This window comes from Enterococcus sp. DIV0213h, assembly GCF_051711285.1.
Lineage (GTDB): Bacteria > Bacillota > Bacilli > Lactobacillales > Enterococcaceae > Enterococcus_D > Enterococcus_D casseliflavus.
In genome coordinates this window covers 1,289,216-1,404,558 of the sequence record NZ_JBIOMH010000001.1, presented here as the reverse complement: position 1 = coordinate 1,404,558, position 115,343 = coordinate 1,289,216, and the positions used below count along the sequence as shown (strand labels likewise).

Sequence of the window (115,343 nt, the reverse complement as noted above, 5' to 3'; positions counted from 1 at the left end):
TATGTTGTGAATTATTTGAATCATTGCTTGATTTCTTCATAAACATTCTCCCTCAAACATAATAACGTAAACAAAATGTAACATAAGCGTAATAATATTTCAACAGTGTTACAGAGATTCTTATAAACTTCTCTTTTTGTTCACAAATTTTGAGAATTGTTCTTAGAAATCCTTTATTCTGCTTTTAAGAAAACCAATTCTGCCAAGTATGATATCGTGTTCACTGCTTTTTCTTTTTGTTTAAAAATAATGAGAGATATCTTTTTGTACTTTGATGTTTTTTCTGTTTATAATTCAGCATGTGGCAATTACTATGAAGGATGTGTTCAAAATGAAACACAAATCAGCAGTTTATTTATTCGTTCTTACCTTACTCATAGGGTTAACCTATCAATTACTTCCATATACTCCACTAAATGATTCCGTGTTATCGATCGTCGGTACCATCTGGAATCTGGTCTTCGCATTTAGTGCAGGATATTTTCTCTTACGAACGACCTTTTTGGAGCAGTTCAAACATTTTCGGTTCACCGTTTTATTGTGGGGTGTCCCTTTCGTCATTTTGACTGGCGTGTTCTTTTCCTTTATTTATGCCGCTATTTTTGGACAACCAACAACCAACTCGATCAGCGAAACCATCACTGTCCAAATGGTCTTTTTGCAAGTTCCCTTTATGCTGATGGGAGAAGAATTGCTGAGTACCAACCTCTTGTTGGCGTTGCAGAAAAGAGGCCTTTCATTTGCCTGGTCATCCATCATTTGCAGTGTGCTATTCGCTTTATGGCACATCCCAGCCTACGGCTTTCATCCAGCCCAATTATTGATCACCTTGATGCCTGCCAGATTGGCACTCAACTACGTTTGGAAAAAATCCAATAGCGTATGGGTCAGCTGGATCTGCCATTTTCTTTATGATTCCCTGGGATTCATTTCATTTTTAGGTAAATAAGCAACAAAAAGGACAGCTGAAGCCTAGCTGTCCTTTTTGATAGTTAGTAACGCCTTTCCCCAATGGCTTACTTAATCACTATTTACGCTTTTTGAAATAAAGCCAGCTTGCTGTGGCGATAAAGAACAAACCAACTACAAACGGGAACAACGTCCCCTGCTCATCGGTCTGCGGCAATCTTTGTGCAGAAGCACTTTTTTTCGAAACAACAGTCGCCGTTGGTTCTTTTTCTTTTTTATCAGAAATAACGGCGGTTGCTACGTTTTCTTTTGTATAAACATACGTCACAGTTGCCTCTTCCTTACCAAATGTGCCTTTGGCATTTTGCGGCAGCCGACTTTCGTCTACTATGTAGCCGTCGATTGTTAGTTGATATTTTTTTGTGCTGGCATCGTAAGACTCGCCTACGTTTCCACTGATCGTTTGAGAGGAGTGTATTTCTTTTCCTTCTGTATCTACGTATTCGACCGTTATATCCGCTGCTGGTATCGGATTTTTTTTGTAGATGTAGGTGACGGTTTGTGCCGTTTCGCTAAATACACCTTTACTATTTTCTGGTAATTGGCTTTCGTCCAATGTGTAGCCATCTATTTTTACTTGGAATTGTTCTGTGCTAGCATCGTAAGAGTCGCCTACGTTTCCACTGATCGTTTGAGAGGAGTGTATTTCTTTTCCTTCTGTATCCACGTATTTGACCGTGACATCCGCTGCTGGTACGGAATTTTTTTTGTAAATATAGGTAACGGTTTGCGCTGTTTCTCCAAATACACCCTTACTGTTTTCTGGTAATTGGCTTTCATCTAGTGTATAGCCATCGATCGATAGTTTATATTGATCTGTACTTGCATCGAAAGAGTCGCCCACATTGCCGCTAATCGTTTGAGAGGAGTGTATTTCTTTGCCTTCTGTATCCACATATTCAACAGTTACATCCGCTGCTGGTATCGGATTTTTTGTGTAAATGTAGGTGACGGTTTGTGCTGTTTCGCTAAACACGCCTTTACTATTTTCTGGTAATTGGCTTTTATCTATGGTGTAACCGTCGATTTTTAGTTGGTATTGTTCTGTGCTAGCATCGTAAGATTCGCCTACGTTTCCACTGATCGTTTGAGGAGAATGAATTTCGTTGCCTTCTGTATCCACATACTCGACCGTTACATCCGCTGCTGGTATCGGATTCTTTGTATACACATAGGTGATGGTTTGCGCTGTTTCGCTAAACATACCTTTACTATTTTCTGGTAATTGGCTTTCGTCTAAGGTGTAGCCTTCAATCACTAATTGATAGTTCTTCGTGCTGGCATCGTAAGACTCACCTACATTTCCACTGATCGTTTGAGAAGCGTGAATTTCGTTGCCTTCTGTATCCACGTACTCGACCGTGACATCCGCTGCTGGTATCGGATTCTTTGTATACACATAGGTGACGGTTTGCGCGGTTTCACTAAAGACACCTTTACTATTTTCTGGCAACTGGCTTTGATCTATAGTGTAGCCTTCGATTGATAGTTGATATTTTTCTGTACTAGCATCGTAAAAGTCGCCTACGTTTCCACTAATCGTTTGTGAAGCGTGAATTTCGTTGCCTTCTGTATCTGCGTACTCGACCGTTACGTCAGCTGCGGGTATCGGATTTTTTGTGTAGATATAGGTGACGGTTTGCGCTTTTTCGCTAAATGTGCCTTTACTATTTTCTGGTAATTGGCTTTTATCTAAAGTATAGCCATCGATTGTTAGTTGATATTTTTCTGTACTAGTATCGTAAGACTCACCTACGTTTCCACTGATCGTTTGTGAAGGGTGAATTTCATTGCCTTCTGTGTCCACATACTCGACTGTTACATCCGCTGCAGGTATCGGATTCTTTGTATACACATAGGTGATGGTTTGCGCTGTTTCACTAAAGACACCTTTACTATTTTCTGGCAATTGGCTTCCATCTAGTGTATAGCCATCGATCGATAGTTTATATTGATCTGTACTTGCATCGAAAGAGTCGCCCACATTCCCGCTAATCGTTTGGCTAGCGTGGATTTCATTGTCTTCTAAATCTACATACTCAATCGTGACATCCGCTGCTGGTACAGGATTTTTTGTGTAAATGTAGGTGACGGTTTGCGCTGTTTCACTAAACATACCTCTACTATTTTCTGGTAATTGGCTTTGATCTAGGGTGTAGCCTTCGATTGTTAGCTGATATTTTTCTGTACTAGCATTATAAGAATCGCCCACATTTCCACTGATAATTTGAGAAGGATGAACTTCTTTGCCTTCTGTGTCCACATACTCGACTGTTACATCCGCTGCTGGTATCGGATTTTTTGTGTAGATATAGGTGACGGTTTGTGCTGTTTCACTAAAGACACCTTTAAGATTTTCTGGCAATTGGCTTTCATCCAATGTGTAATCTTCGATTGCTAGTTGATATTTTTCTGTACTAGCATCGTAAGAGTCGCCTACGTTTCCATTAATCGTTTGAGAAGCGTGAATTTCGTTGCCTTCTGTATCCACGTACTCCACTGTGACATCCGCTGCTGGTATCGGATTTTTTGTGTAGATATAGGTGACGGTTTGTGCTGTTTCGCCAAATACACCTTTACTATTTTCTGGCAATTGGCTTTCGTCTAGTGTATAGCCATCGATCGATAGTTTATATTGATCTGTGCTTACATCGAAAGAGTCGCCTACATTCCCGCTAATCGTTTGACTAGCGTGAATTTCGTTGCCTCCTAAATCTACATACTCAATCGTGACATCCGCTGCGGGTATCGGATTTTCTGTGTAGATATAGGTGACGGTTTGCGCCGTTTCGCCAAATACACCTTTACTATTTTCTGGCAATTGGCTTTCGTCTAGTGTATAGCCATCGATCGATAGTTTATATTGATCTGTGCTTACATCGAAAGAGTCGCCTACATTCCCGCTAATCGTTTGACTAGCGTGGATTTCGTTGCCTTCTAAATCTACATACTCAATCGTGACATCCGCTGCTGGGACAGGATTTTTTGTGTAAATGTAGGTGATGGTTTGTGCTGTTTCACTAAATACGCCTTTACTGTTTTCTGGTAATTGGCTTTCGTCTAGGGTGTAACCGTCAATTGATAACTTATACTCATCCGTACTAGCATCATATGAAGCGCCAATGGTACCAGATAAAGTCTTCGTTTCATGGATTTCTTGCCCTTGAGTATCAAGATATCTGACAGTTACCTCTCCCACCTGCTCCGGGTCAACAATGACATTGACTACATGTGTTGTATATACACTATATGAGGCTTGTCTAGCCATAAAAATTGCTACGTAAGTCCCCGGTTTGCTCGGATCAACATTTGTGTAGTACGGAAAGATCTGTGAGTCAGAAATACTTTTTTCTATGTTGCCGCTAAAATTTAACTTAAACGCCTCGATCCCTAATGCCTGTGTTGAGAAATCGAAGTTACTGTTTACAGGAATATGAATCGTATCGGGTCTCTCTCCAAAAGCATACTCGCCTACAATTTGACGCTCATAAAGTGCCAATGTTTTGGTTTCTCCTGCTTGCAAATTGATAGAATTTCCAATCGATGTAAATGCGTAGTTCAATCTTTGATTCGTTGTACCCACTTGCTTAATAAAGTAGCCCCCTGAAGGAACCTGAATCGTTACCTTTCCTGAACTGTCCGTGACTAACAACGTCACTTCACCAGATGTCGAGGAGGTCAATGTGAAATAAGCGCCTTGGATTGGCTGGTTTGAATTACTATCTAAAACTTGAACCGTCAGTTGCGCATTGGCAGCTCTTGCAGAAGGTTCTTCTTTATTTTCTGATCCGCTGATGGCTTCTTTACTGTCACTACTTGCTTGTGTTTGTTCGTTCTCAGCATCCACGCGCGCTGAGGTCGTTGTTGTTAGCGTATGATTTTCTACTTGAGAGGTAGCTTGTCCAGCATCCGCAGAAGCATTCGTATCATCAGATTGTACAGTTTTCACTTCTTCCTGATCCACCTGCGGAGATTCTGAAAACACTTGGCTTTCCGCCACTACCTGAAATGCTGGCGTTACCACCGCAGCACTTAATAAGATTACTAAAGATAGAATATATTTAAACTTCTTTTTCACAAACTTTCACCTTAACCTTCTTTTTCAAAATTAAAACCTTTTTATCCAACCTATTTTCACGCCTGAAAATCATTATAATTTATTAATTTTTAATTTACAAACATTTTTTTATTTTAGCGTATCATCCACTCCTCTCAAAAATTTTTAAGCGGACACATGAAATTCCATTGAGCGTATGTATACTTAATTCACTTGTCATCGCATTGCATCACCTCTTCAGAATTTTATAATTCAAGCACCCTTACCTTCAAGCAAACCCAGTGCAAATCAGCGCAAATCTTCTTTGCATCCTTGTTTTATCAATGATTTCATTTTCAAAAAAGCAAATTATTTTTTACTTAATCGTGACTTTCTTTTTTCGAATGATTCGAGCAAGTCTATCTTCTACTCTCAATATGTGCCATCTTTGAACATTTATCAGTTCATATATGACAATTGTTACTTATTACAGATGAAGGATTCACTGAAAAAATCGAACACTTTCAGAAAATTTTTTAGGAATATCTGACATAAGCTCATTTAAATTTAATCTCTTAAGAACAAAGAAAAGAACTTGTGCATTTTTTCGTTAAATCGAGCTTTACAATTGTTTCTTTGAACCGCTTTATGATAGGATATGTCAGAAGGAGCATTGAAATGACTATAGCTGAAAAAATAAAAGAGAGTCGCTTGAAGTTAGGACTCACCCAACAAGAAGTTTCCGAAAAATTATTTGTTACTAGACAAACGATCTCAAATTGGGAAAACAACCGAAGTACCCCAGACATCGACACCTTGATCAAATTAAGTGATCTCTACCAAATCGATTTAGAGTCACTGCTAAAACCAGAACAAGCAGCAGACGAACCAGAAAGAATGAGTGACGAAAAGAAACCAACCTTTCGCCTTCCTCTATACTTGCTCAATTTAACTGCAGTCGTCGCTTGCGTTTTCACCGACTTCTTCACACCTACAGGAACAATGACCCTATGGACAGTTGCTGCACATTTTTTGTTACTAGTTAACTTTGTCCTTTTATTCGGCTTTTTCCTCACAAAAAAAAGACCCCTCCCTGCAAAAACAATTGTCTTTGCATTAGGAAAAGGTCTGATGATCTTAGCCATTATATTAGGTTTTACTCTTTGGTCGAATAAAGGAGCTTCCGCTGATGCGTTACATCTGATTGGCCATAATTATGGTCATTTTATCTATTTGACGTTTAAAGCAATTGGGGTGATTTATTTGTTTGATTGGCGGAAGTTTATCTACTAAAAATTTAAGCAGTTAAAAAAACCGCGTGTTTTTATCCTAATCAGATAGACAGTTAAAATCCATATTAAATAGAAAAGTACTCTGATATCTATACAAGATATCAGAGTACTTTGTTTCAAAACTCAGAAGGTTTTTCATTAGTTAAGCCAAAGCTGTATGCAATAGCATCTAAAATTCTCTGACTAGCAAATCCATCTCCGTAAGGGTTTGAAGCTTTAGACATTTGGTCGTAAATATCATTATCTTCAAGTAATTCTTTGGCAGACACAAATACTTTATCTTCACTTGTACCCACTAATCTTAATGTGCCAGCCTCTATTCCTTCTGGTCTCTCAGTTGTATCACGTAAGACTAATACAGGTTTTCCTAATGAAGGAGCTTCTTCCTGCACTCCTCCAGAATCTGACATAATCATATAGCTATGATTAGCAAAGTTTTGAAAATCCACCACGTCTAATGGTTCAATTAAATGAATTCGATCGCAATCAATCAAAGTTTCTTTTACGGTTTTTCGAACTATCGGATTCTTATGCATAGGGAATACCACATGTACATCATCAAAGCGTTCGACAATTCGATTTATCGCTTTGAAAACGTTCTTCATAGGATTTCCTAAGTTTTCTCTTCTATGCATTGTAACCACTATTATTTTTTTGTCCCCTATATCTGTTAATAAAGAATGACTATATTGGTCTGAAATGGTATATTTCATGGCATCAATAGCCGTATTTCCGGTAACGTAAATATCGCTGACATTTCTTTTTTCATTTAATAAATTTTTCTTACTCATCTCAGTAGGAGCAAAATAAATATCTGCTAAAACATCAGTGAGCTGTCTATTCATTTCTTCGGGAAACGGAGAGTACTTATTCCAAGTTCTTAGACCTGCTTCTACATGCCCAATTTTTATTTGATGATAAAAACTAGCTATTGATGCCGAAAAAGTTGTTGTCGTATCACCATGAACAAGAACAATATCTGGTTTTGCTTCTTCAAAAATCTGATCTAATTCTTTTATTACACGACTTGTTATACCCGCTAATGTTTGGCCATCTTTCATTATATTTAAATCGTAATCTGCTGATAAATCAAAAATATTCATTACCTGATCTAACATTTGGCGATGCTGAGCAGTCACTGTTACAATTGACTCAAATCGAGGATCTTCTTGAACAGCTTTGACAAGAGGTGCCATTTTGATGGCCTCGGGTCTTGTGCCAAATATTGTCATAATCTTAATTTTATTCATGTTATCCCTCTATTTTCTTCAAAGTTTGTATGAAAAATCAAATATATTATGAGGATCCAAAACTAGCTTGTTTTTTAGTTTATCTAGTTGAGATTTGATTTGTGAATGTGGAACCATTACTACCACAATCTCACTCTCCTTAATAAAAGAATCAAAATCCATGATTTGACTCTGAACTACTTTATTCTGAATCATTGGATCATAAACTCGAAAAGGTTCTGCGAAATGTGCTTCCATTTTTTCGAACATCTGCACAGTTGGGCTTTCTCGATAATCATCAACGTCCTGCTTATAGGATAATCCGTAAATACCTACTTTTGACTTATCAGTAATTCCGTGATCTTTCATTATATCTGTGATTCTACTTAAAACCATTTCAGGCATTGATTCATTAACTTCTAATGCCGCTGAAATCAATTTCGTCAACCTTGGATAATCTCCAACTAAAAACCACGGATCAACAGGTATGCAGTGTCCCCCCACTCCAGGACCAGGATTTAGTATATTTACTCTAGGATGCATATTTGAAATTCTAATAATTTCATGAACATCCAGATGATCATATCTAGCTATTTTAGTTAATTCATTTGCAAACGCAATGTTGACTGCTCTAAAAGTGTTCTCGACTACTTTAGTCATTTCAGCTGTCCTAATATCTGTACATATAATATCTGCTTTACAAAATGTTTCGTATACTTCTTTCACACTCTCAGCTATCTTAGGTAAGTCTGCACCAATAGTCCTAGAATTATTTTCTAGTTCATAAATCATTTGTCCAGGGAGTATTCTTTCTGGAGCATGAGCTAGAAAAATATCTTTATTTATCTCTAATCCTGCCTCTTCAACCAACGGTCGTATATATTTATCAATTGTGCCAGGAGAAACAGTTGATTCTATAACTAATATTGTTTCTCTTTTACACACTCTCAAAATTTCTTTAACTGCACTAATTACATAAAGTGGGTCAATTTTTTTATTTTCTTTATCATAAGGAGTTGGCACAGTGACAATATAAAAATCGGTTGAAATATATTTTTCTGTAAAAATTATATTTTTATCGATTGCTTTGTCCAAAAGGTCTTTCATACCAAATTCTTCAAACGATAGTTGCTTTTTGTTTAGCTTTGAAATAAGCTCACTGTTGTAATCTGTTCCAATTACTTCATTCCCATTTGCGGATAATATTAAAGATGTTGGTAGACCAATATATCCTAATCCAATAACATTAATCTTTCTGTTCATACTTTTTACCTCTTCCTAATTTAAATATAATAACATACAAAATAAAATATATTATAACGTTCATTATCGAATACGAAGTTAAAAATGTTTCTATAGTCCACTCAAGAAAATAAGCAAAAATATAATTCGCAATTGAACTAAATACGAATAAAGATTGAAACAATAATTCAAATCTTTGTTTATTACAAACAATAAACGCGGGCACTAAGCTTCCCACAACTAAACGTATACTAAACATAGGTGCAAGAATTTTAGCGTATTCTCCTGCGACTCTCCAATCTTTTCCGAAAGCAATCTCAAAAATAATAGGTGAGAATGCAAATAAAATTATACACATTGGTATCGCTAGTGAAGTGAGTAAGATGGTTGATTTAAACAAAGCCTTATTATACCTTCCGTAATCTTTATACTCCTCTGCTGCATCTCTGAAGAAAACTTTTGAAACGTTTACACTGATTAAACTTAGAGGCAGCCCCAATATTTTGTATGACATAGAATATAATCCCAATGAGGTCATTCCAAAAAGACCAGAAATGAAAAAATTTAAGATAGAATAAGATATATTATTCAAAATATTAGCGCTCATTGAAAACATGGGGAAACTCTTATATTTCTTCACAATAAATACCAAACGCTTAAAATCAAGGTTTTTATTAAATAAATTAGATATATTTGTAGTTTTATACTGCTTTCGTATCCCCATTAAATTACCAATCACTTGAGCACCTAGCATGCCCACTGGTCCAAAATTAAACATACCCAAAATTAGTAATAAAAAATTTTGTATACTTGTTCTGATAACATATACTTCAGAAATAATTTTATAATTTTGCATTCTATTATTTATAGAATTTAGTATATTTACTATCCCTACAATCAATAATAATAAAAAAATTAGTAACATTATCAAAATAATATTATTCTTAATATCGGCTATAAAAATTAAATAGCTTGAAAAGAAGATAACTATCAGAATAGTTGCCACAATTGAAAATAAAAAACTAACTTGAACTAAACCATCTATATCTTTTTCATCTTTAGTTGAAACAATTGCAAAATCATATTTACCATTGATCACAGATCCAAAAATACTTATAACAGTTAGCAATAGTGCATACATCCCCATATCTTCAACTGAATAAATTCTCGTTAAAAAAGGTGAACATAGTACTGTTATTAATTGAGCTAATATTGAACCAAAAGCCAATTGAAATATCGATTTAAAAAAGGTTGAATTCTTTATTTTAGAATAATAGTTCATCTTCAATATCCTCTTGTTTCATTTCAAAATTTCTTGTAAATGTTTGGGAAAAAAATTAACAAGATCATGATGGTCGGAATAATTATCTTCCATACATTTAACTTCTATGTTATTTTTATCTAAAGTTTTTAAAAGTGGATAAATATGGTCACTCTTATAGCTTCCAAATTTCCCATAATATAACAGGACTACAGTATGACTACTAGATTTATTTATTTCAATTTCCAAAAGTTCATTTAGATAGTTAATATTATAAGTATTTATTTCACCAGCGATGTATTCAAAAATTGATTTATGGTCTTCTGTCGATAAATAGTTTCCTAAAAGAAATTGAGGTTCGCTAACTATACATCTATAGTAGTTGTTTTTGAAAGCAAAAAATAATGCTGCGTAACCTCCCTTACTTGATCCGACTGTAGTTATTTTACTGTAATTCTTCTTTTCACAAATACTATTTATTAGTTTTGTCACTGTTGTATAAATATTAAATTCTTTATGCTTACCTAAGTAATAAGCACCTCGTTTATCTCTTCCAAAATCATCTAAAATAAACAATTTATTTTTTTTAATATTTTTTAAAGTCGACATATAATTGTAACTAGCAGGTTTATTTCTTCCAGGAAATCCAGAAAATACTACTATTAGTTCTTCATCATCAGATTTGATAGCATCTTCTAATAAAATATATTTTACTTTTTCTTCTGCAGAAAAGGTGTTTTCTTTACGTAAAACCTTCTTAACATAGAACTTATTTTTTATTTTTCCAATTAAACCCATCACAGTATCTCCTGATTCATAAAAATGCTATTCTAGAATATTTTTTGCTATTGTTTCATTCTTAAATTCTTCAACTTGATCAAAAGTACGATTTTCTTCTATAATTTTATAAATTGTATCTTTGATCTCAGCTTCATTGTTATTACTAAAATAAAATCTATTATATTGTGTGAGGTATCTTTTAATTTCTTTTGCATTGTCACCATCTAATAGAACCAAAACCGGACGATTAGTAGACGAAAGGTAATATAATTTGCTTGGAATTTGGAAACCTTTATTGTTAATTATACATATAAACAAATCGGTATTTTCTTCTATATCACTAATGTCGCCTCTAGGATATATTTGGATATTTTTAGTACTCTCTATTTCTGCATCACCATCTCCTGCAATTACTAATGATAACTCCTTACAATTATTAATCACATTATATAAAGGAAAAATATTTCTATAATCTTTATTGTATGCTCCCAAATAAGAAATATTGTAAGTACTCTTTTCTAATTTAGAGTAGCAGATTTTTGGACCTGCAGGAACCGGTAAAAAAAACATTTTATTCTTTAAAGATTTAAACAGCGATTGTTGTTCCTTTAAGGTAAATGGTGATACGTAGACGATTTTATCAGCTTCACTTAAGAATTTCCCTTCCATATACATAAGATATTGTTTAGGATATACAGGTCCCTTATTAATATCTGCTGCCCATGGATCTCCCCAATATTGAATCCATCTACTAATTTTGGAATAATTATTCTTTACTTTCTTTGCAAGCAAATGAGATGTCTTCGGATCTGAGACTGAGATCATAATATCGTACTCATTTCTAATATCTAATGTTTCAATTTTTTTTATTGAGAAATATGAATGGTCATAAATAAAAAAACTGTGATAAAAAAACCTTGAGATATTTAAAATAAACTCTTTGATATTTCTATATTTTGAATCTTTTTTTAGACTTTTATAAATCTTATTCTCATTTTCAATAGATATATAACTCATATTCTCTTCAGTTGAAAGCTCTCTTTTAAAAAAACTATTCTCTGATATTTTTAAACACAATAAGTCAATTTTATTACCATTTTCAAGCAAACCTTTTACAAGATTTAGCGTTCTAATATTAGAAGATGTACTAACATCCATATCCGATGCTTTTACTATTAAAATGTTTTTCATCATTTCACCTTTTAGTTTATTTGTTAAAAAAGAATATATATTCTGGATATCCGTTTATTAAGACTAGTAAATAAAAAATATAGGCAATAATAAGAAGAATTTTAGCTACAAAATATGATAAATATCCAGCAATTTGTTTATATCTTTTTAAAAAAATGGGAAGTTGAATAATAGAGTATATATTGATAAGCCCATACAATCTTACAACAAATATTGTATTAGAACTAAAAATAATCATCAATATGAGTAAAAACCAGTTAATTTTTATGAGAAGATTCTCTATTCTAGTAAGCTCGATATAATTTTTTATAATCATAGAAAAAACAAATATCATTAAACTTAATATAAGCCGGGGATCTAGTAAACTAAATTCATACCCGTATGTCGAGTTATTCATATATATATAGAATCGTGATGCCAAATTTGATAAACCTACTAAATTAAGGATACTTATAACAATGCTATTGATCGATAAAAGTTTAACTACCAGAAATGCTCCCAAAATCGTAAGATAATATAATATGTCATGTATTTTAAGTTTTTCTAGAAAAATTAACACTATAAGTATAGCAGCAATATTATGAAAAAGAGTTCCTATAAAAATAACTAGCATAAATTTAATATACTTCTTATCTACTAAATATTGAAAACCTAATGTACAAATAGATAATGCAACTGCAGTTCTAGCTGCATGCATATCAAACATAAAAAAAATAGGTAAAAACAGAAAAACTGATAACAATTTATCTGGAGAATGTCTTTTGATAAATATTGATATGCAGCTTAGACTAATTAAGTTCATTAAGGAGATGACTAACTGAGTATTTATCCCAAAAACATTTACAATATATGATATCAACCTAAATCCAAATTCCATAGGAAATGAGTTGTTAAAGAGCATTGTCGTGGAATTAATTAACTCTGCATATTGTAAATAGACAAAATAATCACCATCTCCATTACCTCTTAGGGCAGCAACAAAAAATAACAAAATTAAAGATATGCTATATCTTAATCTATTTGCACTATTTTTCCATATTTTAATTTGTAAAAGCAAGATAAAAAAAACTAATATATAATAGATTAACACTCATATACCTCTTATTCCTATATTTTCTTTACTTAAACTTTCAACAATAAATAGTTGAAAGTTTATTTTCTTCGTCCTCCCAAAAAAGCTTATCAATTTTTTGAAATTCAAAATGAAAATTTTTTTTATCAATTTTATTTAACACAGAACTAATACTTTGTTTATCATATGGATTTATACAAAAACCTAACTCTCTTTCTTTGACCATATCGGCCAAAAAAGTATCCTCAGAAACAATAATTGGTTTAGAAAAAACCATCGATTCAAAAAATTTATTACTTATTGCATATTTGACATTCATATCATCATTAGGATAAGCAGCCCAAACAAAATCAGTATTCCTATATATTTCACTTAAATGACACGTATTAAATCTTCCAGTAAAAATAACTTTTGATTTTAAACTGTTCGTTTCTACATATTCATGTAGTAACTCTGAATCAGGTCCATCACCTGCTAGTAATAAGATAAAATTTTCTTTCTCTTTAATAACATCTATTAAGTTAAAGAGAATTTCCTTATAACGTATTGTCCCTATAAAAGAAATTACAATTTTTTCTATAAAGATTTTAGGAGAATTAATTAAGCTTTCTACCTGATTATCAGCTTTATTCAAAAAATTTTTACTAGGTTTATTATTCAAGCAAACAATGTTTCTATTAAATTTTAATTTTTCTCTGTAGTATTGTTCAAAAAAGGGAGAAGCAATTACTATACTTCCAACATTAGTCAAAAATTTTCTTTCGCTGATTTCTCTGAATAAATTATAAATGAAATTTTTATAAAACTTGATATCGTAAACTTCATAAATAACATCGATTTTCTTTTTACTTAGCTTGGATAGTGGCAAGACTGAATAATCAATTAAATGTAATTTATCTGGTTTATATATTTTAATATAGTTTTCGACTTCTCTTAAAAACTTTCTTATGTTTATCAGTGACTTATAAAAATTACCATACCCTATTTCTTGATTGTAAGTAACCACAAAATTTTCTGTTACTCTTGTATTATTTCGATTCCATGCAAAAACCTTGACATTTTCCACATTTTTGTTTTTCAATATGGAATTTCTAATTTTGAGGACTCTTGGAGATAAGGGATAATGATCCACAATGATTAATACATTCACAATTATTTCATTCCTTAGAATTTTTTTTGGTCATAAATATTTTTTTATATTTTAAAGCTGCTTTTAATAGATGAGAACAAGAGTATAATAGAGATAATACAGGATTGATACCTAACCTTCGGTGAACGTCATAAGTCATTATAAAAGATTTAATCTTATTTGCTGATTTTGAGCCTTTTTGAAACCTATAAGTAACGTAAGCATTAGTTACACAATGAGCACTTATTTTATTTTTCTTGAGAAGCTCCAGCCAAAAAAGAAAATCTTCATGGAAGTCCCCATCTTCCATCTTAATACCAGCTAAAATTTTTTTTTCAACCATAACTGAAGAAGTAGTGATTATATTATTAAACTTTAATGATGAATATGATATTTTTTTTGGGGGTATATTTTCTGCTGGTAAATATTCACCAGAAAAATTAATATATTTAACGCTTGTGTGGGTAAACGATATTTTGTTAATCATCATGTATTTAACCTGTTTAGCTAACTTGTCATTTTCCCAAAGATCATCACTGTCTAAAAAAGCAACATATCCTCCACTTGAAATATTAATTCCAATATTTCTTGAGTTTGCTACACCAGAGTTTTCTTTTTTAAAGTATCCTTTTATTTTACCTAATTTTTCATATTGCTTTATTATCTCTACTGTTCCATCACTTGAAAAGTCATCAATAATAATTAATTCCCAATTACTATATGTTTGATTAATAACGGATTCGATGGATTCTTTAATTGTTTTTGAAGAGTTGTAACAAGGCATAACTATTGAAATAAGCGGTTCTTCAGTAATTGTTTTCATTGATAACCCCTTCTGAAATTTCTATAGTATCTACAAAACTATTCTCATCATAATTCATTAATATTCCATCGACCACTGTATTCGGAAACCCTCTCATATTATTGTCGTAGACTAATGTTCCAAAAATTTTGTTGAACATAGATACTTTCTTTGAAAGAAACTGTATTCCTATATTTAATTTCGTTGTAAAAAATACTTTATGTTTATTTACTTTGGCTATTTGATAAACCATTTCAGAAGTTTGGACATAACATTTATTTTGAGGATGAAAAATTCCACTCATTTGGTTATCAATTATAATTTTCAAAAAACAGATAAGATTATCAATAAAAATCATACTTCGATAATTTTCTATTTCGGGAAAAATTACAGTTTTTTTTGAGAAATTTGAAATTTTACCATAATTACCTGGTGAATTTCGCCCATAAATCATAGGAGGTCTAACGATTGCTATTTTAAATGTTTTTGTACTCATATTTAAAATACTTTCTTCTGCCTCCAATTTTGATTTTCCGTAAGGTGTGACTGGCATTGGTTTAGTTGAAGGAACAATTACACCTGAATCCACTCCAAATATAGACATACTACTAAAGAAAATAAATTGTTTAACTCCATCTACTTTAGCTTTGTTCGCAATTTCTATAGTCAAGTCTCGATTAACTTTGAAATACTCTGTTTCAGTAGCATTTCGATTATGGACTAAACCAGCAAGATGAATTACTATGTCATAGGAAGACAAACTTATATGTTTCCAATCATTTGTTTTAAGACTAATACAATCAATTTTATAATTAGCACTAAATCTTTTCATCCAATTCTTAAATGAATTACCAACATAACTATTTTCTCCCGTAATTAGAATATTTTTCATAGTGTTTCTCTCTTATTCTTTTGATTACGGATACCTTCAACAACCCCATCACTTTTTAAGACTGAAACTATAGTTCCATAAAAACATTTTAAATCCACTTTAAAAGAAATTTTCTCTGTATATATCCCATCTAGAGCAGCTTTTTTGTTGATTTCCAATTCATCTCGTCCATTAATCTGTGCCAACCCAGTTAATCCCGGACGAATATCATTTGCCCCATACTTATCACGTTCTTCGATCAAATCATATTGATTCCAAAGAGCTGGTCGAGGTCCAATTACAGCCATATCACCTTTGATAATATTGAACAATTGAGGCAACTCATCCAAGCTTGTTTTTCTTAAAAATTTCCCAACCTTTGTGATATACAAATCTGGATTTTCTAATAGATGTGTCGGCATTTCCTTTGGAGTATCAACTTTCATTGTTCGAAATTTATAAATATGAAAATGCGTTTTATTCTTTCCTATACGTTTCTGTTTAAAAATAATTGGACCTTTAGAATCGAGTTTAATCGCTAGACATAATAGTAAAAGTATTGGGGATAACACGATAATCCCTATCAACGATAATAGAAAATCAATAATTCGTTTCAATCCATCCTTATACAACAAAATCACTCCTATTTGTTTGATGCATTTGCAAATTTCACAATTTCATTAGCCATAGTAGCACTCTCTTTAGGAAGTGTTTCTACAAAATGAAGTACCTCTTCCAATGAATAACCCTTAATATTACCAACAAAAATTTTCTCAAAGACTGCTTCATCATTCCGTTCTTTGTCCAGCAAAAGCTCTTCATATAATTTTTCCCCAGGTCGAATCCCAGTTTCAATAATCTCAATATCTTCTTCACTATACCCACTTAGACGAATCATATTCTTCGCAAGATCAACGATTTTCACCGGTTCGCCCATATCTAAAATAAAGATTTCGCCACCCTTAGCAAGTGCGCCTGACTGAATAACTAAGCGGCTAGCTTCTGGGATCGTCATGAAATAGCGAGTCATGCGAAAATCAGTCACTGTAATTGGTCCGCCTTTTGCTATTTGCTCACGGAATACTGGAATCACACTGCCTCTTGAACCTAAGACATTACCAAAACGTACAGCAGAAAATTTCGTGCAACCTTTTTCATTTAAGCCAGTAACAATCATCTCAGAGATGCGCTTTGTTGCCCCCATGACGTTTGGCGGATTATTGGCCTTATCTGTAGAGACCATTACAAAGTTTTTCACCTTCGCAGCTTTAGCAGCTTCAGCAGTATTTTTAGTTCCGTAAATATTGTTTTTGACTGCCTCTCTAGGATTGTATTCCATCAACGGCACGTGTTTATGGGCTGCCGCATGATAGACGATATCCGGTTTGACTTCGTTCATGATTTCAAACATCTTTTCACGATCTTGTATATCGGCTATAACTGGAACGATTTCGGTAATATTGTCTTTAAAATTGATTTTCAACTCACGGTCAATTAAGTAGATCGAGTTTTCTCCATGTCCTAATAAAACTAGTTTTTTAGGATTGAATTGAATCACTTGACGACAGATTTCGGAGCCAATCGATCCGCCAGCGCCAGTCACTAATATGGTCTTCCCGGTAATTTGATCTTTGATGGAGTCGATATCCAATTTGACTTCATCTCTGCCTAACAAATCAACGACATCGATTTTCTTCAAACGTGAGGTACTGATTTTTCCAGAGGCGATTTCTTCCATTGATGGCATCGTGTTGACTTTGACATGTAAAGGTTCAATTAAGCTAAAAATACTCCGCAATTTTTTCCGTGACAAAGAAGGAATGGCGATCGTGACCATATTGATCTCATATTTTCGGATCAATTCAGGCAAATCACTAATACATCCCAACACTTTTTTCCCAGAAAGATACGTGTTTCGTTTATTCGGATCATCATCGACAAATCCGATAATATTAATGTCACTTGCCGTTTTCGAACCTACAAAGCTATTATAAAGAATTCTGCCGCCTTCACCTGCGCCGACGATCAAGGTATTCTTAACGACTTCATTGGACGTCCCTCTCATATTTTTTCTTTCTATATAGATCCGCCAAATCAATCGACTAGCTATGATCAAAAAGAGCGAGAGAAAGTACGTAAAGATCACTAAGCGGACGCTATAGGTTTCATCACCGAAAAACAAGATCACATTACAAGTAAAAGCGCTGCATGATACAGCCAAGAAGATAGCGATCATTTCTTTCAGATTCGTATAGCGATTGATTCGAGAAAAAACACGGAACACGGAACCATAAAAAAGGTAGAAGCCGACAGACAGACTCACAGAGATCATTGTAAATTCCCTTGGAATCGCCACAAAGGGTCTCATAAAATAAACTGCTGCAATATTCGCTGCTATGATCAATAAACTATCTATAATTATCAAAGTTACAATTTTTCTTCTTCTCGTTAATTCAAACAACCCAGTCTCCCCCTAAAATAACCCGAACTTCTTTTTTTTCACTTCTATATAACTTGGAAAACTGATTTGATCCCCGTTTATCAAATCTTTTGCTACTTGTTTCATCAATGTTACTTTGAGCATGCCAAAATCTTGCTCAATTTGCTCATAGGCTTCTTTTAAATTAAAGGTACGTTTTGTAACGCCATGAGCATCCGAAGCGACCATCTGAACAAGATTATGTTCAACCATTGTTTTTGCTGTTTTTTGGATCTCTTTTCCAAATACGCCGACATAACTTGGCGCAGTCAACTGAGCTAAACAGCCCATATCTAAAAATGGGATGAGATTGTTAGGGTCTTTTCTAAAATGAGCATTCCGCTCCGGGTGGACAATGACTGGAATTTTTCCCAGCTGTAGTAAATCGAAGAATATTTGTTCTGTATACGTAGGCACTTCAATCGTAGGAAATTCTATCAAGATATACGTATCATCAAGATCTGTAAAAAGGATGTCATTTTTCTGTATATCCTCAATTAAATCTCCTGTTATCCTCACCTCTTGCCCCTCAAGAACTGTCAAGGGCAGGTTCCGTGCGTCTAATTCTTCTTGTAAAGAAGTAACGAAAGAAATGACCTCTGACTTCGGATTGCGGTATTTTCCATTGTTATGATGTGGGGTACAAAGGATATGCGTAATTCCTTGGCTAATCGCTTTTTCAGCCATAGCAATGCTCGCATTGATGTCTTCTGCACCATCATCAATTCCTGGTAAAATGTGGCAATGTAAATCAATCATTTCTCTCGTCTCCTTCAAATTAATTAATTTCCATAATAATAGTAGTAACCTGAATCTTTCGAGTGTTCGGCACCGTTATAAACGACACCAACAATTCTTGCTTGAACCATATTTAAAAGATCTCTCGCTTTTGTTAAGGATTCTTTACGTGCAACATTTTCTCGAACTACTAAGATCGTCCCATCTGCTTTCGATGCCATAATTTGCGCATCAGTGACTGCTACAACAGGTGGCATATCAAAAATAACCACATCGTAAAGATTTTTCGCTTCTTCAATCACTTGGTTCATTCGTGCCGATCCAAGAAGCTCAGATGGATTTGGTGGTTTCGGTCCACTTGTTAAGACAGATAAATTATCGATCACCGTTTTTTGGGCTGCTTCAAGGACGCTCGTTGAGGTACTTAATACGGTACTCAATCCACTCGCATTATTTAAGCTAAACGTCTTGTATACAGTAGGCTTTCGCATATCGGCATCAACTAACAATACCCGTTGTCCTGATTTAGCAAAAACAACCGCTAAATTGGCTGAGGTTGTCGATTTCCCTTCACCTGGACCAGAAGAAGTAACAACAATGGTCTTGATTTGCTTATCTGCGGAAGATGCAAATTGAATATTTGTACGGATCGTACGATATTGCTCTGAGATTGGTGAAGAAGGATCAATTAGCGTGATCAAACTTACTGCATGCGTTTGTGTCCCAGTTCGTTCTTGTTTTTTTGCCATCATTGTTCCCTCCTAGACCCGACTACGACTGCGGCGTGATTCTGCCGATTTGTCGCCTTGCGGTTTCTTAATAAATGGTGCACTTGGTTTTTTCTGAATGGTCGCAGCCAATTCTTTTGGTGACATTTGGGGTACAGTACCTAATACGGTAAAGCCTAATGTTTCAGTTACAAATTTATCATCTTTGACAGTTCGATCTAGCAGCTCCAATAAGAAGGCTAAGCCAACACCGACCATGATGCCTAGTACTAGACCAATGGCTAAGTTTAGTTTGTTGTTAGGTGAAACTGGTGTGGTACTAGCTACCGCACTTGAAATGATTGAGATTTTATCAACATTCATAACATCTTGGGCATTTTCTTGAAAGACCAATGCGGTCGTGTTGGCAATATTTTGCGCTGACACTGCATTGGTACTAGTTGCCTGAATGGAAAACATTTGTGAGTTTTGCGATTGATTGATTGAAATAGAGTCTTTCAATTGTTGTACAGTCATGTCCAGGTTATTTTCAGACTCAAGACGGTCCTTTACTTGTGTCATAACTAAATCACTGACTATCATATCCTTATACGTATTGATCATTTGTAAGTTTGTATTTACATCATTCACGTTTGCTGTTTCTGATTGAGGCAATGTCACAATCAACTGAGCTTGTGAACTGTATTTTGGTGTAATGACAAAGAAGGTGAATATCCCTGCTAAAGCTAAACCAGCAAACATTGAAATAAAAATAGCAGCTAAGTGTTTCCGTAGAATTGCGAATATTTCTTTTAAGCTAATTGTTTCTTCCATCTTTTCTCCACTTTCCTATTCATTCTCTAGATTTAGTTGAGCTTTCAACTCTTTTTGAACTCTTGCTAGTTCTTCGTCACTCACACGCTGATATGAGATGCCGTCTTGCATGAATCCTTCCCCTTGCAACTGATCTTGTTTGATCGTTTGAAAGGCACTGCGATAGTTAAAGGCTAAGGTTCGCATGTCATCGAAACTCATATCTGTTTTCATGTTTTGCTCAACAGCATTTAAGATCGTTTGATATTGGGTGATTCCATCAAGACTCAAGACTTTCTTAACGATCCCTTCAACGATTTTACGTTGGCGTTCTTGACGACCATAATCGCCGTTTGGATCTTCATAACGCATTCTTGAATAGGCAAGGGCTTGTTCGCCATTTAATGACGTACGTCCGATGGCAAAATCAAAGCCATCTTGCGAAAAGGTGATCTCATTGTCAACTTCAATACCGCCGACTGCATCGACTAATTCTTTCAAGCCAGCCATATTGATTGATACATAATGATCGATCGGAATATCCAAGAATTTTTCTACGGTATTCATTGCCATCGCTGGTCCACCAAAAGCATAGGCATGGTTAATTTTATCTGTCGTCCCATGTCCAACGATATCGACATAGGAATCTCGTCCAATACTCACCACCGTCGTCTGATTGTCCTGTGGGCTGATGGTCGCAACCATCATGGTATCAGAACGGCCTTGTTCGACTCTGCCTAAATCACCGGTATCGATCCCCATCAGTAAAACCGAGAAGGACTCTTGTTGGGATAGATCGACATCATTTTCACGTAGGCGATCTTCTCGATCACGCTCAACTGATTGATAGGTTTCGTTAATTGAGTTTGACACATCAAAATATAGTTTAGCAGCAACACCGATCAATCCGATGACTAACACTGCAACGATTGTAAAGATAATTAAAAAGATTTTTTTTCCTTTTGACATTTTCTTTCCTCCAGTTATCTAAAATTTCCTTCAGCACGATTCAACTTATTTAATAGTAAGACGCTGAACTCATGTCTGTTCCAGTACCATCTCCAGTTGATGTATCGTCAGAATAACTTTCAGTTGAAGCTGAGGGAATATAACTGGTATAGCCTGTATACCCCATTTGTGCCGCAATTGAATTAGCGGACTCTGTAAAAGAATCTTTAAGTACTTGATTTCGCACTTGATTGATACTGTCAATCAGAGCTAAATAGCCATCCAAAGTCACTTCGCTAGTTACAACATTTTCTTGCAGCATAGCATTCAAGCTGGCTTGAATTTGTGTAATGCGATCCAATTGAGCGGTCGCAAACTCTAAATAAGCAGAAACAAGGTCTTTCCATGGACCATCTTCAAGAAAATTTAAATCCTCACGGACATTCCCTAAGTCCGTTTCTTTTAGATCCTCTTTAATAGTGACATTGTTCTCAGCAGCTTGCCAATTCGAAACACCTTCAGTAAACAACGCTGCTGTCTTAGCTTGTACTTTCACTTTTGCCTCGATCTCTTTTAGTTGATCATCCAGCGCTTGTTTCTTTTCTTGAATCTCAACAGATTCGCTCGGCAATGCGCTCTCTTCGATTCCGTAATCATCTGCAGATACTTTTACTGCTGATAGTTTCGCGACAGTTTTCAAAACCTCTTCTTCGCTAAGATCACTTCGTAAAAACGTTTGCTCTTCGTTGCTGTACATACCAGCAATTTCTCCGGACAGTTCATTTAAGCGCTCTCGCTCGCTTGCAATCGCTGTCTGTGCGTATTCGACTCGTTGCTGATATTGTCTTTGGTTATTTTGTCGGTAACCTATCAAACATATTAAGATGGCTCCGATTCCCACAGCTAAAACAGTCAAAGTCTTAATTAACGGCTTTCCCATGAACACACTCCCTACTTCAATTGTGCTTGTTTAAGCATTCTGCCTTCGTCTCACATAATAAAGGCAATTCTAGTTTATTATAAGAGAAATGTATCATTAAATAAAGGAAATTCCTGTTTTTTCTTTTTAAAGGTATATTTTTCATCAACAAAAGACTTATATAATGGCAAACATCAGTTATTTTAAATATACATAAATAACGTGTAGCATACTTGACAGTTTTTTTAAACCCTCATTTTAAATAATAAATAATTCAGTGATAATCGTTGTTCTCATCGTCTTTGAGAGTTGTCACATCATAGAAAAATAACCTCGAATGATTATATTCATTCATTTTCTCAACATCTTTTCATTATAAATAGAAAACATAAGAATTTCAGAAAGAAAAGTTAAATGCTTTTGTTGTTATTATAAATCAGTTGAATAAAACTGAATATTTTTCTTGGGGCACTTAGGGTTTCCTTCGCGGTTACTATTTAATTACACCAATCGTTCCTGTTAAAATTATAAGTTATCTTCCCCAAACTGACTTTCCCCCTCAATTCCGCCCTTTCATCTTCTATCGGTTTATTTTAAATATAGTTAATCAGTCAATTTTTATTTTATCGTAATAAAATTATCCCCCCCTCTCTTACTATTCAATGCCAATCAATTTCCTTCTTTACACTGAAAAAACGTGTTTCTACCTATATATATGCCGATCATCAGTTGATTTATAGAAAATGCAAAAAATCTGGCACAGGCTCAGGTATAGATTTCACCAACCGATGAAATACGTGATTTGTTTTTTCTTCCCTATCTTCTTTAAGATGAATAAGTAAGATTTGCGATTTTATTCATGAAAGGAGCCACGTCTTGAGAAATTTTCAAATTAATTTTATTACCAACACAGCAACGATTCGATGGCTGAAAATTTTGATGGCATTCGAGAAAAATTATCAATGTTCGACTCAAGGTTTGGCAAAGATTTCAGGAAGTACCACGCGAACGATCGTAACGGACGTGACGGATCTAAAAGAGTATTTTGGCGACTGTTTATCGATCGATTCTTCTCACAAGGGGTATATTTTTTCAATCAAACAGTCCGCTGTGTATTTAACGAAAAAACGTGCGCTGATTGCCGATGAGATTTTGTTCCATATCATCGAAAGTATTTTCCACAATGATCTTTATAGCTCATCGGAATGGGCAGAGAAATACCATATATCAGAAAGCACCGTTCTTCGCTATTTGCGGAAGGTGCAACCTATTTTTTCTTTCTATCGTTTGGAGATCCAAACAAATCCCATTTGCTTTATTGGTGAAGAGATCAATATTCGCAAATTTTTCCATGATTTCTATTATGAATCGGAAATTACTGCCCATACGATCTTTCCACCCATCGCCATCCAAAATATCACGGCTAGTGCTTTTTCAAGATGTTATCAACTCGACCAACATGCTTGTTCATTTGGTGAATTCAATTATTACTTGTATATCACCTTTGAGCGCCATTTTGCAGGTCAACGTATCGAGTTGCCTAAGCAAATAAAAAAACTATTTGAACAGTATAATGATTTTCGGCTATTTTCTGAAATCAATGAGGCTGTAAGTGAGCAATATCAAAAAGAACTTCCCCACGAGGAAGTCCTTTATTTGTTCTTATTAGTGAAAACCCGTCGCTCGATCAGTAACTTAGCAATCGAACAAACCTTTTGTAGAGAGTATAATCATTGGCCTGAAATCAAGCAGCTTGCGGCAGCCTTTGTCAAGGATTGCTTGCCAGATACACAAGATAGCGCTCGCGATCGACTTTTAGTGGAGTCCTTTTTTACGGTAGCAAAAATCAAGCAATTATTAACCCCCTTATTAAATCATATGATTTCTGATACCGTTCAATTTGTCGAAGAGGCGTATACGGACGATTACCATCTATTTAAAAACTATCTGTTGACGCAACCATTAGCTAGAGAAATTTGGGACAGTAACACACTGGAGCACTTAGGAACGAGTCTTACGATGTACGTTACTTCTATTAAATCGTTGTACTGGCAAGCCAAGAAGAATATCGCTTTTTTGTTCGAAGGCCCCTTTTATTTATGCCAATTATTAAAATGCAAATCTGTTCGTTATTTGCGCAGTTCTCGGACCTTTTATTTTCCGGACTCCAATGAATTGTCGGCAGGCTATTTGGAAAAAAATCAGATTGATTTGATCGTTACCAACTATACGGAATACATTACCGAATATGCCCAAGATATTGATTATTTGCTATTCAAAACCTTCCCTGATGAGCACGACTGGGAAGCTTTAGAGGAAACGCTAAATGCTAATTTCAATCCTTGATCAACGAACACCCGCCGTTTCCCGTTTCCCTCGATCTGACCAAGCTATTCAAAAAATGCTCCTGAGAATGAGTGTAAGAGCTTGTGAGCAGTTTAACAATAAATCCAGAGTCTATCGCTTATGTCGTCACTGATGCAGCGATAGGCTCTCTTCTTATGCCTTCCTACATTAAAAGTAAAAAAAGAAGCAGCCACTTCATTCAGTGAGCTGCTTCTTGCTAGTTGATTGATTAATCAAGGATCGTTACTTTTACTTGACGACGGCCCCATTGGATACATTGTGCGACATTATCAAAGTGAACATCAATGATGTTTCCTTTGATCGCGCCACCAGTATCAAGCGCTAATGCTACGCCATAGCCTTCAACATTGACTAAGGTGCCTAAGGGAATCACGCTTGGATCAACGGCAACTGCCATTGGATTTTTACGTAAGTCTGTCCCACTTGCTGTAAAGAAACTAGAGCCAGCTTCTTTATACGAGTAAGCAGTTGATTCCATCATCAATGTTCGACCACTACTAGTATTGCTGTTGTTGCTATTGTTATTACTGTTGTTAGTTGTATTGCTTGAGCTGCTGTTCGAGCTATTGTTGTTGCTTGAAGAGCTGCTCGATGATGAGCTGCTGCTTTCAGTCGTATTGCTGTTCGATGAAGCAGACGCTTGGGATTCAGAAGCGCTTGAACGTTCCGCAGCTTGGGCTGCTTCTTTTTCAGCTTTTTCTTTCGCTGCTTGTTCCGCCGCTTCTTTAGCTGCCCGTTCTTCTGCTGCTTTTTCAGCAGCTAAGCGAGCTGTTTCAGCTTCTTTGCTGGAAGCGATTTGTGCCAAGGTTGCTTCGTTTTCTTTCAATTGGGCTTGTAGATTCGCAATTTTTGAATCCAATGTTTTGGCTTCTGATTCTAATGCGGTTTGATTTTCTTTCAATGATTGCTGTGTTGACTGTGCTTTTTCTTCTAAAGCTTCCAGCTTTTCTTTTTCTGCTGTCAATGAATCAATCTTTTCTTTTTCCAAGTTTTGTAACATCGTCATCGCATAGGCACGATTGATAAAATCTTGGATATTGGATGATTCCAACAGTACCGTCCAGTCTCTGGTAGCCCCGCCATTGACTTGGATTTCTTTCATACGTTCCGCAACGACAGCTTCACGCTTTTCAATTGTTTCTTGTGCAGTTTTGATTTCTGCTTTGGTTGTTGCTAATGATTCTTCATTTTCAGCGATTTGAGCTTTTAGCTCTTCTACCTCGCTGTATTTCGCATTCACATCAGTCAATGCAATCTGTACTTCCGTACTGATTTCCTGACTTTGCTGCATGACGGCACTTTCTTGCTCTTGCAATGATTCAAGTGACTCAGCCTGCGCAAAGATTGGAGAAACGATTCCTGCCGCAAAGACAGCGACAACGATTGTTCGTAGTTTCTTTGCCTTCAAAAAATTCCCTCACTTCTCACTATGGTTTCCAACATATCCTATTATACAAATCCTTAAGAAGAATTTTATTGCAGGACCTTTACAATTTGTTACAAATTATCGTAAAAGTGGGTGTTTTCATCGTCTTTTCCGACTGAAATTAGTCAGAAGTGGGAAGAATCAGCATTGATAAGGGTTTATTTTTTGTAATCTAACCGTAACAAACCTATTTTTTCTTACGAATGGCTTCAATAAATCGAGACAATTCCTGGCTGCTTTTTATCTGATTGATTTCTAACTTTTGAAAGTTTTTTAAGAGTCTTCTTTGATGGAAATTCAATCTCGGTAGATTTTGTTTTAAAACGCGCCATTCTTCTGGAAACGCTGCGAAGCGCCCTTGCCAATCGTTTTTATATTGCTCAATATTTTCAGCCAATTCTTTTTTGTGCTGTTCAAAGGCTTGATTGACCTGTTGCACCGCTTTCTGAAAGGCAACCAAGTTAGCAAGGGTATAGCCCATATCAAAAGAAAGAACCATTAATAAGAAAACGGGCAATAAGAATCCGACCCGAGCACTCAATGTTTGCACGATCTCCAGCATTTGCGGATGAACAAATCGAACAATCAGCACACAACACACGCCCCAAAAAAGAGAAATCGGCAATGCCACCCGTCCATTGATATTCAGTGGTACTTCTTTGTAATCCCACCATGAGGCATGAAAAAACCGCTCAAGTAAATAGCTTGTCACATATTCAAGCACGGTGACCAATAACGCTGCCGCAAAGAACAGTGGAATCACTTGCTCATGCAATGGCCGTAACAAATAGACAACGCCAAGAATTCCAAAGCCGTAGATGGGTGTGATTGGACCAATAAGGAACCCCCGATACACAAAGTGCTTGGCTTTTAGTGAGCAATAAATGGTTTCCCAAAGCCATCCGATAAATGAGTACAAGAAAAACAATAAAATGATCCGTTCAAATTGAACCATACCTCTCCGCTCCTTTTCAAACTGTTGCAATGATCTGTGCAATCGTACTTGTCATCACAATCATACCACAAATCAATCGGTCTTATTTTGAATCAGTGCAGTAGCTTATTCCTCGTTTGAACGGTCTTTTTTGTTGCTTATTGATCACCAAAAATAATTGATGGGTGCACTTGTTCTTTCAAACTATAGCCACACAGTTCTTTGTTAAAGGTAAAATGATCTTGTTCCACATTGGCAATGATCTCATCTTCGGAAAATCCGTGAAAATCGTAGTCATTGATGTAACTGCGAAGTAATACTAATTTTGCATCGATCAAGAGAACTCGTTGGATGTCCATCCAAAAAGCCATGTCTTTGTTTTTCAATATTTTTTTCAATTCTGCTTCCTGTGCTAACCAGTACGCATAGACTGATGGCATTTCACCTTTAATGGTTTCAGCAGATAATCCTTCTCTCATTTTTACTAGATACTCATTCACTGATTGATAAAACAATTTCCTTCCCCCTAGTTCCATTATTTTTAAACGTAGATCCTATGTTCCTTCTATTTCCTCGCCGCTTTGAGCTATCTTTCTCTATCCGACTGTCGCTGATGTCGCCTACTTTTTGTATCGAAAGAAGCCATAGTATTTCGCAACAAAATTCTGACAATTATTCAAAACAAATAGATAAATAAAAAGCACACTATTATTTTATAGATATAACCGACACAATTTTTAACTTCACTATTCTTTTAATGCTTCCTTTCTTTTCTAAAGCATAGCAAAAGTCGCCCCGTATTTATAATCAACTTTTGCATCAATCTAAGAAAAAAGTGAAAATAAGCGGTAACAGTCAGTTATTTCCGCTTCATTTTTTAAATTTACTATTTAACAATCCTTTATTTTTTTCGATTCATGCAATAACTGAGAATATTTTATTGCGTTATTTCCTTTCCTATTATACGATTAACTAAATAATGTTGGTTATTTGAAAATAAAAAACAAAGGGGAACGTGAGAATAATGAGAAAAAGTGTTGTTTTTAGTTTATTGGGGTTCACACTTCTTTTTGCTGGCTGCACGCCAAAAGAGGAGAAACCAGCTTCAGAAAGTACGGAAAATGCAAGCGCTACAAGCTTATCTATGACATCATCATCCGAAGTCGCCCAAGAATCGACGGTCTCTTCCAGTGAAGCGGCTTTACCTAGTTCAGAACAAACCATCACAGGCGTTAGCGGAACAAACTATACCATCGATTTACCTAGCAATTGGCAAGAGGTACCTGATTTCACTTCATTGAATCCTGACAATGATTTCATGTTGTCCGATGCGTTAGAAACGAAATATTTAGCTGCAGTCGTTGAATCGAAACAGGATTTTGCCGATTTAGAAACTTATCTCGGATTGGTTCAAGAAAATTTGGCAACAAGCTTCGATACGACTGCCACTTTTTTACCAATTCCTGACACAAAGGCCTATTTCGTTGATTTTCCTGCGACAGTTGAAGGGCTAAATATCCACTATATTTATTATGTACTTGAAACCGAAAATAATTACGTTCAGTTGTATGGCTGGACGTTAGAAAGCTTATACGACTCTTCAAAAGAGGAATTAACAGCGATCATGAACAGCTTTAAAGAAGAATAAACAAAATATCTGTACCCATTTTGGCAAATCGCCACAAGCATGGGTACAGATATTTTTTCTTTTTATCTACGGACTACGAGACGTTGCCCTACCAGAATCAATGAGCCAGAAAGGTTATTCCATTGCATCAACTGATTCACAGTCACACCGTTGCGTCGCGAAATCCCCCATAGAGTGTCTCCCGAACGTACAGTATAGGTGGTGCTGTTTGATGAGGAAGCGTTCGTTTCTTGAACGTACGCTGCACTTACCCAGCCACGCCCTTCAATTCGATACCAGACATTGTTGCCATTGACACTGGTTCCGGTCTTTTGCGCAACTGCACGAAAAGAGGAGTTGTTTAACAAAGATCCAACAATTCTGGCACTGGTAGACGCATCAGAGCGAATATTCAATGTTGCGGTAGTGCGAAACTCTTTGTTGATGCTTTGTTCAGAGCTATTACTTCCAGCGGTCACTTCTGTCACGTACGCAGCGCTCACCCAGCCGCGTCCTTGGATTCGATACCACACATTGTTGCCGTTGACACTCGTTCCCGTCTTTTGAGCGACTGCTCGAAATGTTGCATTGCTTGCCAAGGAGCCGACAACAGAAGCGCTAGTCGATGCGTCGGAACGGATATTCAAGGCAGCGGTGGTGCGAAACTCTTTGTTGATGCTTTGTTCGGCATTGTTGTTGCCGTTGCTGTTATCATTGTTATTATCGTTGTTATCATTATTATTGTTGTTATCATTCCCACCCGTATTCGATGAGATCTCCGTCACATGAGCGGCACTTACCCAGCCACGTCCTTGAATTCGGTACCACGTCGTATTGCCGTTCACACTGGTGCCGCTTTTTTGCGCTACTGCTTCAAATGTTGCATTGGCAGCCAATGAACCCACGATCGAGGCGCTGGTGGAAGCATCCGAACGGATATTGAGTGCTGCATTTGTTCTGAATTGCTTATTGATCGCCTGTTCAGAATTGTTATTGTTGTTATTGTTGTTATCGTTTGAACCGCCACCACTTGATGTATCGTACTGGGTCAAATTGTACGTTTCAATCAAGTTGTTTAGCTTACTTGCATAAGCCGTGTCGGTGGCATAGCGTCCTTGCAGCCATTGTGTCGCGTCACGATAAGAATTCGTATTAGACTTCCATGCCCCATGGTAGAAGAAAACACCCGGCGAAAATGAGGTGGTTCTCAAAACGTGCGCATTGTCTTGAAAAGATTCTTTTAATGAAGGGTATTTACGAAACTTCGCAATAATCGGATAGAGATTGCCATTCCCGTCATCTTCCAAGGTTTGCATCTCTACAAATTGTCCATTGTAAGATCCCTTGATACCAAACATATTATTGGCAAGAGTAGTCAGCGTGGATTGCCCCCAACCTGATTCTAAGATCGCTTGTGCAATCATGACTGAAGCGTAGAGGTCATTTGCCCCCGCCACTTCTTGTGCCATTGGTCCTACTTGCTGAATAAATGCTTGCTGATTATTAGAACGTGCCATTGGATTGTTGTAGTTGGGCATGACCTTCGTTTCAATGGCGATCCGCTCTTCTTCTGACAGAACAGGAATGTCACGATCGATTTCTGCTTCATTCTGTTCAGAAGCATCATCTGCTGGTTCATTTTCGGGTACGTCTTGAATTTCTACTACATCCGAACTTTCAGCTTCTGATGGTTCGGTACTATCTTGCGTTGCTGGTGATCCCTCGTTCACTTCTTGATCTTCTACAATGCTCACAGAATCTTGCGTCGATGTGTCTTGGGTTGACTCTGCTGTTTCAACTACTTGAACACCATTTTGGGTTTCTGCTGACTCAAGTGTATCTGCTAAGACATTCATCGGCAAAATATTCACCGTACTAACAAGTGCAGCGGTTGCCGCCGCACTTTTACGGTAAAGAAGTCCTCTTTTTTGTTTCTTCGCACGATAACGAAGCTGTTTTCTTTCTTCCATTTGTCTCTCCTTAAAACTACAGCTAGCTACTTCTTACATTCTTACTGCAAAGCTAGGTGTAAAATGAGCGGTACTGCCAACAGAAACATTTTGTCCTGGGCGTGGTGCATGAATGTATTGTCCGCCACCTAAAGCAATGGCTACATGATAGGTGCTGCCTGATGAACCCCAGAATAATAGATCTCCTGGTTGTGCTTGGCTAACGGAAATCACTGTACCTGCTGTTTCTTGTGGTACCGTCCATCCACCTATATCTCTCCCTGTTACTTGTAAAAAGACATAGCGAGTAAACCCAGAACAGTCAAAGCTGTCCGGTCCTTTGGCACCCCAAACATAGGGTTTTCCGATATGCTTATACGCTTCTGCCACGATTGCAGCCCCATTTGTTGATGCTGGTGCAGAAGGTGCTGGCGGCGTCACGATCGGTGCTGGTGACGGAGCAGGCGTTGGCGCTGGTGTTGGTGTAACGGGCGTCGGTGCTGGCGTTGGTGCAGGAACCGCAGGTGCACTGTCCGCTGGCGTCTCTGGTGCTGCAGGTGTCACTGGTGTTTCTGGCTCTTGAATTTCTGGTGTATCTACTGGTGCTTCTTCTGGAGCCTCTGGTGTTTCAACTGGTTCAGATTCTTGCGTTTCCTCTGGCTGCGTTTCTGCTGGCGCTGCTGGCTCTTCCACTGGCGCTTGGCTCTCTGTTTCTGCGTCAGATTCGGTGCCCTCTGCTTGAACAGCCGCTTCATTCAAGGCTGCTGCTTCTGCTGCAGCTTGCTCTGCCTGCTGTTGCGCCGCTTGTTCTGCTTGGGCTTGTAAAGCAGCAACGCGGGCAGCTTCTTCACGAATTCTTGCTTGCTCCGCTTCATAGGCTTCTTTTTCCGCACGCAGCTGTTCTTTTTCTTCTTCTTTCGTTGCTTCTTCGTAGGCTAACTGACTAACCAAGACGTTTAATTCTGCTTGGCTTGCTTCCAAGACACCTTTTTGTGCTTCCAGATGGCTCTGTGCTGCTTGCAATTCTGCCACTTTTTCTTGTGATTCCGCACGCTTTTGTTCAACTGCTTGTTGGTCGGCTTTTTGCTGTTCGATTACTTCATTATTCGCTCGAATGATCGTCGTCATGGCATGGACCCGACCCACTAGATCACTGACAGAATCAGCTTCTAGTACGGCTGTTAGAAAATTGTCGCCTTTTCCATTGACTTGTGTTTCTCTGGCTTGCTTTTCGATGTTTTCTGAGCGTTTGGCAATCCGCTCTTCTAACTGACTGATTTCCTGATCCAATCCTTCGATCGCTTGCAACAAATCACTTTGCTGCGCTAAAATGATTGCTGCTTCTTGATTTAATGAATCAATTTCTGCAGACAATCCATCAATTTCCCCTTGTACGCTTTGACGTTGCTGTCTCAACTGATCAATCTCGTTATTTTTTTGTTCGATCAATTGATCGTGATTCGTAGCAAAAACGGTCACAGGTCCGCCGAATGATGACAATACAATGCCACACACACACACTGTTGCAAAGATTTTCTTCTTCATCTGATCCTCCAAATTAAATTTTAAAACTTTTTTTTCATTTATTTGACCATTTTCATTTTACCATAGTTCAGCAACAAACCCAATCCGTAAGCGATTTACATTTTAGTTACACAAATAAACTCTGTTTTTTTATTGCATGTTCCCCACTCCTCTGCGATCGACACGCCACGTGAATGCCTATATATCACCTATTCAAGAAAACTTCATAGAAAAAGTCCTTTTTCTTAAGAAAAAATAAATAATGTTGTAGATTTCACTTTGATTACATTAATTTTCTGCAAAATATGCTTGATTCATAAAATATTTACAGACGAAAAAAAAGCTCCTTCCTAGTGTTTTCTAGAAAAGAGCGAGTTTTTTTGTCTTAGTTATTCGCGATAAGGGAGTAGTTGTCTCATTACAGCAATTTGATCATCAATGGTCTGTTCTGTGATGTGACCGGTCAGAGCCAAAATCCCCAATCCTTCAATCACGAACATATAGTTTTCTGCAATCACTGCCAAGTTTTCATCTTTTAACACACCTTGCTGAACGCCGACTTGAAAGATCTCATGGATCGTCCGTTTCGTCTCAGAAAGTTGTGCTTGCTGCAGGGAACTGGAGGCTTCGGTTTTATGCGTATAGTAATACTCGTAGACGGCTCGCAGCATACCGTCAGAAATGCTGTGGAGTAGACGCTTGCGATGGTCGGAAAAATATTTGTTTAAAATCGTTTCAAAGGGCACTTGCTCCATGATCATCTCTCGTACATCATCAAATTTTCGTTTGGAGCGCTGCTCTAACACTGCCAAAAAAATCTCATCCACCGAACGAAAGTATAAATAAATGCCGCCACGACTAATGCCGCACTCTTCGATAATGTCCTTCATTGTCGCATCGATCAAGCCTTTCTTACTAAAGACGACTTTGGCACTTTCAAGAATCAAATCACGCTTTTGTTGTTTTTTCTTTTCCGCTGTAGTCAATTCGCTCTGTTGCTTCTTTGCCATTTTTTTGGCTCCTTTCATCACATTATTAATGACACTCGTGTCATTTTGTTGTATAATCAACCTAACTTAAAAATGACACGAGTGTCATTATAAAAAAAGGAGTTTTTACAATGAATACAAAAAGCAAAACCTATCGCCTTGTCATTCGTGCCATTTTGACTGCTATTATTATTTTACAGACGATGGTGCCTTTCCTTGGATTTATTCCGATCGGTATCACTAGTTTAACGATCATCCATATCACGGTGATCGTCGCTGCCATCGTTTTAGGGACAAAAGACGGGATGTTCATCGGCTTAGTCTGGGGTATTTTTACCATGATTCGTGCGTTTACCTCTCCGACAACGCCCTTAGACATTGCTGTTTTCACCAACCCAATCATCTCGGTGGTTCCCCGTGTGTTGGTTGGCTTAGTGGCTGGTCTCTTGTTTACGATCATTTACAAAAAGACCAAAAAAGTCGTCGCTGCTTCGATTGTCGCAGCAATCTTTGGGACCATCACCAATACAATTTTGGTCTTAACGTTAATGGGAACCTTATATACTGGCTTAGTTGCCACTACCTATGGTGTCGATGCTTCAGCTTTATTCGTGACCCTCGGTGGAATTGCTGTAACGAATGGAATTTCTGAGGTGATCACAGCTGCGATCTTAACACCCATTCTAGTAAAAGCCTTATTTGCAGCAACCAGCTTACGTCCCGAAAATCGTTAATCCCTTCTCTTATCCTATCATTTTTTTCACGTTCTGAGTACTCTTTGCCCAAACATTAAAAGCCCCCGAGCGAAGAAAGCTTCTATTGTATAGAAAAGCTTTCTTCGCTCGGGGGACTTCTTCTTTTATTGGTTAAAAAAAGGTGGATAGCAAGGCAAGGATCGCTAGACCGCCTTGGGTCAAAATAATTTTCTTGTCGCTAGTCACACTGCCATATGCAGCCACTAAGATAATGTAGATCAACAGCAAGCGACTGATTTCCAATGGTGCTGAAGCAAAGGTAATACTGTAAAGTAACCCCAAACCAATCAGCCCATTGTAAACTCCTTGGTTTTTGAACAAGGTCACAACGATCGGTCGTTCAAGCTCTGTTTTCGTCACGTTGAAGACCCGCGCCGTTGCTTTGGACGTAGTGGCAAATGTTTCTAAATAGAGAATATAGAAAAACTCTAAGGCAACCAGTACAATCAAAATCGTCGATAAAATCGTCATCTTTATTCTCCTTGCTGAGCGACAACGATCTCGCTCGGTTTGGCTGCAAATTCAGGCATTTGTTGAAATAATTGTTGCAGCAGCGGGTTTTGATTGTGGGCGGTGATCGCTTCTTGATTCGCCCATTTTTCGACCATGACAAACCGATTGTTCTCTTCCAATGATTCATAGAGATGATAGCCGTGGCAGCCTTCCTCAGCTCTCGCCGATGCTAATAATGGCGTAACAGCTGCTAAAAAATCTGCCCGCTTTTCTTCTTTGATGTAAAACGTTGCATTAATGATTTCCATCGTTTTCCCTCCTCTTATAGAAATGTCGTAATTTGTTTTGCGTCTAACCGAACGGATTCATAGCCTAATTCTTTGGCTTTTCCGACTGAAAGGATCATGACAGGAACATAACGTTCTTTGTCTAAGCCAAAAGCTTCGGCTAATTGATCTGCTTCAAAGCCGCCGATTGGGTTGGTTTCATAGCCATGCGCCCGCGCAACTAACATAAATTGCATCGCTGCTAAACTAGCGTCGATCTTCACTACATCATTCATTTGTTCTTTTGTAAGATTTTCGTAATGCGGAATGATCGCTGCTAATTGTTGGTCACGTACTTCCGCTGGCATTTTGCCTTCTGCTACTGCTTTGTTATAGATTTCTTCTCCTAGTTCATGACAAAGCATATCACCAAAAATCAAGACCATTGCAGAAGAGGTATCATTTTGACGGACGTTGAAACGAATCAACGGTTTCAATTTTGCTTTTTGCTCATCGCTTTCCACAACGACAAAGCGCCAAGGCTGCATATTGACTGAGGAAGGTGCTGTCGTTGACTCTTGGATCATGGTCAACATTTCTTCATGGGGGATTTTGTAGGTTTCATCATAGACACGAACCGATTTTCGGCCAAAGGTGATCTCTGAAAAATTGTTATTGCTGTATTCTGTCATGGGTTTGCCTTCTTTCATGGAACTAATTTCATAAGTAATGTTAGAAGCTGTGCTTCTTCTTCTTCGGTCAAATTGATGCCTAACGACTCCTCAGAGCTGGCATGCTTTGAAGCACAACTAGCCAAATCGGCTTGTGCTTTGGGTGTCAAAGAAACAAAAATCTCGCGGTTATTGTCTTTGTTTCGTTCCCGTGTCACAAATTGTTTTTCTTCGAGAATCTTCAAATGCCGAGTGACCGCTGCACTATCGATCTTCAATTCATTCTGTACTTGATTTTGGGTACAGCGTCCTTGCTCATTCAAAAACTGCAGCAACTGATAACGGGTCAGACTAAAGCCAGTCTCTTTTTCAAAGATCGCCGTTAATTCTTGATTCACGATTTTCATCCGATACAGCAATCCGCTAAGCTCACGTAAATTCATTGCATAAACCGCTCCTTTCATCGTTGACTTGTCAACTGTTGACTAGTCAAGTATAAACCATTTTCTTTTGCTTGTAAAGAGTAAGCAAAAAAGACCCGCAGCTAGGGGAACCTCATCAAGAATCGAATCAGAAATTCTTTGATAAAGGTACACCATCAGGCTGCGGGTCTTCGTGACTCCAGTTTTGAGAAAATACGGTAGAATATATTTTATTTTAATTGGAAGAGTTTCTTCAAGCCCATCACGATCAGTGTAGAGATCGCTGCAGCAGCGAAGATAATGCCCCACGTGCCAGCTTGAATCGGCATCGTATCCAATAGCTCATTCATAAACGGTACATAGACCGCTGAAAGCTGTAAGCCGACGGAAAGGAGCAATGCCCCCATCAATGGTTTGTTTTTCAAGAGGGTTTTGTCTAAACCAAAGCCGCTGCTCTTACGAACGTTGAAAATATGCATCAATTGCGCCACTGCCATAAAGGTAAAGGTTGCTGTTTGTGCATAAAGCAACTCGTGATCCGTCAGCATCAGGAAGTTGAAGAAGCCAAACGCCACCAAACCAATCACAACCCCACTTAAAATGATGCGTCCTAAGAAACGCTTGTTAACGAGGCCATCCGCTTTTGTGCGGGGCTGGCGCTTCATAATGTCGTCTTCAGCTGGTTCAAAGGCTAATGCCATGGCTGGAGCAATATCGATGACTAGATTCAAGAAAAGGATATGCAGCGGTTGGATCGGCATGGGCATCAAGAAAATGACACTTAGAAAGATCGTCACGATCTCAACCATATTACAAGAGAACAGGAAGGAAACATATTTTTTGATGTTGTCAAAAATGATGCGTCCTTCTTTGATAGCATCGACGATCGTTCCAAAACGGTCATCCGTCAAAATCATATCGGAAGATTCTTTGGCTACTTCTGTCCCACGAATCCCCATGGCGATCCCGATATCGGCGCCGTTGAGTGCTGGCGCATCGTTGACCCCATCGCCAGTCATTGAAACGATATCGCCTTCTTCACGCAACGCTTCCACAAGCTGTAATTTATTTTTTGGTGAAACTCGAGCAAAGACAGCGACTTCTTCGATTTTTTCGTTAAAGCCTTCTTGCCCTGCCAATTCATCGATCTCACGACCCGTCATGGTTTTTTCATGGTCTTTTAAGCCAATTTCTTTGGCGATCATGGACGCCGTCTTCGGATGGTCCCCCGTGATCATTTTCACTCGGATCCCCGCTTCTTGTGCGACCTTCACTGCTTCTTTGACATCTGTTCGCGGCGGGTCGACGATGCCCGCAAAGCCTTGGATCTTGATTTCCTGCAGTGCTGCTTTCAGCTCTGCTTCGTCCGTTCCACCTTGATAATCCTTGATGCAACCGACAGCGATCACCCGCTGCCCATGACTGGCTAACGTGTCATTGTATTCATGAAGCTGTTCTTTTTCTTTGGCATCAGCATCGGCTAAATCAATCAAGACATCTGGTGCCCCTTTGATGATCAATGTCCGTTGCTTTCCTTCATACACGGTCACCATGTATTTGTTGTCGGAATCAAAGGGCATTTCTGCGATTTTCTTCAGCCCGCTGTCCTGCTCTTTTTGGCGATCGATGCCGATTTTTTGACCTAAAACGACGAACGCCCCATCTGTTGGATCACCGAGGATCTCGTATTGCCCTTCGTTTTCACGTAAAGTGGCGGTGGTACATAAAGCACCATTTTCGATCATCCCTTGCAGCGCATCATGATTGGCTGCATCGATCTCGGTTTCATCCTCCGAGTCTGCCTTGTAAAACTTCCCGTTGGGTTCATACCCATTTCCTGTTACTTTGAACATTTCTCCTGAACCTAAAATGATCTCAGCAACCGTCATTTGGTTTTCTGTCAGCGTCCCCGTTTTGTCACTGGCAATGATACTGGTGGCGCCCAAGGTCTCAACAGCTGATAACGATTTGACCAGTGCTTTGTGCTCGGCCATCGTCCGCATGCCTCGGGACAATGTGATCGTCGAAACGGCTGGCATTGCCTCAGGTATCGCTGCGACCGCCAAAATAATCGAGATATGGATCATTTCGACAAATGGTTGATTCGTCAAGACCCCAGCGATCAAAACTGCCACCGCAGCAAAAAGCGCGGCAATAATGATTGCTTTTCCTAGCTTGTCCAATTCGATATCTAACGGCGTTTGACGCTTTTTGTCACCCGTCAGCATGTCACTGATTTTTCCGACCTCAGTCTTCATACCGGTTTCTGTCACTACAGCATAGGCATTTCCCCGAGTTGCCGCAGTTCCTGCAAAAACGACATTGCGGCGATCGCCTAGTGGAACATCTTCTTCATAGGTTTCTCGTGCATCTTTTTCAACAGCTTCTGACTCACCGGTCAGCGCTGATTCGATGCAGGCAAAGTTGCTCGTTTCAAGTAAGCGGGCATCTGCCGCAATGGCATCCCCTTCTTCCAGAACGAGAATATCGCCTGGAACGATTTTTGCCGACTCGATCTCCATTACTTCTCCATCACGAATCACTTTTGCGGTAGTGTAAATCATGCTTTGAAGAGAATCAATTGATTTTTGTGCTCGTAACTCTGTGATAAAACCTGTCATTACAGCAATCACCACGGCAATCAATACTGCAATTCCTTCAATCGTTTCCCCCATCGCAAAAGAGAGTAACGCAGCTGCTAGCAATAAATAAACAATCAAGTTGTTCAAGTTATGCCACAGCAATTCCCATACAGAAAGGGATTCTTGTTGCTGGATCGTGTTTTCTCCGTATTTTTCTAAGCGTTTGTCGGCTTCTTTCCCGCTTAGGCCTTGCTTGCGGTCACTTTCAAAATGTTTCAAGGTCTCTTCAGTCTTTTGCTGGTAAAATTTTTCCATCAAATTCCTCCTTTAAATTATAAACTTCTTGCCGAGGGTTTCCACGTTTCTGAAGGGATAAATCGGTACAGATACCTTGCACAGTCATTTTTTGATTTGAATCGGTTCAGGCAATTGCTGAGTGAAGGGAATATAACCAATAAGAAAAGCAAGCGCAGGTTGACTGGCTGAGGGAAAAGGTATGTGTGTTGGGCATCGATCATTTTGCGAGCAATGAAGTCGCTTCTTTTAATCGTCGCAAGTGATCTTTCTATGTACGTACTTTGTGAAAAAACCATCCGGCCTACTTCTAACCTATCATGGATGAAGATGTTCGCAAAGGATTTTGCTTCACAAGTGGTGTAAAAAAACAGTCGTAACAAAATTAGCACCACCGCTTTTGGTGAAGATTGGGCAGCATGTCAGTAATGCCAAACAGTTACTCGTTTCGGTGTTTTCTTAATAAACTAAGCTTTTGCTATGTTGTGATTTACAATGTTACAACTCTAGCAAAAAAATAACTTTAAAAAGAGAACGCTTGCTGTCCTTACTTTATTTTAACAAAAAACAACAAACTTTTGAACAAAAAAATTGTTTATTGCTGAAAAAACAATTGAATTGCGACCTCTCGCTGACATTCTCCTTGCTGATCGTCTGAAAAGGTTGAATCAAAACTAGTCATGATCCATTGTGTTCATATAAAACAAGCACGCCAATACCCCAAAAAAGCATTCCTCGTTTGAATGATAAATCACCAACCGAGGAATACTTCGTATCTAATTCTAATTTAAAAGGGAACTTCCTCACTCTCGATGTAGCAATAGACTCGCAGATCAGGCAAAGCCTGTTTGATCCGCTGTTCGATGGTATCGATAAATACGCTTGGTTCTTCGGGTCCAAGCTTCAAGGTAAGGTCGGCGACGATCAAAAGTTCTTCTGGGCTTAGATGGAGGGTTCGCAAATCTTTGATTTGGATGATGGCAGGGTCGGCTAAAATTCGTTTGATCGCCATTAAATCAGAAGCAGAAGCGCCTTCTCCAATCAAGAGGCTATAAAATTCTTTGGCTAAAAAGACAGCAGCAATCAGCAACAATCCACCCAAAATGCCGCCGAGGGAATCAAATATCGGATTATCCGTCAATGCGGTCAATAAGATTCCTGCGATGGCGATCGTCACACTACCTAAGGCAAACAAATTTTCCGTGAAGCCTAAAAGCAGATCGGAATCGCGGCTTTCTTTTAAGAAACGGATGAGGGGCTGGTTTTGCTTGTTTTGTTCTTTGACTTCTTGCCACCCCTCTTGAACAGCTGTCACTTCAATGAACAAACTGACAAATAAGATCGCTGCCACCAGCTGGAGCTGTTCCACTTCGTGGGTGGGGTCTAGCAGATCACGGCTGGCTTCAACAACCGCTAAAATTCCACCACCTAAAAAAACTGTCATGGCAACTACAGTACTAAAAAAATAGGTCGCTCGTCCTTCACCAAACTGATGCAGTTCGCTGCGTCCTCGCTGTGCTCGGTTTTCACCGATGGCTAGAAGTCCTTGATTGATGCAATCGATCAGACTATGGATACTTTCATTCATCAAGACTGCACTGCCGCTAAAGAAGTAGCCGATGGCTTTCATGATCAACCCTAAGACATGGGTCAGCAAAACGATTCTACGGGCTTTTTGCTCTTGCTGTTTTTCCATCATACTTCCTCCTTCGGTGTCGGACTCGCTGTAACAAGCTGTCTCTTTTCTTAAGCATAGCACTGCACTTCCTAGATGAAAACGAAAGTGGCTTGCGACAAAGATTTACCATTTGCTCCCCTCTTGAACGCAAAAAAACCAGGATTTCTCCTGGCTTGCTTCTGACAATTATACTTCATTAATAATTTGAATCTGATCCATACTCCGTGCCATAGCCCGTTCCGTTGTCAGTACCGTACTCGTTGCCATAACCTGTTCCTTGAGACCCGTCGTCGTATCCTGTCTGAGCACCTGTGTTTTGATTTTGGGTACTCTGTTCTTCTGCCTGCTTGCCTAATGCCTTAAGCATGTCGTTTCGGATTTCATTGTAAGAGTAGTCTTGGATGTACACAATGGACTGACCATCGTAAGACTCCCCATCATACCATTCAAAGGTATGACTATTGATTTCAAACCCTGAAATCATATTTCCAGCAAGGGAAACTAAATCTTCAAATTTAAAGTTTGTATTTACGTCTTCGCTGACTGAGTCTAAGATTTCTTGATACTTGGTGACATTATTGATTTTCAAAGCCTGGTGGATCGCTGCTTCAATGACTTCTTGCTGACGATTTCCCCGATCCACATCGGTATCCATTTTTCGAATACGCGCAAAAATCAAAGCTTGCTCACCGTTCAACAACTGACGACCTTCCGGAATCAATGTTTCCCCAGAGTTATCTGCGGCATAATCTTGATTTATGTCGTAAGGGACATTTACAGTTACACCACCAATTGCATCAATAATTTTTTTAAAGCTTATGAAATTCACATTTACATAGTAATCGATTGGTAATTGCAAATAATTTTGAACGGTTTCGATCGTGGCATCTTCTTCTCCGACTGTATAAGCACTATTGATTTTTGCTGTGGTATAGATCGTACCCGTTCCAGTTCCATCATAGATATTCGTCCAAATATCCCGCGGGATGCTGACCATATCGATTTTTTTATTTTCGCCATCATAAACCATGTAGATCAAACTATCAGTACGTGCGCTGTCTAAATGATCTGTTTGTTCACGTTCCTCATCATTATCGACACCCATCAATAAAACACCGAACTTAGAACTTACATCGGATGTTTTGAGTGATCCATCCTCTTTTCCTTTGTTAGAGCTGATCACAGCGGATTCTTTAAACATTTTATCCACTGAATTTTTTGCTGCATAATACGTATAGCCGGCAAATAAAACGATGCCTGCAATGGCGAAAAGAAAGATTCCTCCAATAATCACGCGTTTGTTGCGCGCTTTGTGGGCTCTTTGCTGTTTATATCTCGTCTTTCTATCCATAGTGCCTCCTTCATTTCTCCTGAATTGCTCTCCCCGATTGTACCAGAATTTTTACGATCCGCCTATTTTTTTAAGAAGTTTTATTCTTTTTCTGTGAAGTCCTTTAAACATTCCTTAAAAATAATTCTGGGATTGAAAGAAACTTGGATAATTAGTCAACTTCTATGGATATTTTATTAAAAAACGAGTTTTTTCATTCACCCTTTTTGGAGGGATCAACTTCTTTTTCGACAGTCAGCTGAATAATTACACCAAAGGGATCGCGAACACTTGCATAAAAAAAAGCAAAAGCATTCTCACTTGGTGCTTGGATCGTCTGACTGCCTTTTTGCCTCAATCGCTGATAAAGCTTCTGAGCTATTTGGCTCTCCGCTAGCGTCAAACTCAGTGACAAGTGATTGCCTCGCTGAATCGCCTCTCCTTCAACGAATGGATTGTCTGCCAGCTGCAACTGGAAATTTCCGATCTGTAGGATGGAGTGAGAAAGATACTGTTCTTGTCCCGCAAGAATCTCCAGCGTTGGATCAAGTCTCTCACGATACTCCTGGTTGGTGATGGCAAATAAGAGGGTTGCGTCTAGTGTTTCTTGATAAAATTGAATGGCTTCTTGGGCTTTGCCGTCTAAGGTTAAAAACAAAGCGATTTTTGGTTCGATCATTTGTTGGTTCCTCCTTTTCTTGTTACCATAAGTGTAACTGTGAATATTGCCAAAACTTGGCACCATTGGAGAAAGAAATGAAAAAATCAGAACGCTTAACGCAGGAACTATTGTATTTACAAGGAAAAACCACTTTTCATCTAGCCGATTTGATGGACACCTTCGCAATCTCAAAACGTACAGCCGTCCGTGATGTCCAATCATTGGAAGAGCTGGGCTTGCCTCTCGTGGTAGAAACCGGTCGTTATGGCGGCTATCAGATTTTGAAAAATCAACTGACCCCCTTGTACTTTGACAAAAATGAACGGTATACCCTTTTCTTTGCTTTGCAGCTCTTACAAAAATTAACCGATTCTCCTTTTGATCGGAGCTATCAAGGGCTACGGCGAAAATTGTTGCAGTCTTTTTATCAAGGAGACACCGAGTGGTTAGAAAAAATGGAGACGGCGGTTTCGTTTCAAGGGGTGCCTCAATTGACGAGTGCGCCGATCCTCTCAGCGCTTTTTTCAGCGATCGTACAAGAACAGGTCATCCAATTTAGCTATCAGCGTTATCAAAAAATGAACAATACCGTACAACCCTATCAGCTGGATTTTCGTGCTGGCTACTGGTACTGTTTGGCCTATGACTGTCAAAAGCAGGCTTTTCGCCGCTATCGCTGTGATGCAATGCAGGGACTTGCTCCGACTGAAAAAACAGGCTATACCTTGCAGCAGTTAGCTGAAAAACAGCTGCAGCAACAAGTGTTGACACAAACACTGGGCTATCACATCCGCTTTGATCTATCGGCAAAGGAACGCTTGTGGCAAGAAAAATATCCTGACATGGCAGTGGTGGTACGTTCTAGCGAGCTTTGCTTAGAGGGGCACATTGCCGACAATGAGCTGGGTTTTCTGGCTGATTTTCTCTTGCAATTTGGTCCAACCATCAAAGAAATCCACCCGTTAGTCCTCAAACAAGCGTATACTGAAAACGTTCGGCGGATGCTGCAGCCATTTGCAACGGACTGACCGCTTTCCTGCATTGATTATTGATTGCTTGCGCCGAAACTGATTCTAATTGATAAGGAGTTTTCTACCTATGTTTCTTTTAAATAAAAAAACCTTCCAAGCATTGGCTGCCCCCTATAGGACAGAAGGGGCTGCCATCGGCTATGCAAAATGGCAGTCCTTCAACGCCATCACCAGCCGTAGCCTGCTCGTCTTGGATGATCAGCAATTGACGATTTTGGCGTTGAATCTTTTCTCGACAAAAGTCGTGCAGCACAAAAGCATACCGCTTGCTGAGCTGAAGAAACAGCACAAAGATCCTGTTGTAGGGATGCTCGTCCCGATTCGCTTTACTTATAAAGGGGAAACCTACCGTTTTCAAATGCAGCGAGTGATCTTGCCCTTGGGAGATTGGCAAAAAACCTTTCTTGCCCGCTGGCAGTCGTGGTAAATGAGCAGCAACTGGCAAGGTTCGTTTTCCTAGAAAAAGACTTTTCAAGTGATTTACATTTTTTTTGCAAGAAAATGAATAGATTTTTCAGGGGATGTTTTCGGCTATTTCGTTCTATGGTAAGATGTCCCTAAAGAATTGGAGGCTGTTATGGGTTTTATTGCAAGTGAACGTTTACTGCTCCGTCCGTTTCAAGAAAGTGATTTTGCCGATACCTTTGCTATTTATCAGCAAGCGGAAGTCTGCCGTTTCTTACTCCATGAGCCTTGGCAGACAGAAACAGCAGCTGCGGCTTTTGCCAAAAAATGCCAACAGCACGCCTTGGCGGACCAAGCAGGTCTTTCTTTGGCAGTACTACACGATCAAACGGTCATCGGCGATTTGTCGGTGTGGTCTACTGGTCAGCCGTCTTCCGTTGAAATCGGCTATGCCTTCCATCCGTCATTTGGCGGACAAGGGTTTGCTCAAGAAGCATTGAATGAATTGTTGAGCTGGTTGTTTGCCAGTCAGAAGATCCATCGGGTCCAAGCGACGCTAGACGCCCGCAATCAGGCCTCAGCTAAGCTTTGCCAACGCATTGGATTACGCCAAGAAGCACATTTTATCCAAGACTGGTGGAACAAGGGGGAATGGACCGATAGTTTGGTTTTTGCCTGTTTGGCCAGTGAACATCCTGCTCATCCGAAATAATTTAGGAGGTTTTTTATGATTAGCTTGTTACGCTATGCCAAGGATTATCGCAAACAGATTATTCTTGGTCCGTTTTTCAAATTTTTAGAAGCGGTGTTTGAATTGGTCCTGCCTTTGCAGATGGCCGCTTTAGTCGATGAGGGGCTACGGCAAAACAATTGGTCGAAGGTCGTTGAAATGACGATCTGGATGATCGTGATGTCCGTGGTAGGCATGATCTGTGCCGTCATCTGTCAGTATTATGCTTCCGTCGCTTCTCAAGGCTTCGGGACGGAACTACGCAATCGCTTGATGAAAAAAATCAACACCCTTTCCCATAGCGAACTAAACTTATTCGGGACGGATACCTTGATCACCCGAATGACCAACGACATCAATCAGATGCAGATTGCTTTGGCGATGCTGATTCGGCTGGTGGTCCGTGCGCCCTTTTTAAGTATCGGTTCGGTGATTATGGCCTTTGTCATTGATTGGCAAGCTGGCTTGATTTTCCTACTCGTCTTACCGCTCTTTTGTATCGTCTTATTCTGGATCATCGCCAAAACCGTGCCATTATATAAGAAAGTTCAAATTCATCTCGACGAATTAAACGAACTAGTGAGTCAAAATTTAAGCGGGATTCGGGTGATTCGTGCCTTTGCCCGCACAAAAACAGAAACAAAACGCTTTGATAAAGCAACTGATGATTTAAGTGACGTCTATTTACGGGTCACAAATCTCTCCGCCTTATTGACGCCTGCTACCACCTTGATCATGAATGTCGGCATTATCGCGTTGTTTTATATCGGTGGATTCAAGGTCAATATTGGCAATTTGCAGCAAGGACAAGTATTGGCACTGGTCAATTACATGAATCAAATGCTCTTAGCGTTGATCGTGGTTTCCAACTTAGTGATCATCTTTACCCGTGCGGCAGCATCAGGTTCACGGATCAACGAAGTGTTAGCCACTGAGCCGTCGATCGGCGATGAACTTTCAGAAGTCTTTATGGATCAGCCGAAAAACAATGTGGGAGCGATTCGCTTTGAGCACGTTGATTTCCGCTTTTCAAAAGAATACGGATTAGCCTTGAAAAACATTGATTTCCAAGTCGCACCGGGGTCTATTTTAGGTATCACTGGACCAACCGGGAGTGGGAAATCTGCCTTGACCCAATTGATCCCCCGCTTCTACGATGTGGCTGATGGCAAAGTGATCGTTGACGGGCACGATGTGCGGAAATGGCCTTTACAGCAATTACGCCAAAAAATCGCCATGGTGCCTCAAACCGCTGTGCTGTTTACGGGAACGATTCGAGAAAACTTGCAATGGGGCAAAAAAGATGCCACCGATGAAGAGTGTTGGCGAGCACTCGAAATCGCTCAAAGCCGCGACTTCGTTGAAGCCTTGCCGCAGCAACTGGATACCCCTATTTTTGAAGGCGGCAAGAACTTTTCTGGAGGACAAAAACAACGGTTAACGATCGCCAGAGCATTGATCGCTAAACCAGATATCTTGATTTTGGATGATTCTCTAAGTGCCCTTGACTATCAAACCGATCTTGATTTGCGGATGGCTTTAAAAGAAAGCATTCGTGGTACGGTCATCATCATCTCCCAACGGGTTCGCTCCATCCAAGATGCGCAGCAGATCTTAGTCTTAGACCAAGGGAATTTGGTAGGCAAAGGGACCCATGAAGAGCTGCTGGCAACGTCAAAAGAATACCAAGAAATCGTGGCATCACAGGCAGAGGAGGAAGAAGCATGAAAAAGAAATCATTCGATTGGTCGGCCTTTCGTCGCTACCTCCCTTATTTGACTGCCTACGCGAAGGAAACTTGGGCAGCAGTTGTCCTCGGGATCGCTGCTGGCGTCTCCTCGGTTTATATGACGTATCAGATCGGTCAAGCCGTCGATCAGCTGATAGGTGCCGATCAAGTGCAGTTCAGTGCCCTCTATCGTATTTTGCTTTTGTTTGCCGGAGTGGTTTTAGTGACTGTGGTCAGTCAATGGCTGATCCAGCGACTAGGCAACCGCGTGGCGTATTTATCCGTCGCCGACTTACGTAAAAAAGGCTTTGCCCATCTCAATACATTGCCGTTGCGCTATTATGACCAAAACTCCCACGGCAATATCGTCAGTCGCTTTACCAACGACATGGACAATATTTCCATTGCCGTCGCTGCAGTCTTTAACCAGCTGTTCTCTGGTATTTCGGTCGTCTTGATCGCCTTAGTCGTCATGCTGCAAATGAGTGTGCCCTTAACGTTGGTCGTATTGGTTTCGACCCCGATCATCTTTTTGGTCAACTGGATCGTGGCACGAACGTCTCAATCGCATTTTGCTCGCCAACAAGAAATCGTCGGCGAAATTTCTGGCTTTGTTACGGAAATGATCGGCAATCAAAAAATTGTCAAAGCCTTTGATCGAGAAACCATCAACCAAAACCGTTTTGAAACGATCAACCAAGAATTGAATGTCCGGGGGCAAAAAGCCCAGTTTTCTTCTTCTTTGACCAATCCCCTTTCACGATTCGTCGATCACTTGGCGTATCTGTCAGTCGGCTTTGTCGGCGGTCTGCTTTACTTTTCTGGTTCAGGTGCCGTCACGGTTGGGGTGATCTCCAGCTTTACGATCTACTCCAGTCAGTTTTCGAAACCATTCATTGAATTGTCGGGAATTACCACCCAGATCCAAACGGCATTAGCTGGACTTTCAAGAACCTTTGAGCTATTGGATCAAGAGCCAGAAACAGCCGATGACCAAGAATCTCAATCACTGGGTGAGATCAAAGGCGAGATTGCCTTTGAGGAGGTTTCTTTTGCTTATGATCCTGGTCAAAAATTGATCGAAGATTTCACTTTTACCGCAAAACCTGGAGAAACCGTCGCGATCGTCGGAAAAACTGGTGCTGGTAAATCGACGTTGGTCAATTTACTGATGCGTTTCTATGATGTCGATAAAGGGGCAATCAAGATCGATGGCACCGATATTCGTCAGTTGAAACGAGAAGAATTACGGCAAAGCTTCGGAATGGTCTTGCAGGATACGTGGCTCTTTGATGCCTCTTTACGAGAAAACCTGCAATACGGCAATGACACTGCCACAGATGAAGAAATCTACGATGCCTTAAAGCATGCCTATATGTATGAGTATGTGATGCGCCTACCAGAAACACTAGATACACCGATCGGTCATCAAGGGATCAAGATCTCTGACGGGCAACGGCAGCTCTTGACGATCGCCCGCACGATGATCAGCAACCCACCCATGCTGATTTTGGATGAAGCAACCAGTTCGGTTGATACTCTGACTGAGAAAAAAATCCAAGATGCTTTCTTGAAAATGATGGAAGGCAAAACCAGCTTTGTGATCGCCCATCGCTTATCAACGATTCGAGCAGCAGACAAGATCCTGGTGATGGATGCCGGTCAAATCGTGGAGCAAGGAACCCATGAAGAATTACTGGCAGAACAAGGCTATTACTATCGCCTGTACCATGCTCAATTCCAACATTGATCAGCCATACCACAACCCCCCGTCAGCTCAAAGGTACCTGCTTGAGCTGACGGGGGTCTTTTTTATTTATTGGTTCCAAACATCGGCATATTCTGGCTTGCGTTCAAATTCTTTTTTGGCAAAGGGACACAATGGAATGATTTTCTTTTGTTCTTTGCGGGCTTTTTCCACCCCTTTTGCCACTAATTTTTCGGCCAGACCTTGGCCCCGATAAGCGGGATCGACAAAGGTATGGTCAATGATCAAGCGTGTTTCGCCCGCTTCCGACCAGGTCATTTCACCGATTTCTTTGTCGCCGTCTTTTAACACAAATCGAGTGTTTTCTTCTAAGATTTCCATGGTTCTTCCTCCTTTAATATGTACTTTAATGCACCGCTGGGGCAAGTGTGGATCACTTGTGCCGCTTGCGCTGCTTCCCCATTATCAGGAATCACCCATGGGCGCCGTCCAACTTCAAAAATAGGGGGATTGCCCCGCACACAGTTGCCGCTGTGAGTGCAAATTTCTTTATTGTAATAAATATCGATCGCTTCGCCACGATACTTCCGATATCCTGCAGCAATCAACCCTGCTTCTGTTTCCTTGCCTAGTGGCTGTTCGTCCATGTTGAACACCCTCCTCTTATTGATTGTCAGAAGCAAACTGCCTGCCTCCTCCTTCATCATACGACTTATCGAGAAAAAAATAAATCATTTGTTCAAAAATAACCTCTCAGTTGCCGATCATTAGCCAAAAGCTTGCGGCAGCACAATAAAGCGTCCCGTCAAAACATGTTGCTTTGACAGGACGCTGATTTTCATTCGTGAGGCGCTTTTGCAACAAAATGAAACCGCTGCGTGGCGTAATCCCCTGCTAAATGAGGATCGATATACAACCCGAGCTGCATCAATTCATCGCCACCGAAGGTCTCTCCCCCACTTTGATAGGTAAGGTCTGGATCTAAGCCAGCCAGCTTTAAAGTAACCAATGGTGCAGAGGCTTCGGCTAAGACTCGGAAGTAAAAGACGATCGCTTCTTTTTTATCTGGGGAAACATACAGCCAGGCGGCGTCATTGCCTTCATAAGGGCTGAGCAGTCGAACAAAGCGGCCCAACTGCAGCAGGCGCCGATGTTTTTTATAAAAAGCGATTTGTTCTTTGATCTGCGCTTTTTCTTCTTGTGTCAGCTGTGTCAAGTCAAGCTCATAGCCCAGTAAGCCAGACATCGCAGCATTGCCGCGAATCGCTAGATCCGTTGCCCGTTGGGTCTGATGGTTCGGGATCGCTGAGACATGCGCACCCATGGTGGATGGCGGATAGACCAGACTGGTTCCGTATTGGATCTTCAGGCGGGCGATGGCATCGGTGTTGTCGCTGGTCCAAATCTGCGGCATATAATACAAGAAGCCAGCATCAAAGCGCCCACCGCCACCAGAACAGCCTTCAAACAGGATCGTTGGATAGGCAGTGGTCAGTTTTTCCAGAAATTCATACAAGCCCAGCAGATAGCGATGTGCAACCTCCCCTTGCTGGGCAGGATCGAGGAGCAAGGAATAGACATCCGACAGACTGCGGTTCATGTCCCATTTGATATAGTCGATGGCAACCGTATCAAACAGTTGGGTTAACTGGTGATAGAGATGGTCTCTGACATCTTGCCGAGAAAAGTCCAACACATACTGACTGCGGCTAAGCGCTGGCTTGCGATTGGGTACTTGTAACAGCCAATCGGGGTGCTGTCGGTTCAGTTCACTGTCACCAGAAACCATTTCTGGTTCCAGCCAAAGCCCGAATTGCAGCCCTTTGTCATGGACTTTTTGGGCAAATCCTGCCAAGCCAGAAGCCAGCTTGCCTTCGTTTTCAAACCAATCGCCTAATGAGGTTTGGTCATCTTCTCGCTGACCAAACCAGCCGTCATCCAAAACAAACAGTTCGATTCCCAGCTCCTTGGCTTCATCAACGAGGGCATCTAGCTTTTCTTCATTGAAATCAAAGTACGTTGCTTCCCAGTTATTGATCAAGATCGGCCGTTCTCGCTTTTTGTATTTACCTCGAATCAAATGCTCGTCATAATAATCATGATAGGTGGCTGACAGCTGATTCAAGCCAGCCTCACTATAAGCAATCACGGCTTCTGGGGCTTGAAAGCTTTCAGTTGGCGGCAATTGCCAGGCAAATTGATGGCTGTTGATCCCCATGATCACACGGGTCTGTTGGTAAGGATCTTTTTCGATGATGGTTTCATGATTGCCGCTATATAGCAAGCTAAAACCAAAACACTCCCCAGCAAACTCCGTAGCATTAGGTTCCAGCAAGACGGCAAAGGGATTTTGCTGATGGCTGCTGGAACCCCGCTTGCTGTCTAAACGCTTGATGCCGCGATGGATGGGTTCTCGGGTCACTTGACGTTCCTTCGCCCACGCCCCTGGCAAGTGGATCAAATCAAAGGGACGGTTAGGAAAATCCAGGGATTGACTCGCCAGCTGTTCGATGGTAACAGGCTGGTTTCCGTGGTTGATTATTTTACTTGAGCGGACGATCACTGCCGCCTCCTCAAAAATTGTGTAAAACAGCTGCAGTTCGAGTCCCGCCACATCATCTTTTAAGGACAGAATCAGTGTTTCGATGCCGTCGTCGGCCCCATGGGTCTGAGGCAATCCTGCTAAGGCTGGTTTGCCTTGTTGAATCTGGTAATCACTAAAGACAAAATGGCTGACTCGGCTGCCGTCAGACTGGCGAATCGTATAGGCAGCTTCTCGAAAGTCCCCGAAGCCATTACCAGGAAACTCCAGCATCAAGGTGTCTAATGAGAAAAGCCGATCGCTACTGTCTGAGGGATTAGGTGAAAAGGACCGATCAAGGCGTGGGTAGCGATAGCCACCAGAATAATGGGCGATTTTCTTCCCAAAATAAAGGTGCGCCACATTGCCCCCTTCCTCTATCTGTAAGAGATAGCTGATTTGATCGTTGCTTAAATGAAAGACGTTTAATTGTTTGTCAAAAAGAATCATATCGTACCCTCTACTTTGTATTTGTTTGCTGATGTCCCGCTTATTTCACGGAGCCCAGCATCCCTTGGACAAATTGTTTTTGTAAAACGAAGAAAATGATGGCCGTTGGCAGTGTGGCGATCACGATGCCGCACATCATCATGCCATAATCAGGGGTATAAGAAGCACCCATAGCTGAAAGAACCAGTGGAACGGTCCGTTTGTCTGGTGATTGCAGGGCAACTAATGGCCATAAATAATTGTTCCAGCTGCCCATAAACGTAATGATCGCAGCAGCTGCGTAGGTATTTTTAGCCGTAGGCATGTAGACTCTAAAGAAAATACTCAGTTCATTCAAGCCATCGATCCGAGCAGCTTCGACTAATTCTCTAGGGAATGCCTTGATGTTTTGGCGGAAAAAGAAAATCAAAAAGGCGGTACAGACTGAGGGCAAAATCACAACAGCGAAGGTATTGATCCCGATAGGCGTGCCGCTAAGCTTGCTGAACATCCGATAGAGCGGGATCATTAGCGCGGCAAAAGGCACCATCATCGACAACAGGAGAATATTAAAGATGCGGTCTTTGGTTTTCGTCCGATAAATCTCAAAGCCATACCCTGCCATGGAGGAGAACAACAGTGCAAAGACGGTCGTAATCACGGCAATCACTGCGGAATTGCCTAATGCGCGAGTAAAATTCAAATCAGAAGAAAAGAGATTTTGGAAGTTGATGACCAATTGATCGCCAATCATGATTTTTCCAGCAACGATATCAAAGGTTTGGTTGGTCATCCCTAGGATCATCCAAACAAATGGAAAAATAGAGATGAAAGCCAAAATCGCAAGAAAGACGTATTTTAAAGTGAGTGAGATTGTTTTCAATTTTCTTTTCCTCCTATTTTCGTTTGGATGATCGATAAGATCACGATCGCAATCACGATAACAAAGGAGACCGCAGCTGCGTACCCAAAGTTTGGCGTGAATTTGTAACTCAAATTGTAGATATATTGCGACAAGGTCGTCGTGGCATTAGCTGGTCCACCGCCAGTGATATTTTGAACTTCATCGAATAATTGCAGCGTACCGATCGTTGAGGTGATCGTGGTAAATAAGATGATTGGACGCAAGTTGGGAATCGTGATTTTGAAGAATTGATCCCATTTCGTGGCACCATCGATCTCTGCCGCTTCGTAAATACTTGGATCGATATTTTGCATGCCTGAGATGAAAAAGATCATATTGTAGCCAGTCCAACGCCACGTGATGGCAAAAATGATCAGTACTTTTGCCCAGAAGGGATCCGTCAACCATTGGATCGGTGCATCGATCAGGTGTAGTTGCGTCAAAAAGTTATTGACTAACCCATTTGCCGAAAAGAGACTTTTCATGATCAAGGAATAAGAAACCAAGGATGTGATACAGGGTAAAAACAAGGCGGTGCGGAATAGCCCTTTAAATTTCAATTTTTTGTCATTCAATATGTTCGATACGATCAGCGCCAAAAAGAGCATGATCGGAACTTGGACTAATAAGTATAAAAACGTATTGCCAAAGGCTTTTTTAAAGGTTGAATCGCTCAACATCCGCTGATAGTTGCCAAGACCGTTAAAGGTCATCGCTGTCGGTGGTCCTGATTGGAATGACGTGAACAATGCCGAGACCATCGGAATAAAGACCAGCATCGTGATCAAAATGACGGGTAAGGTAATAAAGGCATTGCCGTTTGCAAACCAATTTTTTGTTTTGTTTTTCATTGTAATTCCCCCTTAACACAGAAACTCGCGATCGCTCACGAGTTTCTGCAAAGTTGTTCGATTAGTTTGCAATTTGTGCTTCCACTTGTGATTGTGCTTCTTCTAATACTTTATCAATGTCTTCGCCGTTGATCACTCGTTGCAAGCTTTCAGTCAAGACAGATTCAATGGCATAGGTGTGATTGCCGTAGTTCACGGCTGGAATTTCTTGTGACCATTGAGAGAAATCTTGGAAGACTTTTTGACCGCCATAGAAATCAAGCCCCGACGTATATTCTTCCGTTTCTTCTGCAGCATTCATGGTTGAAACCAAACCGATCTCGGTAGCTAATGTACCCATCAATTCTTTGTTTGAAGCAAAGGTATTGGCTAAAAAGTCTTTGGCATTTTCTTCGCCGTCAACCCCTTTGATCACGTACCAGCCTGCTCCGCCGATGCTAGAAGCATTGACTGAATTGCTGTTGCCAGCGATAGATGGGATTGGAGCGATCGCCCATTTGCCGCTTTGGTCTTCCGCGCCTTGAATCGTGCTGGAATACCACGCACCAGTTGGCGCAGAGGCGACATTGCCTGATTGAACGGCATTGACCCCGCCATCCCAATCAGAAACTTGTTCAACTAAGCCTTCATTCAACAATGTTGCTAAGACAGTTAGACCAGCTTTGAAGGATTCATTGTCTTTGATGGTCACGGTGGAGCCATCTTCACCGGTATACCATTCGCCTGCCGATTGCATAATGATTCGTGCCAAGCCAAGATCGCTTGGGTCTAACGACATCATAGCGTGACCCGTTTTTTCTTTGACATCTTTGGCGATGCTGATAAAATCATCCCAGGTAATATCTTGGAGATCGGCTTGCTCATAGCCTGCATCGATCAAATAGTCTGTGCGGTAAAATAGTCCTGCGACGCCACTGTCAAATGGCACCCCATAAATGACATCGTCGACTTTATTGACCGCAAATTTATAGCTGGAGAAATCCTCCTCATTCACGATATCCGTTAGAGCACTAAACGCATCTGGATAAGAAGAAAGGTATCCTTGGATGCGGTAGTCTTCGATCAAAACGATATTTGGTAGTCCGTCCGTATTTCCAGATGCCAGACTCGTATTTAATTTTTGAACGATATCATCTTGTGACATCGTCACGACTTCCACATCGACATCTTGATTTTCATATACTTTTTTGGCTTCATTGACTGCCTTGATGTTGAAGGTCTCATCCCATGCCCAGACCGTGACTTTGTTTGAGGACTCACCAGAATCCCCTGAGCTTGTGTTGCTGTTTCCGCAAGCCGCCAAAGTCAGCACTGCAGCCGCCGTTACCATCGATGCAAATAGTTTTTTCATTTTTATCCCTCTTTCCTTTTATTTACATGGCTAACTATACACTGGTTTTGTAACCGTATTCAACGATTATGAAAGAGCTTACTAAATTTGTCCAAAAATAGAAAAAAGTTACAATACCTTTCTTTTTTGAAAGCGTTTATAATAAAGAAGAGATATAGGGGGGATACCATGACTATTTTACGCACGGTCTTAGTCGTTGATGATGAGGCGACGATCCGAGATGGATTGAAACATATGATACGTTGGGAGCAAGAAGGGTTCCGTCTCTTAGGCGATGCAGCGAACGGGCAAGAAGCATTGGCGCTGATCCATGAACTGAATCCCGACATCGTGATCACGGATTTGAAAATGCCACAAATGGACGGTCTTCAACTCACAACGATCATTCAACAACAATATCCAGAAGTCCATTTTTTGGTCTTGAGCAGCTACGATGATTTCCAATACGTCAGTCAGTCTTTTAGAAATGGTGCCGTAGATTATCTTTTAAAACCGACACTGACACCGACACTCTTGTTGAAGACGCTGCACAACATCTCACAAAAGCTGTCACATACGAAAGGCTCCGTGACTGAGGAGACGCAGCTGCAAGAATCGTTGAATCGCTATTTAGCAGGATATGAAGAACCGTTGGCTCCTTTGGCGGACTACCTTGCATTAGATCAGTCGCAACAGCAAGCCCAAATTTTGACCACCAATTTTAGCGGCTTTCGTGCCAATGATCAGCTGCTGCATGCATTAACGGAATTTACTCAATCACAACCGCAGGTAAAAACGCTCTTTTTTCAAACCAGTAACAAAGATGCCGGCTTAGTGATCAGTTATCCTGAAGGAACGGATGTTTATTCCTCTTTGAAAGAAACGTTGGAACAATTGCGTTTTACCGAGCCAGACGCCTTCTTTACTCTCAGTGTGCCCTTTCAAAAGATTGAACAGTTGCGGGACCATTTTGTGACCCTTAAAGCCAAAAGCCAAGGACAATCGTTTTTTTATAAACGACAACGGTTGGTGCCAGAACAAGAACTCTTTTTGTACATCGAAAGTGATCGCTTTGATACGAAGAAGTTCTTACGGGCTTTGTTAGACAACAACTTTTTGTTAGGAATCACCAGAATCGAGGAATATTTTAATGACATGATCTTATCCAATGTCGATCCGACATTCTTAAAACAGCAGGCCAGCAGTATTTTTTACACGTTACTGTCCCGCTTGGAAGAAGAATTTCCCACTGCTCCACGCTTTAGCCGCTTAAAAGCCGAATTTTTGCATGCCATCGGTCACGTGCAGTATTTGGAAGATTTTTCTGATTTGTTGTTGGCGACCATTGATGATATTCGTCAACAGCTGACGACCTTATCACCGCTGGATGAAGATGATCTACTCGTTGCGATCCAGCGCTTCATTCAAGACAACTACACCAAAAGTCTGTCTTTGTCTGAACTGGCTGAAACCTTTCATTTTAGTTACACCTATCTTTCGGCTTTTCTTTCTGCGAAACTGAAAATGAGCTTTTCTGAGTATGTAAAGAAAACCCGCTTGGATAAAGCCAAAGAACTACTGACACAATCTGATCTGAATCTATCTGAAATCAGTGAAGCGGTCGGGTATTCGGATATCAGCTATTTTTCTCGCATCTTCAAGAAAGAATGTCATGTCACCCCATCGAAGTATCGGCGGTTGAATCAATTATGAAAATCAACCAATGGATTCAGAAAAATGAATTATTCAGTCGGATCTTCCTCTTTGTTGTCGTCGGGGTCATTAGTGTTTGTCTGCTAACTGTCGTCGTGATCTATGGTCGCTCGAAAGATGCCTATGTTGCTTCGTACCAGAGTTCCAATCAGCTGCTACTGGAAAAAATCCAAGAAGATTATGAGCGTCTGAACGAGAATATCCATCGAATTTTTGATATCGTCGATGAAAGCAAAGCCGTTGAAACATACTTAGAAGGCGACATGAATCAAGGCCGTACGATTTTAGAATTAAACGAGCAATTAAAAGACACCCGCTCTTTGTTTCAAGACATCCCCTCGAATTTGGTGTTGATTGGGGTCAACGGGGGCACTTTCTTTCAAAACGATGCGGTTCGCAATCAATCAGTAGATGATTTTCTCGCCAGTGCCTTTATCCAGCAGATCAATGACAATGACGCCATCAGTCAATATTATTTCTTGGACCAAGGCTTAAGTACCTCCACCAGCGACTCCCCTGGCTTGATGTACGTGCGCAAATTAATGAAAGAAGAAACGATTTTCGGCTATGCCCTGATTTTCTTAAAAGAATCCGATTTTTCTTCGATCTATCGTCAACTCTTAGATACCAGTCTCCACTCGATCTATATCGTCAATGAGCAAAATCAAATTCTTTCCACTTCTGATCCGAGCCTTTTAGGCAAGCCGTTTGAAGATCGTCTCGTCACGGTCAAAAGAGATACTAGCATCAATCAGCTGCCCCTTTATTCGTATCATTTTACTTTTTACGATGTTTTGGATGAATCGCATCTAGTACGCAATATGAATCTGATCAAGCCAGCTCTTTTGATTTCTGTCGTCAGTATTTTACTCTTTAGTCTGCTGGCATTTTGGATCATCCGCAATATCACCCAACCGATTTATCAGCTGATTGACAAGCTGCCTGCGGTCACACAAGGCGATTTCAGCGACAAGGTTACCATCAACGGGACGTACGAAACGCGAGAATTGGGGCGTGCGTATAACTTGATGCTAGAGGACTTGGAATCTTATGTCGATCATTTAATGGTTACAGAAGCCGAAAAACGCAAGTTCGAGATCCGCTCGTTGCAAATGCAGATCCGACCGCATTTTGTCTACAACACATTGACGGCCATCAAGTTTTTGATCTGGCAAAACGAACAAGAAGCCGCCACTCAAGCGATTGAAAGCTTTGTCCAATTGTTGCGGCACACCTTTAACCGCAAAGAGATCGTCCCCTTAAAGGATGAGCTAGCGATCGTGGAAGAATACCTTGTGTTAATGAACGTACGTTACGGCAATCGCATCCAGTCAACGATTTTTTCAGAAGATGGCTGCGAAGATATTCTCGTACCGAAGATGATTTTGCAACCGATTATCGAAAATGCCTACCTGCATGCCTTTCCCGAAGAGGATTCAGGATTGATCCAGATTTTTTCTCGCGTCAGTAAGGAAGGCCTGAAAATTGAGATCATCGATACGGGCATCGGGTTCAATGAAGAGCACCCAACCAGCACCGCCAACCATTTTGAACACTATTCGGGTATTGGCTTAGACAATATTGATCAGCGTATCAAGCTGCTCTATGGGGAAAAATACGGATTGACTGTAGAATCACGCATCAACGAAGGAACCACCGTTCGCTTGCTGCTGCCGATCCAGCGGGAGGAAGCAGCATAATTTCTTTCATTAAATAAGAAAAACGCCAACAGAACCAGACTGCTTCCATGAGCAGTTCTGTTCCGCTGGCGTTTCTTTCCTTAATGATAATCGTTAGTTAACTGGCTTAAGCCAAATCTTCCCCATTTGAGGCAATCACTTTTTTGTACCAATAAAAGGATTGTTTTTTGCTGCGGGCTAATGTGCCATTGCCTTCATTGTCGCGATCGACATAGATATAGCCATAGCGTTTCTTCATTTCTCCGGTTCCTGCAGAAACCAAATCGATACAGCCCCATGAAGTATAGCCCAACAGTTCCACACCGTCTTGGTCAATGGCTTCTTTCATCGCAGCGATGTGCGCACGTAAATACTCGATGCGATACACATCATTGATTTTTCCATCTTCGTTTGGTGTATCCACCGCTCCTAGACCATTTTCGACGATGAAAAGCGGTTTTTGGTAACGATCATAAAGATCATTCATCGTGATCCGCAAACCAAGCGGATCAATCTGCCAGCCCCATTCCGACGCTTCTAAATACGGGTTTTTAATGGTCGGGAACAAGTTGCCTTCCGTTTTTTCAACACCGGAATCTTCTGAAGCAGCGACCCGAGAGGCATAGTAAGAAAAGGAAATAAAATCGACGGTATGTGCTTTTAATAAAGCCGTATCTTCGGCGGTTTGATCCAAAGTGATTCCTTTTTCCGCTAGCATCTTCAAACCATAATTTGGATATTCTCCTCGCGATTGCACATCGATAAAGAAATAGTTGCCGCGATCGCTTTTTTTGCTTTCCCAGACATCTTTCGGATTGCAGCTGTAAGGATAATAACTAGCCGCTGCCAGCATACAGCCTACTTTGTTTTCTGGATCGATCTCGTGGGCGATTTTTGTTGCCAACGCACTAGCGACTAACTCGTGATGAGCAGCTTGGTATTTGATTTGTTCTTCATTTTCGCCTTCAGCAAAGGTCAGCCCTGCACCGAGAAACGGGGCATGCAAGATCATATTGATTTCGTTAAAGGTCAGCCAGTACTTCACCAATCCTTTGTAGCGAGTGAAGATCGCCCGACAAAGGTTTTCGTAAAAGGCAATCATCTTACGGTTGCGCCAACCGCCATATTCTTTGATCAGATGGATCGGACAGTCAAAATGCGTGATCGTCACCAAAGGTTCGATTTGGTATTTTCGACATTCTAAAAACAGTTCTTCATAAAAGCGCAAGCCTTCTTCATTAGGGGTTTCTTCGTCGCCCTTCGGAAAAATTCTTGACCAAGCAATCGATAAACGATAGGTTTTAAAGCCCATCTCCGCAAATAAGGCGATATCTTCTTTGAAATGATGGTACATATCAATCGCTTCTTTTGCTGGATAAAAATACCCTTCTTCAAAGGCAAGCATCTCACGCTTGCCGGTAATGACTGCTCGTCGGTCCTTGCCAGTCGGAATCACATCGACATTGGCAAGTCCACGCCCCCCTTGATCAAAACCGCCTTCACATTGATTGGCGGCTGTAGCGCCGCCCCATAAAAAGTTTTCTGGAAATCCCATGTCTTATTCTCCTTTTTTAGCCGATCACTTTGATGATTTGATCGCCAAACGTAATCGGACCACTGTTTGCCGTCAAAATGTCGCCCACTTCTGCACTGTTGGTGATAACGATCGGCGTGATCACTGGATAACCTTTTTCTTTGATAAACTCGATATCAAACGTAATCAAAGGATCGCCAACTGTCACTTTTTGTCCTTTTTCTACTTGATAGGCATAGCCTTCGCCATTCAATTGCACTGTATCGATCCCCACGTGAATCAGCAGCTCAATGCCTTCCTCACTGGTCAATCCAATGGCATGTTTGGAATCAAAGACTGCTGTGACAGTCCCGTTGACTGGTGCTAGCACTTCTCCAACGGTTGGCTCGATCGCTACCCCTTGTCCAAGAATTTCTTCTGAAAACATGCCGTCATTGACTGCTTGCAGGCTTTTTAGTTCCCCTTTTAAAGGTGCTTTGATCTCTGCACCGCTGATTTGATGGGTTGGTTCTTGCTCTTTGTCTGCTAGTGTTGCTTCAGGTGCTTCTTCTGTAACAGGGTCTTTGTATAAGAATAATGTCGCAATAAATGTGACCACGATACTGATCGCCGCACCAATGCAGGCATTGGTCAAATGACGTAAGGTGTCATCGCCGATATAGCTTGGCAAAGTCAATAGGCCTGGTGAGCCGCCTGAGAAATTGCGGACACGCATGATTCCCATAAACAGCCCCCCAAATCCGCCACCGATCATTGCTGCATACAAAGGTGTTTTAAACCGTAAGTTGACCCCATACAACGCTGGTTCAGTGATGCCGAATAGACCTGTCAGACCTGCAGAAAATGCCAATTGTTTGATCGTAGAATCTTTTGATTTGAAACCAACGCCGATAGCTGCAGCTCCCTGACTGACGTTTGAAGCCAGCATGCCAGGATAGATCACTGTATCATAACCTGTGGTCATTCGGTTGTTGATACCGATAGGAACCAATCCATAGTGGGTACCCGTTGCCACGAACAATGGGGTGAAGGCACCGATCAATAACGGAACGATCCATGGGCTGACCGTTTCTAAGGCTTGGATCCCTGCGGAAATCGCTTCACTGATCATATAGCCTAGAGGACCTAAAGCAACTAATGCTACCGTCCCTACGACGAAGATCGTCAGCAACGGTTTGCTAAAGAATTTGATTGCTTTTGGTGAGACCTTATCAGCAATCGGTTCAACGTAAGACATAAACCAGACACTTAAGATGATGGGGATCACCGATGATGAATAGGTCACTGGTGAAATCGGCAAACCGAACAAATGGATGCCGCCACCTGACTCATTGACTGCTGTCACCATACCGATGAAGTTGGGATGCAGTAAAATTCCACCCACCATCATCGCCAGATACATGTTGGCTTTGAACTTTTGCGCAGAAGAAGCAGCCAGTAGAATCGGTAAGAAGTAGAACGCAGCATCTGCCATAAAGTTTAGAATTTGGTAACTTTGACTTTCTGCCGTCAAGACATTGAAGACCACCAGCAACGAAAGGACCGCTTTTAACATCCCAGCTGCCGTGATGGCTGGCAAGATCGGGGTGAAGATCCCAGTGATCGTATCGATAATTTTCGCTACACGTCCCCGATCGTCTTCTTCTGTTTCTTGATCACTAGTCAAATTGGTTTGGGCAGTGATTTCGTTGTAGACATTGCCAACATCACTGCCGATGATCACTTGGTACTGTCCGCCTTTGTTGACCACACCCATGATGCCTGGTGTATGTTTTAAGGTACTTTCTTGTGGTTTGCTGTCATCTTTCAAGTTGAAGCGCAAGCGGGTCGCACAATGGGTCAAGCTTTGGATATTTTCTTCCCCACCAACATTGGTGATGATCGTTTTTGCTAACTCTTTGTAATTCATGTCGTTCCTCCTATTTTGGTCCTTCGTTTGCTTTTCGTGTGTCAAAACATAAAAAAATACCTAAACGAACCCCTTGGGAGTTCATTTAGGTATAGCCTGCCAATCCAGTAACAATCCTAAGCACTTGTTATTCGTTTGATGTGTATAGTTAAATAGATCAATTCGTCTTCTTCTAACGGTCTACCGAACTCTTTGTTGATGTAGTCGCTGATTTTCAGCGCACACGCATATTCCTTCATATAGCGGTCTTTCAACATAAAAATAAAACTGCCGGTTCCTGCATCATCGAGCTTTGTTCCGCTGAATAAGCGCTGGACAAAAAATTTCAAATGGGTCACAAAGCGTTCGTAGTTCAATGAATACTCATCAAGCTCCATTGAAAAATGATATTTAACGATGTTTAGGATATGCTGAATGATCTTCGCCATTTCCGATACTTGACTGACCTGCGCCATATCCAACTCCGCATTGACGATGTGCAATGCAATGAAGCCGGCTTCATCTTCTGGCAGCTCGATCGCCAAGCGATTTTTGATGATCGATAACGCTTCTTTGCCAATGAGGTATTCATGGTTATAAAACCGCTTGATTTCCCATAGCAAGGCATTTTTGATTTCCATGCCATTTTGATAGCGCTCGATAGCATAATTGATATGATCGGTCAGCGTCAGAAACAATTTTTCGCTCAATTTTTTCCCAAGGGAAACTTTTGCAAAACTGATGATCTCATTCGCTGCTTGAATATGTTCGATAGGGATAGAAGAAAGTAATTGGGTTAGTTTTGTGACATTCCACTCTTGTGTACTGAGATAGACTTTTTCAATCTTGGTATCGTCGATCACATCGCCTGGCTTTTTCTTAAAGCCTAAGCCTTTGCCCATGACGACCAATTCTTGTTTTTCCTCATTCTCAGAAATCACAATGTTGTTATTGATCACTTTTGTTACGTTCATTTTAACGACCCTATTCTTCTTTAGATTTCTTCACACAAAAAAATAGGTATAGCCCGCCTAAAGCGGTAACAATCCTCAGAGCCAGTGTAGCATGAGAAAAATCACTCGTCAATGGGGATTTTTACCCGCTTGTTTAAAAGCAGAAAACAGCGCTGCTGCCATTTGAGTCTTTGGCAGAACGCTGTTCAATGGTTTATGGATCACTAACTCTCTTTGTGAGAGATGAATTAGATACGATTTTCGTGGTCAGCAGTTTTGACTAAGTTTGCACCCACCAACCCACCGATTGACGTAAGAACGAGTCCTAAGACCATTGCCACAAAGCCCCAAATGGATGCTTTGGCTGTTGCATCACTTGCTTCTTCCGCTTTTTGACGAGCGTCTTCCACTGCTTGGTCAATGTCTTGTTTGGCTTGTTCAAGATTTTGTTGTGCATTTTCGATTTGTTTTTGCGCTTCATCAGAAGCATCTTGCAAACCAGTGACAATGTTATTGGTTGCTTCTTCTGCTTCTTGTTGGCTTAAATCAGTATTTTGAGCGACCGCATTTGAAATTGCTTCTTCATCCACTGAATCACCGATCGTTGTAGCACGATCTTGTAATTTGCTTGCTAAATCATCAATGATTTTATCAGCATCATTTGGATTGGTTGCAATGTCTTTGCCGGCATCTTTGATGTCGTTCGTCGCATCAGACAATTGATTTTGCAAGTAGTCTGGTTGCAATTCAGGAACATCGGTATCTTGTAAAACATCATTGACGTTCGCTTGTAATTCATCTGTATTGACGTCTTCCATGTTTCCTGTTATTTCATCGAAGGCTTTTGAAGCGACATCGCCAGCACCAGAGGCCACTGTTTCAACACCACTGCCGACAGCAGAAGCAACGTTTCCTAAAAGTGAACCGACTACAGAAAAAGCACCGATCGTTAAGTAAGAGAGCATAACCATCATCACGATCATACTTGTTGCCCATGTTAAGAAACCATGAACCAATCCGACACGTCGAGCAGCAACACCAGAAACAAAACCAGCACCGAATAATGCCAAGACGAAGGTAATCACTGTCCAAATCAATAATCCTGTCCCGACACCATCTAATGGGTTATCAGAGGTTGGTTCCACCATACCAAAACCGATTGCTGAGCCAATCATTGACAGTGTCATGAACAATGCGATAAATGTTACGACCCCTGCAAAGATAGACCCCCAAGACAAATTATAGCCTGCCTCCCGCTCATCTGAACCTAAATAATTTCTAAATCCTCTTTTCATCATTACATCCCCTTTTTGTTTTTTTAACCTGAATTAAGTCTAACAACTGATTGTTTTTTTATCAATCAACTCGACTTGCGCTATCTTTTTGTAAGAAAAATGAATGATTCTGAATTGTTTGACTATTTATTAAAATAATGCCTCTCAAGGCAATTGTTTTTTATCTGGGGAAAGCTATTTCATCCCCTACGTCAAGCCTTCCCCAACCTTATGGAAAAGTAGCAAAGCTGGTTATTGATACTTACAGTTTCAAAGAACCGGTCATGCCTTTCACAAAACCTTTTTGCATAAACAAAAACAATACCAACGTGGGGATCGTTGCAATCACGATCGCCAGCATTTGAACGCCATAATTTGGTACGTAACTGGCTGACGATAAATTGGAAATTAGCAATGTCATGGTTTGACGACTTTCCGTTTGCAAAAAGACCAAGGGTAGCAAATAACTGTTCCATGCGTTCATAAAGGCGTAGATGGCAGCGGCAGCATATGTCGAGCGCATCATAGGAAAAACGATTCGGAAAAATATCGTGTACTCTGTTGCCCCCTCGATGCGACTCGCATCTAAAATACCGTCAGGGAAAGACTTGAAGTTCTGGCGAAAAAAGAAAATCAGAAACAGGTTATTGACCAATGGCAAAATGACCGCCACGTGCTGATTGACTAGCTGCATTCCTGCCATCATCTTAAACAAAGGGATCACCAAAGTTGCCAGCGGCACCATCATACATAACAGAAAAACCGCATAAATCCCTTCGCTCGCCCGCGTTCGAAACTTCTCAAATCCAAAGGCAGCCAAAGAAGTGACCAGTAGACTGACGAGGACGGTGATCAATGAAATCTTGATGGAATTCCACATGATCAATGGGATGTCGTAATTGCTGAACAGCACCTGAAAATTGCTTGCTAGCTGATTCCCAAAAGTCAGCTTCCCTTCGGCAACTTGATTAGCGGTATTGGTAGAGCCCACCATCATCCAGTAAAACGGAAAAATCGAAAAAAACGAGACGATCAGTAAAAAACCATATTTTATGCATCCACTTAAAGTAACTTTCATAGCTGCTCCTTTCTATCGCTTTTATTGATTCGTTTTCGCGAGTTTCAACTGGATCACAGATAAAAGAGCGATGATGATCACTAAGACCCACGACAGCGTAGCCGAATACCCAAAATTTGACGTATAGACAAAGGAGTGATTATAGATCAGTTGAGCGACAGTCAACGTCTCATTGGAGGGGCCGCCACCTGTTAGATTCACCACTTCATCAAAGAGTTGGATCGTCCCAATGGTGGAGGTGATGGTTGTAAAAACGATCACCGGCTTCAGCTGCGGGATCACTACGAAAAAGAACTTTTGAAACCCATTCGCCCCATCGATCGCAGCAGCTTCTAAAGTGTCATCCGAGATATTTTGCAATCCTGCCAAATAAAAAATCATGTTATAGCCTGTCCAACGCCAGCACAGGGCAATAATAACGGTCAGTTTTGCTAGAAGCGGATTATTTAGCCAATCTAGCGGTTGCGTGATCAAGCCAATGTTCAGTAGCCCTTGATTAACGATCCCGCCAATTTGAAACATCATTTTAAATAAAACTGCATAGGAAACCAGCGAGGTGACACAGGGTAGAAACAACGCTAATTTAAAGAAGGAGCGTCCTACAAGCTTCGGCGTGTTCAAAACAAACGCTAGCAGAAGACCCAACAACACCATGATCGGTACTTGAAAGATCAGAAAGATAAAATTATTGAGTAAAGCTTTTTGAAAAATCGTATCCTGCAGCATGCGCAGGTAATTGCCGAAGCCGATAAAAACCGATTGCAGTCCCTGCATCCGATGCAGGGAAAGGTATAAGGAATAGACGATGGGATACAGCAAAAAGACACTACTGAATACTAAAGAAAGGCCAATAAATCCCCAGACTTGTTGGTTTTTGGGGCGCTTTTTTCTGATCGTATTTTGCATATTCATCACTCCTTAAGCAACACAAGTCGGCTATTCGCCGACTTGCATCTTGTAGGTGTTTTCTGCTTCCGTCAACATATCCTCTAAGGACATGGCACCATCAAAATAGCTTTGCATTCCCCCACGCAAGGCATCCACTGCCGCTTGGGTATTTACCCCGTAATCAACGGCGGGGATGTCCGCCATCCAACTAGAGAAATCTTTATAGATTGGGGCGTCATTAAAGAAAGGATCTTCATATTGATAAGCTTCTCCTTCTTGTGAGGGTAGGTAAGTCCCCACTGCCCCATTTTCTACTAAAATCTCTTGATAGAATTCATCATTCCCAGCAAATTCTTGTTTAAGAAAATCAATGGCCAACGCTTTATTTGGTGAGTCATTGAGCACCAACCAGCTAGAACCACCCAAGTTCGAGTAAGGTGTCGCTCCAGACACTGTCTCTAATTGAGGAAGATTCGTATAGCCCCATTTTCCTTTTTGATCTTCTGCGGATCGGATCGTCGCTGAAAACCAGATGGCTGAATTGACTGCTGCCACTTCTCCACTCGTCACTGCACCGATCCCTTCTGGCGCAAAATAATCTACTGGTTTTGCCAACTCTTTTTCTTCGATCGTCTTCAGAATCGGCAGCATTTCACGAATAGCAGGATTGTCTTTCAAGAATATGTTTCCGTCTTCATCAAAATACCATAATCCGGCTGACTGCATCGCCATCTGGATATAATGAGTGCCGCGATTTGGAATAAACGCGACGAACCATTTCCCCGTTTTTTCTTTGACTGTCTCACCAATCTCCACAAATTTAGACCAGGTTAGATTGGTAAGTTCACTTTCATCAATCCCCGCTTCACTTAAATAATCTTTGCGGTAGTAGAGTCCAGCAGAACCTGAATCAAAAGGAACCGCATAAACGCCTTCTTGATAGGTCGCATTCGTTACTTTGTAAGGAGCAAATTGGTCAAAGTCAATGTCTTCCGATAATTCTGCAAATTTCCCTTCGTAGTTCAGCAAATAGTTCTGCACATCATAGTCATCCATCAAAACGATGTCTGGCAAACCTTCGGAGACCCCTGAAGTAAAGGATGAAACCATTTTTTGCTTGGTATCCTCGTTGGACATCTCGACGACATTAAGGTCGATTGCGTCATTGTCCGCATTGTAATATTCCCCGGCTTTTTCCATAATTGGAATATTAAAATTTGTGTCCCAAGCCCAAACAGTTAGCGTATTCTCATCTGTACTGGCAAAATCTTGTGAATCTGCTGTTTCTTGATTTCCTCCACAACCAGCGAACAACACCCCTGTGACAATTACTAGCAAGAACAAGCTACTTTTTTTCATTTTTCTCCCTCCAATATGATTCTCTCCTCATCCCCCGATAGCATAAAAATAAAGTAAGCGCTTACCATTACACCAATTATAAAAAATGATGTTCATAATTGAAAATAATTGGATCGTTCCTCTCGTTTTACCAAAAAACCACCTTCGCCCAAGGCAAAGGTGGTTGTCTACTTATTTTTCTTCATTTAGGCGATCTGGCATCATGTTTTCCATAAAACCCCAAACGCCGTTTTGTAATACGAGTTCCTCACGTTCGTAAGTAGAAACCGTGGTGCGGATCAACTCATCTTGACCGTCTAAGACTTTTTGTCCCCAATGAGGATCGATCAACAATGCCCGGCCCACTGATACAAAGTCTGCATGTTCTAGCAAGCCCGCGGCATCTTTCGATGTTCGGACATCCCCTACACCAATCAAAGGAACCCGCTGAGCGATTTTTTCATAGACATACGCCAACATCGATTTTGCTTGGTACGCTTTTGAAATCGATTTGCGGGTATAATCCGCAAGGGAGATGTGCAGATAGTCTAATCCTTTTTCTGCCAGTTGGTCCACTAAGAACAACGTATCTTCAAAGCGAATCCCTGGTTCTTCGAATTCTTCCGGTGAAAAACGATAACCGACGATAAACTCCTTCACACCTGATTGGTCCACTGTTTCCAATACTTCATCGACGAGCTTCTCAATAAAACGATAACGGTTCTCTAGTGAGCCACCCCATTCATCGGCTCGACGATTTGAGTGCGGAGAAAAGAATTGTTGGATCAAATACGTATTGGCTCCGTGGAGTTCTACGCCATCAAACCCCGCCTTGATCGCCCGTTCGGTAGCTTTTTTAAAGTTTTCAATAATCGTTAAAATCTCATCTACTGTGACTTCTCGGGGAACCTGGGCATTTGGTCGTTCGGCAGCAACTGCGCTAGCAGAAATCGGTTGTGTTCCTCGTAGGACCGAGTCATCCGTCATCCGACCGGCATGAAAAATCTGTAAAATAGCTTTGGTCCCATTGTTTTTGATGGTGCTGGCTAATTTACTTAATCCAGGTAAAAAGGCATCGTCGTAAGCGCCTAATTCCCCTTCCCAGCCCTTGCCATCTTCTTGGACATTGGCTGCCGCTGTGATGACTGCTCCGACTTCCCCAGAGCGTAAGCCATAGTAAGCCAACTCATCTTTCGTAATCACCCCATCAAAGAAGGACATCTTGGTCGTCATTGGTGCCATAATGATTCGATTTTTCAACTGCAATCCGCCCTTAAATGTTGCTTTGTCTGTTACATTTCGCATGGGTTTCCCACCTTTTCCATTGGATTCATTTCGCTTTGTGGATCTGACTGGCTTAGTTTTTCAAGGAGATCCTTAAAGCAAATCGGTGCATCTTTTTTCCCTTTATCAAAATATACATGCACATGCATCTATATTACAAAAGAATCAAGGAGAAAACAAGTGAAAAACATCATTAGTCTAGCATTTCCTCCAAGACTTTTTCAAAAACGACTTTTGAACGCTGCAGTTTCTTTTCCCCTGATTGGGTCAAATCAATATAGATCCCCCGCTTATCATCTTGACAAGAATGCCGTTCGATCACACCGCACAGCTTGTCTTCCATGCGCATGATCATACGTGACATCGCACTTTGACTCAGATCAAAATGGGCGATCAAATCATTGAGGCGCATGCTATGATTGGGGGTCTTTTCTAAGTAATAAAGCACGTAATACTCATTCAAAGACAGATTGCTTTCTGCTTTGAGGGCTTGCTCCAAACGAGCTTCGATCGCTTGATGCTGATTCGTAAAGGCTAACCATTGCCCCATCCGTTCTTTTTCCATCCTCTTCACCACCCATTCTTCTATACCAAGGTATTTTAATCTAGATCCCTGCGTTACGCAAGTCGCCAGAAAAGGCTAACACTTTATTATGCAAAATTAGCCAGCTACTGCGGGCGTTCATGAATGTTTTATGATAGAATTGACGAAAAATTCAGCAAAATCTTCCTATTCTTTTTCAGTGTTCTGGACTACAATATCTTTAACACCAAAGAATATTTAAACACTATATCAGCAAAATTGTGCATTTTCACACAATAATTTGTTTTTTTTAGATGTTTTAGTATTCTAAGGAAAGGATGAAACAAACGATGAAAAAAACAATTTCTTTGATTGGGACACTGACGCTGGTCAGTTTGGGGCTTTTGACAGGCTGTAACAACGAAAAAGATACCGCGCAATCAACCAGCGAGCTAAGCCAAAGTCATGTGTCTACTGTAAGCAAACAAAGTACGACGATGCAAACGACTGAAAGCAGCTCCTTAGCGTCAACCTCTACTTCAGAAACTTCAACCTCAAGCCAGCAATCGACGGACCACTCTGACGCAACGCAAACGACAGCAAGCTCAGTATCCACCAACGAGTTTCCATATGCCGTTGATCTTTCCCAATATGGCCCTTCACTGACGTTTTATTTCCATGGCGTCAATGTACCAGATGCTGTCACGATTCAAAATACGAGCCCATTGATCATTTCGATCGACGACAGCGCAAGCTATGAAGCACAAGTCGATACGATCGCAACCAAAGAGATTCGCATCTTTTCAGCAAATGACAATGGGATTCGCACCGTAAAAGTGAACACTCAATTGACCTTTGCAAAAGGGATCACTTCCAATGGAAATCCTGATTTTAGCCACAACCTGTACCTATTTACAAATAAGGAGGGTGGTCTATCTTTGATCACACCGAACTATGCGGGAAATGTCAGCGATGACCAACGAGATGTGATGTTAGAAGTACTTCAATAAACGAAAAACAGGGAAACGAAGCGTGCTTCGTTTCCCTGTTTCGTTACCCGATCATCACGGTTTCATCAGGATATTTGTAGCCAGCTTCTTGTTTGTTGGCTTTTTTCATCAATGAAAAAGCAACGGTCATGATGCCGACTCGACCAATGAACATCAAAAAAATGATCAAAAGTTTGCCAAAAACCGACAAGTAAGGCGTCAACCCCATGGTCAACCCCACCGTTCCAAAAGCGGAAAAAACTTCAAAGGCAATGGTTGGCAACCCAAAGTTTGGGGTTTGCGGCATACTCTCAGTGATCGACAATAAGAAAATCGCTACGAAGCATAACGTCAAGGTAAGGAAGAACAACGTAAAGGCACGCGATACAGCAGATTCTTTGATCGTGCGACCAAAAACTTCCGCTCGACTGCGCCCTTTCAATAAGCTGCGGATCTTGATGATCAAGACCGCAAATGTCGTTGTCTTCAATCCCCCAGCAGTTGATCCAGAGGTGCCGCCGATATACATTAAAATCATCGTCAGCATCAAGCCTGCTTGACTCATTTGTCCGTAATCAATACTGAAAAATCCCGCGGTTCTTGGGGTGACTGCTAAGAAGAGGTATTGGAAAAAACGTTCGATGACCGAATCACCCGTGATCAACTGTGAATTGGCTTCGGTCAAAAAGAACCCTGCCGTTCCAAAAACCACCAAAACGATCATAGCGATCCATGCCAAGCGGCTATGCAGGGACCGTTTTTTGGACGCCGTATGCAGGAGATCGAACCAAACGAGAAATCCCAGACCACCTGCGATGATCAAGAAACTGATGACCCCTAGCACAAATGGGTCGTTTTGAAACCCTACCATGCTGTTGCCGAACAAATCAAACCCAGCATTACAAAAGGCCGAGATCGCATGAAAAACACTGTACCAAAGGCCTTGCTCCCAACCAAAACGGGGCACGAATGCAAAAGCCAGCAAGATGATCCCACTGACTTGGATCAAAAAGGCGATCCGAATCAGGTACCATGCCAAATGGATCTCTCCAGACATTCGGTCCAGATTCAATGATTCCCGCAAAATCATCCGAGTACTAAGATGGACTCTTTTTCTCGCCAAGATGTAAAAGAAGACGGGAATCGACATGAAGCCGATCCCACCGATCTCAATCAGCATCAGCAAGATCCCTTGGCCCCACAGGTTGTAATGATCGGCTACGGTCAAGGTCGAAAGACCCGTCACGCAAACAGCCGATGTGGCAGTAAACAGCGCATCTAAAAAGTTGGTGCCTTCACCACTTTGGGTGACAGCCGGCAGCATCAGCAAGCCAGTTCCTGCCAATATCAGCAAAACGAAGACCAGAGTGACGATCTGCGGAATCAAAAAGCGTTGCGATGCCAGCTTTTTTTTCAAACGATTTCTTTTTTTCATTTTCATTTCCTTTGACCTTTTGCAAAAACCAATGTCTTAGTAATCCAAGTTTATTGCATTTGTTTTTTCTCTTATCATACCATTTTATTTTGATTTATTCTTCACTTTGATCATTCTTGTTACGTTTGCTCGTTCATTTTCTTCCAGCCGCATTTTGATTCCATAAATGGCTTCTTCCAGCTCGGGAATCGTCAAATATTCTAGGGCATTGACGCGTCGGCGCGTCCGTTCGATTTCCCCTGCCATCAATTGACAGGTCTTTTCGATTTCCGTTAGCTCCAACAGCTTCGGCATAACGTCGGTAAAACGGGCGACCGCATTATCTAACGGAACATTGGAATTCAAAAAGCCGTACTCGATCGGCGCTTGCATCACCGTATCGTCGTAATCAAAATGCATCACTGGCACTTCCACACTCATGATATTTTTCGTGGATAACTCAAGGGAGACTTCAGTTGCTGGTAAAATAAACATTTCTTCAATGTATTTTTCATTGATCGTGGCATTGGCTAAGCGAAATGCCTTCATGGCACGCTGCAATTGTTCTTCGACTTCTTTACGCAAGCGGTCATTCTTTTTGATCAATTCAATAAATTGACGCATGAGTTCGTCTTGTTTGTCTTTTAATAATTTGTGTCCGCGTTTGGCTGTCGCCAATTGTTTGCTGAGGCGCGACAGCTCCATGCGGGTTGGATTAACGGTTTTTTGCGCCATTGTTCTCCTCTCCCGGTAAGTATTCCGCCAGTAGGGCATCGCTGATCCGCTTCAGCTCGACTTTTGGCAGCATCGCCAATAATTCCCACCCTAATTCCAAGGTTTCGATAATAGAGCGGTTGGTGCGATACCCTTGGTTCAAGTATTCATTTTCGAAGCGTTCCGCAAATTTGGCATAGGTTTTATCTACTTCCGACAATGCCGATTCTCCTAAAACGACTGCCAATTCCTTGGCTTGCTTTCCTTGAGCATAGGCAGAAAACAACTGGTTCATCGTTGCGGCATGGTCTTTACGGGTTTTTCCTTCACCGGTCCCTTTATCTTTTAACCGTGACAATGACGGCAAGACATCGATGGGTGGCTGGATGCCGTTTTTATACAAATCACGAGACAAAATGATTTGTCCTTCGGTGATATAGCCGGTCAAATCGGGAATCGGATGGGTTTTGTCATCTTCTGGCATGGTCAAAATCGGCAGCTGGGTCACTGAACCTTTCAAGCCGCGAATCCGTCCCGCACGTTCATATAACGTGGATAGATTGGTATAAAGATACCCAGGATAACCCCGACGTCCTGGCACTTCACGACGAGCAGAGGAGATCTCCCGCAAAGCTTCACAGTAGTTGGTCATATCCGTCATGATCACCAAGACATGCATGCCCTTTTCATAAGCCAAGTATTCGGCTGCCGTCAGTGCCATTCGGGGAGTAGCGATCCGCTCGATCGCTGGGTCATTGGCTAGATTCATAAAGACGACAGAATGGTCGATGGCGCCAGTTTGACGAAAATCTTCCATGAAATATTCTGCTTCTTCAAAGGTGATCCCGATGCCAGCAAACACAACAGCGAAATCGTCTTCCGAGTTCAACACTTGTGCTTGACGAGCAATTTGCGAAGCCAATTCTTTATGAGGCAGACCAGAACCAGAAAAAATCGGCAGCTTTTGTCCCCGAACAAGCGTATTCAAGTGGTCGATCGATGAGATCCCCGTTTGAATAAACTCATCAGGATAATCCCGCGCTGCTGGATTGATCACTTCGCCGTTGATGTCCATAAATTTTTCTGGGACGATCTCTACTCCGCCATCTTTGACCCGACCTAAGCCGTCAAAGACTCGCCCGATCATTTGCTCGGAAACGCCTAATTCCAAAGGATGTCCTAAGAAACGCACCGCAGATTCCCGCAAATTGATCCCGCCGGTTCCTTCAAAAATTTGGACCAACGCTTTGTCTTCTTGGATCTCCAGTACTTGTCCTTGCCGCGTTTCGCCGTTTTGCATGCGGACTTCGATCAACTCTTCGTATTTGACACCGGAGACGCGATCGACGGCCATCAATGGTCCGACGACTTCTCCAATCGTTTTATATTCCTTGATCATCGGTGCGGTCTCCTTTCTGTAAAATTTCTTTCATCGTTGCTTTGATCTCTTGATGCAAAGCTGGAATTTTTGCTAATTCCGTTTCAGGCAAGTACTTCATACGTGCCACTTTGTCTCGCAATTCTTCGGTTCCTGCATAGATTTCTGAAAGATACGCACCTAGTGTCAACGCATCTTCCGCTTCTTTGTGGAGCAGCAAGATCGTTTCCAGCATTTTGAACTGCTTTTCACGAGAGGTAAACGTATCGACGTCGTCAAAAGCGTTTTGCTGCAAGAAATCTTCTCTCAATGATTTGGTGGTTTCCAGCAATAACTGATCTTTTTCGGACAAAGCGTCGATGCCGACAAGTCGAACGATCTCTGACAACTCAGATTCTTTTTGCAGCATCCGCATGGCTTCTGTTACTTGTTTGGACCAATCTACTTGCATTTGTTGGTCCAAAAAGGCACCCAATTCGTTTTCGTATAATGAATAGCTCTTCAACCAATCGATCGATGGAAAATGACGCTTTTGCGCTAAAGTGGCATCTAAGCCCCAAAAGACTTTTACGACCCGCAACGTATTTTGGGTAACTGGTTCTGAAATATCGCCGCCTGATGGTGAAACGGCGCTGATGGCAGTGATACTGCCTTCTTGATCAGAACCTAAGCAAATCGCTTTTCCAGAACGCTCATAATACTCTGCCAAGCGGCTGCCTAAGTAAGCTGGATACCCTTCATCCCCAGGCATTTCTTCCAGACGACCAGACATTTCTCGCAGTGCTTCTGCCCAACGTGAGGTGGAATCCGCCATGATCGCCACTGAATACCCCATGTCTCGGAAGTATTCCGCAATCGTGATCCCAGTATAAATCGACGCTTCCCGAGCGGCTACCGGCATATTGGAGGTGTTAGCGATCAACACGGTTCTCGCCATTAAAGATTCACCACTACGAGGGTCGATCAACTCTGGAAACTCGTTCATTACATCGGTCATTTCATTGCCGCGTTCGCCGCAGCCGACATAGACGACCAGATCGACATCCGCCCATTTGGCGATTTGGTGCTGAACAACAGTTTTCCCTGCACCAAAAGGTCCTGGAACGGCTGACGCCCCGCCTTTAGCGATTGGAAAGAAGGTGTCGATCACTCGCTGACCAGTAATCATTGGTTCGACTGGATTCAGTTTTTGCTTTACTGGACGGCTATGACGAACGGGCCATTTTTGCAGCATCGTGAAAGACCGTTCTCCTTTGGGTGTATCTAAAACATAAATCGTTTCATCGATGGTAAATTCCCCCGCATAAACAGCCTTGACTGTTCCTGAAACGCCATGAGGAACCATGATCTTGTGATTGATCAAGGGTGTTTCTTGCACGGTGCCGATGACCATCCCGGTACTGACTACTTCGCCGACTTCGACTGTCGGTACAAAGGGCCACTTTTTCTCATGATCCAACGCAGGCAATTGCACCCCACGCGTCAAGAAGTTGCTTTGGGTGACAGACATGAAGGTTTCTAAGGGACGTTGGATGCCATCAAACATTTGTGACATGATCCCAGGCGCCAATTCGACGGATAGCGGTTCACCGGTGGTTTCGACTGGTTCACCAGGTCCGATCCCAGACGTTTCTTCATAGACTTGGATCGAAGCGACGTCGCCGCGCATTTCGATGATCTCACCGACCACGCCTAAATCTCCTACATAACAGATATCTTCTAAACTTGCATGGCCCATATTTTTGGCTAGCACCAATGGACCAGATACTTTAATAATTGTTCCTTTTTCCACAACATCGGCTCCTCTCTATAGTATGTTTTGTCCAACTGCTTTTTCGACATTTTCTTGAATCATTCGCTTGCCGATTCCTCGGGAACCATCATAATCAGGAATCAAGATGACTGCAGGTGTCATTTTTTGTTGGACTTTTGCTAATTCATCGGGAATCAGCTCGGCACATTTTTCAGTCAGGTAGATGATCGTACTGTTCTTCATTAATTTTGCCAGCGCCTGCTTCACTTCTTTTTCTTCCGAGGCATAGCAGACCTGAAAGCCAAATAATTGAAAAGGAATGACGGATTCTTTCTCGCCGATTACGCCGATTTTATGAGTCATAGTGCCGCATCCTTTCTCTGAGTTGTTCTTCCGTAAAGCCACTGCGTTTGCCTACTAGCAAGATACGCAGATTTTGCAGTTCCAAAACCTTAGCATTCAAAAATGCGAGTAAAGGCAGTGGTCCTAAAGCATCTGTTTGGGCTTGGCCATAGCTTTCTGTGATCAAATTGTCTTGCAAAAGTGCCAAGCCAGCAAAGTCGATCACCTGTTCATGAATCAAAGGCCGCAACACTTCCTGATAATCACTTTCTAATAAGAAGGCTAAAAAGTCACTATAGGACGCATCCGCAAACGCTAAAAATTCTTCTTTCGGGATACTGCCGACACTCCCTAAGACTGCCTCCATAAAACTACGCGATCGTTTTTGAAGTACACAACGAGCGGCAATCGTTATATTGGTCAGATCGATCATCTTGATGACAGCTTCTTGTAGCTCAGGAATCTTGATTTCATCTGCCAGTCGCCGTTGTTCATGTAAATACCGGCGATCGTAAATGATATCGATGCCTTGCAGCACGGCGCCGCCTTCTAAGTACTCCCGCACTTCTTGGATCGTAGTCACGATTTTCTCAGGCAATACCTCTGAGGTTCCCGTTTTGATGGCGGTCCGACACTCATCGATCGTGTAAAAACCATCTTCGATCAGTAGATGATCATAATCTTTTCCAGTGACTGACTCTTTGGTCAAGACTTTTAGATTATGGAAAGTAAAAGGCATCATATACAGTCGGAGGATCTCTTGATCAGGAACCAGCTCGGCCAATTCTTTGATCGTCTTTAACAATTCTTCATCGAGATAGGTTTCGAATCGTTCATGAAAATCTGGCTTCAAATAGCGTTGATAATGGGTCTGCTGCAAGACAGCTTCGACTTCAGCAAACCCTTTTGCCGCAATCATTTGTTCGACTTCTTGCGGTTTTAACAACGTCATCTCTTTCAGCCGAATGATTGGATTCAATTGATGATAGTTCCTCATGGATCAACCTCCTTGTTGTATGATCTGCAACCACCGTTCCCGGGTTTCTTTCTTGTATTCATCAAGCAGTACCTGATAGGTAAAATTGTATTGAATGCCGTTGTCATCCACCAAAAAGCCTGCTTCTGTCAATGGTGCGCCTGCTTTGATTTCATACGGTAGTTTTGATTGACACGACGTAAGCCAAGCGGCATCTAGATGGGCTGCTTGCTCAGGACCAGCGTGGAAGGTCACCGTCCCGCTGATCGGCAGCTGTTGCAGCACATTTTCAGCAAATGACTGCAGCTCTTCTGGCGTCCAGGCAACCATTTGTTGATACGCTTGCTCAAAAAGTTGTGTCAGGTATTCGTTTTGTTTCACCATTTGCTGCTGCTTAGCGGCACTTGCTTGGCGATTTTGCGCTTGCTGATAATTTTTTTCGGCTTGCTTTTTTGCTTGCTGAGCACGAAGCTGCAAGTCCGACTCTTTTTTCGCCCAGTCACGTGCCATCGTTTCACTGATCCTAGCACGTTCAGCGGCAGCCAAACGTTCCCGTTTTGTCTGCGCTTCTTGGTCTAGTTCAGCAATCATTTTGTCGATTGCATCCATACCTTCGCCCCCTTTAAATCGTTCCTAAAAGTAAGAAAGAAATAACAAAGCCTAAGATGGCATACATCTCAACCATTACTGAGAACATGACCCCTTTAAAGAAATGCTCTGGTTTCTTCGCTAAAATTTGAATCCCAGCTGCAGCGACCTTCCCTTGGGCCATTCCTGAGAATAAGCCAGTAAAGGCAACTGGCAGTGAGGCCATCAAGTACGCCATACCAGTCACTGTCGACATTTCACCACTTAAGCTACCATAGATCATAAACGCAATAACGAATCCGTAAAGTCCTTGCGTTCCGGGAAGCAATTGTAAAATCAAGGCTTGTCCAAACTTCTCCGGCTGATTCGTCGTTAAGGCTGCCGCTGCTTCACCAGTTTGGCCCACCCCTTTGGCTGAACCGATCCCAGAAAAGATCGTAGCGATCCCCATTCCGATAATTGCAAACACCATACCACCATTATTATTAATTAAGTAATCAATCATTTATTGTCTCCTCCATTTTCTTTATCAAAATCAACGTATTTCTCACTTGGCTTAAAGGTTTCAAATTGGCGCCCCCCACCAGTGAAAAATTTTCCGAAAAACTCTACATATTGTAAACGAGCGGCATGCACATACGCACTCAGTAACGATAAAAAGATGTTTAAAGCTTGTAGGACAACCAATAAGAGAATGCCTACAGAAAAACGAGCGGCTGGCGGCAAATAGCCCACCAATAAGTTGAAGGCTGCTGCGATACTCCCACCAGAGATCCCTAATGCCATCAAGCGGCTATAGCTGACAAAGTCGCCGATGTAACTGGTCACACCGTATAAGTCATACAAGCCTAAAAAGAAGCCGCCCACTTTGGTTTTCCCTTTCAGAATCGGTACCACGATGATCAATAAGGCACTAAAGCCTGCTAAAATCAAGCCGACGGTTGTTAGTGCTGGGACATCGATCAAAAGATTGCCTGCGGCTGCCACTAAAAGACCACTCAAAAGTCCTAGCCACGCAAAGCCTTCGTTGACTGCACCTAAAAGATCCTTTTTGCGGATATTTTCTTTGGCTGCTAAATAAAGGCCTGTAAACAGTTGGATGCCACCAAAAATCATGGATAGACCAAAGATCGCCATAAAATCTTCGGAGGGCGATAAAAGTTGGAAGGGCAATGTAGCACCAAAGAAGGAGCCGTAGATTGCGCCCCAAATCATAGTTGGCACAGACAAAATCTGGAACAATTTCAGAAACCGTTTGGTCCCTTTGGGCAAACGCAAGGCGTGTAGCCCAATCGTGGTCGCGACAGCCATTAATGCACCATAACCTAAGTCAGCCACCATCATACCAAAGAAAACATAGTAAAAAGGCGTCATCCATGGGGTTGGATCGATCTCATCGTATTTTGGCAAGCTGTACATTTCCGTCAACATTTCAAAGGGTTGAATAAACGAGGCGTTTTTTAGCTTCGTTGGCACTTGATTGGCAGCGATCTCCTCTGCAGTGGGTTCTTCAAATGAATAGTAAATCTCGTTGGCAAAGGATTCTTGGACCATTTCCGCCACTAACGGCTGATCCTTTTCTGCAATCCAGCCGCGCAAGAGGGCAAAGGTCTGACCAGCTGCTAAGCGCTGTTGCATCATTGCCCGATTCTCACGAGTCAAAAACAGTTCTTCCGCTTGCTGCAGCAGGATCAGCCGTTGTTTGTGCTGACTGATTTCTGTAATCAGTTCTTTGCGCTGCTGCGTCAAGGAAGTCAAGGCTTGTTTCGTATTTTGCAAAACCACTTTTGGTGATTCGGATGTCAGGCCAGTTTCTTTCTTCACCCCATATCGGTGAAACAATTGGAACACTTGCTCTTCGATCGCTGTTAAAAACAGGCAGCTGAAATTGACTTTTTTGTGTTCAGAATAGATCACTTCGATATGAACCTCTTCCAATTGACGCAAGGCTTCAGCTAGATCTTCCCAGCGTGGACCTTCGACACTCCCAGCAAAAAAACTTGTATGTGCAGGCGCTTCGATCTCCAAGGGTACGTCAAGATTTTGCCATTGTGTCGCCCATTCTTCCGACTGCGTCGCTGCTTCGATCGCTTCGATCGTCTCTACCCAGCGCTCCTGCAAATTCTCGACTTCAACCAGCTCCGTTAATGCTGCGGCTTCATCGAAGCTTGTTTCAAAGTCCGACAGCCGCAAGGCATCTCGTTGCCATTCCGTGCCTTTTTTCGCATCACCATTTTGACGAATAAAGCGGATCGCTTCTTGCAGTCGACGAATCATTGGTTGATGAGAAGCACCTTCTGGGGTGGCTCCTGCAAAAAATTCCCGCAGCCAAGTTTCGTTGGCTTCCTGCTCAAATACGTTCTCGATTTCAACAAACTGCATCGTTTGCAGCTTCGTCAATAACCTTTCTTGGTAGTGCTTCGGGGTGATCAACGTTAGTTTATTTAGTTTGGTTACTGCCATAAGTCCCGATCACTCCTTCAACGATCTGTTGAACCGCTTGCTCTTGGAAGCTTTGCATATTTTTTTGGTAACGATCTAACACTTGCTGGTTCTCTTTTGCCAGCTGCTGCTTTTGTGCTGCTAGTGACTGTTGCAACTGCTCTTCGATTGTTGCTTGTTCTTGAGCAAGCGCCTCTTCCAAAGCGGCTGATCGCTCTTGCAATGCTTGTTGCTGCTGCGCTTCTTCCGACTGCAATTCTTTTTTCAAAGCGCGCAATTGCTGTTCATTGGCTTCTTCTGCTTCTCGTAAACGAGTCAAAGCTTCTCTCATCGATTCCCCTCCTATAATGATTTGTATTCTCAACTGAAAAATAAACAAAAAAAGCATACCTCACGAAGAAGTATGCTGATATGAAAAAAGGCCAGCATTCCTCCAAGAATGTTTGCCTCACCCCTTGGCAAACCTGATCCTTGAAGCATAAAAAATGCTCAACCTTTGTCTATTTTATTTTTCAATTCCTGGACTATTATAGCAAAAAACGGCGTTATATTCAAGTGAAATCATCTTTTGTGAGAAAAAAGTGTTTTTCACCTATTACTGATCCACTTGCTACCTGCCCAACTTTCCACCTAACATTTGCCAGGGATCGGATTGTTCTTACTAAATTGAAATCGGTCAAAATCAATTTAAGACTTAGAATGGTATGAATGAAGAACGTTGAGATTTTTTGAAAATGCTAGACATCATTTGATTGGTACCCAAAAGGAGATAACAGTTCCAACAACCCATTCGATCCCTGACAAATCTTAAGTGAGAAGTTCGCTTATTTCGCTTCTCTTTTTATCGGTCGCAGCGGTTGGCCCTTTTCTTCACAAATGAAATAACCGCCTCGATAAAGGCATGTGTAAATTTTACCTGGTTCCATTGTTAAAGGAAGCCCATTTTTTAAATACATCGGTTTTCTTTCCATTGTGCTCACCTTGTCTTTCGTGGGAAAATCAGTCAAAATAAAAAACAACAGCTATTTCTAATCTTATCTTCAAGATTACCAAAAAATAAATCAATTTTCTAGTTTTTTAATCAAAATATCGCAACTCTATCGATTATTTTATATAAAGATGGAGATTTAACGAAGTGTGTGTAAAGAATGAACAGGAGGAAAAAAGGATGTCAGATGAACGTTGGTTTCAAATTAGAAGAAAGCGAAACATCGAATTGGTTCTTTGTCTGCTTGTCGTCCTGCCGATGGTCTATGGCTTATGGTTTCAGCTCGCTTTTTTGATCCACTACATGTCGTTTTTGTTTCTGGTAGCTGTCTTCACTGCAATCTACGAAGGAAGTCGTTGGATCTGGGCTTTCATTAGAAAAAAACGAGCGTGAAAAAGCTTGGCTCTGCTATAATAAATGAAACGAGCTGAGAGGAGTGCTTCTATGAAACGAATCATTATGGCTTGTGACTTACAACATGCCCCCAAAACTTCACAAGAATCCGCCCTTTCTTTTGAGCCTTTTCTCCCGAATTCTCGAAATGTCGCAGAGCTTTTTTATTCCGCCTATCATGAAACGACAGATGACGAAGGGGAATCGCTTGCTGACTGGCAAAGAGAGCTGAGAGAGACCGCTGACGGAAAATACGGTCCCTTGATTCCAGGGCTTTCTTTTCAGTTACAAAAGGATGATCATCCTATCGGTGCCGTAGTAACCAGCACGTTTCAAGAGCTTCCCCTGCTATTATTTGTCGTTATGGGCGCAGCCTTTAAAGGCAACGGCTTATCCAAGTTGCTGATGAAGGAAGTGATCCAACGAGCAAAAGGCATGGGACTCACTCACCTTTACCTGGTAGTAACGGTTGAAAACCAGCCAGCCTACAAGCTGTATGAAGCATGCGGTTTTTCTTTTGCAGGTGAAAGCTGGGCAGATCTTTCCCCTTAGCTATGCTTGCAAGTTATCTAAGTCATTTTCTACTATTTGAAAAGGAGCTTCCAACCAATGAATGAACGACTAGCTGCTGCGATCCAACTTCGGGCTGAAAAAAAACTGCAACAATCAAATGAACAATTGATTCAATTAGCTGCCGAAAATCCCCAAGATGCCTTTGTGCAGTACCAAACGGCTTGGAGTTATGATCTTTTAGGGGAAGAACAACAGGCAATTCCTTATTATGAACAAGCAATCGCGTTAGGGTTATCAGAAAACGACTTGCCAGATGCCTACCTAGGTCTAGGCAGCACCTATCGTGCCCTCGGCAATTATCAAAAAGCCGAAGACGTGTTTTTACAAGCGATGAAGCTATTTCCAAAAAATCATGCTTTGCAAACCTTCTATGCCATGACACTGTTTAATCTCGCCGAGTATGAGCAAGCCACTAAACGATTATTGACCCTGCTTGCCGAAACCTCTAGCGATCCAGACATCCAGTCTTACCGACAGGCACTTTTGTTTTATGCGGATAAACTCAATGAGACATGGGCATAAATATACCCTATGAAGCAGCTCCTCCGCTCCCTTTTCTCGTAAAAGGGAGTCTTTCTTTTTTCATTTTCCTACGATCATCCTTTGCTACCACCGACTGTCCTTTGAACCTTTTCCTCCAAGCAACGCTACCCATCATTATCGAATTTTTCGATAAAAAACCAGTTGACGGCTCTCAATAAATCTGTTAGTTTATCTATGTTTTTTTAATAACAGATTGGAGGAATGACTATGCCCTTTATTGTCTATTTTTTCCTATCCTTATTGATCATTTATATTCCGACACCAACCCTTTTGCTGTTTTTTCAAAAACTCGCCTCGCAGCATGACAATCTGACGGCTTTCAGCAAACTTTTTCTATTATTGATGATCTTGCTGGATTATTACTTAAGCTATTATTGGTTAAAAAACTGCAAAGTCAAAAAAGCGCACTACCTTTATTTAGTCTTTGTCAATGTCTTCGAATGGCTGATCCACTTCTATCTTTATTCACGATTTAAAACGATCAATCTACTAGTCATTTTGTTGTTCCAGACTGTGCTTTTGTGCTGCATGGTTTTCTTCCCTTTGTCGGAGAAGTTCCGCTCATTCCTTTTTACCTAAAAAAGAGCATCTTTGGTTTCCGCATATGAAAAATTCCAGTTTCTCAATCGTTTCTTTCTAAGAACCAATTTACACGATAGCTCACCTTTGTTACGATTGATAAAAAGGATGTGTTGTGATGTCATTGATCGTCTTGATTGGCGCACAAGCCGCAGGGAAAATGACTGTGGGCAAAGAACTGGAAAAACGATTGGATGCAAAGCTTTTATTCAATCACCAGACCATTGATCTTTTTGCGAACTTTCTTGGCTATAGTCCCGCAGCATTCGCTTTGTCTAATCAAACACGGATCGAACTCTTCAAAGCCTTTGTTCAAAATGAAGCCAATAATACGACAAAATCAATCATTTTTACGGTCTTGATTGATTTCGATCAAGCGGGAGATTTAGCTTTTTTACAAGAGATCGCCCAACTATTTACCGATGCCCAGCAAAAGGTCTATTTTATCGAACTAGTGGCTGATATTGAGGAACGCTTAAAGCGCAATTGCCATGAGGACCGTTTAGCCGCAAAGCCGTCAAAAAGAGCGCTGGATTTTTCTAGAAACGAGCTTTTGTCTTCGTTTGAAAACTATCGCTTAGAAAGTCTGCCACAGGAATTAGCTACCCTTTTTCCAACGATTCCTTCGCTGAAAATCAACAATACCCACTTATCACCTGATGAAGTGAGTCAAACAATTATTGCCCATTTTTCCTTGACTTAAGTGCCAAAGAAACGCCATTCTCAAGCTTTGCTTCAATACGAAAATGTCTATTGACTTTGACGCTGCGTCAAGCGGTATCCTCTAATTAAGAGGAGGTGTCAAAATGAAAGTATATGTTATGCCAATGTTTTATCAATTGAAGACAAAAGATATTGAACAATCATCAAAATGGTTTGCAGAAATCTTGGGTTTCCAGTCATTGTATCAGTTTCGCAATCAAGAAAATCAAGTGACGATGGACCATCTGCGTCTTGCTGACTACCAAGATTTGATGCTGATTGCCGCAGACTCGTTCACTGTTGGCGATGGGGCAATTTTGAATGTAGCGATGATTGATCTTCAGAATATCGCTCAGAAAATTCCCGAAAAGTGGATCGTAGAACCTTTGATGGAAAAGCCGTGGAATGCCCTTGAAATAACCATCAAAGACCCCAACGGTTATTTGTTTACCCTAACAGAGGCGATAAGAAAAAACGAATCAGACTTTCAAACCTTGATGGACCAAACCAAGGATTACTTACAATAAAATGGAACCGAGTAAGAAGGATGGCTTTCTTACTCGGTTCCTTTTTTATAAAACTTGATTCTGGCAACAATGACAAAAACGAACGCTCCCTAAATTTTACTAGGAAGCCTTTTCCCCATCAGATATACCAATATACCTTTTTAGTATATTTTTAAATATTGAAGGTAATTATTAACACACTCAACTCAGAACATGCTACACTATTTAAAAAGGAGGAGTTCCTATGGAAAAGAAATCGCAGCTTCCGTGGTACAAGCGCAAAAAGTTCTACCTTCCAGTTGCCGTCGTCCTCGGCGTGATTGGGGTTCTTCCCAGTCTCGTCTCTCTTTTCGGGGTCTCGATCGATGATGAATTCAATCCTGATTACTATTCTGATCCGAATGAACCAATGTTCAAGAAAAAACAAAACTGACTGTTGGGATGCCGTATGCAGGTTTTTTGACCAACAAAAAAAGAGCAATCACTCGCTGTTGTGTTTGCTCCTTTTTTAAAAGGGATTCGGCAGACCTACGCACCTTGACAGGGTAAGCTGTTTGGGGAGAGGGCGTTTGAATGCGCGAATGAACAGTAACTTATTACGTGAAACCACTTATACTTTTTTCCTGTTAAAAAATCAATTGCTAACCAATCACAAAGGATCGATTATTTGAAGAAAGAAAAAACGTTAGCCATTAGTTCTACAACTTCCCAGGGAAAACTAAAAAAATCAAACATCCATTTCTCCTCCTTTAATTGACTTTCTTCAAGTTTACCCGCAAAATAAAGCTGTAACATATTTGGACTATTTTTCCGTCCACTTTTTTTAGGAGGGATTTTTTGAAGGCCAATGACTTGTTAAAAGAGTTACGAACGGAACGAAATATCTCACAGCGAAAATTGGTTGAGAACATTTCAGAACGCAGTACACTGGCAACCTTTGAACAAAAAGGGCACCGCATCGCCTTTGATATTTTGCACCAGTATTTGGACCGCTTAAATGTCACTTTGGAGGAATTTGAGTATCGCTTGGATGACAATCAAGTCAGCGAGAAAAAGCAGCTATCCAAACAGTTGACCACCGCTTACTATGAAAGCAAGTATTCTGAAGTCCTCTCTTTGATCAACAAAGCCCAAGCGCTGTATAAAACCACGAAGGATTTCTTCTATTATGTCCTGTATAGTCAATTCTTTTTGATTTTAGAGAAAAAAGGCGTGGTTACCGACGAGGAAGAACGGTGCATCATCGAAGCGACCATCAAGAAATACTTGGAACGCATCGACACGTGGGGAAAATTTGAAATCTCCTTATTTACCAATCTGCTCTTCCTCTTTTCTGACGAGTACATCTTGTATCAAATGAAACACCTGAATAAAAAAATTTTTTACAGCAATACGTTAAGTATCAATTATCAAATCTACACAAAATTGCTGACGAATGCTGCTTTCTTGTTTATCGATCGCAAAAAACCTGCCGAGTTGGCGCATGTGCTGACATATCTAGCCGATCACCTGCCGCCGGACAATGATCGTATCCGCTTGATGATTCGTTATTTCGAAGGCATCTACGCCTTGTTTCAAGGAGATCGTATGCTGGGAATGGCCACGATTGAAAAAGCACTGGATTATCTGCGTTTTATTGGGCAAGAAGCCTTTGCCAAAGAATTAGAGGCACTGGCTCAGAGTATCTAAAAAAAACCTGCTGCTTCCTCTCAGTAAGAGAACGACTCTCTTACACGGAGGAAACAGCAGGTTTATTTTTTTCTTAAAGTAAATGCAATGCTTCTTTCCAGAGCAAGACCCGTTTGACGGAAGCATTCAAATCAGCTTCTAAATAGCGGCCATCTTCAACCGCTTGTACCACAAAAGGAATCTGTTCTTGATAGGTAGAGGAGATCACTAGATCATTTCCCGCCTGCAACGCCTGTAATGCGGCTTCTTTTTGCGGAATGAACTCAGAAAGTCCTGCCATATCCAAGTCATCCGTCATGATGACCCCTTTAAAATGCAATTCATTTCGCAGCAGCTCATGCACGGGTTTTGAAATAGAGGCGGGTACGGTCTTATCGATACTATTGACGATCGTATGGGCGACCAAAATACTATTGGCACCAGCTTTGATCCCTGCGGCAAAAGGCAGAAAATCCGTTTCCCGCAGTGCAGATAGCGGGCGGTCATCGGTGACGATTTCGACATGCGAGTCACGATTGTTGCCATAGCCAGGAAAATGCTTCAAGGTAGACCCAACGTGGTGTTTCTGTAAAACATGAACCACACGTTCTACAAACGCACTCGTGCCCTGCGCATCCATGCCAATGGTTCGGTCGTAGATAAAGGACTGCGGATCAGTGGAAACATCGGCAACGGGAAACAGCCCAGCATTGATGCCATAAGCTTTTAAAATTTCCGCTTTCGTTGCTGTATCTTCTTCGATCGCTGACCATCCACCTTGGGCATACAGCTGTTGTGGTGAGAGAAAACGCTGATCCGTAAGGTTCGGATTGCGGCTGATGCGAGTCACTGTGCCCCCTTCTTCATCCATACCGATCAACAGCGGAATGGCGCTGGCTGCTTGGTAATCTGAAATTTTCTGTTTCAAGCTCGCCGCCGTCTCATTTTCGGTATCACGGCCGAATAACAGATAGCCACCAAAGTGATACTTTTGAAGCTCTTCGATTTGATTGCTTTCTGGCACACGCACAAAAAACAATTGCCCGACCTTTTCCTCCAAACTCATCGTGGCGATTTTTTCTGCTATTGCCTCTTCTGGCTGTTCTTGCGTGGAAGTTGAAACAGAAGTTGACGTGGAAACTGAGGTGGTTTCCTGACTTTCCCTGCTTTCTTCCTGTGTTTCGTCCCTCAAGCTGCTTTGCTGGATCATGGCTGGCTCTTCGGTTTGCTGTTTTTGCTGTTCTATCATCCACTTCATCCCTCCCATTGCTGCTAAGACCAAGAAAAGAAACAGTCCCATAGCGAGTCCTTTTTTATTCATAGGTTCCCCTTCCCCTCTAAACAAGTTATTGAGAATGATTAAGCCAATCCTTAGAAAGAAAAAAGTGAACCACTGACGAAATATTCGCAGATGATTCACTTCAATGGATGTTATCGTTCTTTTTTACTCGTTAAACGAACCGTCGGATCAGCCGTTTGTATGGTACCGCACGCCCTACGATGTAAATCAACGCAGTTTGTATCGGGAACATGATGACTGCTTTTAGCAAGCGGACCGACCAGATCGCCCAGCTTGTCAAAGGAATATTCAGCATCATAGCTAACCAGATCGGTGTTAAGATCAAGGTTATTAAAAGTGTATTTAACAAGACGACCATCGCCGCTCGTTTTAATGTGACTTCTTTCCGATAAAAGAAGTAGCCATAAATCAGTCCACCAACGAAGGCATTGATGGTAAAGCCGAAAAAGTAGGCTGATTTTGGAAAAATCACCATTCCTGCGATATCGGCTAATGAGGAGCCAACTGCTGTCCAAAACGGACCAAACAGCATACCCATGATCAGCTGTGGTACAAAGGAAAATGTGATTTTGATATAGGAGGTTTCAAACCCCAAGATTTGCGACAAGACCACCATTAAGGCAATCAAAAGTCCCATGACCGCAATCATGTGTGCATCGACTTTTCTTTTCATAGCGAGCATCTCCTTTTAGAGTTGCTACAAATTCATGCAGCGAATGCGAAAATAAAACCGCGAACGAATGATCGTTCTTCGTCCGAAAGGCAACATCCCATCCTTTCAGCACTTAACGCTTTATTTCCTACTCTGATTTTTTTTAGGTATTGCTACCCAGACACACTATAGCATACAAGCGCGGACTGCTACAATTTTTCTTGCTTATTTTCTTGTACAAAATCTGCCAATGTTCGCTTTTCTTTTTTTGTGCATCAAAAAAACGCTTTTCTCATGTGAATCTTTCTACCACCAGTAAGTGAGCAGGAAACATTCTCAAAAAAAGCGTTCATTCCTGTTTCTTGTTTCCTTTCAAGCCTTATGACAATTTACCCAATCAGATTGTCATTGATCAATACCGATTTGATGTCGCGTAATTGATGATCGATAGCAAGCTGTTCATGGGTCATTGTTGCGGTAACCTCTTTCATGGCATGCATTTCTTCATTCAATTCGTTGATATTCGTTACTAATTTGTTCAATGCTTCAATAATCAATTGATTGTTATCCATGGTGAAACACTCCTTTTTGTAATGGTTGAGGTTAGTCTTCTTCGTTGATTGGCTGCTTCATCGTACCAACGGCGGCAACTGCGCGTTTCGTTTTATAAAACAATTTGTATAAAACAAGAACAACGACTGGGATCAGTCCGCATAAGATGTAGATTTGCGAATAATCAAACAGACCGTGTAAGCTTCCTAGTGCATAGGGACCTACGCCTAAGCCGAGATCCAGCCCGATGAAATAAGTGGAGAGCGCTACGCCGACTCGGTGAGGATCGACTTCTTTCAGACAGACAGCTTGGCCATTGGACATGAAGGTGCCATAGCCCAAGCCGACAAAGCAACCCGCAAGCAACAACATCCAGCTATTGCCAGTAATACTCAATAAGAAAAGACCCAGGGTCAAGAAAAGAAAGCTGGGATACATGACTGCATCTGCGCCATGACGGTCAAACAGTTTGCCCGTCATTGGCCGTGTGAAGGTCACAGAAAGTGCATAGACGATGAAGAAAAAGGCACCGGCCGTTTCCAACCCAAGGTCACTGGCGTAGATCGACAAGAAGCCGAGAACGCTGGAATAAGCCAACCCGATCAAAAAGGCAATCCCAGAAATGAAAAAAACTTTTGGTTCGACAAAACTTTTGACGGACCATTTTTGCAGCTGTGCTTTGTGTTCTTCCGTCAATGGGATGTTTTTGACTGGGAACCAGAAACAAGCGATGGCTGTTGCGATCGATAAAATAGTTGCTAACCAAATAATGAAATCAAAGCCGACTGTCGGTAGTAAAAGCATACCAATAAAAGGTCCGACCGCCGCTGCTAAACTAGTACTTAATCCATAGTAATTGATCCCTTCGCCATGTTTGGAAGCTGGGATATAAGCGGTGACGATTGCATTAGCCGCAGTCGAGACGGCACCATAAGCAAAGCCATTGAAAAAGCGCACTGCATCTAAAATATAAATGTTGACTGAGACCAAATAAGCAGCGGTGGTAATGACATAAAACAATATCCCCCAGCGCAAAACGGCTTTACGACCAACTAATTCTAAAATTTTCCCAACATACAAGCGAGCGATCAAGGTCCCGATAATGTAGATCCCCGCTGCCAAGCCAGCTTGTGCAGTGGATGCCCCTAACTCCTGCGTGGCAAATTTCGCGGTGATGACGACAAAACAATAATACACGAGAAAGACGATAAAATTGATCAAGGTAATCGTGATAAACCCTTTGTTCCATAGTTTTTCATTTTTAGTTGACGGCAACGAGCTGACGACTCCTTCTTGATTGGTTTCCCTATCTGACATGTTTCTTCCATTCCTCCTGTTTGTGCTGTGATGCGTTTTACTATACCGAAACTTCCTCTGCTTGAAATGCGCTTTTGCTGTTAAAAAAGAGCATTAACAAGAAACATTAACATTTGTTATTGCTTTTTCACCAGAAATGTCTTTTAATGAAGCATGAATAGAGGAAATTTCAGATTTTTTTCAGAAAATGTTGGGTTGGCATGAAGTGAAGGAGTAACGTGGGTGGAGAAACAGATATTACGTGATTATTTAGAAAAACAAGCAATACCGGTCGTTATCCGTAAGAAAAAGAGTTACTTGACATATGAAGGCATCCCGGATCGGTACGTCTATATTTTAAAAAAAGGCATCATCAAAACTAGCGTAGTGACCCATGAAGGGCGCGAATTCAACTTGCGCTATTTGACGGATTTTGAGATCGTCTCTTTGTTTAAAGACGAATCCTCTCAAGAAGTCGAAGCCCCTTTTAATGTGCGGGTTGAATCAGAAGAAGCCGAATTATACAAAATCGTGCGAAATCAATTTTGGGCAGATGTCAATCGTGATCGCCTGCTGCAGGATTATGTCAAAGAGTATTATCGAAGAAACTTGATGGATACGATGAAAAAGATGCAGCAAATGCTGATGAACGGCAAATTTGGTGCTGTCTGTACCCAAATCAATGAGCTGTATGAAACGTTCGGAATCCAGACAACAGATGGTGTCTTGATTGACTTTGAAGTCACCAATGAGGAGATCGCTCGCTTTTGCGGCATTACCTCTGCCAGCAGTGTCAATCGAATGATGCAAAAATTACGAGAATCTGGCGCCCTAAAAAGTGTCGATCGCAAACTATTAGTGACAGATATCGACTTTATTCGGGAGAATATTATTTATTGATCAAAAAAAAGACTTTGTACGCCTATTGGTTTCAGGCACACAAAGTCTTTTTCGATTAAATAAACGTCACTGTTTCCGTCACTTCGATCGCTGGATCTAATGATTGGATCACGGGGCAATTTGGTGAAACGAGTTTTAGGCAACGGATCGCTTTGTCATGGTCGGCTTCAGCGATTTTCGCATAAAACTGAATGTGGATGGCACTGACTGGTTGGGCTTTTTTGTTGTCGTCTCGGTCATAGCTGACTTCGATCTTTTCGATTTCTGCTGTGATTTTTGAATTCTCTAAGACGGATGCGTATACATAGCCACCGCAAGCAGCGACCGCACTCACCAGCATTTGGACTGGCGAATAGCCTTTTTCCCGTGCTAACACCCAATTGCCAGTTGGGGTCGTCATTTCAAGTTTGTCGCTTCCTTGATGGATCGTCAATGTTTCTACTGTCATCGTTTTTCTCTCCTCACAAAATGATCTGGTTCAACTTCGACCCATTCATACAATGGTGTCAAAGTAATCGTGCTTTGAATCTCCGTTTGTTCCATCGCACCTCTTGCTAACACAGGATCAGCGATCGGCGCTGCTGCTAATAATTTCTTCGTGTAAGGATGCAGCGGATTGTCAAACAAACGGTCGGTGGGTGCCAATTCAACTAATTTCCCTTGATACATGACGGCTGTTCGGTCACTGATATGACGAATCACGGACAAGTCATGGGAAATGAACAAATAAGACAACGAAAACTCTTTTTGCAGACGCAGCAGCAATTGGATGATCTGAGCCTGAATGGAGACATCTAATGCCGAAGTCGGTTCATCACACAAGACGAACGCCGGGCGATTGACCACCGCACGAGCGATGCCGATCCGTTGTCGTTGTCCGCCGCTGAAACTGCGGGGCAGTTTATGGACATCATCACCCGTGATCCCGACGATCGCTAAGATTTCTTTGGCTTTCGCTCGGGCAGCATCTTTCGTTTCATGATACAACGGCTCCATCACCAGTTCAAGTGCCGTCATGCGGGGATTCAATGATGAATACGGATCTTGGAAAATGATCTGCATTTGCTGATACGCTGCTTTGCGATCTTCTGCCGTCAATGCTGTTAGCTCTTTGCCTTCGAAGAAAATCTCCCCGCTTGTTAAGGTCTCTAAATTTAAAATACTGCGTCCTAAAGTGGTTTTCCCACTCCCAGATTCCCCTACTAGCCCCAATGTCTCGCCCCGATGGATCGTTAGGCTGACATCTTCGACCGCTCGGACTTCACTGACAGTGCCGCGCCAGTTTTTGCTGCGAAAGGTTTTCGTCGCATGTTCTACGCGAATCAGTTCTTTCATTATTCTGTCACCTCCTGATTGCGCCAAACGCGATGGGTCTTAGATAACTGCGTTTCTTGCAACTCATCTGCCAATGTCTCATGATAGTCAAAGACTTTTAATTCGGCATGCTTGTCGCCTAAATGGGCCGCCTGCAATAATTGTTTCGTATAAGGATGCGCAGGTTGATAAAAGATTTCTTCTGTGGTGCCTTCTTCCACGACTCGACCTTGATACATCACTTTAATAAAGTCGCACATTCCTGCAACGACCCCAAAGTCATGGGTCACAAGGACGACGGAAAGCTGGTTCTCTCTTTGCAGGTTTTTGATCAAGGCCAAAATCTGTGCTTGGATCGTCACATCTAAAGCCGTCGTCGGTTCATCTGCGATCAGCAATTTCGGTTGCGCCAATAAAGCCATGGCGATCATCACCCGCTGACGCATTCCCCCTGATAGCTCGTGGGGATATTGTTTCATACGTTGTGCTGGAAAAGGTATGCCGACTTTTTCTAACTCTTTGACGGCGATTTCTTGTGCTGCTTTTTTCGATACTTTTTGTGAGCGGCGAATCACTTCGATCAAATGATAGCCAATCGTACGCAAAGGATTCAACGAAGTCATCGGGTCTTGAAAAATCATGGCGATCGGTAATGTTCGACGATCGGTCACTGCTGCTCCTTCAAATGTATAACTGGCATAGTGATCGGTCACCTTATCAGGCAAAAGATCCATGACACTTTTCATGGTCATACTTTTGCCACTACCAGATTCGCCGACGATCCCAACCACTTTGCCTTTTGGAATCACTAGATCCAGCTTTTTGACTAACGGTTTCGGACCGGTTTTGCTGTGAAACGTCACATTCAACGCTTCGATCGCTAATAATTCTGTCTTCATCGGTCACACCTCCCTTTGCAAGACATGTTTGATCATGTCGCCGATGTTGTTGAAGGAATAGATGGTGAAAATAACAAAGAGCCCTGGAAGGATCGCCATGTATGGTGCCCGCTGCAAGCTGTTTTGCGCATTTTGCAACAGACTGCCCCACGAAGCCATCGGCTGCTGAATGCCTAATCCGAGGAAGCTCAACGCTGATTCGGTCATGATCGCTCCAGAAATACTTGCGGATGCCGCAACGATCAAGGTTGGCAGTACTGCTGGGAAAACATGCTTCACGATAATACTGAATGAAGAACGACCGATAAATTTCCCGTAAGCAACATACTCCCGTTCTTTCGCTGCTAACGTTTCACCACGAATCAAACGAGCGATGTTCATCCATGAAAACCCGCCGATCACAATAATGATCGTGGTTAGTCCAGGACGTAAAAAGACGCTCAAAACGATCACTAACACCAGCCAAGGAATTGATGACAACACATCGACGAGCCGCATCAGCAAGTTATCGATCCATCCGCCAAAGTAGCCAGAAACAAGACCGACAAGGGTCCCGATAAACGTCGCAGTGATCATTGCCAACACACCTACAAACAAGGACACCCGACCGCCGTAGACGACCCGAATAAAGTAATCCCGGCCCACTTCATCGGTCCCAAACAAATGAGCCCAGCTCGGTGGCTGTGACATGTTACTGACATCCGTTGCATTGGGATCGATCGGGATCAAAGGCGCAACGAGCGATAACACGATCAATAACGTCAAGAAAACGACAGAAAAAGTATAGATGGGCGAAGCAAGCATGACTTCACTGATTTTTTTGAAACGTTTCATTACTTGCTCCCTCCTTTACGGATACGTGGATCAACCACGGAATATAATACATCCGCTAACAAATTCCCTAAGATGACCAGTGTTGCTGACAGCAGCATGATCGCCATGATCACAGGATAATCGAGGCTTTTCGTTGCACTCATCAAGTAAGGTCCGACGCCCGGCCAGCCGTAGATCGTTTCTGTAATGATCGCACCGGTAACTAACATCGGTAACGCCAAGCCGATTTGGGTGACAACGGGAATCAAAATATTGCGACTGATGTGACGACTGAACATCTGCCATTTGCTGGCGTGGAATGCCCGTTGCACCATCACGTAGTCTTCTGATACTTGCTGAGTCGCTGATGCCCGAATATACCTTGTCAAATCTGGGAAGAAGGCGACAGTCAATGTGATATAAGGCAAAATAAAGTGCTGCAGAAAATCGCCAAAATCCCCTTCTTTGCCGACTGTATACATGCCAATGATCGGGAACATATTCAATAAGTAACCAAATACATAAATCAAGATCATCGCAAACCAGAAGGTCGGCACGGCGATCCCTAGAGATGCTACAGCGTCAATGATCCGATCCCAAATCTTTCCTTTGTTGGCAGCGGCTAACAGACCTAAAATGATCGCCAGCAATAAAGCCGTCAAATATGCAGGGATCACTAGCCGCATCGTATTCGGGATCCGAGTCGCAAGTTCTTGTGAAATGCTGCTTTGAGAAACCAACGAAAAGCCAAGATTACCAGTAAGAACATTTCTGATCCAAAGAAAATATTGAACCAAAAAGGGTTGATCCAAGCCATAGCGCTGCCGCAACAGATCGATTTGCTCTTGTGACATATTCGGTGTCGTGATGGAATCGATCACATCATACGGGGCGATATGTATTAGTGAAAATACGATAAAAGAGATCACAAATAGCAAAGGGATTGCTTGCAATACTCGTTTTGCAATATATCGAAACATAATTGACCTTCTTTCTTTTTCATAGAAAAAAGCTGTGATAAAAAAGATTCCTCTTTATCACAGCCAATGGATTTACTTGATTGTCAATTTAGACATATCTTCGAATGTATAGATTGGGATCAAGCCTGCATCTTCTACATTACCAATTCGGTTATTGACCGCTAAGATTTTCTTGTTGTCAACGATTGGGTAAATGATCGCTTCGTCAGCAATGGCTTTTTGCAGATCATCGTACAATGCTTCACGCTTGTCTGTGTCCAATTCAACTGCTGCTTGCGCAAACAAATTGTCAATGGTTTCGCTATTGCTTTGGAAGTAGTTGGCACTGCCGCCAGTTTCGAATAAACTGCCGTATAAGTCAGGGTCATTCCCCATGATATACCCGCCAAGGAACAGGTTGTATTTCGTTGAATCAGGTTTTTTCAACTCAGTGAAGATCGCAGTACCATCGCCCCCTTCAAGGGTAACTGTAATGCCTGCTTGTTGCAATTGTTGTTGGATCAACGTAGCTTGGATCGTTTGAGCTGGGTCAGTTGAGTTGAAGGCCAAGTTCAATGACAAATCAGTGACACCTGCTTCTTGTAAAAGCTCTTTTGCTTTTTCAGCATTTGTTTCATATTTCTCGACATCTTCGGTAACGTATGGATTGTTCGGTGGTAAGAATGAATACGGTGTTGCATAATAGTCTTCATCTAAATACGCTGCTTGATTTAATTCATCTTTGTTCAAAGCATACAAGACTGCTTGACGAACCTTCACATCTTGTAATGCATCTGAATGAGTATTTAAGCCTAAGTATCCGATGCGGTTTTCTGTATAGGGATAAACAGAAATTTGCGTATCATCTAAGTCTTCAATATCTGAAGGCAAAACAACGGCTGCGTCAACTTCCCCTTTTTGCAAAGCAACTTTGGCCGTATCAGTACTTTCAATGATCCGCAAGGTCACGTTTTGAATCGAAGGCTTGCCGCCATAATAGTTTTCATTGGCTTCAAAAGTAAAGTACTCACCACGTTTGTATTCTTTCAATTGATATGGACCCGTACCAACTGGTTTTTCAGGCAGTTCACTGACCGAAAAGTCGCTAACATCTTTAAAGATGTGCTCTGGAATGATGTATGTTTCGGTTGCGATATTGCTAATTGCTGCTGCACTCGGTGTTGGCAACACAAATTTCACGGTGTATTCATCCACTTTTTCGATCGCGATCGGCTGGTCGTCGACCCAAAGCGAATCGGCATTGCCGTTTTCTTTTTTGACTTTTTGTTCATACGTGAAAACAACGTCATCGGCAGTAAAATCTTCGCCATCTGACCATTTGACATCTTGTTTCAAATGCACGGTCAATGAAAGGCCGTCTTCCGCCGGTTCCACTGATTCTGCTAACGCATTTTTCGTCGTTCCATCTGCTTCCACTGTAACGAGTGGAGAATAGATCATGTTTGTCACTGTCAAGCCCCAGCGATCACTGGTGTTGATCGGGTTGGTGGACGATGGGTCCCCGCTGATGGCATAAGTGAATGTTGCATCATCGCCAGCACCAGCTGCACTACTGGTTGCCGTTTCCTCTGTATTTGATCCACCGCAGGCTGCTAGAACGAATCCTAGTCCGACGACGGCAACACTTGCTAAACCTTTTTTCCAATTGATCATTTTTCCATCCTACTTCCTGTTCCTATATAATTATAGTAGATTTTTTGCTTTTTATTCCCAAACAGGGATACTTGATTTTTTGGTAACTTCGTCAATAATTGCTTTTACTTCATCGGTCTGATAATACGCTACGACCGTTTGGTACACATCATTTTCTGCTTCGTCTGCTCGCGCAGCAATGACATTATAATAGGGCGTGGAGGAGTCAGCCACAGGTTCTAAGAAAATCGCATCTTCTGTAGGAACCAAGCCAGCATCGACTGCCATGCCGTTGTTGATCAAAGAGATGTCGACATCGGTCATTGCCCGAGCCGTTTGATTGGAATCAAGCAGCTCAAATTTCAAGGCTTTGGGATTCTCAGTGACATCACTGGTTGTTGGCAGTAACCCTTTTGATTCATCCAAAGTGATCAAACCGGCCGTTTGTAAGAGTAATAGTGCGCGGCTTTCATTTGACACATCATTGGGTAAAGCCACCGTAGCACCATCTGCTAATTCGCTGACATCAGTGATTTTATCGGAATAAATACCAAGTGGGTTTAATGTCGTATACGCAATCGTCGTGTTGGAATAACCACTTTCTTCGTTGACATTATCCATAAAAATTTCCGTCAATGCTGCGTGAAGATCGATTGACCCATCCTCTAGTGCGACGATTGGTTGGCGATAATCGGTGAACTTCACCAGTTGCAAGTCGATATTTTCGTTTTCCTTCAATTCTTCCTGCACATGTTCCCAGGCTTCATTTTGTTCGCCAACGACACCTAATTTGACGACGGTCGTTTCTTCATCCGCTTGGTTGGTGCCACAGGCAGCCAAGCTAAACAAGGCAAGCAGCCCAATCACTCCTGTCGTCAACACATTTACTACATTTCTTTTCATCCCTTTTTTCCCCTTTTGTTCCCTCCTCAGATCAATCGTCCTATTTCCTTGTCGAATGGCCCAACTAGACCAATTTCCCCTCTGCTTCTCAAAACAACCTACTTTTTCAAAGGAGAAATGGTTAATCCCTGTTGCCGTCAACCGAAAACATCGGACTCACTATTCATATGTAGTGTAACTTTATCCTATACAACTAAAACTGTCAATAAAATTACTCTACAAAAGTAAGTTTTTCACTAGCTGATCTGTGGTTGGGTTATTTGAATATCTTCAGTGCATTTTCTAAGTCATCGATCAAATCTTTACTGCTTTCGATCCCAATGGAGATCCGTAAAAGATCCGGCGTCAATCCATAAGATTCTCGTACCTCTTGAGGAATATCTGCGTGGGTCTGTGTCGTTGGATACGTGATGAGACTTTCCACACCACCCAGGCTTTCCGCAAAGGTAAAGACCTTTAATGCCGCTAAGAAGTCGCTGATTTTGGTTTCATCAAGCACCCGAATACTGATCATCGCCCCTGCATTTGGGTACAGCACCTCTTTGATCGCCGGATGGGCTCGTAAAAAGCGGCCAACTTCCTTGGCGTTGGCTTCTTGCCGTTCGAAGCGCAACGGCAGCGTCTTTAAACTTCGGATGAATAACCACGTATCAAAGCTGCTCAAGGTCGGGCCTGAAGTATTGGCTAAATAATTCAAGCGCTCCCCTACTTGCGCATCTTTGGCGATGACGACGCCAGCCAAAATATCATTGTGACCTGATAAGAACTTGGTGCCTGAATGGATCACTAGATCCGCGCCTTCTTCTAAGGGCAACTGCCGTAACGGCGTCAAAAAGGTGTTATCTACGATCAGTAGCGCCCCATGGTCGTGAGCAAGCTTGGCGGTTTCAGCAATATCCGTCACGGTCATCAAAGGATTCGTTGGGGTCTCTAAAAAGACAGCCGTTACCTCGTCAGTTAGTTTTTCACTTAATTCTGTTACAGTGCTGAAGGTATCGAAGAATGCCCGTTGGCTTTTTTCCAATTCCGCAAAATAGCGAAAGCTACCGCCATACAAATCACGAGAAACCAAAAAGCGACTCCCGCTGGTAAATAAGTCAAAAATCAAAGCGATCGCACTCATGCCAGAGCTGGTCACTACTGCCCGAGCTCCTTTTTCTAATTCAGCAAGACCTGCTTCTAAGATATCACGGGTCGGGTTTTTGGTACGGGTATAATCATAGCCTGTACTTTGCCCTAACTCTGGATGAGCAAAGGTCGTGGAAAGATAGATCGGTGGGCTGATCGCCCCAGTTTGCTGATCCGAATGATTGCCTAATTGTGCCAGAAAAGTTGCTATATCAATCGTCATGTCGTTCCTCCTTTTTGATTGCCTCGATCATGCGATCAAGGGCTTCTTGAATGATCGTCGGTGTTGTCGCAAGATTCAGACGAATCAAGCCCTGACCGTCTTGTGAAAACCATTCCCCATAGTCGACTGCCAGACCGGCAGTATCTTGGATCACGTGCTTGGTTCGTTCTTTGGCAATGACTTGCCGCAGATCGACCCAGAGAAGATAGGTTCCTTCTAATGGCAGCAGCTCAATTTTGGGAAATGCTTCTTGCAGTTGCTGGCGGACCATTTGTTCATTGGCAGCAATCACCAAAAGCAGGTCCGCTAGCCATTGATCCCCCGATTCATACGCGGCTTTCGCAGCCACCAATCCCAAATGATTGACTTCCGTCTGCTTGTATTGTCGACACCAAGCCTGATAGGCTCTGCGCATCTCTAAATCAGGAATCCAAACATGAGAGAGCAATAATCCTGCTAAGTTGAAAGTTTTTGAGGGCGAATCCAGAACGATCAGCTTCTCAAAGCCGACCCCCTGTGCCACTGTCACGGCTGAAACAAATTGCTGCTCACCGAGTATCAGCTCACGATGGATCTCGTCGGCGATCACGACAACCTCATGTTTTTGGCAAATGGCCAATAATTGATGCAGTTCTTTCTCTTGCCAGACCCGCCCTACTGGATTGTGGGGGGAGCAGAGAATAAATAGTTTCACTTTTTCTTCAATGATTTTGGCTTCAAAAGCAGCAAAATCGATTTGATAAAAATTCCCTACCTTTTGCAAGGGTGCTTCTATCAAGCGCCTTTTCGTCTCTTTGATGCTGTCAAAAAAGGGATAATAGACGGGCGGCTGGATCAAGATGCCATCGTCTGGTTCTGTGAAACAATGAAGCAAATCAACCAAAGATTGGACGACCCCTGTGGAAAACGAGAGCCATTTTTCTTCGAATTTCGTCCCCCAGTGGCGCTCTTGCCAAGCTTGATAGGCTAAAAAATAGCCTGAGGGGGGAATCGCATAGCCAAAGGTTCCTTGAGCAACCAGTTGCTGCAAGGCTTCTTCCACTGCCTTTGGTGCAGCAAAATCCATATCAGCTACCCATAAAGGCAAAAGCTTTTCTCCTTGGAACCGTTGATCAACAAGATCCCATTTTAAAGAATCAGTGCCTTTTCGCTGTCTAGCATAGTGGGAGAGAAAATGCTCAATCGTCATTGATACTCACCCGACCTTCTGGCTCACTGCCAATTCGGTAACCTTCTTTCGTCGGCGTGACGGACAGGTCATACGGCGTTCGCAAATAGGTTTCATTGATCCAATTGCTGAAAAACAAAGAGGCATGTCCCCGCCAACGGTTGGTAATTTTTCCGCCTAAACGGTCATAGGCAAAGTAATTTTTGGGCAATGCGGTAGCTAAGCCCCGTTCCATGTCTCGCAAGTACTCTTCATTCAAGGTCGTTGTGTGGTATTCAAAATGCCCTAGCAAGAAGGCATTTTTATGATCTTCTGATACGAAGATGGAAGGCCCTGTTTCAACACCCGCTGCCAAGATTTCTAAAGGCGCCTGGGCGAGCTGGCCTTCATCGATGCCAGTATAGCGCGAATGGGGCGTATAAAAGACGTCGTCAAAACCGCGAACGAGCGGATGAAAATGCGTGACTGCTTGTTCGAAGACACCGAACAATTTGCTTGGGTACAACACTTTGTCGATACCATAATGGTAATAAAGACCAGCTTGTGCCCCCCAACAAATATGCAGGACTGAAGTGCAATTCGTCTGGCTCCAATCCATGATCTCTTGCAGTTCTTGCCAATAATCAATGGCTTCAAAGGCCATTTTTTCAACAGGGGCACCAGTGATGATCAAGCCGTCGAATCGTTGGGACTGGATCACTGAGAATTCTTGATAGAACTTTTCCATGTGATCGACAGACGTGTTTTTACTTTCGTGGTACTTCATTTTCAGTAAAGTTACTTCAATTTGCAGCGGACTTTGGGAAAGCAGGCGCAGCAATTGATTTTCTGTGGCGATCTTTTTCGGCATTAAATTGACGATTGCGATCTTCAAGGGACGAATCTCTTGTTTCGCCGCTTTATGCTGCAGTAAGGCAAAGACATTTTCTTTTTGCAGGACCGCTGCAGCGGGTAGTTCTTTGGGAATAATGATCGGCATTGCTTCAACTCCTTACAGTTAAATTTCTTGTTGAAGAGAAGGCGAATAGTTTCAGCTGTGAAAAACAAAAAAAGCCGCCCTTTTATCCTTACGGATAAAAGGGACGACTTGATGCGCGTTACCACCCTAATTCGTGCTATTCTCACAAATAACACCTCAACAGTACACTATGATACTTGGCGCTGTAACGGGCGCATGCCGTTTTGCTGGCGTGAACCAACAAAAAAACTCAGAGCTCATCTTCACTGATCACCGCATGTCTCCTTTTTCACCAACCGGAGTCTCTGTACCTTTGTTGATCTGCTACTCTTCTCTTCAACGTTATCGATTTCTTTGTTTAATTTTAAAAAATTATAATTGTTTTTTCATTTACTGTCAACGGCAAGTTAGGGGTTTTTCTTAGATTTCTTCTAAATATAAGTATTGCTGACCCATTTTCTCATAGATCGCTGCTAAGTCTTCTTTGCTGACTTCACGATCCTTATGTCCATAAGGGTCGTTGACATACATCGTATCACCATCGATGCCTGTGATCACCACCGAATGGATCAATGCCGTCACAAGGATTTCGCCATTTTGGGTATTCCATTGAAAGAAATCCGCATCGGTCGGTACTTGTAATTCTAACGTCGCAATCATCCAAACTGGTTTCCCAGATTGTAGTACTTTGACGATCTCATCAAAGCTTTTGTCTCGTCCACTAACAACTTCGTATTGCTCTTTTACAATCCTTTCGGCGACATCGGTGATCGGTTCTACGTCAACCCCCATCGCGCTATCGCCGCCATAGATGTTTCCAACAAAGCCTTCTCGTGGATCTCCATGGTGATAATAATCCTCATAAAGCGGGACATACGCTAATTCTTCCGCCAATTGATTTTTATTGGTATCAAATCCGTAAAAATTCAAGAGCATCGATAAAGCCGTTACCTCACAGCCGTTCCCTAACGCCACTTCATCGAATTGATTTTCTAACGGAACATCCAATTGAATAACCTCACTGTATTCAGGCTCTGGTGTTTGTTCTTCATCCGAAAGTGCTAGTGTCAATTCATCCTCTATCTTTTCAAAGGGGGACTGCCCGTTCTTACTGTCATAAAAAATCAGCAGAAAGAAGAGCATCAAGACGAACATACCTAAAAGTAACCGTTTTAACTTTTTCTTCTTCATCTACTTCCTCCTCTTGTATATTATAACTTATTTCTGTTTATTATTTCACTATAATAAACTTTTTAGGAAGGAGTATTTTCTTAATCTAAACACAAAAAAATAGACCCGTTTAGGCAGCGGGTCTATTCAAACTGGCGCTTATGCCGCTTTCTTCTGTTTCTGAATAAAGCGTCCTTTTGCTTTCGAAAACGAACGAATATCAAATTGTTTGCTTAAGGCACCTGCAACAAAATAAGCCAAATTGAAATCGATCAAGCTATGGATCAAACCGCCGATCCCCATCAAAACGAACAAGAAATAGTAGAAATTACCATCGAATGCGGTCCCTGGTACATTTCCTGTGAAGTAAAAGGCGGCAACGACTGCCATTTCTACGGCAGAATGGATCAGTCCGATAATCAAGTTAAAGCTCTGAAATTTGATATTCAATAAAGAGGGTTTGCCATTTTTTAGTAAAATATCTGGGTGCTTCTGTAAATAAAAGGCACCGATGACGGCAAAAACAACATGGGACAATGCCCGTAAAGCAATGATTGGTGGCAGTGTTAAGAAAAAGCCAAAGGTCGTTCCTAAAGCTACCGCGATCGCCATCGCAGGTGAAAAGAACATCGCCACAAAGACGGGCACATGGCTAGCTAAGGTAAAAGATGCTGGTCCGATGACGATTTTGGGCATTACCATGGGAATGACGATCCCCATGCCGATCAACAATGCAGCGATCGTTAAATGGCGGATGGAATGATTTTTCATTTATACTCTCTCCTTCAATGTGTCATGACAGTTCTGTCTTGCTTATTCTACTGGTATTTCCACGAGGTGTCAAGACACAAAAAAACGAATGTTTATTCAACATCCGTTTTTATTGAAGTTATCCTTTACGCGCTTGCATTTCATTGCTTAATTTGGCAAATTCCGCTAACGACAGCGTTTCTCCACGTCGTTTCGGATCGATCCCACTTGCTTCTAAGCTGTCTGCCAACCACTGTTTGGTTGTTTCATCTTTTCCATAGCTATTTTGCAAATTGTTCCAAAGGGTTTTACGACGCAGCTGAAAGGCTGCTTTCGTTAATTTGAAAAACTCTTTTTCATCGGTGACTGCGACTGCTGGTTGTGATCGACGCGTCAATTTCAAAATAGCCGAATCAACATTCGGTTGGGGCACAAAAACGGTTTTCGGGACGATGAATGCCAGTTTTGCTTCCATGTAGTATTGCACAGCGATCGACAAAGAGCCATAGGCTTTAGTCCCGGGAACTGCTGAGATTCGATCTGCCACTTCTTTTTGCATCATCACGACCATTTCATCTACTTTTACCTGAGACTCTAAAAAGTGCATCATAATTGGCGTAGTGATGTAGTAGGGCAAATTTGCGACAACTTTTAATGAAGCAGCCGTATCGCTGAATGCTGACTGAATGGTCGTTGCCAGATCTGCTTGCAAGACATCTTGATGAATGATTTTCACATTTTGATATGGCTGCATTGTGTCGGCTAACACTGGGATCAACCGATCATCAATTTCAAACGCCAACACTTGCTTGGCATGTTTTGCCAACTGTTCGGTCAGCGCACCGATTCCAGGACCAACCTCAATGACGTTTGTCGTCTCGTCGATGCCTGCAGTTTCTACGATTTTCCGTAAAATATTCGGTTCTGTTAAGAAGTTTTGCCCTAAACTTTTTTTAAAGGTAAAGCCATGTTTCGCTAAAATCTCTTTGGTTCTTGAGGGGGTTGCTATATCTCGTTCTTCCTTCACAATTCTTCCTCCACTATTTTCATTGCTTCTGCCAACTCTGCATCGGTGATACGAAACATTGTCAGCCGCTTCTCTAATTGTTTGCCGTTCGTATAGCCGATGCGTAAAAGATCCCCCAACCGCTCTCGTTTCTCTTTCGCTCCAGCCCCTGCGATCAAGCCATACGCTAACAACTGTTGCCGATCAATGGTCCCCTCACTGACTTCATTTGAAGCAATCGGGGTTACGACTTTTCGCAAGGCTTCTTTCAACGCTTCATGGCTGGCGTGTTCCACGCCTAAACTGCCCTTGCTTTTCGGTGCTGCCTGGCTGCGCGGTAAAAAGGCATGCTTGGCATCAGGAACGACTTCCATAATGATTTTGCGGATCTTTTCTCCCGAAAAATCGGGATCGGTAAACACGATGACCCCTCGTGTCTCTTGGGCGTGCTCGATTTGATCAAGGATCGTGTCATCGATCGCCGAACCGATCGTCTCGATGGTATCTACATCGAACACTTCTTGCAGTCGGCGGGTGTCGTCTTTGCCTTCGACGACAATGATTTCTTCGATTTTCGGTTTATTAGTCATTGATCCTAAACAAGCGATGGGCATTTTTTGTCGTGTAGGCCGCAACATCAGCCACCGCTTCTTGCCGCAGCTCCGCGATTTTATCCACTACATAATGAGTATAGCCCGGTTCATTGCGCTTGCCACGATAAGGAACAGGGGCTAAATACGGCGCGTCAGTCTCAACGAGTAGCCGATCTTGTGGCACGACTTGCGCAGCTTCTTGTACCTCCGTCGCCTTTTTGAAGGTCACGACACCACTAAAGGAAATATACATTCCTAGGTCCAAGAACTTTTTCGCCCATTCGCCGTCCCCACTAAAGCTGTGCATGATGCCGCCGATCGTTTGGACTTTTTCATCCTTTAAAATCGCATAGGTATCTTCTAAGGCTTCACGGGTATGAATACTGATAGGCAGCTGATGTTCACGGGCGATCGCCATTTGCCGACGAAAGACCTTTTCTTGAACTTCCTTCGGATCTTCCATCCAGTGATAGTCTAAACCGATTTCACCTAGGGCAACGACTTTTGGTTGTTCCAAGCGCTCTTGCAAATAGGTTTCCACTTGTGGGGTATAAGAACCAGCTTCGGTTGGATGCCAACCGATAATACTGTAAATGCCAGGATATTCTTTGCTTAATGCTAACGATTTTTCAATCGTTGGCTGATCGAAACCGACGACCGCCATCTCCGTTACTCCTAGTTCTTGCGCACGGGCGACCGTTTCGGGAATGTCTTCGTTAAACTGTTCTGCATTCAAATGTGTATGAGAATCAAAAATCATGAAATCTCCTCCTTAGTCCTTCTATACTCTAGCATATTTTGACGGTTTAAGAAACGAATCCTCTTCGCTTTTTTCAGCAGTTTAAGAAAACTTTCAGCAAGCAAAAAAAATCCGCCCAAAGTTGGAGGACGCCGAAGCTGATTTTCTCTATACTGAGGGTAACGAAATCGTATGGAGGTGGAAATATGGAACGATCAAAAATTGATCCCGGCCGCTTTTTTTCTGGCCAAAAAGCAGCCACGAAAGGCACGTTAAAACATCAATATCATTACTATCGGCAGCAAAATGCCCATCAAGCATTCAACAGCGATTTTCAGCGAAATTTCCAGCATGATTTCCCGAATTTTGCTACCTGGCTAAAATTGCAGCAACAGACACCACAAAAGAATCAAACAGCGACTTTTTCTCACTGGTTATTGGTTGGTTTCTTCGGACTTTTGACAGCAGCAAGTTTTTCGCAACAGCTCTTATTCCTACTTTTTGTCTTTGTCTTAGCCGCTCTCGTCAAAGGACCTGGCATGATCGTATGGGGCATCGTGTATTCCTTCTTAGTTAGTCTGTTCCCGCCATTGGGTATCGTTCTTTCTGGCTTATTTTTCTTACTGACCCTGCGTCAATTAACCAAAAATGTCACTTTCGTTTTGACTGCATTGTACTTTTACGGCTATCCCTTTGTCATCACAGCCCTCCAACACTTTACGAATTGGGACCCGCAATGGCTGTGGGTCGGCAGTATCGGTTTTGCCTTGATCAGTGGCCATTTTGTCTTAAAGCAAAACTATCCCTTTGCTTCAAGTAAAAGTCTCGCATGGGCGATCATCTCCGTCCCTTATGATTGTGTCATGGCTTTGATCCCCGTCAAACACAAAGCACGCTTTAAACGTTTGGTGAAAATCAAATAATTACGATTTAGGATACAAAAGTCGGCTATTACCGCCCCTTTTGTATCTTTTTTTCATGGAAGAAACAAACGAAATACGATGGATATTTTTTGTTATTTTTGCTTTCGCATGATTGCTTTTTTTGTAAGAATCTACTATGCTAGAAACTAGCAAATCAAAAAAGGAGCCACGCCATGTACACCCTCATTCTTATTGCATTCCTCCTTACGGGCTTGCTAGTTTACTCCTTTATTATTGAACCGCATCTTCTCAAACAACGGCACTACCTCATAAAAAAAGACAAGCGCACCGTCTTAGATATTTCAAAGGCTTTCGATCTTTATCAAGCAGAAAGCAATCTCGTGATCGCCCATATCAGCGACCTTCATTTTTCTCGTTGGTACAAACCACGGCGAATGAATCGCATCATTCGATCAACGATCCAAAACAAGCCGGATCTGATCATCATCACGGGGGATCTGATCGATAATTATAAAAAATGGCCGCATCGTTCAACCAAGCGACTGATCGAAAAGCTGAAAAAATTGCAAGCGCCTCTGGGTAAGATCGCAGTTATGGGGAACCATGACCATTTGAATGACGGGCATTACTTTGTTAAGGAAATATACCAGCATGCAGGGTTTACCTTACTTGATAATGAGTCGGTTTTTGGTTCTGATGACAAAACGTCGATGAATATTGTCGGTATCGATATAGAAAGTCCGAAAGTCAGTTTTACCTATGAAGCAACCTTAGCAGAATGGCAGTTGCTTTTGCTCCATGAACCCGATTATGTTTCTCGGATCACCAATCTGCCAAACTACGACTTGATTCTTTCTGGCCATAGCCATGGCGGGCAGATTCGCTTGCCTTTTTATTATGCGAAAACAAAGGGCGCGTTGAAATATACCGATGGGCTCTACCTTTTAGGCAATGAGACCTTATTAAGTGTTTCCAGCGGGGTTGGTATGACCAAGATTCCCGCCCGACTCGGTGTCCCACCTGAGATCCTTTATTACCATTTAGAACCGCAACAGCAATTGAACGTTTCTTAACTGTTCATCGGTGCAATTGGGAAAAAATCAGCGACTCGTTTCAGCAAACGTTCGATTCGCTGATTTTCTTTTTGCGCCTACCGTGTTAAAATATACTAAATAAACACTTTTCAACAATTAGGAGGAACCAAAAAATGCTCATCTCGGGAACGCTTTGGTTTTTGATCGCCTTCTTCGCTTATACAGCCTATGTATACGGTCAGGGGTTGTACTTTCCTGTCATCGCTTTTCTTGCTGCTTTGATGGGCTGCGGATTTTATCTCTTTGCTTTTCTCCAGCACAAAAATACGACGAAAAAACATCCTTAGCCAGAACGAGCTAAGGATGTTTTTTGCATTATTGATTCAAGCCCTGATAAATCGTATCGAGATTCCACTTCATCATGTTATAGTAGCTGTCACCTTCTTCTCCCGGTTCTGCAATCGAATCGGTAAAGACGGTTCCGAATATCGGAATACCTGCATCACGAGAAACACTTTGCATCGGACGAGTATTGACGCTGCTTTCGACAAACAAGGAAGCGACGGCTGAGTTTTGCAGCTGATCCACTAAGTTCTTGATTTGCGCAGGGGTTCCTTCTTCTTCGGTATTGATTTCCCAGATATAGGCCGACGGTACACCGTAGGCTTTGGAGAAGTATTTGAAGGCTCCCTCACTGGTGACGATCAATTTCTTCTCTTCGGTAATCGATTGGAAGTTTTCCTTCGCTTGCTGATCCAGTTCTTCTAATGAAGCCAAGTAGCGTTCAAGGTTTTCTTCATAGAAAGAGCGATTGTCAGGGTCCTTTTCGCTCAAGCGTTGAGCAATGTTGCGGGCATAGATCATACCGTTTTCTAGATTTAACCATGCATGAGGATCGGCTTTGCTGTGGTCTTCATCATCAGAAAGATAAAGCACATCCACGCCATCACTGACGGCAAAGTAATCTTCATTTTCTACCTTATTGGCATTGTTCATCAATTTGGTAAACCAGCCATTGCCGCCAGTTTCTAGATTCAAGCCGTTGTAAAGGATAAGATCGGCATCGGTCGCTTTTCGAACATCTTCCACTAAAGGTTCATATTCATGGGGATCACGCCCCACTGGTACGATACTGTGAAGATCGATTCGATCACCGGCAATGTTTTCCGTAATATCAGCAATGATCGAATTGGTCGCTACTACTGAAAGTTTCTCTTCTGTTTGGGCCATCTGTCCGTTTTGCTGTGCCAAAAAGAAGCCACCAGCTACAGCTGCCGTTGCTAAAACCGCCGTCGCTGACCAGCGTTTGACTGGACTGGTCTTTTGTTTTGGTGAGAACAAGAAACCGATCACGAAAAAGGCTCCTGCGGTCAAAACGATACTTGATCCTGCGGCAATATTAAAGCTATACCCGATAAACAAGCCGATAAATGAGGCGAAACCACCTAAAACCCCTGCGATGACCATCATATGCTTCAATTGTTTTGTATAAAGATAAGCCGTTGCTGCTGGAGTGACTAACAGAGCCACGATCAAGATCGTTCCGACGCTTTGCATCGCTGTCACTGAAACCAAAGTCAACAAGAACATCAATAAATAGTGATAGGCTTGCACTTTCATCCCAAAGGCCTTTGCCATCATCGGATCAAAAGACGTGATCAACAGTGGACGGAAGAAGAGGATGATCACTGCCAGCACAAGGATAGCGATAGCGATCGTCAGCCATTTGTCGCTGTCTTGCACCGCTAGCACATTCCCAAACAAAATGTGAAACAAATCAGTCGAACTATTTGCTACTCCAATCAAGATAACCCCTAAAGCTAGAAACGAACTAAAGGTGATACCGATCGCTGTATCGCTTTTGATTAGGCTGTTATTGGCGATATAGGTAATGATCATGGAAGCCAAGATCCCAAAGAAGATCGCCCCGACAAAAAAATGAACGCCGAAGATATAAGACAAGGCTACCCCTGGTAAGACCGCATGAGAGATTGCATCCCCCATCAAGGACATCCCTCGTAAGATAATAAAACAACCGATCACCCCTGCCACGATCCCGATCGCGACTGCCGTGATCAAGGCATTTTGCAAGAAATGATAGTTACTTAAACTCGTAAAAAAGCTTGTCAACATGTTAAACGCCTCCTTTCACGATGATCGCATCGCCAAATGTTTGCTTCAAATTGCTCTCGGTAAAGACTTCACTGACTGGTCCCGCAGCGATCAGGGTTTGATTGAGCAGAACCAAGTAATCAAAGTATTCGGTGATTTTCCCCAGATCATGGTGAACGATAAAAATCGTCTTGCCAGCATCTCGCAAGTTACGCAACAGGCCGACGATGATCGCTTCACTGGTGGCATCGATCCCTACAAAGGGCTCATCGAGGAAAATATAGTTGGCATCTTGCACCAACGTTCGAGCAATCAAGACCCGCTGAAACTGCCCGCCGGACAATTCCCCAATCTGACGTTCCGCAAAGGATTTCATTTCTACCGCTGCCAGAGCGGCTGTCACTTTCTGCCAATCGTTTGCCGACATCCTTTGGAACATGCGCATCTTAGGATACAAGCCTAAAGATACGACTTCTTTGACTGTGATCGGAAACGTGTAATCAACCGCGGTCTTTTGTTCGACATAGGCAATTTCCTTTTGAAAGTCTTTTAACGCTTTTTTGTCGACACTCATGTTCCCACTGGAAGGGATCAATTTCAACGCCGCTTTGATCAGCGTCGACTTCCCTGCCCCATTTGGACCAATGATCCCTACGATCGACGGTTTTTCTACTTGAAACGACAAATCCGAGATCACTTGATGATCGCCATCATAGGCTGCGGATATTTCTGAAAAAGTAATCATTATTTTCACTCCATTTCCATAGTTAAGGATAGTTTATTTATTTTTTAGGTAGACCTAACTTATTTTTATTATACAAGAAAGGATTTGTTTTGCAAGACAGTTCTCTTGATTTTTTTAAGAAACACCACAGTTTCTTGGCAATGACTCTTGAAAACTAAGATTCTATCTTTATTTATTGAGTAAAAGTTGGTGCCCACAAACACGGATGCCATCAATTTCTTTCTATCTTTTGAGCGCAAAGCATTTGATTTATTCTTAATAAAAGAGATCATTCCTCGGCACCTCAGTGACGTACGTTTTTTCAATAACAGAAGAGAGGCGAATCAAAGCCTCTTCGCTTTCTCCCTTTATGATTAATACCAAACAAATCAAAGAATCAACAATTCTTCTATTTCCATAAATTCACGAATTCACTCTCTTTAATGATGACCAAGAAACCCTTTCATCTCGACTAAAACGCTTTATAAATTAAACTTTTCTAATTATTATGTGATTTTTCGAACAAAAGCTAAAAATAACATGACAACTATGTTAGTCTTTGATTTGGAAAAAGTTTTAGGAGGAATAAAAACAATGAAGAAAATTTTCCAAACACTATTAGTCCTAACCTCGTTAGCAACTTTGAGTGCTTGTGGCGCTGATTCACAAACAAGCAGCAGCTCAAGTACTGGTTCATCTGCTAATGAAGAAACAGATGCAACTTCTGCTGCATCTGGTCAAGAATACACAGACCCTAGCGAACTTGCAGACAGCTACGATGTCGTGATCGTCGGTGCAGGTGGCGCTGGAATGGCCGCTGCGATCCAAGCAAAAGAAGCTGGCGCAAACCCAGTTATTTTAGAAAAAATGCCAATTTCTGGTGGGAATACATTGAAATCTTCAGCAGGAATGAACGCTTCAGAAACCAAATTCCAAGAAGCAGAAGGCATCGAAGATTCAAACGATCTATTTTATGAAGAAACATTAGCTGGCGGTCACAACACCAATGATGAAGAATTGTTGCGCTACTTTGTGGATCATTCAGCAGAAGCGATCGATTGGTTAGATTCCATGGGTATCACTTTAGACAACTTAACAACGACTGGCGGGATGAGTGAAAAAAGAACGCACCGTCCATCGGATGGTTCTGCTGTTGGGGAATACTTAGTTGATGGCTTGATGCGCAACATCCATGAATTGGAAATCCCAATTTTTGTGAATGCCGATGTCAAAGAAATCAATGAAGAAGATGGTCAAGTCAACGGGGTGACCGTTGAAGTAGAAGGAACCGAACAAACCATTGATGCCAAAGCAGTTGTCGTTACAACAGGCGGTTTCGGTGCCAATTTCGACATGATCACCGAATACAAACCAGAATTGGCAGACTACGTGACAACGAACCAAGAGGGTTCGACTGGTGATGGGATCAAAATGATCGAAGCATTAGGTGGACAAACGGTTGATTTAGAGCAAATCCAAATCCACCCAACAGTGGATCAGTCTAAATCACTGTTGATCACTGAAGCTGTCCGTGGAGAAGGCGCGATCTTGGTCAATCAAGAAGGCGAACGGTTCTTCAATGAAATGGAAACACGAGACAAAGTCTCTGAAGCGATCATTGCCCTACCTGAAAAATCAGCAACGTTAGTTTTTGATGCAGGTGTCAAAGAACGCGTGACAGCCATTGATTTTTACGAGCAACAAGGGTTAGTCAAATCCGCTGACACGATCGAAGAATTAGCAAAAGAATTGGACATGCCTGAAGCAGCGCTTGCTGAAACGATCGCTACCTGGAACAGCAGTGTAGCTGCTGGTGAAGACGAAGCCTTTGGACGCAGCACAGCAATGGACAACGATTTGTCAACAGGACCTTACTATGCTATTGCCATCGCTCCTGGTATCCACCACACGATGGGCGGCGTGAAGATCAACACCAACACAGAAGTGATCGCTACGGATAACGAGATCATTCCAGGTCTTTTTGCAGCTGGTGAAGTAACTGGTGGGTTGCATGGTGAAAACCGAATTGGCGGTAATGCCGTTGCCGATATCATCATCTTCGGACGCCAAGCAGGAACAAAAGCTGCCGAATTTGCGCAAGAAAATTAAACTATAACCGCGAAAAGACCGCCCAGATATCTTTCTGAGCGGTCTTTCTTAGTTGATCACATCTCTTTCGCCACAGCATACACAAGATGCGGCATGTCCACTTGCCGATAGTGTTTGACAAAGCGATCCACCAGCTTCATTCCATTGCGCAATGCCACATTTATGGAGGCTTGATTGGTCTCACGAATGATCGAATAAACAATGGCGGCATTCAGCGTTGCAAACGCATAGTCTTTACAGGCCTGGGCGGCTTCTGTGGCAAACCCATGATGCCAGAAGTTCTTTTGAAACAAGTACCCAATTTCTAAAACGGCTTCTCCCTTGACGTCTTGCCATGTCAACCCGCATTGACCGATCGCTTGCCCGGATGCTTTCTCAATCACTAGCCACAAGCCAATGTGATCGTTTTGATAGCGTTGCAGCTGTTTGTCGATCCAACCAGTGACTTCTTGTTCACTGAAGGGTCCTTCATAGGCAATCATGACTTCTGGATCTTGCAAAATCTTTTCAATCGCTGGTCGATCGTCATAACTCATTTCTCGCAGGACTAATCGCTTAGTTTCAATTAGTGGTTCCATGGTGGTTGCGCCCCTTCCTATTCCATTCGGTTTCTTTTCAAAAAATACCAACTTGCTGCCCATGCGGTGATGGGTAAAATAATCACCGCTGCCAGACCCGTGATCAAACAAACGACCAATTCTGAGACGAACGCCTTCGAATTGATCATTGCACCAAAGGAGATCGACAAATCTTGAAACCACGCAATCAACGCCAGATTACTTCCCATAAAGGCAAACAATAAGGTATTGATCGTTGAAGACAATACGTCTGATACCACGGTCATACTACTTTTACTTAATGCCTTGATCGAGACTTGCGGGTTTGCTTGAAAAAGTTCATAGGTCGCAGTGCTGATCGCCATACTCCCATCTGCCACCGCCCCCGAAAAACTCATCAAAATGATCGCAGTCATCAATGTCTTAAAATCGATGGCTACATCAAAGGAATACATCGCCAACTCATCCAGTTCCTCTGCCGAAAACCCATGCAGATTCATTGCAGCGAGCACAAGCGGAAATAGTAGTAGAAAAAGCCCTAGAAAGACCAACACACAGACAAAGGCAATTTTGGTTTTCTGATTGACGCCGTTCACGAAAAACAAGGTGATCGCCGCCACGGCTAAAAAGGCAACACAAGCCGCTGGTAAGATTGGTGTCCCTCGGTCAATCAGGACCAGCAGCGCTAGAAAGACAGCCACATTCATAAACAGACCAGTGACTTGAAACAGCCCTTCGATCCGAAAAACAGCAAAGGTCAGCAAGAGAAAAAGCAAGATCAACACAAACAAAACATTCATTTTGCTTTCCTCCTTTGTAGTTCAAAGCAAAGGAGCGTCAACGGTACCGATAAAACTAGCGCAAAGCCGCCGCATAATGTACGCACTATTTCTAAAGAAAGATGCATCGGCAATGCTTGCGACAGCAGCCAGCCATTTGCTAGGTAAAACAATAGCGCTGGCATACTCCCACTTAAATAAGCAAACAACAAGACATTGATCATCGAAGAAGTCGTATCTTGCGCGATGGACCGACCGATCGCTAATCGCTCCTTGCGGCTAGTCTGGGGATTGATGCGCTGGATCTCATCTAGACTGGCAATCAGCATGACAATATTGTCCATGCTGGCACCAATCGCGCCAATCAGCAGACTCCCTAGATAGACACTGCGATACGGACGGGTCAGAAACGACATTTCTTCATAGCGCAACCCATGATCTTGCAAAAGATCCATGGCGAACCGACAGAGAAAAAACGCCAAGAGGACGCTGGCTAACGAGGCAATGATTTTGCGGCTGTCGATCGTACGAAAGCCATAGGAAATCCCCATCGTCAAAACCAATGAGACGATCGTAAAAACGATCATCAAAAAGACCAATGAAAAGGAGCTGTTGCCTTTGTGAAACCAAAGAAAAAGGAGCAGCAAGCCAGTATTCACAAAGATACTAAGTAAAGCCCGCAAGCCCTTTTTGCCACCAATTGCGACTACTGCCATCAAAAATAAGGCAAGGAAGAAAAAGAGATACCCATCCCGTTTTTGTGCTTGTACCTGCCAGCCATCCCCTTCTTTTTGCAAAAGCAGTTGTTGTCCGGTCTGATACATGGGATGAATCGCACCGTTGGGGGTGTATTGCGTAGTGACTGTCCGTAGTACCCCAGCTTCTTCTCCGTTACGAACGATCCCTTGGATCTGCTGCTGGTCGGCGGTGGCTTGAACCGTTTGTACTTCTATAATCGGTTGTGTATAAAAGCGGCTACTTTGGGTTTGGATCAGCCAGCTTAAGACCAGCACGCTAACAAAGGCCGCTAGATAATAATACTTTTTCAAGACCGTCTCCTTTCATTTTCAGCAAAAAAAGACTTAGACAAACCACCAGTCCTACGACCGATCACCTTGTGAAGCTGGATGACTGGTCGAAATGGTTACTGTGTCGGCGAGACTAACTGCTTTGCTAGTCGCCTGTTTTGTCAAAGTCCTTTTACTTGCTCGTTTTGCTTACACGACATTTTGCGGTGTACCTGCTTTAAAGCCGCTTAAGTTCGCCACAGCGATCCCCATCAAACGACGTCGCGTTTCGACGGGTGCCCAAGCGATATGCGGTGTCAAATAGCAATTTGGCGCCTGTAATAAGGGATTGTCAGCTGCGATCGGTTCTTTTGAAACGACATCTGCCGCCAAGGCTGCGATCTGCCCTGTTTGCAGTGCTTCAGCAACTGCCGCTTCATCGATCAAGCCGCCACGGGCGGTATTGATCAGGATCGCAGAAGATTTCATTTGTGCCAATGCTGTGCGATCGATCATTTTTTCTGTCTCAGGAAACTGCGGAACATGAAGGCTGATGATATCTGCTTCTTGATACAATTCCGCCAGCGAAACTTGTTTTGCCCAATCTGCTTGTGCTGGTTTTGGTCGATGATTAAAGTAGATCACCTTCAACTGAAACGCATGAGCGATCGTGGCAACTGCTTGAGCAATCGCACCATATCCAATCAGCCCAATCGTTTTGCCTGCCAATTCCATCAATGGTGTCTGCCAATAAGAAAAATCTTTGCTGGTTTGCCAGTCGCCCTGATGCACGGAACGATTATGGTGTCCCACTTGATTCGTCACTTCCAGCAGCAAAGCAAAGGTCGCTTGTGCCACTGCATTGGTACTGTAGCTAGGAATATTGGTCACGGTGATTCCCTGTTCCTTCGCTGCTGCCAAATCAACGACATTGTATCCAGTTGCCAAGACCCCAATGTAGGTCAATTGCGGACATGCTTTGAGCACATCTGCGGTGATCGGTGTTTTATTTGTCAAAATTGCTTCGGCATCGCCGATTCGCTCAATAATTTCTTGTTTATCTGTATACGAGGTACGATCATACACCGTCACCTCTCCTAATTCTTCAAACCCTTGCCAAGACAAATCTCCTGGATTCAACGCATAGCCATCAAGTACAACGATCTTCATTCTTTCGCTCCTCTCGCTTTTCCTTTTGCTTTTCCATAAAAAACGGGAATTCCTAGTAACGTCACGCCAATTCCCACGACTGCTAACCACGTGTCAGTGATCAAGGTCATGATCAAGATAAAACAGCCACCTAAGATCGCAATCAAGGGAATGATTGGATAGAAGGGAACTTTATACGGACGCTTCATCTGCGGTTCTGTTTTTCGCAAACGAAAAACTCCTACAAATAATAATACACTAAAGAACCACATAACAAAAACCAGCATATCGGTCAAGAGATCAAAGGTGCCTAAAAGCATCATGATACACGCGATCCCTAATTGTAAAAAAGCCGCCGCATAGGGTGCATTGGTGGTTTTACTTAAAGTGGCAAAGGTCTTGCTGAAAGGAATCTCATCTTCCAACGCCATGGCATATGGGACCCGCAAGCCAGTCATTGTATAGCCGTTCAATGCGCCATACACAGAGATCAGGATACCGATCGTGACCAGTTTTCCGCCAAAGCTGCCAAACAAGGCCATCGCAGTTTCTGAAGCACTGTTCAAATTACCAGCGATTTGATCGATCGGCAATGTTTTTAAAAAGGCAACATTGATCAACACATACACCAAGGTAACAAAACTCAACCCAAAGATGATGGCTTTTGGTAAATCTTTTTCGGGTCGCTTCATTTCCCCAGCGACATTACCGACTCCCATCCAGCCGTCATAAGCAAAAAGGGTTGCTAAGAGGGCACTACTGATGCCAGCTGCAAGCGATCCTTGAGTATTGGAAGAAAAATCCACCAATGAGACCGATACTTGCCCTGGTGTCAACAGGCCCGCCACGATGATCACCGCAATCGGGATCAGCTTGACTGCTAACGTGACGGACTGGACTTGAGCAGCGGCTTTTGTTCCCAAAAGATTGATCAAGGTCACACTCGTTCCGGTCAAAATCGATAAAGGAAGCAAATAATTGCTGGGTAGATGAAATAAGTTCAAACACTGGGTCGCAAAAATAATACTTAAAGCCGCCACGTTTGCTGGAAAGTAAATGATACTTTGTGCCCAGCCTAATAAAAAGGAGGGTAATTTCCCATAAATTCTTTCAATATATCGAATGGGTCCGCCAGTCTCAGGAATCGCCGTCGCTAACTCCGCCACCGTCAAACCGCCGCAAATCGTTAGAAAGCCGGCAAGCAGCCA

The 115,343-nt window shown here is 42.0% G+C and carries 108 protein-coding genes, 1 pseudogene, 1 riboswitch and 1 other annotated feature (2 of these 111 running past the window's edge); of the genes and pseudogenes, 26 read left to right on the top strand and 83 right to left on the bottom strand.

Annotation, left to right across the window (positions count from 1 at the left end):
- On the bottom strand, window positions 1-40 hold the start of the coding sequence (locus IGI77_RS06375) for a polysaccharide deacetylase family protein (protein WP_438769725.1). It extends 1,523 nt beyond the left edge of the window; only the first 40 of its 1,563 coding nucleotides appear in the window; its start codon is at window positions 38-40; its stop codon lies beyond the left edge, outside the window.
- A gap of 234 nt (window positions 41-274) precedes the next feature.
- Here IGI77_RS06375 and IGI77_RS06370 point away from each other — a divergent pair, with 234 nt between their 5' ends.
- Complete coding sequence (locus tag IGI77_RS06370; protein WP_271813924.1) at window positions 275-949, top strand: CPBP family intramembrane glutamic endopeptidase; 675 nt, start codon at window positions 275-277, stop codon at window positions 947-949.
- 78 nt (window positions 950-1,027) lie between these two features.
- On the opposite strand, the gene IGI77_RS06365 is transcribed toward IGI77_RS06370, so the two are convergent.
- Complete coding sequence (locus IGI77_RS06365; protein ID WP_438769724.1) at window positions 1,028-5,047, bottom strand: MucBP domain-containing protein; 4,020 nt, start codon at window positions 5,045-5,047, stop codon at window positions 1,028-1,030.
- A gap of 636 nt (window positions 5,048-5,683) precedes the next feature.
- Here IGI77_RS06365 and IGI77_RS06360 point away from each other — a divergent pair.
- Window positions 5,684-6,298, top strand: a complete 615-nt coding sequence (locus IGI77_RS06360) for a helix-turn-helix domain-containing protein (RefSeq protein ID WP_438769723.1) — start codon at window positions 5,684-5,686, stop codon at window positions 6,296-6,298.
- 115 nt (window positions 6,299-6,413) lie between these two features.
- On the opposite strand, the gene wecB is transcribed toward IGI77_RS06360, so the two are convergent.
- From wecB to IGI77_RS06280, 16 genes are read right to left on the bottom strand one after another with little or no spacing between them, the layout of a single operon-like run.
- Entirely contained in the window at window positions 6,414-7,547 is a 1,134-nt protein-coding gene (wecB, locus tag IGI77_RS06355) for a non-hydrolyzing UDP-N-acetylglucosamine 2-epimerase (protein WP_438769722.1), read from the bottom strand.
- Between the two features lie 18 nt (window positions 7,548-7,565).
- Window positions 7,566-8,789 carry a nucleotide sugar dehydrogenase gene (locus tag IGI77_RS06350; protein ID WP_438769721.1) on the bottom strand — a complete coding sequence of 408 codons (1,224 nt, stop codon included), beginning with the start codon at window positions 8,787-8,789 and terminating at the stop codon, window positions 7,566-7,568.
- The gene (locus tag IGI77_RS06345; RefSeq protein WP_438769720.1) at window positions 8,773-10,050 is read right to left on the bottom strand and encodes an oligosaccharide flippase family protein; all 1,278 of its coding nucleotides are present in this window, start codon (window positions 10,048-10,050) and stop codon (window positions 8,773-8,775) included. The genes IGI77_RS06350 and IGI77_RS06345 overlap by 17 nt, the downstream gene beginning before the upstream one ends.
- Window positions 10,051-10,068: 18 nt before the next feature.
- Window positions 10,069-10,827 (bottom strand): hypothetical protein, encoded by a 759-nt coding sequence (locus IGI77_RS06340; RefSeq protein ID WP_438769719.1) that lies wholly within the window; start codon window positions 10,825-10,827, stop codon window positions 10,069-10,071.
- A gap of 27 nt (window positions 10,828-10,854) precedes the next feature.
- On the bottom strand, window positions 10,855-12,000 hold the full coding sequence (locus tag IGI77_RS06335; RefSeq protein ID WP_438769718.1) for a hypothetical protein: 1,146 nt from the start codon (window positions 11,998-12,000) through the stop codon (window positions 10,855-10,857).
- A 16-nt stretch (window positions 12,001-12,016) separates the two neighbouring features.
- Window positions 12,017-13,090 (bottom strand): EpsG family protein, encoded by a 1,074-nt coding sequence (locus tag IGI77_RS06330; RefSeq protein ID WP_438769717.1) that lies wholly within the window; start codon window positions 13,088-13,090, stop codon window positions 12,017-12,019.
- Window positions 13,091-13,130: 40 nt separating this feature from the next.
- Window positions 13,131-14,222: a glycosyltransferase gene (locus tag IGI77_RS06325; RefSeq protein ID WP_438769716.1), complete on the bottom strand. Its 1,092-nt coding sequence runs from the start codon at window positions 14,220-14,222 to the stop codon at window positions 13,131-13,133.
- Between the two features lie 7 nt (window positions 14,223-14,229).
- The gene (locus IGI77_RS06320; RefSeq protein ID WP_438769715.1) at window positions 14,230-15,024 is read right to left on the bottom strand and encodes a glycosyltransferase family 2 protein; all 795 of its coding nucleotides are present in this window, start codon (window positions 15,022-15,024) and stop codon (window positions 14,230-14,232) included.
- The gene (locus IGI77_RS06315; protein ID WP_438769714.1) at window positions 15,008-15,895 is read right to left on the bottom strand and encodes an NAD-dependent epimerase/dehydratase family protein; all 888 of its coding nucleotides are present in this window, start codon (window positions 15,893-15,895) and stop codon (window positions 15,008-15,010) included. Before IGI77_RS06315 ends, IGI77_RS06320 begins: the two co-directional genes overlap by 17 nt.
- Window positions 15,892-16,509: a sugar transferase gene (locus IGI77_RS06310; RefSeq protein ID WP_438769713.1), complete on the bottom strand. Its 618-nt coding sequence runs from the start codon at window positions 16,507-16,509 to the stop codon at window positions 15,892-15,894. Before IGI77_RS06310 ends, IGI77_RS06315 begins: the two co-directional genes overlap by 4 nt.
- Window positions 16,510-16,517: 8 nt before the next feature.
- Window positions 16,518-18,335: a polysaccharide biosynthesis protein gene (locus tag IGI77_RS06305; protein ID WP_438769712.1), complete on the bottom strand. Its 1,818-nt coding sequence runs from the start codon at window positions 18,333-18,335 to the stop codon at window positions 16,518-16,520.
- A gap of 12 nt (window positions 18,336-18,347) precedes the next feature.
- A complete protein-coding gene (locus tag IGI77_RS06300; RefSeq protein ID WP_438769711.1) occupies window positions 18,348-19,112 on the bottom strand; it encodes a tyrosine-protein phosphatase in 765 nt (254 codons plus the stop codon).
- A 23-nt stretch (window positions 19,113-19,135) separates the two neighbouring features.
- Complete coding sequence (locus IGI77_RS06295) at window positions 19,136-19,843, bottom strand: CpsD/CapB family tyrosine-protein kinase (RefSeq protein ID WP_010747869.1); 708 nt, start codon at window positions 19,841-19,843, stop codon at window positions 19,136-19,138.
- 9 nt (window positions 19,844-19,852) lie between these two features.
- Window positions 19,853-20,632, bottom strand: coding sequence for a YveK family protein (locus tag IGI77_RS06290; RefSeq protein ID WP_151196682.1), 780 nt, complete (start codon window positions 20,630-20,632; stop codon window positions 19,853-19,855).
- Window positions 20,633-20,647: 15 nt separating this feature from the next.
- Window positions 20,648-21,580 carry an LCP family glycopolymer transferase gene (locus IGI77_RS06285; protein ID WP_142964377.1) on the bottom strand — a complete coding sequence of 311 codons (933 nt, stop codon included), beginning with the start codon at window positions 21,578-21,580 and terminating at the stop codon, window positions 20,648-20,650.
- 49 nt (window positions 21,581-21,629) lie between these two features.
- Window positions 21,630-22,499 (bottom strand): hypothetical protein, encoded by an 870-nt coding sequence (locus tag IGI77_RS06280; RefSeq protein ID WP_231473391.1) that lies wholly within the window; start codon window positions 22,497-22,499, stop codon window positions 21,630-21,632.
- An 855-nt stretch (window positions 22,500-23,354) separates the two neighbouring features.
- Here IGI77_RS06280 and IGI77_RS06275 point away from each other — a divergent pair.
- Window positions 23,355-24,824 (top strand): helix-turn-helix domain-containing protein, encoded by a 1,470-nt coding sequence (locus tag IGI77_RS06275; protein ID WP_438769710.1) that lies wholly within the window; start codon window positions 23,355-23,357, stop codon window positions 24,822-24,824.
- A 229-nt stretch (window positions 24,825-25,053) separates the two neighbouring features.
- Here IGI77_RS06275 and IGI77_RS06270 read toward each other — a convergent pair whose 3' ends face one another.
- From IGI77_RS06270 to IGI77_RS06260, 3 genes are all read right to left on the bottom strand, one after another.
- Entirely contained in the window at window positions 25,054-26,253 is a 1,200-nt protein-coding gene (locus tag IGI77_RS06270; protein ID WP_438769709.1) for a 3D domain-containing protein, read from the bottom strand.
- Between the two features lie 205 nt (window positions 26,254-26,458).
- Window positions 26,459-27,226: a putative ABC transporter permease gene (locus tag IGI77_RS06265; protein ID WP_016608128.1), complete on the bottom strand. Its 768-nt coding sequence runs from the start codon at window positions 27,224-27,226 to the stop codon at window positions 26,459-26,461.
- Between the two features lie 137 nt (window positions 27,227-27,363).
- Window positions 27,364-27,741, bottom strand: a complete 378-nt coding sequence (locus IGI77_RS06260; RefSeq protein ID WP_005234961.1) for a DUF7006 family protein — start codon at window positions 27,739-27,741, stop codon at window positions 27,364-27,366.
- A gap of 488 nt (window positions 27,742-28,229) precedes the next feature.
- On the opposite strand from IGI77_RS06260, the gene IGI77_RS06255 reads away from it, so the two are divergent.
- Window positions 28,230-28,853 carry a hypothetical protein gene (locus tag IGI77_RS06255; RefSeq protein ID WP_128431873.1) on the top strand — a complete coding sequence of 208 codons (624 nt, stop codon included), beginning with the start codon at window positions 28,230-28,232 and terminating at the stop codon, window positions 28,851-28,853.
- A gap of 62 nt (window positions 28,854-28,915) precedes the next feature.
- On the opposite strand, the gene IGI77_RS06250 is transcribed toward IGI77_RS06255, so the two are convergent.
- From IGI77_RS06250 to IGI77_RS06240, 3 genes are all read right to left on the bottom strand, one after another.
- Complete coding sequence (locus IGI77_RS06250; RefSeq protein ID WP_438769708.1) at window positions 28,916-30,802, bottom strand: glucosaminidase domain-containing protein; 1,887 nt, start codon at window positions 30,800-30,802, stop codon at window positions 28,916-28,918.
- A gap of 33 nt (window positions 30,803-30,835) precedes the next feature.
- The gene (locus IGI77_RS06245) at window positions 30,836-32,326 is read right to left on the bottom strand and encodes a PcsB-like coiled-coil domain-containing protein (protein WP_438769707.1); all 1,491 of its coding nucleotides are present in this window, start codon (window positions 32,324-32,326) and stop codon (window positions 30,836-30,838) included.
- A 368-nt stretch (window positions 32,327-32,694) separates the two neighbouring features.
- Entirely contained in the window at window positions 32,695-33,315 is a 621-nt protein-coding gene (locus IGI77_RS06240) for a TetR/AcrR family transcriptional regulator (RefSeq protein ID WP_015509375.1), read from the bottom strand.
- Window positions 33,316-33,425: 110 nt separating this feature from the next.
- Between IGI77_RS06240 and IGI77_RS06235 the strand changes: the two genes are divergently transcribed.
- Window positions 33,426-34,028: an ECF transporter S component gene (locus IGI77_RS06235; protein WP_438769706.1), complete on the top strand. Its 603-nt coding sequence runs from the start codon at window positions 33,426-33,428 to the stop codon at window positions 34,026-34,028.
- A 132-nt stretch (window positions 34,029-34,160) separates the two neighbouring features.
- Here the strand turns inward: IGI77_RS06235 and IGI77_RS06230 are convergent, their stop codons facing one another.
- The 8 genes from IGI77_RS06230 to IGI77_RS06195 all read right to left on the bottom strand — a co-directional run bounded on the left by IGI77_RS06230 (window position 34,161) and on the right by IGI77_RS06195 (window position 42,424).
- Window positions 34,161-34,520, bottom strand: a complete 360-nt coding sequence (locus IGI77_RS06230; protein WP_015509373.1) for a DUF1304 domain-containing protein — start codon at window positions 34,518-34,520, stop codon at window positions 34,161-34,163.
- A 2-nt stretch (window positions 34,521-34,522) separates the two neighbouring features.
- Window positions 34,523-34,810 carry a putative quinol monooxygenase gene (locus IGI77_RS06225; protein ID WP_128431865.1) on the bottom strand — a complete coding sequence of 96 codons (288 nt, stop codon included), beginning with the start codon at window positions 34,808-34,810 and terminating at the stop codon, window positions 34,523-34,525.
- Between the two features lie 14 nt (window positions 34,811-34,824).
- Window positions 34,825-35,460, bottom strand: coding sequence for a nitroreductase family protein (locus tag IGI77_RS06220; protein WP_128431863.1), 636 nt, complete (start codon window positions 35,458-35,460; stop codon window positions 34,825-34,827).
- Between the two features lie 14 nt (window positions 35,461-35,474).
- The gene (locus IGI77_RS06215; protein ID WP_008378808.1) at window positions 35,475-35,882 is read right to left on the bottom strand and encodes a MarR family winged helix-turn-helix transcriptional regulator; all 408 of its coding nucleotides are present in this window, start codon (window positions 35,880-35,882) and stop codon (window positions 35,475-35,477) included.
- Window positions 35,883-36,091: 209 nt separating this feature from the next.
- Window positions 36,092-38,758, bottom strand: coding sequence for a cation-translocating P-type ATPase (locus IGI77_RS06210; protein WP_142424290.1), 2,667 nt, complete (start codon window positions 38,756-38,758; stop codon window positions 36,092-36,094).
- Window positions 38,759-39,524: 766 nt separating this feature from the next.
- Window positions 39,525-40,436, bottom strand: a complete 912-nt coding sequence (locus tag IGI77_RS06205; protein ID WP_438769705.1) for a cation diffusion facilitator family transporter — start codon at window positions 40,434-40,436, stop codon at window positions 39,525-39,527.
- Window positions 40,437-40,611: 175 nt separating this feature from the next.
- Window positions 40,612-41,766 (bottom strand): LCP family protein, encoded by a 1,155-nt coding sequence (locus tag IGI77_RS06200; RefSeq protein ID WP_271809435.1) that lies wholly within the window; start codon window positions 41,764-41,766, stop codon window positions 40,612-40,614.
- A 193-nt stretch (window positions 41,767-41,959) separates the two neighbouring features.
- On the bottom strand, window positions 41,960-42,424 hold the full coding sequence (locus IGI77_RS06195; protein ID WP_438769704.1) for a VOC family protein: 465 nt from the start codon (window positions 42,422-42,424) through the stop codon (window positions 41,960-41,962).
- A gap of 77 nt (window positions 42,425-42,501) precedes the next feature.
- On the opposite strand from IGI77_RS06195, the gene IGI77_RS06190 reads away from it, so the two are divergent.
- The 5 genes from IGI77_RS06190 (at window position 42,502) to IGI77_RS06170 (ending at window position 48,051) form a co-directional block, all read left to right on the top strand.
- Complete coding sequence (locus IGI77_RS06190) at window positions 42,502-43,434, top strand: helix-turn-helix transcriptional regulator (RefSeq protein ID WP_438769703.1); 933 nt, start codon at window positions 42,502-42,504, stop codon at window positions 43,432-43,434.
- A 70-nt stretch (window positions 43,435-43,504) separates the two neighbouring features.
- Window positions 43,505-43,864 (top strand): hypothetical protein, encoded by a 360-nt coding sequence (locus IGI77_RS06185; RefSeq protein WP_015509366.1) that lies wholly within the window; start codon window positions 43,505-43,507, stop codon window positions 43,862-43,864.
- Between the two features lie 150 nt (window positions 43,865-44,014).
- Complete coding sequence (locus IGI77_RS06180; protein WP_438769702.1) at window positions 44,015-44,554, top strand: GNAT family N-acetyltransferase; 540 nt, start codon at window positions 44,015-44,017, stop codon at window positions 44,552-44,554.
- Window positions 44,555-44,569: 15 nt separating this feature from the next.
- Window positions 44,570-46,300: an ABC transporter ATP-binding protein gene (locus IGI77_RS06175; RefSeq protein WP_010747847.1), complete on the top strand. Its 1,731-nt coding sequence runs from the start codon at window positions 44,570-44,572 to the stop codon at window positions 46,298-46,300.
- A complete protein-coding gene (locus IGI77_RS06170) occupies window positions 46,297-48,051 on the top strand; it encodes an ABC transporter ATP-binding protein (protein WP_010747846.1) in 1,755 nt (584 codons plus the stop codon). Before IGI77_RS06175 ends, IGI77_RS06170 begins: the two co-directional genes overlap by 4 nt.
- Window positions 48,052-48,117: 66 nt before the next feature.
- On the opposite strand, the gene IGI77_RS06165 is transcribed toward IGI77_RS06170, so the two are convergent.
- From IGI77_RS06165 to IGI77_RS06140, 6 genes and pseudogenes are all read right to left on the bottom strand, one after another.
- Window positions 48,118-48,390: a GNAT family N-acetyltransferase gene (locus IGI77_RS06165; RefSeq protein WP_010747845.1), complete on the bottom strand. Its 273-nt coding sequence runs from the start codon at window positions 48,388-48,390 to the stop codon at window positions 48,118-48,120.
- Window positions 48,378-48,656, bottom strand: coding sequence for a (4Fe-4S)-binding protein (locus IGI77_RS06160; RefSeq protein ID WP_123834315.1), 279 nt, complete (start codon window positions 48,654-48,656; stop codon window positions 48,378-48,380). The genes IGI77_RS06165 and IGI77_RS06160 overlap by 13 nt, the downstream gene beginning before the upstream one ends.
- A gap of 191 nt (window positions 48,657-48,847) precedes the next feature.
- The gene (locus IGI77_RS06155; RefSeq protein WP_438769701.1) at window positions 48,848-51,040 is read right to left on the bottom strand and encodes an alpha-galactosidase; all 2,193 of its coding nucleotides are present in this window, start codon (window positions 51,038-51,040) and stop codon (window positions 48,848-48,850) included.
- 40 nt (window positions 51,041-51,080) lie between these two features.
- Window positions 51,081-51,896: pseudogene (locus IGI77_RS06150) on the bottom strand (carbohydrate ABC transporter permease); the annotation flags it as partial.
- Window positions 51,897-51,898: 2 nt separating this feature from the next.
- Complete coding sequence (locus tag IGI77_RS06145) at window positions 51,899-52,774, bottom strand: carbohydrate ABC transporter permease (protein ID WP_010747841.1); 876 nt, start codon at window positions 52,772-52,774, stop codon at window positions 51,899-51,901.
- A 61-nt stretch (window positions 52,775-52,835) separates the two neighbouring features.
- Window positions 52,836-54,125 carry an ABC transporter substrate-binding protein gene (locus IGI77_RS06140; protein ID WP_438769700.1) on the bottom strand — a complete coding sequence of 430 codons (1,290 nt, stop codon included), beginning with the start codon at window positions 54,123-54,125 and terminating at the stop codon, window positions 52,836-52,838.
- Window positions 54,126-54,293: 168 nt separating this feature from the next.
- Here IGI77_RS06140 and IGI77_RS06135 point away from each other — a divergent pair, with 168 nt between their 5' ends.
- The gene (locus tag IGI77_RS06135) at window positions 54,294-55,817 is read left to right on the top strand and encodes a response regulator transcription factor (protein ID WP_438769699.1); all 1,524 of its coding nucleotides are present in this window, start codon (window positions 54,294-54,296) and stop codon (window positions 55,815-55,817) included.
- Entirely contained in the window at window positions 55,814-57,517 is a 1,704-nt protein-coding gene (locus IGI77_RS06130; RefSeq protein WP_438769698.1) for a sensor histidine kinase, read from the top strand. Before IGI77_RS06135 ends, IGI77_RS06130 begins: the two co-directional genes overlap by 4 nt.
- Window positions 57,518-57,623: 106 nt before the next feature.
- Here IGI77_RS06130 and IGI77_RS06125 read toward each other — a convergent pair whose 3' ends face one another.
- The 9 genes from IGI77_RS06125 to IGI77_RS06085 form a co-directional block, all read right to left on the bottom strand.
- On the bottom strand, window positions 57,624-59,051 hold the full coding sequence (locus tag IGI77_RS06125; RefSeq protein WP_438769697.1) for a 6-phospho-beta-glucosidase: 1,428 nt from the start codon (window positions 59,049-59,051) through the stop codon (window positions 57,624-57,626).
- Between the two features lie 16 nt (window positions 59,052-59,067).
- A complete protein-coding gene (locus IGI77_RS06120) occupies window positions 59,068-60,939 on the bottom strand; it encodes a beta-glucoside-specific PTS transporter subunit IIABC (RefSeq protein WP_438769696.1) in 1,872 nt (623 codons plus the stop codon).
- Between the two features lie 116 nt (window positions 60,940-61,055).
- On the bottom strand, window positions 61,056-61,892 hold the full coding sequence (licT, locus tag IGI77_RS06115; RefSeq protein WP_010747835.1) for a BglG family transcription antiterminator LicT: 837 nt from the start codon (window positions 61,890-61,892) through the stop codon (window positions 61,056-61,058).
- Window positions 61,893-62,119: 227 nt separating this feature from the next.
- Window positions 62,120-63,166: a hypothetical protein gene (locus IGI77_RS06110; RefSeq protein ID WP_438769695.1), complete on the bottom strand. Its 1,047-nt coding sequence runs from the start codon at window positions 63,164-63,166 to the stop codon at window positions 62,120-62,122.
- A 241-nt stretch (window positions 63,167-63,407) separates the two neighbouring features.
- Complete coding sequence (locus tag IGI77_RS06105; protein WP_015509354.1) at window positions 63,408-64,223, bottom strand: carbohydrate ABC transporter permease; 816 nt, start codon at window positions 64,221-64,223, stop codon at window positions 63,408-63,410.
- A gap of 21 nt (window positions 64,224-64,244) precedes the next feature.
- Entirely contained in the window at window positions 64,245-65,129 is an 885-nt protein-coding gene (locus IGI77_RS06100) for a carbohydrate ABC transporter permease (protein ID WP_438769694.1), read from the bottom strand.
- Window positions 65,130-65,159: 30 nt separating this feature from the next.
- A complete protein-coding gene (locus tag IGI77_RS06095) occupies window positions 65,160-66,470 on the bottom strand; it encodes an ABC transporter substrate-binding protein (RefSeq protein WP_375838479.1) in 1,311 nt (436 codons plus the stop codon).
- A 171-nt stretch (window positions 66,471-66,641) separates the two neighbouring features.
- On the bottom strand, window positions 66,642-67,754 hold the full coding sequence (locus IGI77_RS06090) for an NADH-dependent flavin oxidoreductase (RefSeq protein ID WP_438769692.1): 1,113 nt from the start codon (window positions 67,752-67,754) through the stop codon (window positions 66,642-66,644).
- A gap of 172 nt (window positions 67,755-67,926) precedes the next feature.
- Window positions 67,927-68,298: a MarR family winged helix-turn-helix transcriptional regulator gene (locus tag IGI77_RS06085; RefSeq protein ID WP_010747832.1), complete on the bottom strand. Its 372-nt coding sequence runs from the start codon at window positions 68,296-68,298 to the stop codon at window positions 67,927-67,929.
- Window positions 68,299-68,606: 308 nt separating this feature from the next.
- Here IGI77_RS06085 and IGI77_RS06080 point away from each other — a divergent pair, with 308 nt between their 5' ends.
- Window positions 68,607-69,266, top strand: coding sequence for a hypothetical protein (locus IGI77_RS06080; RefSeq protein WP_311956810.1), 660 nt, complete (start codon window positions 68,607-68,609; stop codon window positions 69,264-69,266).
- 43 nt (window positions 69,267-69,309) lie between these two features.
- On the opposite strand, the gene IGI77_RS06075 is transcribed toward IGI77_RS06080, so the two are convergent.
- The 10 genes from IGI77_RS06075 to IGI77_RS06030 all read right to left on the bottom strand — a co-directional run bounded on the left by IGI77_RS06075 (window position 69,310) and on the right by IGI77_RS06030 (window position 79,183).
- Entirely contained in the window at window positions 69,310-70,686 is a 1,377-nt protein-coding gene (locus tag IGI77_RS06075; RefSeq protein ID WP_034869953.1) for a TrkH family potassium uptake protein, read from the bottom strand.
- Window positions 70,687-70,764: 78 nt separating this feature from the next.
- Window positions 70,765-71,394, bottom strand: a complete 630-nt coding sequence (locus IGI77_RS06070; protein WP_010747829.1) for a V-type ATP synthase subunit D — start codon at window positions 71,392-71,394, stop codon at window positions 70,765-70,767.
- On the bottom strand, window positions 71,375-72,772 hold the full coding sequence (locus tag IGI77_RS06065) for a V-type ATP synthase subunit B (protein ID WP_010747828.1): 1,398 nt from the start codon (window positions 72,770-72,772) through the stop codon (window positions 71,375-71,377). Before IGI77_RS06065 ends, IGI77_RS06070 begins: the two co-directional genes overlap by 20 nt.
- Window positions 72,756-74,543 (bottom strand): V-type ATP synthase subunit A, encoded by a 1,788-nt coding sequence (locus IGI77_RS06060; protein WP_086292067.1) that lies wholly within the window; start codon window positions 74,541-74,543, stop codon window positions 72,756-72,758. The genes IGI77_RS06065 and IGI77_RS06060 overlap by 17 nt, the downstream gene beginning before the upstream one ends.
- Window positions 74,544-74,558: 15 nt before the next feature.
- Window positions 74,559-74,867 carry a V-type ATP synthase subunit F gene (locus tag IGI77_RS06055; protein ID WP_005225570.1) on the bottom strand — a complete coding sequence of 103 codons (309 nt, stop codon included), beginning with the start codon at window positions 74,865-74,867 and terminating at the stop codon, window positions 74,559-74,561.
- Complete coding sequence (locus IGI77_RS06050; RefSeq protein WP_438769690.1) at window positions 74,857-75,843, bottom strand: V-type ATPase subunit; 987 nt, start codon at window positions 75,841-75,843, stop codon at window positions 74,857-74,859. Before IGI77_RS06050 ends, IGI77_RS06055 begins: the two co-directional genes overlap by 11 nt.
- Before the next feature lie 3 nt (window positions 75,844-75,846).
- Complete coding sequence (locus IGI77_RS06045; protein ID WP_413126073.1) at window positions 75,847-76,431, bottom strand: hypothetical protein; 585 nt, start codon at window positions 76,429-76,431, stop codon at window positions 75,847-75,849.
- A gap of 13 nt (window positions 76,432-76,444) precedes the next feature.
- A complete protein-coding gene (locus IGI77_RS06040) occupies window positions 76,445-76,915 on the bottom strand; it encodes a V-type ATP synthase subunit K (RefSeq protein ID WP_005225567.1) in 471 nt (156 codons plus the stop codon).
- Window positions 76,912-78,873, bottom strand: a complete 1,962-nt coding sequence (locus IGI77_RS06035) for a V-type ATP synthase subunit I (protein WP_438769689.1) — start codon at window positions 78,871-78,873, stop codon at window positions 76,912-76,914. Before IGI77_RS06035 ends, IGI77_RS06040 begins: the two co-directional genes overlap by 4 nt.
- Complete coding sequence (locus IGI77_RS06030) at window positions 78,851-79,183, bottom strand: hypothetical protein (protein WP_015509344.1); 333 nt, start codon at window positions 79,181-79,183, stop codon at window positions 78,851-78,853. The genes IGI77_RS06035 and IGI77_RS06030 overlap by 23 nt, the downstream gene beginning before the upstream one ends.
- A 110-nt stretch (window positions 79,184-79,293) precedes the next feature.
- Window positions 79,294-79,347: a sequence feature (sodium ion sensor (DUF1646 type); this cis-regulatory element may regulate processes involved in with the transportation of sodium ions), on the bottom strand.
- Window positions 79,348-80,020: 673 nt separating this feature from the next.
- Between IGI77_RS06030 and IGI77_RS06025 the strand changes: the two genes are divergently transcribed.
- From IGI77_RS06025 to IGI77_RS05990, 8 genes are all read left to right on the top strand, one after another.
- The gene (locus IGI77_RS06025) at window positions 80,021-80,233 is read left to right on the top strand and encodes a hypothetical protein (RefSeq protein ID WP_086338467.1); all 213 of its coding nucleotides are present in this window, start codon (window positions 80,021-80,023) and stop codon (window positions 80,231-80,233) included.
- Window positions 80,234-80,257: 24 nt separating this feature from the next.
- Window positions 80,258-80,785 carry a GNAT family N-acetyltransferase gene (locus IGI77_RS06020; protein WP_438769688.1) on the top strand — a complete coding sequence of 176 codons (528 nt, stop codon included), beginning with the start codon at window positions 80,258-80,260 and terminating at the stop codon, window positions 80,783-80,785.
- Between the two features lie 57 nt (window positions 80,786-80,842).
- Complete coding sequence (locus tag IGI77_RS06015) at window positions 80,843-81,328, top strand: tetratricopeptide repeat protein (RefSeq protein ID WP_086338469.1); 486 nt, start codon at window positions 80,843-80,845, stop codon at window positions 81,326-81,328.
- A gap of 228 nt (window positions 81,329-81,556) precedes the next feature.
- Window positions 81,557-81,928, top strand: a complete 372-nt coding sequence (locus IGI77_RS06010; protein ID WP_438769687.1) for a hypothetical protein — start codon at window positions 81,557-81,559, stop codon at window positions 81,926-81,928.
- Window positions 81,929-82,046: 118 nt separating this feature from the next.
- Window positions 82,047-82,631: an AAA family ATPase gene (locus IGI77_RS06005; RefSeq protein ID WP_087627182.1), complete on the top strand. Its 585-nt coding sequence runs from the start codon at window positions 82,047-82,049 to the stop codon at window positions 82,629-82,631.
- 103 nt (window positions 82,632-82,734) lie between these two features.
- Complete coding sequence (locus tag IGI77_RS06000; RefSeq protein WP_115232126.1) at window positions 82,735-83,157, top strand: VOC family protein; 423 nt, start codon at window positions 82,735-82,737, stop codon at window positions 83,155-83,157.
- A 223-nt stretch (window positions 83,158-83,380) separates the two neighbouring features.
- On the top strand, window positions 83,381-83,569 hold the full coding sequence (locus tag IGI77_RS05995; RefSeq protein WP_005225554.1) for a hypothetical protein: 189 nt from the start codon (window positions 83,381-83,383) through the stop codon (window positions 83,567-83,569).
- Window positions 83,570-83,973: 404 nt separating this feature from the next.
- The gene (locus IGI77_RS05990) at window positions 83,974-84,825 is read left to right on the top strand and encodes an Rgg/GadR/MutR family transcriptional regulator (RefSeq protein WP_438769686.1); all 852 of its coding nucleotides are present in this window, start codon (window positions 83,974-83,976) and stop codon (window positions 84,823-84,825) included.
- Window positions 84,826-84,898: 73 nt separating this feature from the next.
- Here the strand turns inward: IGI77_RS05990 and IGI77_RS05985 are convergent, their stop codons facing one another.
- The 4 genes from IGI77_RS05985 to IGI77_RS05970 form a co-directional block, all read right to left on the bottom strand.
- Window positions 84,899-86,125, bottom strand: a complete 1,227-nt coding sequence (locus tag IGI77_RS05985) for a glycoside hydrolase family 3 protein (RefSeq protein WP_438769685.1) — start codon at window positions 86,123-86,125, stop codon at window positions 84,899-84,901.
- 130 nt (window positions 86,126-86,255) lie between these two features.
- Entirely contained in the window at window positions 86,256-86,786 is a 531-nt protein-coding gene (locus IGI77_RS05980) for a folate family ECF transporter S component (protein WP_005225551.1), read from the bottom strand.
- 26 nt (window positions 86,787-86,812) lie between these two features.
- A riboswitch (THF riboswitch) is annotated at window positions 86,813-86,914 on the bottom strand.
- Between the two features lie 231 nt (window positions 86,915-87,145).
- Window positions 87,146-87,328 carry a hypothetical protein gene (locus IGI77_RS05975; protein ID WP_005225550.1) on the bottom strand — a complete coding sequence of 61 codons (183 nt, stop codon included), beginning with the start codon at window positions 87,326-87,328 and terminating at the stop codon, window positions 87,146-87,148.
- 31 nt (window positions 87,329-87,359) lie between these two features.
- On the bottom strand, window positions 87,360-88,625 hold the full coding sequence (locus IGI77_RS05970) for an MFS transporter (RefSeq protein WP_074932126.1): 1,266 nt from the start codon (window positions 88,623-88,625) through the stop codon (window positions 87,360-87,362).
- A gap of 222 nt (window positions 88,626-88,847) precedes the next feature.
- Here IGI77_RS05970 and IGI77_RS05965 point away from each other — a divergent pair, with 222 nt between their 5' ends.
- Entirely contained in the window at window positions 88,848-89,504 is a 657-nt protein-coding gene (locus tag IGI77_RS05965) for a Crp/Fnr family transcriptional regulator (RefSeq protein WP_438769684.1), read from the top strand.
- A 55-nt stretch (window positions 89,505-89,559) separates the two neighbouring features.
- Here IGI77_RS05965 and IGI77_RS05960 read toward each other — a convergent pair whose 3' ends face one another.
- From IGI77_RS05960 to IGI77_RS05890, 15 genes are all read right to left on the bottom strand, one after another.
- Entirely contained in the window at window positions 89,560-89,952 is a 393-nt protein-coding gene (locus IGI77_RS05960) for an OsmC family protein (RefSeq protein WP_128489566.1), read from the bottom strand.
- Window positions 89,949-90,839, bottom strand: coding sequence for an ATP-binding cassette domain-containing protein (locus IGI77_RS05955; RefSeq protein ID WP_195960413.1), 891 nt, complete (start codon window positions 90,837-90,839; stop codon window positions 89,949-89,951). The genes IGI77_RS05960 and IGI77_RS05955 overlap by 4 nt, the downstream gene beginning before the upstream one ends.
- Complete coding sequence (locus tag IGI77_RS05950; RefSeq protein WP_005225545.1) at window positions 90,839-91,717, bottom strand: ABC transporter ATP-binding protein; 879 nt, start codon at window positions 91,715-91,717, stop codon at window positions 90,839-90,841. Before IGI77_RS05950 ends, IGI77_RS05955 begins: the two co-directional genes overlap by 1 nt.
- A gap of 3 nt (window positions 91,718-91,720) precedes the next feature.
- On the bottom strand, window positions 91,721-92,551 hold the full coding sequence (locus tag IGI77_RS05945) for an ABC transporter permease (RefSeq protein WP_010747808.1): 831 nt from the start codon (window positions 92,549-92,551) through the stop codon (window positions 91,721-91,723).
- Window positions 92,551-93,510 (bottom strand): ABC transporter permease, encoded by a 960-nt coding sequence (locus tag IGI77_RS05940; RefSeq protein ID WP_438769683.1) that lies wholly within the window; start codon window positions 93,508-93,510, stop codon window positions 92,551-92,553. Before IGI77_RS05940 ends, IGI77_RS05945 begins: the two co-directional genes overlap by 1 nt.
- A 72-nt stretch (window positions 93,511-93,582) precedes the next feature.
- A complete protein-coding gene (locus IGI77_RS05935) occupies window positions 93,583-95,163 on the bottom strand; it encodes an ABC transporter substrate-binding protein (protein ID WP_368263984.1) in 1,581 nt (526 codons plus the stop codon).
- A 51-nt stretch (window positions 95,164-95,214) separates the two neighbouring features.
- Window positions 95,215-96,045 carry a MetQ/NlpA family ABC transporter substrate-binding protein gene (locus IGI77_RS05930; RefSeq protein WP_002307592.1) on the bottom strand — a complete coding sequence of 277 codons (831 nt, stop codon included), beginning with the start codon at window positions 96,043-96,045 and terminating at the stop codon, window positions 95,215-95,217.
- Between the two features lie 256 nt (window positions 96,046-96,301).
- Window positions 96,302-97,396, bottom strand: a complete 1,095-nt coding sequence (locus tag IGI77_RS05925; RefSeq protein WP_438769682.1) for an aminotransferase class I/II-fold pyridoxal phosphate-dependent enzyme — start codon at window positions 97,394-97,396, stop codon at window positions 96,302-96,304.
- Window positions 97,386-98,585 (bottom strand): MalY/PatB family protein, encoded by a 1,200-nt coding sequence (locus tag IGI77_RS05920; protein WP_438769681.1) that lies wholly within the window; start codon window positions 98,583-98,585, stop codon window positions 97,386-97,388. The genes IGI77_RS05925 and IGI77_RS05920 overlap by 11 nt, the downstream gene beginning before the upstream one ends.
- Window positions 98,575-99,543, bottom strand: a complete 969-nt coding sequence (locus IGI77_RS05915) for a homoserine O-succinyltransferase (protein ID WP_010747802.1) — start codon at window positions 99,541-99,543, stop codon at window positions 98,575-98,577. The genes IGI77_RS05920 and IGI77_RS05915 overlap by 11 nt, the downstream gene beginning before the upstream one ends.
- 399 nt (window positions 99,544-99,942) lie before the next feature.
- Window positions 99,943-100,713 (bottom strand): C39 family peptidase, encoded by a 771-nt coding sequence (locus IGI77_RS05910; RefSeq protein ID WP_015509325.1) that lies wholly within the window; start codon window positions 100,711-100,713, stop codon window positions 99,943-99,945.
- A gap of 138 nt (window positions 100,714-100,851) precedes the next feature.
- Complete coding sequence (locus IGI77_RS05905; RefSeq protein WP_005225537.1) at window positions 100,852-101,463, bottom strand: hypothetical protein; 612 nt, start codon at window positions 101,461-101,463, stop codon at window positions 100,852-100,854.
- A gap of 118 nt (window positions 101,464-101,581) precedes the next feature.
- A complete protein-coding gene (gene rsmA / locus IGI77_RS05900; RefSeq protein ID WP_005225536.1) occupies window positions 101,582-102,469 on the bottom strand; it encodes a 16S rRNA (adenine(1518)-N(6)/adenine(1519)-N(6))-dimethyltransferase RsmA in 888 nt (295 codons plus the stop codon).
- The gene (gene rnmV, locus IGI77_RS05895; protein WP_016608225.1) at window positions 102,466-103,038 is read right to left on the bottom strand and encodes a ribonuclease M5; all 573 of its coding nucleotides are present in this window, start codon (window positions 103,036-103,038) and stop codon (window positions 102,466-102,468) included. Before rnmV ends, rsmA begins: the two co-directional genes overlap by 4 nt.
- Window positions 103,031-103,801 (bottom strand): TatD family hydrolase, encoded by a 771-nt coding sequence (locus IGI77_RS05890; protein ID WP_005225534.1) that lies wholly within the window; start codon window positions 103,799-103,801, stop codon window positions 103,031-103,033. Before IGI77_RS05890 ends, rnmV begins: the two co-directional genes overlap by 8 nt.
- Before the next feature lie 185 nt (window positions 103,802-103,986).
- Between IGI77_RS05890 and IGI77_RS05885 the strand changes: the two genes are divergently transcribed.
- The 3 genes from IGI77_RS05885 (at window position 103,987) to IGI77_RS05875 (ending at window position 106,045) form a co-directional block, all read left to right on the top strand.
- Window positions 103,987-104,703: a hypothetical protein gene (locus IGI77_RS05885; RefSeq protein ID WP_015509323.1), complete on the top strand. Its 717-nt coding sequence runs from the start codon at window positions 103,987-103,989 to the stop codon at window positions 104,701-104,703.
- Window positions 104,704-104,876: 173 nt separating this feature from the next.
- Complete coding sequence (locus IGI77_RS05880) at window positions 104,877-105,737, top strand: metallophosphoesterase (RefSeq protein WP_438769680.1); 861 nt, start codon at window positions 104,877-104,879, stop codon at window positions 105,735-105,737.
- 134 nt (window positions 105,738-105,871) lie between these two features.
- Entirely contained in the window at window positions 105,872-106,045 is a 174-nt protein-coding gene (locus IGI77_RS05875; protein WP_010747796.1) for a hypothetical protein, read from the top strand.
- A 28-nt stretch (window positions 106,046-106,073) separates the two neighbouring features.
- Here IGI77_RS05875 and IGI77_RS05870 read toward each other — a convergent pair whose 3' ends face one another.
- Together IGI77_RS05870 and IGI77_RS05865 are read right to left on the bottom strand one after the other, a co-directional pair.
- Entirely contained in the window at window positions 106,074-107,831 is a 1,758-nt protein-coding gene (locus IGI77_RS05870) for a metal ABC transporter permease subunit (protein WP_438769679.1), read from the bottom strand.
- Between the two features lies 1 nt (window position 107,832).
- On the bottom strand, window positions 107,833-108,555 hold the full coding sequence (locus tag IGI77_RS05865; RefSeq protein WP_438769678.1) for a metal ABC transporter ATP-binding protein: 723 nt from the start codon (window positions 108,553-108,555) through the stop codon (window positions 107,833-107,835).
- A gap of 573 nt (window positions 108,556-109,128) precedes the next feature.
- Here IGI77_RS05865 and IGI77_RS05860 point away from each other — a divergent pair.
- A complete protein-coding gene (locus IGI77_RS05860; RefSeq protein ID WP_010747793.1) occupies window positions 109,129-110,643 on the top strand; it encodes a flavocytochrome c in 1,515 nt (504 codons plus the stop codon).
- Window positions 110,644-110,699: 56 nt separating this feature from the next.
- Here IGI77_RS05860 and IGI77_RS05855 read toward each other — a convergent pair whose 3' ends face one another.
- From IGI77_RS05855 to IGI77_RS05835, 5 genes are all read right to left on the bottom strand, one after another.
- Complete coding sequence (locus tag IGI77_RS05855) at window positions 110,700-111,221, bottom strand: GNAT family N-acetyltransferase (protein WP_438769677.1); 522 nt, start codon at window positions 111,219-111,221, stop codon at window positions 110,700-110,702.
- Window positions 111,222-111,238: 17 nt separating this feature from the next.
- On the bottom strand, window positions 111,239-112,000 hold the full coding sequence (locus IGI77_RS05850) for a YibE/F family protein (protein ID WP_438769676.1): 762 nt from the start codon (window positions 111,998-112,000) through the stop codon (window positions 111,239-111,241).
- A complete protein-coding gene (locus IGI77_RS05845; RefSeq protein ID WP_438769675.1) occupies window positions 111,997-113,028 on the bottom strand; it encodes a YibE/F family protein in 1,032 nt (343 codons plus the stop codon). Before IGI77_RS05845 ends, IGI77_RS05850 begins: the two co-directional genes overlap by 4 nt.
- A 168-nt stretch (window positions 113,029-113,196) precedes the next feature.
- Window positions 113,197-114,156 carry a D-2-hydroxyacid dehydrogenase gene (locus tag IGI77_RS05840; RefSeq protein ID WP_015509314.1) on the bottom strand — a complete coding sequence of 320 codons (960 nt, stop codon included), beginning with the start codon at window positions 114,154-114,156 and terminating at the stop codon, window positions 113,197-113,199.
- Window positions 114,153-115,343 carry the 3' portion of an APC family permease gene (locus IGI77_RS05835; protein ID WP_010747783.1) on the bottom strand. The gene runs 141 nt beyond the window's last position, so the window shows 1,191 of its 1,332 coding nt (coding positions 142-1,332); its start codon lies beyond the right edge, outside the window — the gene reads right to left on this strand; it ends in the stop codon at window positions 114,153-114,155. Before IGI77_RS05835 ends, IGI77_RS05840 begins: the two co-directional genes overlap by 4 nt.

Excerpts from the sequence above, each read along its gene's own strand:
- IGI77_RS06370 (WP_271813924.1), top strand. The coding sequence starts at position 275 with ATGTTTTTTCTGTTTATAATTCAGCATGTGGCAATTACTATGAAGGAT.
- IGI77_RS06360 (WP_438769723.1), top strand. The coding sequence starts at position 5,684 with ATGACTATAGCTGAAAAAATAAAAGAGAGTCGCTTGAAGTTAGGACTC.
- wecB (WP_438769722.1), bottom strand. The coding sequence starts at position 7,547 with ATGAATAAAATTAAGATTATGACAATATTTGGCACAAGACCCGAGGCC.
- IGI77_RS06350 (WP_438769721.1), bottom strand. The coding sequence starts at position 8,789 with ATGAACAGAAAGATTAATGTTATTGGATTAGGATATATTGGTCTACCA.
- IGI77_RS06345 (WP_438769720.1), bottom strand. The coding sequence starts at position 10,050 with ATGAACTATTATTCTAAAATAAAGAATTCAACCTTTTTTAAATCGATA.
- IGI77_RS06340 (WP_438769719.1), bottom strand. The coding sequence starts at position 10,827 with ATGGGTTTAATTGGAAAAATAAAAAATAAGTTCTATGTTAAGAAGGTT.
- IGI77_RS06335 (WP_438769718.1), bottom strand. The coding sequence starts at position 12,000 with ATGAAAAACATTTTAATAGTAAAAGCATCGGATATGGATGTTAGTACA.
- IGI77_RS06320 (WP_438769715.1), bottom strand. The coding sequence starts at position 15,024 with ATGAAAACAATTACTGAAGAACCGCTTATTTCAATAGTTATGCCTTGT.
- IGI77_RS06315 (WP_438769714.1), bottom strand. The coding sequence starts at position 15,895 with ATGAAAAATATTCTAATTACGGGAGAAAATAGTTATGTTGGTAATTCA.
- IGI77_RS06300 (WP_438769711.1), bottom strand. The coding sequence starts at position 19,112 with ATGATTGATTTACATTGCCACATTTTACCAGGAATTGATGATGGTGCA.
- IGI77_RS06295 (WP_010747869.1), bottom strand. The coding sequence starts at position 19,843 with ATGATGGCAAAAAAACAAGAACGAACTGGGACACAAACGCATGCAGTA.
- IGI77_RS06290 (WP_151196682.1), bottom strand. The coding sequence starts at position 20,632 with ATGGAAGAAACAATTAGCTTAAAAGAAATATTCGCAATTCTACGGAAA.
- IGI77_RS06285 (WP_142964377.1), bottom strand. The coding sequence starts at position 21,580 with ATGTCAAAAGGAAAAAAAATCTTTTTAATTATCTTTACAATCGTTGCA.
- IGI77_RS06280 (WP_231473391.1), bottom strand. The coding sequence starts at position 22,499 with ATGGGAAAGCCGTTAATTAAGACTTTGACTGTTTTAGCTGTGGGAATC.
- IGI77_RS06265 (WP_016608128.1), bottom strand. The coding sequence starts at position 27,226 with ATGGTTCAATTTGAACGGATCATTTTATTGTTTTTCTTGTACTCATTT.
- IGI77_RS06260 (WP_005234961.1), bottom strand. The coding sequence starts at position 27,741 with ATGGAACTAGGGGGAAGGAAATTGTTTTATCAATCAGTGAATGAGTAT.
- IGI77_RS06255 (WP_128431873.1), top strand. The coding sequence starts at position 28,230 with ATGAGAAAAAGTGTTGTTTTTAGTTTATTGGGGTTCACACTTCTTTTT.
- IGI77_RS06250 (WP_438769708.1), bottom strand. The coding sequence starts at position 30,802 with ATGGAAGAAAGAAAACAGCTTCGTTATCGTGCGAAGAAACAAAAAAGA.
- IGI77_RS06245 (WP_438769707.1), bottom strand. The coding sequence starts at position 32,326 with ATGAAGAAGAAAATCTTTGCAACAGTGTGTGTGTGTGGCATTGTATTG.
- IGI77_RS06240 (WP_015509375.1), bottom strand. The coding sequence starts at position 33,315 with ATGGCAAAGAAGCAACAGAGCGAATTGACTACAGCGGAAAAGAAAAAA.
- IGI77_RS06235 (WP_438769706.1), top strand. The coding sequence starts at position 33,426 with ATGAATACAAAAAGCAAAACCTATCGCCTTGTCATTCGTGCCATTTTG.
- IGI77_RS06230 (WP_015509373.1), bottom strand. The coding sequence starts at position 34,520 with ATGACGATTTTATCGACGATTTTGATTGTACTGGTTGCCTTAGAGTTT.
- IGI77_RS06225 (WP_128431865.1), bottom strand. The coding sequence starts at position 34,810 with ATGGAAATCATTAATGCAACGTTTTACATCAAAGAAGAAAAGCGGGCA.
- IGI77_RS06220 (WP_128431863.1), bottom strand. The coding sequence starts at position 35,460 with ATGACAGAATACAGCAATAACAATTTTTCAGAGATCACCTTTGGCCGA.
- IGI77_RS06215 (WP_008378808.1), bottom strand. The coding sequence starts at position 35,882 with ATGAATTTACGTGAGCTTAGCGGATTGCTGTATCGGATGAAAATCGTG.
- IGI77_RS06210 (WP_142424290.1), bottom strand. The coding sequence starts at position 38,758 with ATGGAAAAATTTTACCAGCAAAAGACTGAAGAGACCTTGAAACATTTT.
- IGI77_RS06205 (WP_438769705.1), bottom strand. The coding sequence starts at position 40,436 with ATGATGGAAAAACAGCAAGAGCAAAAAGCCCGTAGAATCGTTTTGCTG.
- IGI77_RS06200 (WP_271809435.1), bottom strand. The coding sequence starts at position 41,766 with ATGGATAGAAAGACGAGATATAAACAGCAAAGAGCCCACAAAGCGCGC.
- IGI77_RS06195 (WP_438769704.1), bottom strand. The coding sequence starts at position 42,424 with ATGATCGAACCAAAAATCGCTTTGTTTTTAACCTTAGACGGCAAAGCC.
- IGI77_RS06190 (WP_438769703.1), top strand. The coding sequence starts at position 42,502 with ATGAAAAAATCAGAACGCTTAACGCAGGAACTATTGTATTTACAAGGA.
- IGI77_RS06185 (WP_015509366.1), top strand. The coding sequence starts at position 43,505 with ATGTTTCTTTTAAATAAAAAAACCTTCCAAGCATTGGCTGCCCCCTAT.
- IGI77_RS06180 (WP_438769702.1), top strand. The coding sequence starts at position 44,015 with ATGGGTTTTATTGCAAGTGAACGTTTACTGCTCCGTCCGTTTCAAGAA.
- IGI77_RS06175 (WP_010747847.1), top strand. The coding sequence starts at position 44,570 with ATGATTAGCTTGTTACGCTATGCCAAGGATTATCGCAAACAGATTATT.
- IGI77_RS06170 (WP_010747846.1), top strand. The coding sequence starts at position 46,297 with ATGAAAAAGAAATCATTCGATTGGTCGGCCTTTCGTCGCTACCTCCCT.
- IGI77_RS06165 (WP_010747845.1), bottom strand. The coding sequence starts at position 48,390 with ATGGAAATCTTAGAAGAAAACACTCGATTTGTGTTAAAAGACGGCGAC.
- IGI77_RS06160 (WP_123834315.1), bottom strand. The coding sequence starts at position 48,656 with ATGGACGAACAGCCACTAGGCAAGGAAACAGAAGCAGGGTTGATTGCT.
- IGI77_RS06155 (WP_438769701.1), bottom strand. The coding sequence starts at position 51,040 with ATGATTCTTTTTGACAAACAATTAAACGTCTTTCATTTAAGCAACGAT.
- IGI77_RS06145 (WP_010747841.1), bottom strand. The coding sequence starts at position 52,774 with ATGAAAAACAAAACAAAAAATTGGTTTGCAAACGGCAATGCCTTTATT.
- IGI77_RS06140 (WP_438769700.1), bottom strand. The coding sequence starts at position 54,125 with ATGAAAAAACTATTTGCATCGATGGTAACGGCGGCTGCAGTGCTGACT.
- IGI77_RS06135 (WP_438769699.1), top strand. The coding sequence starts at position 54,294 with ATGACTATTTTACGCACGGTCTTAGTCGTTGATGATGAGGCGACGATC.
- IGI77_RS06130 (WP_438769698.1), top strand. The coding sequence starts at position 55,814 with ATGAAAATCAACCAATGGATTCAGAAAAATGAATTATTCAGTCGGATC.
- IGI77_RS06125 (WP_438769697.1), bottom strand. The coding sequence starts at position 59,051 with ATGGGATTTCCAGAAAACTTTTTATGGGGCGGCGCTACAGCCGCCAAT.
- IGI77_RS06120 (WP_438769696.1), bottom strand. The coding sequence starts at position 60,939 with ATGAATTACAAAGAGTTAGCAAAAACGATCATCACCAATGTTGGTGGG.
- licT (WP_010747835.1), bottom strand. The coding sequence starts at position 61,892 with ATGAACGTAACAAAAGTGATCAATAACAACATTGTGATTTCTGAGAAT.
- IGI77_RS06110 (WP_438769695.1), bottom strand. The coding sequence starts at position 63,166 with ATGAAAAGAGGATTTAGAAATTATTTAGGTTCAGATGAGCGGGAGGCA.
- IGI77_RS06105 (WP_015509354.1), bottom strand. The coding sequence starts at position 64,223 with ATGAAAGTTACTTTAAGTGGATGCATAAAATATGGTTTTTTACTGATC.
- IGI77_RS06100 (WP_438769694.1), bottom strand. The coding sequence starts at position 65,129 with ATGCAAAATACGATCAGAAAAAAGCGCCCCAAAAACCAACAAGTCTGG.
- IGI77_RS06095 (WP_375838479.1), bottom strand. The coding sequence starts at position 66,470 with ATGAAAAAAAGTAGCTTGTTCTTGCTAGTAATTGTCACAGGGGTGTTG.
- IGI77_RS06090 (WP_438769692.1), bottom strand. The coding sequence starts at position 67,754 with ATGCGAAATGTAACAGACAAAGCAACATTTAAGGGCGGATTGCAGTTG.
- IGI77_RS06085 (WP_010747832.1), bottom strand. The coding sequence starts at position 68,298 with ATGGAAAAAGAACGGATGGGGCAATGGTTAGCCTTTACGAATCAGCAT.
- IGI77_RS06080 (WP_311956810.1), top strand. The coding sequence starts at position 68,607 with ATGAAAAAAACAATTTCTTTGATTGGGACACTGACGCTGGTCAGTTTG.
- IGI77_RS06075 (WP_034869953.1), bottom strand. The coding sequence starts at position 70,686 with ATGAAAATGAAAAAAAGAAATCGTTTGAAAAAAAAGCTGGCATCGCAA.
- IGI77_RS06070 (WP_010747829.1), bottom strand. The coding sequence starts at position 71,394 with ATGGCGCAAAAAACCGTTAATCCAACCCGCATGGAGCTGTCGCGCCTC.
- IGI77_RS06065 (WP_010747828.1), bottom strand. The coding sequence starts at position 72,772 with ATGATCAAGGAATATAAAACGATTGGAGAAGTCGTCGGACCATTGATG.
- IGI77_RS06055 (WP_005225570.1), bottom strand. The coding sequence starts at position 74,867 with ATGACTCATAAAATCGGCGTAATCGGCGAGAAAGAATCCGTCATTCCT.
- IGI77_RS06050 (WP_438769690.1), bottom strand. The coding sequence starts at position 75,843 with ATGAGGAACTATCATCAATTGAATCCAATCATTCGGCTGAAAGAGATG.
- IGI77_RS06045 (WP_413126073.1), bottom strand. The coding sequence starts at position 76,431 with ATGGATGCAATCGACAAAATGATTGCTGAACTAGACCAAGAAGCGCAG.
- IGI77_RS06040 (WP_005225567.1), bottom strand. The coding sequence starts at position 76,915 with ATGATTGATTACTTAATTAATAATAATGGTGGTATGGTGTTTGCAATT.
- IGI77_RS06035 (WP_438769689.1), bottom strand. The coding sequence starts at position 78,873 with ATGGCAGTAACCAAACTAAATAAACTAACGTTGATCACCCCGAAGCAC.
- IGI77_RS06030 (WP_015509344.1), bottom strand. The coding sequence starts at position 79,183 with ATGAGAGAAGCTTTGACTCGTTTACGAGAAGCAGAAGAAGCCAATGAA.
- IGI77_RS06025 (WP_086338467.1), top strand. The coding sequence starts at position 80,021 with ATGTCAGATGAACGTTGGTTTCAAATTAGAAGAAAGCGAAACATCGAA.
- IGI77_RS06020 (WP_438769688.1), top strand. The coding sequence starts at position 80,258 with ATGAAACGAGCTGAGAGGAGTGCTTCTATGAAACGAATCATTATGGCT.
- IGI77_RS06015 (WP_086338469.1), top strand. The coding sequence starts at position 80,843 with ATGAATGAACGACTAGCTGCTGCGATCCAACTTCGGGCTGAAAAAAAA.
- IGI77_RS06010 (WP_438769687.1), top strand. The coding sequence starts at position 81,557 with ATGCCCTTTATTGTCTATTTTTTCCTATCCTTATTGATCATTTATATT.
- IGI77_RS06005 (WP_087627182.1), top strand. The coding sequence starts at position 82,047 with ATGTCATTGATCGTCTTGATTGGCGCACAAGCCGCAGGGAAAATGACT.
- IGI77_RS06000 (WP_115232126.1), top strand. The coding sequence starts at position 82,735 with ATGAAAGTATATGTTATGCCAATGTTTTATCAATTGAAGACAAAAGAT.
- IGI77_RS05995 (WP_005225554.1), top strand. The coding sequence starts at position 83,381 with ATGGAAAAGAAATCGCAGCTTCCGTGGTACAAGCGCAAAAAGTTCTAC.
- IGI77_RS05985 (WP_438769685.1), bottom strand. The coding sequence starts at position 86,125 with ATGAATAAAAAAGGACTCGCTATGGGACTGTTTCTTTTCTTGGTCTTA.
- IGI77_RS05980 (WP_005225551.1), bottom strand. The coding sequence starts at position 86,786 with ATGCTCGCTATGAAAAGAAAAGTCGATGCACACATGATTGCGGTCATG.
- IGI77_RS05975 (WP_005225550.1), bottom strand. The coding sequence starts at position 87,328 with ATGGATAACAATCAATTGATTATTGAAGCATTGAACAAATTAGTAACG.
- IGI77_RS05970 (WP_074932126.1), bottom strand. The coding sequence starts at position 88,625 with ATGTCAGATAGGGAAACCAATCAAGAAGGAGTCGTCAGCTCGTTGCCG.
- IGI77_RS05960 (WP_128489566.1), bottom strand. The coding sequence starts at position 89,952 with ATGACAGTAGAAACATTGACGATCCATCAAGGAAGCGACAAACTTGAA.
- IGI77_RS05955 (WP_195960413.1), bottom strand. The coding sequence starts at position 90,839 with ATGAAAGAACTGATTCGCGTAGAACATGCGACGAAAACCTTTCGCAGC.
- IGI77_RS05950 (WP_005225545.1), bottom strand. The coding sequence starts at position 91,717 with ATGAAGACAGAATTATTAGCGATCGAAGCGTTGAATGTGACGTTTCAC.
- IGI77_RS05945 (WP_010747808.1), bottom strand. The coding sequence starts at position 92,551 with ATGAAACGTTTCAAAAAAATCAGTGAAGTCATGCTTGCTTCGCCCATC.
- IGI77_RS05940 (WP_438769683.1), bottom strand. The coding sequence starts at position 93,510 with ATGTTTCGATATATTGCAAAACGAGTATTGCAAGCAATCCCTTTGCTA.
- IGI77_RS05935 (WP_368263984.1), bottom strand. The coding sequence starts at position 95,163 with ATGATCAATTGGAAAAAAGGTTTAGCAAGTGTTGCCGTCGTCGGACTA.
- IGI77_RS05930 (WP_002307592.1), bottom strand. The coding sequence starts at position 96,045 with ATGAAAAGAAATGTAGTAAATGTGTTGACGACAGGAGTGATTGGGCTG.
- IGI77_RS05925 (WP_438769682.1), bottom strand. The coding sequence starts at position 97,396 with ATGACGATTGATATAGCAACTTTTCTGGCACAATTAGGCAATCATTCG.
- IGI77_RS05920 (WP_438769681.1), bottom strand. The coding sequence starts at position 98,585 with ATGACGATTGAGCATTTTCTCTCCCACTATGCTAGACAGCGAAAAGGC.
- IGI77_RS05915 (WP_010747802.1), bottom strand. The coding sequence starts at position 99,543 with ATGCCGATCATTATTCCCAAAGAACTACCCGCTGCAGCGGTCCTGCAA.
- IGI77_RS05910 (WP_015509325.1), bottom strand. The coding sequence starts at position 100,713 with ATGAAGAAGAAAAAGTTAAAACGGTTACTTTTAGGTATGTTCGTCTTG.
- IGI77_RS05905 (WP_005225537.1), bottom strand. The coding sequence starts at position 101,463 with ATGAAAAATCATTCCATCCGCCATTTAACGATCGCTGCATTGTTGATC.
- rnmV (WP_016608225.1), bottom strand. The coding sequence starts at position 103,038 with ATGACTAATAAACCGAAAATCGAAGAAATCATTGTCGTCGAAGGCAAA.
- IGI77_RS05890 (WP_005225534.1), bottom strand. The coding sequence starts at position 103,801 with ATGATTTTTGATTCTCATACACATTTGAATGCAGAACAGTTTAACGAA.
- IGI77_RS05885 (WP_015509323.1), top strand. The coding sequence starts at position 103,987 with ATGGAACGATCAAAAATTGATCCCGGCCGCTTTTTTTCTGGCCAAAAA.
- IGI77_RS05880 (WP_438769680.1), top strand. The coding sequence starts at position 104,877 with ATGTACACCCTCATTCTTATTGCATTCCTCCTTACGGGCTTGCTAGTT.
- IGI77_RS05875 (WP_010747796.1), top strand. The coding sequence starts at position 105,872 with ATGCTCATCTCGGGAACGCTTTGGTTTTTGATCGCCTTCTTCGCTTAT.
- IGI77_RS05870 (WP_438769679.1), bottom strand. The coding sequence starts at position 107,831 with ATGTTGACAAGCTTTTTTACGAGTTTAAGTAACTATCATTTCTTGCAA.
- IGI77_RS05865 (WP_438769678.1), bottom strand. The coding sequence starts at position 108,555 with ATGATTACTTTTTCAGAAATATCCGCAGCCTATGATGGCGATCATCAA.
- IGI77_RS05860 (WP_010747793.1), top strand. The coding sequence starts at position 109,129 with ATGAAGAAAATTTTCCAAACACTATTAGTCCTAACCTCGTTAGCAACT.
- IGI77_RS05855 (WP_438769677.1), bottom strand. The coding sequence starts at position 111,221 with ATGGAACCACTAATTGAAACTAAGCGATTAGTCCTGCGAGAAATGAGT.
- IGI77_RS05850 (WP_438769676.1), bottom strand. The coding sequence starts at position 112,000 with ATGAATGTTTTGTTTGTGTTGATCTTGCTTTTTCTCTTGCTGACCTTT.
- IGI77_RS05840 (WP_015509314.1), bottom strand. The coding sequence starts at position 114,156 with ATGAAGATCGTTGTACTTGATGGCTATGCGTTGAATCCAGGAGATTTG.